This window comes from Paracoccus sp. NFXS7, assembly GCF_040148865.1.
Lineage (GTDB): Bacteria > Pseudomonadota > Alphaproteobacteria > Rhodobacterales > Rhodobacteraceae > Paracoccus > Paracoccus marcusii.
On the sequence record NZ_JAKEKV010000008.1, the window covers coordinates 1 to 112,623 of the forward strand.

Annotated in this window: 103 protein-coding genes and 3 pseudogenes (1 of these 106 only partly in view); 46 read left to right on the forward strand and 60 right to left on the reverse strand. The window is 68.6% G+C overall.

The genetic code is table 11. The annotated features are described in order from the left end of the window. The 7 genes and pseudogenes from LZ686_RS13545 to LZ686_RS13575 all read left to right on the forward strand — a co-directional run. Positions 1–104, forward strand: a pseudogene (locus tag LZ686_RS13545) (IS5/IS1182 family transposase); the annotation flags it as partial. 29 nt (positions 105–133) lie between these two features. After that, positions 134–352 (forward strand): annotated as a pseudogene (locus LZ686_RS13550) (ABC transporter permease); the annotation flags it as partial. Then, positions 349–1,113 (forward strand): ABC transporter ATP-binding protein, encoded by a 765-nt coding sequence (locus tag LZ686_RS13555; RefSeq protein WP_349548134.1) that lies wholly within the window; start codon positions 349–351, stop codon positions 1,111–1,113. The pseudogene LZ686_RS13550 and the gene LZ686_RS13555, both read left to right, overlap by 4 nt. 4 nt (positions 1,114–1,117) lie before the next feature. After that, positions 1,118–2,341 (forward strand): MlaD family protein, encoded by a 1,224-nt coding sequence (locus LZ686_RS13560; protein WP_349548135.1) that lies wholly within the window; start codon positions 1,118–1,120, stop codon positions 2,339–2,341. Between the two features lie 8 nt (positions 2,342–2,349). Then, complete coding sequence (locus LZ686_RS13565) at positions 2,350–2,973, forward strand: ABC-type transport auxiliary lipoprotein family protein (RefSeq protein WP_349548136.1); 624 nt, start codon at positions 2,350–2,352, stop codon at positions 2,971–2,973. A 46-nt stretch (positions 2,974–3,019) separates the two neighbouring features. After that, a complete protein-coding gene (locus LZ686_RS13570) occupies positions 3,020–3,784 on the forward strand; it encodes an SDR family NAD(P)-dependent oxidoreductase (protein ID WP_349548137.1) in 765 nt (254 codons plus the stop codon). A 133-nt stretch (positions 3,785–3,917) separates the two neighbouring features. Then, positions 3,918–5,734, forward strand: a pseudogene (locus LZ686_RS13575) (heavy metal translocating P-type ATPase). A 248-nt stretch (positions 5,735–5,982) separates the two neighbouring features. Here LZ686_RS13575 and LZ686_RS13580 read toward each other — a convergent pair. Together LZ686_RS13580 and LZ686_RS13585 are read right to left on the reverse strand one after the other, a co-directional pair. Next, a complete protein-coding gene (locus LZ686_RS13580) occupies positions 5,983–7,182 on the reverse strand; it encodes a helix-turn-helix domain-containing protein (RefSeq protein ID WP_349548138.1) in 1,200 nt (399 codons plus the stop codon). A gap of 30 nt (positions 7,183–7,212) precedes the next feature. Then, positions 7,213–7,572 (reverse strand): Lrp/AsnC family transcriptional regulator, encoded by a 360-nt coding sequence (locus LZ686_RS13585; protein ID WP_349548139.1) that lies wholly within the window; start codon positions 7,570–7,572, stop codon positions 7,213–7,215. Between the two features lie 186 nt (positions 7,573–7,758). On the opposite strand from LZ686_RS13585, the gene LZ686_RS13590 reads away from it, so the two are divergent. Beyond that, complete coding sequence (locus tag LZ686_RS13590) at positions 7,759–8,337, forward strand: LysE family translocator (protein ID WP_349548140.1); 579 nt, start codon at positions 7,759–7,761, stop codon at positions 8,335–8,337. Between the two features lie 47 nt (positions 8,338–8,384). Here the strand turns inward: LZ686_RS13590 and LZ686_RS13595 are convergent, their stop codons facing one another. Beyond that, a complete protein-coding gene (locus LZ686_RS13595; RefSeq protein WP_045999808.1) occupies positions 8,385–9,164 on the reverse strand; it encodes a DUF4394 domain-containing protein in 780 nt (259 codons plus the stop codon). A gap of 202 nt (positions 9,165–9,366) precedes the next feature. Between LZ686_RS13595 and LZ686_RS13600 the strand changes: the two genes are divergently transcribed. From LZ686_RS13600 to LZ686_RS13620, 5 genes are all read left to right on the forward strand, one after another. After that, positions 9,367–9,930, forward strand: coding sequence for a sigma-70 family RNA polymerase sigma factor (locus tag LZ686_RS13600; protein WP_045983424.1), 564 nt, complete (start codon positions 9,367–9,369; stop codon positions 9,928–9,930). Beyond that, positions 9,927–10,664, forward strand: coding sequence for an anti-sigma factor (locus LZ686_RS13605; RefSeq protein ID WP_045999809.1), 738 nt, complete (start codon positions 9,927–9,929; stop codon positions 10,662–10,664). The genes LZ686_RS13600 and LZ686_RS13605 overlap by 4 nt, the downstream gene beginning before the upstream one ends. A 64-nt stretch (positions 10,665–10,728) precedes the next feature. Further along, positions 10,729–12,168, forward strand: coding sequence for a dihydrolipoyl dehydrogenase (locus LZ686_RS13610; RefSeq protein WP_349548141.1), 1,440 nt, complete (start codon positions 10,729–10,731; stop codon positions 12,166–12,168). Positions 12,169–12,177: 9 nt separating this feature from the next. Beyond that, a complete protein-coding gene (locus LZ686_RS13615; RefSeq protein WP_349548142.1) occupies positions 12,178–12,951 on the forward strand; it encodes a hypothetical protein in 774 nt (257 codons plus the stop codon). 52 nt (positions 12,952–13,003) lie between these two features. Continuing rightward, positions 13,004–13,996 (forward strand): aldose epimerase family protein, encoded by a 993-nt coding sequence (locus tag LZ686_RS13620; RefSeq protein WP_349548143.1) that lies wholly within the window; start codon positions 13,004–13,006, stop codon positions 13,994–13,996. Here the strand turns inward: LZ686_RS13620 and LZ686_RS13625 are convergent. The 5 genes from LZ686_RS13625 to LZ686_RS13645 are packed head-to-tail and all read right to left on the reverse strand — an operon-like array spanning position 13,993 to position 20,094. After that, positions 13,993–16,188: a glycoside hydrolase family 2 protein gene (locus LZ686_RS13625; protein WP_349548144.1), complete on the reverse strand. Its 2,196-nt coding sequence runs from the start codon at positions 16,186–16,188 to the stop codon at positions 13,993–13,995. The genes LZ686_RS13620 and LZ686_RS13625 overlap by 4 nt on opposite strands. Before the next feature lie 2 nt (positions 16,189–16,190). Beyond that, complete coding sequence (dgoD, locus tag LZ686_RS13630; RefSeq protein WP_349548145.1) at positions 16,191–17,339, reverse strand: galactonate dehydratase; 1,149 nt, start codon at positions 17,337–17,339, stop codon at positions 16,191–16,193. 1 nt (position 17,340) lies between these two features. Next, positions 17,341–18,243, reverse strand: coding sequence for a Gfo/Idh/MocA family protein (locus tag LZ686_RS13635; RefSeq protein WP_349548146.1), 903 nt, complete (start codon positions 18,241–18,243; stop codon positions 17,341–17,343). After that, positions 18,240–19,295, reverse strand: a complete 1,056-nt coding sequence (locus LZ686_RS13640; RefSeq protein ID WP_127899471.1) for an ABC transporter ATP-binding protein — start codon at positions 19,293–19,295, stop codon at positions 18,240–18,242. Before LZ686_RS13640 ends, LZ686_RS13635 begins: the two co-directional genes overlap by 4 nt. A 7-nt stretch (positions 19,296–19,302) precedes the next feature. Further along, a complete protein-coding gene (locus tag LZ686_RS13645; RefSeq protein WP_127899557.1) occupies positions 19,303–20,094 on the reverse strand; it encodes an IclR family transcriptional regulator in 792 nt (263 codons plus the stop codon). Positions 20,095–20,199: 105 nt separating this feature from the next. Here LZ686_RS13645 and LZ686_RS13650 point away from each other — a divergent pair, with 105 nt between their 5' ends. Genes LZ686_RS13650 through LZ686_RS13680 form a run of 7 tightly spaced genes read left to right on the forward strand, consistent with a single transcriptional unit; the run spans position 20,200 to position 27,615 of the window. After that, entirely contained in the window at positions 20,200–21,435 is a 1,236-nt protein-coding gene (locus tag LZ686_RS13650; RefSeq protein WP_349548147.1) for an ABC transporter substrate-binding protein, read from the forward strand. A 60-nt stretch (positions 21,436–21,495) separates the two neighbouring features. Continuing rightward, a complete protein-coding gene (locus tag LZ686_RS13655; RefSeq protein WP_349548148.1) occupies positions 21,496–22,401 on the forward strand; it encodes a carbohydrate ABC transporter permease in 906 nt (301 codons plus the stop codon). Positions 22,402–22,404: 3 nt separating this feature from the next. After that, positions 22,405–23,250, forward strand: a complete 846-nt coding sequence (locus tag LZ686_RS13660) for a carbohydrate ABC transporter permease (RefSeq protein WP_127899469.1) — start codon at positions 22,405–22,407, stop codon at positions 23,248–23,250. Then, positions 23,247–25,289, forward strand: a complete 2,043-nt coding sequence (locus LZ686_RS13665) for an alpha-galactosidase (RefSeq protein ID WP_349548149.1) — start codon at positions 23,247–23,249, stop codon at positions 25,287–25,289. Before LZ686_RS13660 ends, LZ686_RS13665 begins: the two co-directional genes overlap by 4 nt. Next, complete coding sequence (locus LZ686_RS13670) at positions 25,286–26,167, forward strand: 2-dehydro-3-deoxygalactonokinase (RefSeq protein ID WP_349548150.1); 882 nt, start codon at positions 25,286–25,288, stop codon at positions 26,165–26,167. Before LZ686_RS13665 ends, LZ686_RS13670 begins: the two co-directional genes overlap by 4 nt. Positions 26,168–26,170: 3 nt before the next feature. Then, positions 26,171–26,773, forward strand: a complete 603-nt coding sequence (locus LZ686_RS13675) for a 2-dehydro-3-deoxy-6-phosphogalactonate aldolase (protein ID WP_349548151.1) — start codon at positions 26,171–26,173, stop codon at positions 26,771–26,773. Further along, positions 26,770–27,615 (forward strand): SMP-30/gluconolactonase/LRE family protein, encoded by an 846-nt coding sequence (locus LZ686_RS13680; protein ID WP_349548152.1) that lies wholly within the window; start codon positions 26,770–26,772, stop codon positions 27,613–27,615. Before LZ686_RS13675 ends, LZ686_RS13680 begins: the two co-directional genes overlap by 4 nt. Here LZ686_RS13680 and LZ686_RS13685 read toward each other — a convergent pair. Beyond that, positions 27,612–28,703, reverse strand: coding sequence for an FAD-binding oxidoreductase (locus LZ686_RS13685; protein WP_045999823.1), 1,092 nt, complete (start codon positions 28,701–28,703; stop codon positions 27,612–27,614). The genes LZ686_RS13680 and LZ686_RS13685 overlap by 4 nt on opposite strands. Next, positions 28,704–29,942 carry an aromatic ring-hydroxylating oxygenase subunit alpha gene (locus LZ686_RS13690; RefSeq protein ID WP_349548153.1) on the reverse strand — a complete coding sequence of 413 codons (1,239 nt, stop codon included), beginning with the start codon at positions 29,940–29,942 and terminating at the stop codon, positions 28,704–28,706. A 324-nt stretch (positions 29,943–30,266) separates the two neighbouring features. Between LZ686_RS13690 and LZ686_RS13695 the strand changes: the two genes are divergently transcribed. Continuing rightward, a complete protein-coding gene (locus tag LZ686_RS13695; RefSeq protein WP_349548154.1) occupies positions 30,267–32,411 on the forward strand; it encodes a malate synthase G in 2,145 nt (714 codons plus the stop codon). Positions 32,412–32,484: 73 nt separating this feature from the next. Continuing rightward, complete coding sequence (locus LZ686_RS13700; RefSeq protein WP_349548155.1) at positions 32,485–33,660, forward strand: nucleotide sugar dehydrogenase; 1,176 nt, start codon at positions 32,485–32,487, stop codon at positions 33,658–33,660. Here LZ686_RS13700 and LZ686_RS13705 read toward each other — a convergent pair whose 3' ends face one another. The 3 genes from LZ686_RS13705 to LZ686_RS13715 form a co-directional block, all read right to left on the reverse strand. Next, a complete protein-coding gene (locus LZ686_RS13705) occupies positions 33,661–34,272 on the reverse strand; it encodes a hypothetical protein (RefSeq protein ID WP_045999827.1) in 612 nt (203 codons plus the stop codon). Positions 34,273–34,337: 65 nt separating this feature from the next. Continuing rightward, positions 34,338–35,042: an anti-sigma factor family protein gene (locus tag LZ686_RS13710; protein WP_349548156.1), complete on the reverse strand. Its 705-nt coding sequence runs from the start codon at positions 35,040–35,042 to the stop codon at positions 34,338–34,340. 24 nt (positions 35,043–35,066) lie between these two features. Continuing rightward, positions 35,067–35,582 (reverse strand): sigma-70 family RNA polymerase sigma factor, encoded by a 516-nt coding sequence (locus tag LZ686_RS13715; protein WP_208863817.1) that lies wholly within the window; start codon positions 35,580–35,582, stop codon positions 35,067–35,069. A gap of 162 nt (positions 35,583–35,744) precedes the next feature. Here LZ686_RS13715 and LZ686_RS13720 point away from each other — a divergent pair, with 162 nt between their 5' ends. The 4 genes from LZ686_RS13720 (at position 35,745) to LZ686_RS13735 (ending at position 39,047) form a co-directional block, all read left to right on the forward strand. Then, positions 35,745–37,013 (forward strand): S8 family serine peptidase, encoded by a 1,269-nt coding sequence (locus tag LZ686_RS13720; protein ID WP_295170661.1) that lies wholly within the window; start codon positions 35,745–35,747, stop codon positions 37,011–37,013. A gap of 70 nt (positions 37,014–37,083) precedes the next feature. Continuing rightward, the gene (locus LZ686_RS13725; RefSeq protein WP_349548157.1) at positions 37,084–37,479 is read left to right on the forward strand and encodes a hypothetical protein; all 396 of its coding nucleotides are present in this window, start codon (positions 37,084–37,086) and stop codon (positions 37,477–37,479) included. Positions 37,480–37,551: 72 nt separating this feature from the next. Continuing rightward, positions 37,552–38,727 (forward strand): PqqD family protein, encoded by a 1,176-nt coding sequence (locus tag LZ686_RS13730; RefSeq protein WP_349548158.1) that lies wholly within the window; start codon positions 37,552–37,554, stop codon positions 38,725–38,727. 56 nt (positions 38,728–38,783) lie between these two features. Next, positions 38,784–39,047, forward strand: coding sequence for a hypothetical protein (locus tag LZ686_RS13735; RefSeq protein ID WP_045999830.1), 264 nt, complete (start codon positions 38,784–38,786; stop codon positions 39,045–39,047). Here LZ686_RS13735 and LZ686_RS13740 read toward each other — a convergent pair. The 13 genes from LZ686_RS13740 to glpD all read right to left on the reverse strand — a co-directional run bounded on the left by LZ686_RS13740 (position 39,044) and on the right by glpD (position 52,916). Further along, complete coding sequence (locus tag LZ686_RS13740) at positions 39,044–40,399, reverse strand: ABC1 kinase family protein (RefSeq protein ID WP_349548159.1); 1,356 nt, start codon at positions 40,397–40,399, stop codon at positions 39,044–39,046. The genes LZ686_RS13735 and LZ686_RS13740 overlap by 4 nt on opposite strands. After that, on the reverse strand, positions 40,396–41,328 hold the full coding sequence (locus LZ686_RS13745; RefSeq protein ID WP_349548160.1) for an NAD(P)/FAD-dependent oxidoreductase: 933 nt from the start codon (positions 41,326–41,328) through the stop codon (positions 40,396–40,398). The genes LZ686_RS13740 and LZ686_RS13745 overlap by 4 nt, the downstream gene beginning before the upstream one ends. Before the next feature lie 79 nt (positions 41,329–41,407). Further along, a complete protein-coding gene (locus LZ686_RS13750) occupies positions 41,408–42,292 on the reverse strand; it encodes a LysR family transcriptional regulator (RefSeq protein WP_045983699.1) in 885 nt (294 codons plus the stop codon). Positions 42,293–42,410: 118 nt separating this feature from the next. After that, complete coding sequence (locus LZ686_RS13755) at positions 42,411–42,665, reverse strand: hypothetical protein (protein ID WP_045983698.1); 255 nt, start codon at positions 42,663–42,665, stop codon at positions 42,411–42,413. 174 nt (positions 42,666–42,839) lie between these two features. Next, a complete protein-coding gene (locus LZ686_RS13760) occupies positions 42,840–43,787 on the reverse strand; it encodes a nucleoside hydrolase (protein WP_349548161.1) in 948 nt (315 codons plus the stop codon). Positions 43,788–43,848: 61 nt separating this feature from the next. Continuing rightward, positions 43,849–45,327, reverse strand: coding sequence for a glycerol kinase GlpK (gene glpK, locus LZ686_RS13765; RefSeq protein ID WP_349548162.1), 1,479 nt, complete (start codon positions 45,325–45,327; stop codon positions 43,849–43,851). Between the two features lie 68 nt (positions 45,328–45,395). Next, positions 45,396–47,099, reverse strand: coding sequence for an ABC transporter substrate-binding protein (locus tag LZ686_RS13770; protein WP_349548163.1), 1,704 nt, complete (start codon positions 47,097–47,099; stop codon positions 45,396–45,398). Between the two features lie 79 nt (positions 47,100–47,178). Then, positions 47,179–47,451 (reverse strand): DUF2160 domain-containing protein, encoded by a 273-nt coding sequence (locus LZ686_RS13775; RefSeq protein WP_045983694.1) that lies wholly within the window; start codon positions 47,449–47,451, stop codon positions 47,179–47,181. 12 nt (positions 47,452–47,463) lie between these two features. Beyond that, complete coding sequence (locus tag LZ686_RS13780) at positions 47,464–48,273, reverse strand: carbohydrate ABC transporter permease (RefSeq protein WP_045983693.1); 810 nt, start codon at positions 48,271–48,273, stop codon at positions 47,464–47,466. 4 nt (positions 48,274–48,277) lie between these two features. Next, positions 48,278–49,144, reverse strand: coding sequence for a carbohydrate ABC transporter permease (locus LZ686_RS13785; protein WP_045983692.1), 867 nt, complete (start codon positions 49,142–49,144; stop codon positions 48,278–48,280). 9 nt (positions 49,145–49,153) lie between these two features. Then, positions 49,154–50,224 (reverse strand): ABC transporter ATP-binding protein, encoded by a 1,071-nt coding sequence (locus tag LZ686_RS13790; protein WP_349548164.1) that lies wholly within the window; start codon positions 50,222–50,224, stop codon positions 49,154–49,156. A gap of 9 nt (positions 50,225–50,233) precedes the next feature. Continuing rightward, a complete protein-coding gene (locus tag LZ686_RS13795) occupies positions 50,234–51,295 on the reverse strand; it encodes an ABC transporter ATP-binding protein (protein WP_349548165.1) in 1,062 nt (353 codons plus the stop codon). Positions 51,296–51,326: 31 nt separating this feature from the next. Further along, complete coding sequence (glpD, locus tag LZ686_RS13800) at positions 51,327–52,916, reverse strand: glycerol-3-phosphate dehydrogenase (RefSeq protein WP_349548166.1); 1,590 nt, start codon at positions 52,914–52,916, stop codon at positions 51,327–51,329. A gap of 280 nt (positions 52,917–53,196) precedes the next feature. On the opposite strand from glpD, the gene LZ686_RS13805 reads away from it, so the two are divergent. Next, positions 53,197–53,955 carry a DeoR/GlpR family DNA-binding transcription regulator gene (locus LZ686_RS13805; RefSeq protein ID WP_045983688.1) on the forward strand — a complete coding sequence of 253 codons (759 nt, stop codon included), beginning with the start codon at positions 53,197–53,199 and terminating at the stop codon, positions 53,953–53,955. Between the two features lie 7 nt (positions 53,956–53,962). On the opposite strand, the gene LZ686_RS13810 is transcribed toward LZ686_RS13805, so the two are convergent. The 4 genes from LZ686_RS13810 to LZ686_RS13825 form a co-directional block, all read right to left on the reverse strand. Next, complete coding sequence (locus LZ686_RS13810; protein WP_349548167.1) at positions 53,963–54,994, reverse strand: nucleotidyltransferase family protein; 1,032 nt, start codon at positions 54,992–54,994, stop codon at positions 53,963–53,965. 48 nt (positions 54,995–55,042) lie between these two features. Further along, complete coding sequence (locus LZ686_RS13815) at positions 55,043–56,065, reverse strand: Hint domain-containing protein (RefSeq protein ID WP_349548168.1); 1,023 nt, start codon at positions 56,063–56,065, stop codon at positions 55,043–55,045. Positions 56,066–56,179: 114 nt separating this feature from the next. Then, positions 56,180–56,500, reverse strand: coding sequence for a hypothetical protein (locus LZ686_RS13820; protein WP_349548169.1), 321 nt, complete (start codon positions 56,498–56,500; stop codon positions 56,180–56,182). Beyond that, complete coding sequence (locus LZ686_RS13825; RefSeq protein ID WP_349548170.1) at positions 56,497–57,054, reverse strand: sigma-70 family RNA polymerase sigma factor; 558 nt, start codon at positions 57,052–57,054, stop codon at positions 56,497–56,499. The genes LZ686_RS13820 and LZ686_RS13825 overlap by 4 nt, the downstream gene beginning before the upstream one ends. A 108-nt stretch (positions 57,055–57,162) precedes the next feature. Here LZ686_RS13825 and LZ686_RS13830 point away from each other — a divergent pair, with 108 nt between their 5' ends. Next, positions 57,163–57,369: a hypothetical protein gene (locus LZ686_RS13830; RefSeq protein ID WP_127899444.1), complete on the forward strand. Its 207-nt coding sequence runs from the start codon at positions 57,163–57,165 to the stop codon at positions 57,367–57,369. A 91-nt stretch (positions 57,370–57,460) separates the two neighbouring features. Here LZ686_RS13830 and LZ686_RS13835 read toward each other — a convergent pair whose 3' ends face one another. The 11 genes from LZ686_RS13835 to LZ686_RS13885 form a co-directional block, all read right to left on the reverse strand. Continuing rightward, the gene (locus LZ686_RS13835) at positions 57,461–57,703 is read right to left on the reverse strand and encodes a DUF2934 domain-containing protein (protein WP_045983704.1); all 243 of its coding nucleotides are present in this window, start codon (positions 57,701–57,703) and stop codon (positions 57,461–57,463) included. A 39-nt stretch (positions 57,704–57,742) separates the two neighbouring features. Continuing rightward, a complete protein-coding gene (glgX, locus tag LZ686_RS13840) occupies positions 57,743–59,785 on the reverse strand; it encodes a glycogen debranching protein GlgX (RefSeq protein ID WP_349548171.1) in 2,043 nt (680 codons plus the stop codon). After that, positions 59,778–60,935: a sugar phosphate nucleotidyltransferase gene (locus LZ686_RS13845; protein ID WP_349548172.1), complete on the reverse strand. Its 1,158-nt coding sequence runs from the start codon at positions 60,933–60,935 to the stop codon at positions 59,778–59,780. The genes glgX and LZ686_RS13845 overlap by 8 nt, the downstream gene beginning before the upstream one ends. A 137-nt stretch (positions 60,936–61,072) precedes the next feature. Further along, positions 61,073–63,316 (reverse strand): malto-oligosyltrehalose synthase, encoded by a 2,244-nt coding sequence (gene treY, locus LZ686_RS13850; protein WP_349548173.1) that lies wholly within the window; start codon positions 63,314–63,316, stop codon positions 61,073–61,075. Further along, positions 63,313–64,995 carry a malto-oligosyltrehalose trehalohydrolase gene (gene treZ, locus LZ686_RS13855; protein WP_349548174.1) on the reverse strand — a complete coding sequence of 561 codons (1,683 nt, stop codon included), beginning with the start codon at positions 64,993–64,995 and terminating at the stop codon, positions 63,313–63,315. The genes treY and treZ overlap by 4 nt, the downstream gene beginning before the upstream one ends. Positions 64,996–65,079: 84 nt before the next feature. Next, positions 65,080–65,304, reverse strand: coding sequence for a hypothetical protein (locus LZ686_RS13860; RefSeq protein WP_045983681.1), 225 nt, complete (start codon positions 65,302–65,304; stop codon positions 65,080–65,082). 76 nt (positions 65,305–65,380) lie between these two features. After that, complete coding sequence (locus LZ686_RS13865; protein WP_349548175.1) at positions 65,381–67,132, reverse strand: acetyl/propionyl/methylcrotonyl-CoA carboxylase subunit alpha; 1,752 nt, start codon at positions 67,130–67,132, stop codon at positions 65,381–65,383. Further along, entirely contained in the window at positions 67,122–68,675 is a 1,554-nt protein-coding gene (locus LZ686_RS13870; protein ID WP_349548176.1) for a 5-oxoprolinase subunit B/C family protein, read from the reverse strand. Before LZ686_RS13870 ends, LZ686_RS13865 begins: the two co-directional genes overlap by 11 nt. Continuing rightward, positions 68,672–69,442 carry a putative hydro-lyase gene (locus LZ686_RS13875; protein ID WP_349548177.1) on the reverse strand — a complete coding sequence of 257 codons (771 nt, stop codon included), beginning with the start codon at positions 69,440–69,442 and terminating at the stop codon, positions 68,672–68,674. The genes LZ686_RS13870 and LZ686_RS13875 overlap by 4 nt, the downstream gene beginning before the upstream one ends. Next, on the reverse strand, positions 69,439–70,206 hold the full coding sequence (locus LZ686_RS13880; RefSeq protein WP_349548178.1) for a LamB/YcsF family protein: 768 nt from the start codon (positions 70,204–70,206) through the stop codon (positions 69,439–69,441). The genes LZ686_RS13875 and LZ686_RS13880 overlap by 4 nt, the downstream gene beginning before the upstream one ends. A 9-nt stretch (positions 70,207–70,215) precedes the next feature. Next, on the reverse strand, positions 70,216–71,442 hold the full coding sequence (locus LZ686_RS13885) for an NRAMP family divalent metal transporter (RefSeq protein ID WP_045983001.1): 1,227 nt from the start codon (positions 71,440–71,442) through the stop codon (positions 70,216–70,218). Positions 71,443–71,647: 205 nt separating this feature from the next. Between LZ686_RS13885 and LZ686_RS13890 the strand changes: the two genes are divergently transcribed. Further along, the gene (locus LZ686_RS13890; protein WP_349548179.1) at positions 71,648–72,346 is read left to right on the forward strand and encodes a GntR family transcriptional regulator; all 699 of its coding nucleotides are present in this window, start codon (positions 71,648–71,650) and stop codon (positions 72,344–72,346) included. Between the two features lie 12 nt (positions 72,347–72,358). Here LZ686_RS13890 and madM read toward each other — a convergent pair whose 3' ends face one another. The 4 genes from madM to LZ686_RS13910 all read right to left on the reverse strand — a co-directional run bounded on the left by madM (position 72,359) and on the right by LZ686_RS13910 (position 76,427). Next, entirely contained in the window at positions 72,359–73,123 is a 765-nt protein-coding gene (madM, locus tag LZ686_RS13895) for a malonate transporter subunit MadM (RefSeq protein ID WP_045999851.1), read from the reverse strand. A 4-nt stretch (positions 73,124–73,127) separates the two neighbouring features. Continuing rightward, positions 73,128–73,520, reverse strand: a complete 393-nt coding sequence (gene madL / locus LZ686_RS13900; RefSeq protein WP_349548180.1) for a malonate transporter subunit MadL — start codon at positions 73,518–73,520, stop codon at positions 73,128–73,130. A gap of 70 nt (positions 73,521–73,590) precedes the next feature. After that, on the reverse strand, positions 73,591–75,105 hold the full coding sequence (locus LZ686_RS13905) for a malonate--CoA ligase (RefSeq protein ID WP_349548181.1): 1,515 nt from the start codon (positions 75,103–75,105) through the stop codon (positions 73,591–73,593). A gap of 23 nt (positions 75,106–75,128) precedes the next feature. Continuing rightward, positions 75,129–76,427, reverse strand: a complete 1,299-nt coding sequence (locus tag LZ686_RS13910) for a malonyl-CoA decarboxylase domain-containing protein (protein WP_349548182.1) — start codon at positions 76,425–76,427, stop codon at positions 75,129–75,131. 114 nt (positions 76,428–76,541) lie between these two features. Between LZ686_RS13910 and LZ686_RS13915 the strand changes: the two genes are divergently transcribed. Then, positions 76,542–77,219, forward strand: a complete 678-nt coding sequence (locus LZ686_RS13915) for a GntR family transcriptional regulator (protein ID WP_045999854.1) — start codon at positions 76,542–76,544, stop codon at positions 77,217–77,219. Here LZ686_RS13915 and LZ686_RS13920 read toward each other — a convergent pair. The 3 genes from LZ686_RS13920 to LZ686_RS13930 form a co-directional block, all read right to left on the reverse strand. Continuing rightward, positions 77,192–78,124, reverse strand: coding sequence for a DMT family transporter (locus tag LZ686_RS13920; protein ID WP_045999855.1), 933 nt, complete (start codon positions 78,122–78,124; stop codon positions 77,192–77,194). The genes LZ686_RS13915 and LZ686_RS13920 overlap by 28 nt on opposite strands. 189 nt (positions 78,125–78,313) lie before the next feature. Further along, on the reverse strand, positions 78,314–79,417 hold the full coding sequence (locus LZ686_RS13925) for a ParB/RepB/Spo0J family partition protein (RefSeq protein ID WP_252928817.1): 1,104 nt from the start codon (positions 79,415–79,417) through the stop codon (positions 78,314–78,316). Then, on the reverse strand, positions 79,414–80,718 hold the full coding sequence (locus LZ686_RS13930) for an AAA family ATPase (protein ID WP_045982993.1): 1,305 nt from the start codon (positions 80,716–80,718) through the stop codon (positions 79,414–79,416). The genes LZ686_RS13925 and LZ686_RS13930 overlap by 4 nt, the downstream gene beginning before the upstream one ends. A gap of 450 nt (positions 80,719–81,168) precedes the next feature. Between LZ686_RS13930 and LZ686_RS13935 the strand changes: the two genes are divergently transcribed. The 7 genes from LZ686_RS13935 to phoB all read left to right on the forward strand — a co-directional run bounded on the left by LZ686_RS13935 (position 81,169) and on the right by phoB (position 87,874). Then, entirely contained in the window at positions 81,169–81,855 is a 687-nt protein-coding gene (locus tag LZ686_RS13935) for a DnaA N-terminal domain-containing protein (protein WP_349548250.1), read from the forward strand. A gap of 111 nt (positions 81,856–81,966) precedes the next feature. After that, the gene (locus LZ686_RS13940; RefSeq protein ID WP_127899551.1) at positions 81,967–82,992 is read left to right on the forward strand and encodes a substrate-binding domain-containing protein; all 1,026 of its coding nucleotides are present in this window, start codon (positions 81,967–81,969) and stop codon (positions 82,990–82,992) included. A 101-nt stretch (positions 82,993–83,093) separates the two neighbouring features. Further along, positions 83,094–84,299: a phosphate ABC transporter permease subunit PstC gene (gene pstC / locus LZ686_RS13945; protein WP_349548183.1), complete on the forward strand. Its 1,206-nt coding sequence runs from the start codon at positions 83,094–83,096 to the stop codon at positions 84,297–84,299. Beyond that, positions 84,296–85,633, forward strand: a complete 1,338-nt coding sequence (gene pstA, locus LZ686_RS13950) for a phosphate ABC transporter permease PstA (protein ID WP_045982989.1) — start codon at positions 84,296–84,298, stop codon at positions 85,631–85,633. The genes pstC and pstA overlap by 4 nt, the downstream gene beginning before the upstream one ends. 21 nt (positions 85,634–85,654) lie before the next feature. Next, the gene (gene pstB / locus LZ686_RS13955) at positions 85,655–86,452 is read left to right on the forward strand and encodes a phosphate ABC transporter ATP-binding protein PstB (protein ID WP_045982988.1); all 798 of its coding nucleotides are present in this window, start codon (positions 85,655–85,657) and stop codon (positions 86,450–86,452) included. A gap of 15 nt (positions 86,453–86,467) precedes the next feature. Next, a complete protein-coding gene (gene phoU, locus LZ686_RS13960; protein ID WP_045982987.1) occupies positions 86,468–87,181 on the forward strand; it encodes a phosphate signaling complex protein PhoU in 714 nt (237 codons plus the stop codon). A 3-nt stretch (positions 87,182–87,184) separates the two neighbouring features. Beyond that, positions 87,185–87,874 (forward strand): phosphate regulon transcriptional regulator PhoB, encoded by a 690-nt coding sequence (gene phoB / locus LZ686_RS13965; protein ID WP_045982986.1) that lies wholly within the window; start codon positions 87,185–87,187, stop codon positions 87,872–87,874. Positions 87,875–87,883: 9 nt separating this feature from the next. Here phoB and LZ686_RS13970 read toward each other — a convergent pair whose 3' ends face one another. The 5 genes from LZ686_RS13970 to LZ686_RS13990 are packed head-to-tail and all read right to left on the reverse strand — an operon-like array spanning position 87,884 to position 95,288. Further along, positions 87,884–89,584 carry an ABC transporter ATP-binding protein gene (locus LZ686_RS13970; RefSeq protein ID WP_045982985.1) on the reverse strand — a complete coding sequence of 567 codons (1,701 nt, stop codon included), beginning with the start codon at positions 89,582–89,584 and terminating at the stop codon, positions 87,884–87,886. An 8-nt stretch (positions 89,585–89,592) separates the two neighbouring features. Next, a complete protein-coding gene (locus LZ686_RS13975) occupies positions 89,593–90,360 on the reverse strand; it encodes an ABC transporter ATP-binding protein (protein WP_349548184.1) in 768 nt (255 codons plus the stop codon). Further along, the gene (fhuB, locus tag LZ686_RS13980; protein WP_502922013.1) at positions 90,357–92,312 is read right to left on the reverse strand and encodes a Fe(3+)-hydroxamate ABC transporter permease FhuB; all 1,956 of its coding nucleotides are present in this window, start codon (positions 92,310–92,312) and stop codon (positions 90,357–90,359) included. Before fhuB ends, LZ686_RS13975 begins: the two co-directional genes overlap by 4 nt. Before the next feature lie 4 nt (positions 92,313–92,316). After that, complete coding sequence (locus LZ686_RS13985; protein WP_349548185.1) at positions 92,317–93,204, reverse strand: ABC transporter substrate-binding protein; 888 nt, start codon at positions 93,202–93,204, stop codon at positions 92,317–92,319. Then, on the reverse strand, positions 93,198–95,288 hold the full coding sequence (locus LZ686_RS13990; RefSeq protein WP_349548186.1) for a TonB-dependent siderophore receptor: 2,091 nt from the start codon (positions 95,286–95,288) through the stop codon (positions 93,198–93,200). Before LZ686_RS13990 ends, LZ686_RS13985 begins: the two co-directional genes overlap by 7 nt. Positions 95,289–95,412: 124 nt before the next feature. Here LZ686_RS13990 and LZ686_RS13995 point away from each other — a divergent pair, with 124 nt between their 5' ends. The 6 genes from LZ686_RS13995 to LZ686_RS14020 all read left to right on the forward strand — a co-directional run bounded on the left by LZ686_RS13995 (position 95,413) and on the right by LZ686_RS14020 (position 101,487). Continuing rightward, positions 95,413–96,396: a siderophore-interacting protein gene (locus LZ686_RS13995; RefSeq protein ID WP_349548187.1), complete on the forward strand. Its 984-nt coding sequence runs from the start codon at positions 95,413–95,415 to the stop codon at positions 96,394–96,396. A 198-nt stretch (positions 96,397–96,594) separates the two neighbouring features. Next, positions 96,595–97,656, forward strand: a complete 1,062-nt coding sequence (locus LZ686_RS14000; RefSeq protein ID WP_349548188.1) for a sulfate/molybdate ABC transporter ATP-binding protein — start codon at positions 96,595–96,597, stop codon at positions 97,654–97,656. Further along, positions 97,656–98,648, forward strand: a complete 993-nt coding sequence (locus LZ686_RS14005) for a sulfate ABC transporter substrate-binding protein (RefSeq protein WP_349548189.1) — start codon at positions 97,656–97,658, stop codon at positions 98,646–98,648. The genes LZ686_RS14000 and LZ686_RS14005 overlap by 1 nt, the downstream gene beginning before the upstream one ends. After that, entirely contained in the window at positions 98,645–99,493 is an 849-nt protein-coding gene (gene cysT / locus LZ686_RS14010; RefSeq protein WP_045983241.1) for a sulfate ABC transporter permease subunit CysT, read from the forward strand. Before LZ686_RS14005 ends, cysT begins: the two co-directional genes overlap by 4 nt. Then, the gene (cysW, locus tag LZ686_RS14015; RefSeq protein ID WP_045983240.1) at positions 99,490–100,296 is read left to right on the forward strand and encodes a sulfate ABC transporter permease subunit CysW; all 807 of its coding nucleotides are present in this window, start codon (positions 99,490–99,492) and stop codon (positions 100,294–100,296) included. Before cysT ends, cysW begins: the two co-directional genes overlap by 4 nt. Before the next feature lie 66 nt (positions 100,297–100,362). Then, positions 100,363–101,487 (forward strand): zinc-binding dehydrogenase, encoded by a 1,125-nt coding sequence (locus LZ686_RS14020; protein ID WP_349548190.1) that lies wholly within the window; start codon positions 100,363–100,365, stop codon positions 101,485–101,487. On the opposite strand, the gene LZ686_RS14025 is transcribed toward LZ686_RS14020, so the two are convergent. From LZ686_RS14025 to coxB, 3 genes are read right to left on the reverse strand one after another with little or no spacing between them, the layout of a single operon-like run. Continuing rightward, positions 101,484–101,792, reverse strand: coding sequence for a hypothetical protein (locus tag LZ686_RS14025; protein ID WP_045999728.1), 309 nt, complete (start codon positions 101,790–101,792; stop codon positions 101,484–101,486). The genes LZ686_RS14020 and LZ686_RS14025 overlap by 4 nt on opposite strands. Then, a complete protein-coding gene (locus LZ686_RS14030) occupies positions 101,789–104,302 on the reverse strand; it encodes a cytochrome c oxidase subunit I (RefSeq protein WP_502922015.1) in 2,514 nt (837 codons plus the stop codon). The genes LZ686_RS14025 and LZ686_RS14030 overlap by 4 nt, the downstream gene beginning before the upstream one ends. A 47-nt stretch (positions 104,303–104,349) precedes the next feature. Continuing rightward, positions 104,350–105,012 (reverse strand): cytochrome c oxidase subunit II, encoded by a 663-nt coding sequence (coxB, locus tag LZ686_RS14035; RefSeq protein ID WP_349548192.1) that lies wholly within the window; start codon positions 105,010–105,012, stop codon positions 104,350–104,352. A gap of 45 nt (positions 105,013–105,057) precedes the next feature. Here coxB and LZ686_RS14040 point away from each other — a divergent pair, with 45 nt between their 5' ends. After that, on the forward strand, positions 105,058–105,582 hold the full coding sequence (locus tag LZ686_RS14040; protein WP_045983237.1) for a DUF2231 domain-containing protein: 525 nt from the start codon (positions 105,058–105,060) through the stop codon (positions 105,580–105,582). 8 nt (positions 105,583–105,590) lie between these two features. Here the strand turns inward: LZ686_RS14040 and LZ686_RS14045 are convergent, their stop codons facing one another. Both LZ686_RS14045 and LZ686_RS14050 read right to left on the reverse strand, forming a co-directional pair. Then, positions 105,591–106,103 (reverse strand): CopD family protein, encoded by a 513-nt coding sequence (locus tag LZ686_RS14045; RefSeq protein ID WP_349548193.1) that lies wholly within the window; start codon positions 106,101–106,103, stop codon positions 105,591–105,593. Then, positions 106,100–106,828 (reverse strand): cytochrome c oxidase assembly protein, encoded by a 729-nt coding sequence (locus LZ686_RS14050; protein WP_349548194.1) that lies wholly within the window; start codon positions 106,826–106,828, stop codon positions 106,100–106,102. The genes LZ686_RS14045 and LZ686_RS14050 overlap by 4 nt, the downstream gene beginning before the upstream one ends. Before the next feature lie 121 nt (positions 106,829–106,949). Between LZ686_RS14050 and LZ686_RS14055 the strand changes: the two genes are divergently transcribed. Further along, a complete protein-coding gene (locus LZ686_RS14055) occupies positions 106,950–108,341 on the forward strand; it encodes a ferredoxin reductase family protein (RefSeq protein ID WP_349548195.1) in 1,392 nt (463 codons plus the stop codon). 87 nt (positions 108,342–108,428) lie between these two features. Here the strand turns inward: LZ686_RS14055 and LZ686_RS14060 are convergent, their stop codons facing one another. Then, positions 108,429–109,718, reverse strand: a complete 1,290-nt coding sequence (locus LZ686_RS14060; protein WP_349548252.1) for a PQQ-dependent sugar dehydrogenase — start codon at positions 109,716–109,718, stop codon at positions 108,429–108,431. A gap of 89 nt (positions 109,719–109,807) precedes the next feature. Then, positions 109,808–111,622 carry a methyl-accepting chemotaxis protein gene (locus LZ686_RS14065; protein ID WP_349548196.1) on the reverse strand — a complete coding sequence of 605 codons (1,815 nt, stop codon included), beginning with the start codon at positions 111,620–111,622 and terminating at the stop codon, positions 109,808–109,810. 132 nt (positions 111,623–111,754) lie between these two features. On the opposite strand from LZ686_RS14065, the gene LZ686_RS14070 reads away from it, so the two are divergent. Continuing rightward, positions 111,755–112,623, forward strand: partial view of an acetamidase/formamidase family protein gene (locus LZ686_RS14070; RefSeq protein ID WP_349548197.1) — the 5' portion only. 91 nt of this gene lie beyond the right edge of the window; the window shows 869 of its 960 coding nt (coding positions 1–869); the start codon lies at positions 111,755–111,757; its stop codon lies off the right edge, out of view.

Here is a 112,623-nt window from a genome sequence, read left to right on the forward strand (position 1 = left end):
GACGCCTGAAGGACTGGCGACGGGTCGCTACACGCTACGACCGATGCCCGAAGGTATTCCTATCCGCCGTCGCCCTCGCAGCAACCGTCATGTTCTGGCTATGAAACGAGAACGAGTCCTGACCCTAGCCCGGCTGGCCGATATCAGCGTGACCCATGTCGTCGCCGGGCTGACCAAGGCGCCGGTCTTTGCCCTGATCATCGGCGTGATCGGCTGTCACGCGGGGATGCAGGTCGGCAAGGACGCGGAATCCCTGGGGCGCATGACCTCGTCCGCGGTGGTCAGCGCGATCTTTGCGGTCATCATCGCGGATGCGGCGTTCTCGATTTTCTTTGCGCGGGTGGGGCTGTGAACGAGGCCGTTGTCCAGGTGCGGGGCCTGCGCACGCAATTCGGCAGCCACGTCGTCCATGACGGCCTGGACCTAGACCTAAACCGGGGAGAGATCCTGGGCGTGGTCGGCGGGTCGGGCACGGGAAAATCCGTCCTGCTGCGGGCCATCGTGGGGCTGGACGCGGTCCGGGCCGGGACCATCGACGTGCTGGGCAACCGCATCGGCACGCTGTCCGGCCCCGACCGGCGCGCGTTGGAACAGCGGTGGGGCGTCATGTTCCAGGACGGCGCGCTGTTTTCGTCCCTGACCGTGCGCGAGAATGTTGAGGTTCCGCTGCGCGCCGTTCCCGGCCTGACCAACGCGCAGTGCCGCGGCCTGGCCGAACTGAAGATCGGCATGGCGGGCCTGCCGTGGAAGGCCAATGACGACATGCCCGCCGATCTGTCGGGCGGCATGCGCAAGCGCGCCGGACTAGCCCGCGCCCTGGCCCTGGACCCCGAGATCCTGTTTCTGGACGAACCCACCGCCGGGCTGGACCCGATCGGGGCGTCCGCCTTTGACCGGCTGATCGTCACGCTGCGTGACGCGCTGAACCTGTCGGTGTTTCTGGTCACCCATGATCTGGACACGCTGCATGCCTGCTGCGACCGGGTCGCGGTTCTGGCCGAACGCCGCGTGCTGACCACCGGCACGATGGCCCAGATGCTGGATGTCGATGACCCCTGGGTCCACGAATATTTCCACGGACCGCGTGCGCGCGCCGTCACCGGCAAGGATTAGGCGCATGGAAACCAAGGCCAATTACGCGCTGATCGGCGCCTTCACCATCGCGGGATTCCTGGGGATCCTGGGGTTCGTGCTGTGGTTCGCGCAGCTGCAGCTGGACCGGCAGTTCGCCTATTACGACGTCTATTTCCCCGAGGTGTCGGGCCTTGGCCCCGCATCCGAGGTCCGCTTTGCCGGCCTGCCGGTCGGGCGGGTCGTGGACATGCGGCTGGCGCCGGGGAACCCCCTGCCGGTGCGCGTCCGCATCGAGGTGATCCTGGACACCCCGATCCGCAGCGACAGCCTGGCCGCGCTGGAGGTGCAGGGCGTCACCGGCGTGGCGCTGGTCGCGGTCACGGCCGGGTCGGCCCGCGCGCCGCTGCTGCGCGTCGCGGACACGTCCGAGGTGCCGGTCATCGCCTCCAGCCGGTCGGCCCTGCAGACGCTGACGGACGAAGGGCCGCAGATCATCGCCCGCCTCAGCCTGGTGGCCGAACAGCTGACCCAGATCCTGGGGCCGCAGAACCAGGGGCGGGTGGCCGCGATCCTGGACAATGTCGAACGCTCCAGTGGCAATCTGGATCACGCGCTGGAGGATGTGGCGGCGGCGACCGATGCGATCGCGGTCGCGGCGACGGGCATCGCGGCGTTCGGGGACCAGATGGACGGCTTGGGCGGCAGCGCGGCGATCACGCTGGACCGCTTTGCCGGCGCCGCCGTCCAGGCGCAAGCGACGCTGGACCGGGTGGACGGCTATGTCCAGGGCGATCTGGCCACGCTGACGCAGGAGTTGCAGCGCGGCGCGGCGGGCCTGGGCGATCTGGCCGATCGGGGGCGGTCCAGCCTGGACCGGCTGGACACGGCGCTGGCCGCCGGGACCGGCGCATTCGACACCGCTCAACGCGTGATGGGCGACCTGACGCCCGTCGCCGCCGACCTGCGCACCACACTGGGCGCGGTCACCACCGCCATGACCGGCCTGCCGGAGGACCTGCCCCGCATCGGCGCCAGCCTGCGCGCGGCATCCGACAACGCGGCGGCGGCATTCGCATCGCTGCGGGGCGTGCTGGACGGGGCGCGCGGACCGGTTCAGTCCTTTGCGGGCGACACGTTGCCCCAGATCACCCGCCTGTCGCAGGACATGCGCACGCTGGTCCAGAACATGGATCAGCTTGTCTCGACCCTGCGGCGCAACCCGGCGCAGCTGCTGTCCGGCCCCCGCACCCCCGAATTCCGCAGATGAGGTTCCCCATGCGCCTGCCGACCGCCCTTTTGATCGCCGCCACGGCCACCCTGCCCGGCTGCGGCGCGCTGTCCGCGCTGCAGGGCGAACCAGAGCGCGACCTGTTCGAGCTGCGCGCCCCGGCAGCGCCGTCCTGCCCGCGGTCCCGCATTGGCGAATTGGTGATCGAACCGCCCAAGGCGCGCGGGACGCTGGACAGCAACCGCATCATGATCCGCCCTTCGGCCCTGCAGACGCAGTACCTGCCGGATGCCGAATGGGGGGACACGGTGCCCGCCATGCTGCAACGCCTGCTGGTCGAAAGCCTGAGCGCGACCGGCAGCTTTGATCAGGTCGGTCGCGCGCCCCTGGGCCTGTCGGGCGACGTCGCGATGATCAGCGAGATCCAGGATTTCAACGTCGACCTGTCCGCTGACGGCACGCTGATCCGCCTTGGAGTCGGGGCGCAGCTGGTCGATGAGATGGAGGCGAAGGTCATCGCTCGTGGCCGCTTTGCGGCGACCGTGCCAGCCGCCGGCACCCGCACCGCGGACCTGATCCCGGCCTTTGACGCCGCCACGCGTCATCTGATCGGCCAGATGACCGCATGGACGCTGGACGCTGCTGGTGTGGATCCCGGCGCATGCCGCTAGGCGCCATACCGACACCTACCCCACATCCTGCAACAGGAGATGCGACATGACCGATGTTCGGTTCGATTTCACGGGAAAGACTGCGCTTGTCACGGGTGCCGGGTCCGGCATCGGTCGCGCCATCGCGCAGGAGCTGGGCGCATCGGGCGCATGCGTCGTCGTCAGCGACCTTGACGACGACGCATGCCGGACGGTCGTCGACACGATCACCACCGCAGGCGGGACGGCATGGCCCTGCGCCTCCGATGTCGCCGACGAGGACGCGATGAAAGCGCTGGTCGATTTTGCCCGGACCCGCGGCGGCGGCCTGCACATGGCAGTCAACAATGCCGGCATCGGTGGCCCGGACCTGCCCACGGGCGCATATCCGTTGGACGCCTGGCGGCGGGTGATCGACGTCAACCTGAACGGCGTCTTTCATGGGATGCGCTGGCAGATCCCGGCGATGCTGCAGACCGGGGGCGGGTCGATCGTGAACATGTCTTCGATCCTGGGAGCGGTCGGGTTCGCGCATGCGGCCCCCTATGTCGCAGCCAAGCACGCATTGCTGGGCCTGACCCGGACTGCGGCGATCGAATATGCCGCGCAGGGCGTGCGGGTCAACGCGGTGGGCCCCGCATTCATCGACACGCAGCTGCTGACGGCGAACCTGACCCCCGACGTGCTGGCCGCGCTGGCGGCTCGGCACCCCATCGGCCGCATCGGCACCCCCGAAGAGGTGTCTGCGCTGGTCTGTTTCCTCCTGTCGCGCCGGGCGTCCTTCATCACCGGCAGCTATCATCTGGTCGATGGCGGCTATACCGCCGTCTGACCTGGTCCATCCGTGCGCATCATGGCCCTGTCTCGGGCCATCCGGGCATTCCCGGTCACACATGGGATGCCAGTCTCAGTCCAGCATGAAAGGTGCCGTCATGTCATGTGATCCCTGCAGGCGACCCGCCCGGATGCTGATCATGGTCCGGGATCGACTGAAGACCGCCCTGCTGGCCATTGCCGCGCTTGGCTTGACGGTCGGCCTGGCCCTGTGGGCGGCGGGGCGGTCCGATCTGGCGACGCTGGCCTGGTCGGCGGGCGTCATCCCCGTGCTGGCAGACCTTGTCGTCGAAATCATCCGCAGCCTTGCGCAAAAAGAGGTCGGCCTTGATATCGTCGCGGCGCTGTCGATGTCGGCGGCGCTGGTCTTTGGCGAAACGCTGGCGGCAGCAGTGGTCGCGCTGATGTATTCGGGCGGGACGTTTCTGGAAAGCTTTGCCCAGGGCCGCGCCCAACACGAAATGTCGGCGCTGCTGTCGCGCGTGGCCCGCACCGCCACACTGTACCGCAACAGCCGGTTGACCCAAGTGCCGCTGGACGACATCGCCCCGGGCGACCTGCTGCTGATCAAGCAGGGCGAGGTCGCGCCCGTGGACGGCACCCTGGCATCAGGCAATGCCATGCTGGACCAGTCCGCGTTGACGGGTGAATCCCTGCCCGTCCGCCTGTCTCAGGGTGCCGATGTCATGAGCGGCGCGACCAACGCGGGCGAGGCGTTCGATCTGCGTGCGACCCGCCGCGCGGCCGACAGCACCTATGCCGGGATCGTGCGGCTGGTTCGCGCGGCGCAGAATTCGCACGCGCCGATGGCGCGGCTGGCGGACCGGTATTCCCTGTTGTTTCTGGGGGTGACGGTCGCTTTGGCGACGGCCGCGTGGTGGTTCACCGGCGATCCGATCCGCGCGGTGGCCGTCCTGGTCGTCGCCACCCCCTGCCCGCTGATCCTGGCGGTGCCGGTGGCGCTGGTGGCGGGGTTGTCACGCGCGGCGCGCTTTGGCGTGCTGATCAAGGGCGCGAAACCGCTGGAGGCGATGGCCCGCATCAGGACGCTGATCGTGGACAAGACCGGCACCCTGACCGATGGGCGGCCCAGGATCGTTGCGGTCCATGCGACGGGCGAGATGCCCGAGGACCGGGTCCTTTATTTCGCGGCCGCGCTGGATCAGTTGTCCCAGCATCCGGTTGCCCAGGCCGTGGTGGCCGCCGCCCGTGCCAGGGGGCCACGCTGCCCGTCCCGACCGACGTGGTCGAAACCCCGGGCGAGGGCGTGACCGGCACCGTTGATGGCCGCGCCGTGGTAGTCGGCGGCACGGGCTTCGTGGCCGCGCGGTCGGGATCTGCGGCTTGGGACATGGCGGCGCAGGAACCCGGCGCGGTGCTGGTCATGTCCGACAGCCTGCGGGCGGGCATCGGCGACCTGCTAGCGGGCCTGCGCGAACAGGGCATCGCACGCATCGTGCTGGCCACGGGGGACCGGCACGCTGTGGCGATGGCCGTCAGCCGCGGCCTGTCGCTGGACGAGGTCCATGCCGATCTGACGCCCGATCAGAAGGTGCTGCTGGTGCTGTCTGAACGCTTGAACGGGCCGGTGATGATGGTGGGCGACGGCGTGAATGACGCGCCCGCGCTGGCGGCCGCCGATGTCGGCGTGGCGATGGGCGCGCGCGGCGCCGCCGCCAGCGCCGAGGCGGCGGATGTCGTCCTGCTGGTCGACCATCTGGACCGGCTGCTGCCGGGCCTTGTGGTGGCACGCGGCGCGCGCCGCATCGCGCTGGAAAGCGTCGTGGCCGGGATCGGCCTGTCGGTCATGGGCATGATCGCGGCGGCGCTTGGATATCTGACCCCCGTGCAAGGCGCGCTGCTACAGGAGGCAATCGATATGGCCGTCATTCTGAACGCGCTGCGGGCGCTGACGCTTAATGCCGGAAACTTCGCCGGAGCGAACTAGGGTCGTCGAGGACTGAATAACCCGATGTCTTGTGGGCACTTTCATTGCTCGGTGTTTGATTCCGCGGTTTGATGGCGCGATCCTTATCCTAGCAATTGAAGAATACCCTATGAGACGAGCTCGTCACTGAAGCGCGACGGCCACGCATGCTGAGACAGAGGTACTATGTGCCCAGATGGTTTCGAGAAAGAAAAGTGCTGGCCTAACCCCAACTTTACCTAACACCTAGGCGCTTCGGTCCCAACTGCTCACTCATCTTTCCGCTCCCGACCCCCCGCCCGACGCACGACATCATTGACCCCCGACATCGCGGCATCGAGATCCGCCATGATCCGGTCCAGTTGGCCCTCGTCGCGCCCTCCCTTCATTCGTTCCAACGCACCGATTGACGTCAAGCGTTCGCTCGACCTTTCGCTGCCGGCGAAAATACCGCGACGAACCGCCCCTACCCCTCCCGCATGGCCCATCGGTGCGGCCAGGGACGGCAGCGCCCAGATCCGCGAGATGCTGCGGGCGGTGAGATTGCTGAGGCAGCCGGCATCGACGAGTTCGCCGATCAGCGACAGGGCGGTCCGGCGTGTCACGCCCAGATGATCCATGACCATCGCCGAGCTGATCACCGGCTGCGTCTTCAGATGGGCGATCAGGTCGGAAAGGCGCGACCGCCCGTGTGCAGACGACGTCATGGCCGTGAGACGCGCCAGCTCATGGCGCAGGGTCCCCAGATGACCGAGATCATGAGAAAGGCTCCGCGTGGCGGCCTCCAGAAACGTGGCCAACCCGGTCATCGGCGACCAGACCCGGAAGCCGGTGCGGGTCAGCGACACGGATGGCGGCACGATCCACCCGGCAACTGCCGGCATCATCAGGCCCCCTGCCCTCTCGTCCAGCTCATCGCGACCGACCCTTCGATCAGGAGACAGTCCTTGCACGTGCCGTGCGGCACCCTCCACGGCCATGAAGATCAGCCGCTCGGCCACCGGGCTGCTCCGCCGGGAGCGGAAGGCATAGCTGGCCGCCGCGCGCCATCCCGCCAGGATCGGAACGTGTGACCAGGTGCGACCAGCCTCCACGACCAGGGGCAGCTCCGCATCCTCGAGGCGATCGCCCTCGTCGCGTGTCTGACCGATGGGCGTGGCGGCCGCTTCGATCCGGCGCAGTGCCGCGATCGGCGCGCTGAATGGATCCCCAGTTCGCCGGATGACGGTCAGGACCTTCAGACCCATCTCGACCGCCCGGGCATCCTCTTCCATCGCGGTGCCGCTGGTCAGACGTAGTACCATCCCCTGCGTGGAGATGCGCTCACCTTCAAGGCCGACCGAGGCGGCAGCCTCCAGAAGGCTTGTCTCCATCCGCCACAGTGCAGCCAGGGCGGGGTCAGCCAAGAGAATGCCCTCCACCCTCGCAGCCTGGGTCTCGGCACTCAAAAGCAGCGATCCGACATCCATCTGATAAACCAGAGTAATGCAATGACTGCCTTACGCCCGGTCGTCCTTTGACGTGCCGACGATGACATGGGTGACGATCGTGGTCAGGTCAGGAAAGCCGCCCAGCACCACGTGGTGGAACTGCTTGTAGCTGGCAAGATCGCGGCATTCGACGCGCAGCAGATATTCGACCGTGCCGGTGATGTTGTGGCATTCGACGACCTGCGGCGCGGCGGCACAGCGCGCCTCGAACGCCTGTTGGACCCGCGCGGTATGCCGTCCCAGACCCACCAGCACGAAGGCCGCGAAACCGACCTGTCGCGCGGCATCGCCCAGCACGGCGCGATAGCCGGCGATGATGCCCTGCCGCTCCATCGCCTCGACCCGCCGCTGGCAGGTAGAGGCGGACATCCCGACCCGTTCGGCCAGGGCCTGATGGTGATCCGGCCATCCTTTCGCAGGATGCGCAGGATCTTGTCGTCAGTTGCGTCCATGATGGGCCTTTCCTGCAAAAATGCCGTCATCATCGCGCGGATTGCGGACATCCACCAGCGCCCGCGTGCCAGGATGGGACGAACGCAGGACAGGAGGCGGCGAATGGATGCGCTGATCGGGTTGATGGGGTTTGCGGCGGTCACGACGATCACGCCGGGACCGAACAATGCGATGCTGATGGCGTCGGGGGCGACGGTGGGCCTGCGCGGCAGCTGGCGGCACATGGCCGGGATCATGCTGGGCTTTGCTGCGATGGTGCTGGTCCTGGGCGCCGGGCTGGCCCCCGCAGTGCAGGCCCATTCCGGCCTGCAGCGCGTGATGCAGGCCGCGGGGCTGGCCTATGCCCTGTGGCTGGCGTGGAAGATCGCACAGGCCCGCCCGTCGCAGGCCAAGGCCGCCGGACGCCCCGTTGGGCTATGGCAGGCGGCGGCGTTCCAATGGGTGAACCCCAAGGCTTGGGCGATGGTGCTGGCCGCGCTGGCGACCTATGGCGCGGCGCTTGGCGGTCCGCTGCCGGTCGCGCTGGCGTTCGCGGCCGTGGGGCTGCCCTGTCATCTGCTGTGGGTCGTGGCGGGCGCGCGGATCGCACGGATGATCGACGCGCCGGACCGGCTGCGCCTGTTCAACATGGCGATGGCGGGAATCATGGTCCTGTCGATGCTGCCGGTGCTGATCGCCTAGCCGCGGACAGGGGATGCGCCGGGCCGAAAGGGCCCGGCGCGGGGTCGTCACATCGCGGGCAGGACCGCCAGGTCGCGGATCTGGCCATCGGCCGCGATCTCTCCGGCCGCGGTGGCCGCGCCGGTTTCCAGGTCGACGGAATGGATGGTGTTGTTCGTCACCAGCCACGCCATGTTGGCGCCTTCGGCATCGGTCTGGACGTCGAACGCCATCATCTCGCCCGGGTTCTCGAGGTTCAGCATGCCGATGGTGGCCAGCGTGCCGTCATTCGGGGCGGTCTGCTGCAGCAATGCGCCCAAGCCCGAATCGATGTTGTACATCGCGGTCGCCTCGGGGGTGCCATAGCTGTTGATATAGGCCGCAGCGGCGATCATCGGGCTGGCCTCGGAATTCTCGTCTTCGGCCACCCAGTTCAGGCTGCCGTCGACGGTGACCTCTCCGGTGTCCACGTTCACGCGGTGGTTCGTGGTGCCGGTCATGAAGCGCAGGCGGTCGGCCATCGGGTTGAAGTCGACGATCACGGGCATGTCGCCCACCTCAAGCGGCGTGTCCATGGTGGACAGGTCGGTGGCGGCGCCGGTCGCCGTGTCGATGGTGACGATGCGCATGTCATCCGTCACGCCGACCAGCGTGTTGTTCGACGGGCGCAGGTCGATGCCCAGCAGGCGGTCCACGCCCTCGACATCCATGGTGCCGGTGACTTCCAGCGTCTCGGTGTCGAACATGACCAGGGTGCGGTCGTCGGTCAGGCCGACGCCGGTCGCGGCAGCCGCCGCCGAAATGGACAGCGCAAGAGCAGAGGTCGAGAATGCAGCAATGCGAAACATGGGGATGTTCCTTTCGGTTCAGCTTCTGTCACAGGCGGCGGTCTTCGCCGTCCTTGACCCGATGACGCGGCATCCGCGAAACCGGATGCAAAAATAATTCGACCCCCCGCAAATTCGGCGGGCGCACCGAAAGTGACCGCGCGCGCGGTTGCAACCGCCCCCCCGATCGCGGCAGGATGGCCGTGCGACAAGGGGAGGTTTCGTGACCGACGACACAAGACAGCGCAGCCGCCAGCTTGACCGGGCCCTGACCGCCTGTGCCGAAGGCCGCCCCGAGGGCATCGACGCGATCCTGGACATCGAGGGGTCGCAGCTGCTGGGCGTCGCGCGCCGCATCCTGATCCGCCATGACCTGGCCGAGGAGGCGTTGCAGGACGCGATGGTGCTGATCTGGCGCAAGGCCGCCCAGCAGCGCCAGGGAGAGGGCACGGCCCGCGGCTGGATCTATGCGGTGCTGCGCAACCGCTGCCTGACGATCCTGCGCGACGGCAAGCGCCTGTCCAGCCTGTCCCCGGACGAGCTGACGCGCATGCAGGACGCCCGCCAGGACCTGTGCCACGACGACGACTGGAAGCTGTTGGCCGGAAAGGGGCGGCTTGGCGAATGCCTGGACGCGCTGGACGATCCGGCGCGGCGCGCGATCCTGCTTGCGCATGTCGCGGGTTACAGCCACGGAGAGATCTCTGCCCGCCAGGGGGTTCCGCTTGGCACCGCGAAATCGTGGATCCGGCGGGGCCTGGCCTCGCTGCGGGAGTGTTTGTCATGAGTTCAGTGTTCCAGGATGACGTGATCGCCTTTGCCGACGACTATGTCATGGGGCTGATGTCGCCGACCGAGGCCGAGCTGTTCGAGGCGCTGATCGCCGCCGACCCGGCCCTGGCCGCCCATGTCGCCCGTCTGCGCGAACAGTTGCTGCCGCTGGACCTGTCGGCCGAGGCGCTGGCCCTGCCGCCGGGTTTCGCCGCGCGGCTGCAGGACATCATCGCACGCACGCCGCAGGACGCCGCGCCGACCACGCCCCTGTCCGCGGATCCGACCGTGGCCCCGGTCGCGGCCAACCTGCCCCGCGCGCCGATGCGCTGGCTGGCGGGGCTGGCCGCCTCGCTGGTGCTGGGGTTGGTCCTTGGGTTCGGCGGCGCGATGCAGCGTCCCGCGCCCGCGCCGCAGGTGGTGGCCGTGCTGCTGGACGATCAGGGCCAGCCCCGCGCCATCATCGAGGATTACGGCGACGACACGGCCCAGATCCGCTTCGTCTCCGATGTCGACGTGCCGCAGGGCTTCTCGATCCAGGCCTGGACCCTGCCCTCGCGGGAGATGGGGCCGCAATCCCTGGGCGTGCTGGACGGGCCGCGCGCGACCACGCTGGCGGGTCCGGACCTGCCCGTCCCCGCCGACGCCCAGCTTTACGAGATCACGCTGGAGCCAGAGGGCGGATCGCCCACCGGGCGCCCGACGGGGCCGATCATCGCCAAGGGCCTGGCCGCTGCGCAGAACATCTGACGCGGGCAAGGGAACGCGCGGGCGTCTGGTCGGTTGAGGGGGACAGCAACCCCTCAAGGTGTCCATGTCCCCCACAACCGACCGCCGCGACCCGGCCGAAACCGACCTGACCTGCGACGTGGCCGTGATCGGCGCGGGCACCGCGGGCATCGCCGCCGAACGCGCCGCGCGCAAGGCAGGGGCCCGGACCCTGCTGATCGACCCCGAGTTTCGCGGAACGCTGTGCGCCAATACCGGCTGCATGCCGTCCAAGCTGTTGATCGCGGCATCCCATGCGGCCCACGCGGCGCGGCGCGCGCCCGTCTTCGGCGTTCATCCGGGTGACCCGGTGATCGACGGACCGGCGGTCATGGCCCGCGTGCGCGCGGAACGCGACCGGTTCGTCGACTTCACCCGTGAAACCTTTGACGACCTGCCCGAAGGCACCGCCGTGCGCGCCCGCGCCCGGTTCGTCGGGCCAAGCGAATTGATGCTGGACGACGGCCGCCGCGTGCAGGCCCGCGCCGTGGTGATCGCCACCGGGTCGCAGGCCCAGATCCCCGAACCCTTCCGCGATCTCGGCCCCCGCATCCTGACGAACGAGACAATCTTTGAGCTGCCCGACCTTCCCGACAGCCTGGCGGTGATCGGCGGCGGGCCAATCGGCCTGGAACTGGCGCAGGCGATGGGTCGCCTCGGCGTGCCGGTCACTTTGTTCGACCAGGGCACCCGTCTTGGCAAGGCCCGCTGCGACGTGGTCCATGACGCGCTGCAGGACGCCATTGCGCGCGACGTGACCCTGTGCCTGGGGGTGGAGACGACAGCCTCGGCCGTTGACGGCGGGATCAAGCTATCTTGGACGGGCGACGCGGCGGGGGATCAGGTGTTCAGCCACGTGCTGGTCGCCGTCGGCCGTCCGCCCAACCTGAAGGGGCTGGACCTGGATGCATCGGGGCTGGTGCTGGACGATCACGGAACCCCGGTCTTCGACCGCACCACGATGCAATGCGGAGATGCGCCCGTCTTCATGGCGGGCGACGCAAATGCCGATGTGCCCCTGCTGCACGAAGCATCGACCGAGGGTGCCATCGCCGGAACCAATGCCGCGACCTATCCGAAGGTCACCCCGGGAGAGCGCAGCCCGGCATTCGCGCTGACCTTCACCGACCCGCCGTTGGCCTCGGTCGGGACCGGGCCGGGCGACGGGGTCATCAGCGGTCGCAGCGACTATTCCGACCAGGGCCGTGCCCGGACCGAGGCGCGTGCCGAAGGTGCCGTGACCCTTTATGCCGATGCCCAGGGGCGGCTCAGCGGCGCAGATTTGTGCTGTCCGGGCGGCGATCATCTGGCGCATCTTCTGGCATGGTCGGTTCAGTCGGGCGCCACGGCCACGGGGTTGCTGACCATGCCCTTCTATCATCCCACGCTGGAGGAGGGGCTGAAGGCCGCCCTGCGCCAGATCTGCGGAAAGACGCGCCAGGCGGAACCCGCCGGGCGCGACTTCGGCACACCCCCCGGCGCATAGGATGCAGTCATGACGGAATCGATCCACGATCTGGGACAAGGCTTCTGGTCGATCCGGGGCGACCTGCGCATCGGCGGCGTCCTGAACGTCGGAACGCAGGCGTCGCTGGTCCGGCTTGGGACAGGCCGCTTCGTGATGCTGGACAGCTATCCCCTGTCGGGCGCGATCCGCGATACGGTCATGGACCTGACCGATGGCGGCCGCGCGGTTCAGGCGGTTCTGAACCTGCATCCGTTCCACACCCTGCATTGCGCCGCCACCGCCCGCGATTTTCCCGACGCGGCGCTGTTCGGGTCTCACCGCCACCGCCTGCGCCACCCGGACCTGAACTGGCGTCCCGAACCCGTCGAATCGCCCGAGGTTCAGGACATGTTCGCGGATGACCTGACGTTCTCGCTTCCCCGCGGGATCGACTATGTCAGCCGGAACGAACGCGTCCATGCCGGATCGTTGCTGGCCTGGCACCCGGCCAGTCGAACGCTGCATGTCGATGACACGATCAACCTGATGCCGGTCCCGCGCCTGCTGCGCGGCGTCTTCCCCAATCCGCGCGTGTTCCTGCACCCGACCCTGCCGCAGGCGCTGCTGCCGCAAGCCGGGGCGGTTCGCGACTTTCGCGACTGGCTACAGGGGCTGGCGGGGCTGACGCGCGATCTGCGCTGGCTGTGCGCGGCCCATTCGGGCCTGCGCGAATTCGAACCCGGCCAGTTCAAGGGCGAACTGCTGGCCGCCTTCCGCCGGGTCGAGGACAAGCTGGCAAAGGCCGAGGCGCGTCGCGGGTGATCTTGCCTTCCCCGGCGGGGCGCGGTCTGATCGCGCCCAAAGGGGGGATGCGATGATCGACATGGGACAACTGCCCGACGGGCGCAGGGTGCAGGCCGTGGACCTGCAGGCGGGACGGCTGCGCGCGCGCGTGCTGACGCTTGGCGGCATCGTCCAGGACCTGCGCCTGGACGGGATCGACCATCCGCTGGTTCTGGGACATCCCGACCCCGCGACCTATCTGACGGACCCGTTCCGCCATGTGGGCGCGCTGGTCGGGCGTTATGCCAACCGCATCGCGGGTGCGCGCATCCGCCTGTCGGGCCGGGTTCAGGATCTTGACGCGAACGAAGGGCCGAACTGCCTGCATGGCGGCACCGAGGGGGCATCGGTCCGCCTGTGGCGCATCACGCGCGCCGCGCCCGATGCCGTGACCCTTGCCCTCGATTTCGCCGACGGAGAGATGGGCTTTCCCGGCGCGATGCAGGCACTGGCAACCCTGTCGCTTGGCGATCACGACGGCACGGCGTCACTCAGCGTCGTGCTGCAGGCGACGGCCACGCGTCCGACGCCCTGTAACCTGACGCATCACGGCTATTGGACGCTGTCGCCCGATGGGGCCGCGGACCAGATGCTGCAGATCGAGGCCGACCGCTATCTGCCTGTGGACGATGCGCTGATCCCCCTGCCCGATGCCCCGGCCCCGGTGGCGGACACGCGGTTCGATTTCCGCACGGCCCGGCCGCTTGGAGATGCGGGGCCGGACCATTGCTGGTGCCTGGCCGACGGGCATGGCCCCTTGCGGCAGGTGGCCAGCCTGACGGCGCCAGACTTGCGGCTGCGGGTACTGACGACGGCGCCCGGGCTGCAGGTCTATGACGGTGGCCATTTCTCGCAGACGGGCCTTGCCGGCCACCCCGGCCAGATCGCCCGCCCCCAATCCGCCGTCGCGTTCGAGGCGCAGGAATGGCCCGACGCCCCGAACCGCCCCGACTTTCCGCCCACGATCCTGCGTCCCGGCACCGTCTGGCGGACCGAGACGCGCTATCTGCTGGACCGCCCCTAGCCGACCGTGACGGTGGCCACGGCCTCCGCAAACTGCGGATGGCGGGCGGTGATGCGGATCGTCCCCGCCTCGCCCGTCAGGCGCAGCAGCATGCCCGTGGTTCCCCCCTGCAGCATCCGCAGGTCAGGCCCGATCAGGCGCGCGGGGCCGTCCACCGTCACCGCGATCGCCGCATCCAGGAAGGGCAGCCGGTTGCCCGCCTGGTCCAGCGCGCGCAGCATCACCCGCAGGTCGATATCCGCATCCGCAGGCAGCGTGTCGCGGTCGGGCGCGATCTGCAACGTGGTGGGCAGCGGATCGGCCACATAGTCGCGCAGCGCGACCTGTTCGCCGTTTAGCCAGCCGGTGATGCGGCCCGGATGCCAGCTCATGCCCCACTGGCCCAGCTCCTCGGCGCTGATATGGCGGTGGTCGATGATGACCGGCGGATGCGGCAGATGGGGGAACCGCTCTCGGTCGGGGCCGACGCGGCGGGTGACGCCTGCGCATTCGAACTCGACCTCGTCGCAGTTGGTCAGCACGATCAGCGGCAGGACGCCGCCGATGTTGCGTTCGCCCCGTGCCCAGAAGGTGACCGGCTCCATTACGATGCCTTCTGACGGTGGCTTCTGGCTGGCATAGGCATGGGCGGCGAATTTCGGTTCGCGCCAGATGTCCATGACGCCGTGATGGCAGATGCGGTCGCCCGCGCCGAAATCCTTGTGCGTGTTGTAATCGAACATGCACCATCCGATCGACCCCGCGATGCCCGCATCGCCATGGGCGGCGTTCAGCACCTCTAGGTGACGGATCACGTGCTCCATCTGGCGCAGTTCGGGGTCCTGGGCCTTGGTCGGGAACATGTGGCCGTTATATTCGGTGACCAGATAGGGCACCGGCTTCTTGATCCCGGTGACCTCGGCCACGGACCGCAGCGCCTTGCGCGGGCGGTTGATCAGCGGCAGCTCGGATTCGTCCAGGATGAAGTCGTTCATCGTATAAACGTCCTCCAGCATCTCGCTGTCGGTGATGCAGCGCACACCCCCGGTCGCGCGCGTCGGGTCCAGCTCGCGCGCCAGCGCGTTGGTGCGCAGATAGAAATCGTGGTTGTCCGGGCTTTCGTTGATGCGCACACCCCAGATGACGATGCTGGGGTGGTTCCAGTCGCGGGTGATCATCGCGCGGACATTCTCCACGCTGCGATCCTGCCACGCCTGATCGCCGATATGCTGCCAGCCCGGGATTTCCTCGAAGACCAGCAGCCCGATCTCGTCGCAGCGGTCCAGGAACCATGGGCTCTGCGGGTAATGCGAGGTACGCACCATGTTGCAGCCCAGATCGAACCGCATGATCTCGGCGTCGCGTTCCTGCGCATGACGGCCCGCGGCATAGCCCTGATGGGCCCAGCTTTGATGCCGGTTCAACCCGCGGAGCTTCATCGGCTGGCCGTTCAGCAGGAACCCCTGCGGCTTCCACTCCGCTGTGCGGAAGCCGAAGCGATGCGTGGTCACGTCGCCGCTGTCGGGAAGGCTCAATTCCACCGTGTAAAGCTTCGGGTCGTCCGTGGACCACAGCGACAGGCCGGTCAGGCCCGACAGGGTCAGATCCCCCTCGCCCTCCACGACGGCAATCTCACGGTCGCCGTCCAGCAGGCGGGCGCGGACCGGGCCGGGGGCGGTGACCTCGGGGCGGATCACGATAGTCTTGGCGTCCGACAGCGCATCGGGCGTCAGGATGCGCGCATTGGTCAGGTGCCGTTCGGGCAGCACCATCAGCCAGACATCGCGATAGATCCCCGCATAGGTCAGATAGTCGATCTGCGCGCCGAAGGGCGGGATGGCGGGGTTCTCCGACCCGTCGATGCGCACCGTGACCCGGTTGTCGCCGGGGCGCAGATGGTCGGTCAGGTCGGCCACAAAGGGGGTATAGCCGTCGGGATGGGCCACGACCTGCACGCCGTTCACCCAGACCACATTGTCGGCCATGGCCCCGTCAAAGCGCAGCTGCACCCGGCGGCCCGCCCATGCGTCATCCCATGCGATCACGCGCTGATAGGTGAAGGCGCGCTGATAGCAGGTCTCGTCGAAATAGCTCAGCGGCAGGTCGACTGCGTTATGCGGCAGCGTGACCGACGCGCCCGACAGCGGCGCGGCAGGATCGGCCGCGCCTTCGGCAAAGATCCAGCCGTGGTTCAGTTTCTGGACGGTCCGCATGATCACCACTCCGCAAAGCTGCCGTCGGCATGGCGCCAGACGGGGTTGCGCCAGCGGTGCCCTTCGGCGGCCATCTGGCGGACCTTGTCCTCGTTCACCTCGATGCCCAGACCCGGCCCCTGCGGGATCGCGACGAAGCCGTCGTCATAGGCAAAGACCGATGGGTCGGTCAGATAGTCCAGCAGGTCGCTGCCCTGGTTGTAATGGATGCCAAGCGACTGTTCCTGGATGAAGGCGTTGTAGCAGACCGCATCCAGCTGCAGGTTCGCGGCCAGCGCGATGGGGCCGAGCGGACAGTGCAGCGCCAAGGCCACGTCATGCGCCTCGGCCATGGCGGCGATGCGATAGGTCTCGGTGATGCCGCCCGCATGGCTGGGATCGGGCTGGATGATGTCGACGAAACCGCCCTGCAGGATCGCCTTGAAGTCCCACCGGGTATACAGGCGTTCACCCAAGGCGATGGGGGTCGAGCAATGGTTTGCGATCTCGCGCAGCGCCTCGGCATGTTCCGACAGGACCGGTTCCTCGATGAACATCAGGCGGAAGGGCTCCAGCTCCTTGGCCAGCACCTTGGCCATCGGGCGGTGGACGCGGCCGTGGAAGTCGATGCCGATGCCGAAATCGGGGCCCATCTCCTCGCGGATGGCCTGGACGCGCTCCAGGACCTGATCGACCTTGGCGTGGCTGTCGACGAACTGCATCTCCTCGGTGCCGTTCATCTTGACGGCGGTGAAGCCCCGGTCGCCGCAATCGCGCGCCATCCGCGCCGTGTCGCCCGGACGGTCGCCGCCGATCCAGGAATAGACGCGGATCCGGTCGCGCTGCTGGCCGCCCAGCAGGGCATGGACCGGCACGCCCAGATCCTTGCCCTTGATGTCCCACAGCGCCTGGTCGATGCCGGCGATGGCCGACATGTGGATGCCGCCGCCGCGATAGAAGCCCGCGCGATACATCACCGTCCAGTGGTCCTGGATCAGGCGCGGGTCGCGGCCGATCAGGTAATCCGACAACTCCTCGACGCAGGCGGCGACCGAGGCGGCGCGGCCTTCTAGGACGGGTTCGCCCCAACCGCTGATGCCCTCATCCGTGCTGATCTTGACGAAGCACCAGCGGGGCGGAACGATGAAGGTCTCGATGGCGGTGATTTTCATATCAGTCCTCGAAAGCGGGGGCCGCGTGCTGGCGGCCCGTCAGGAAGGCATCGGCAACCAGGCGCAGCGGCGCCAGGTCCAGGTCGCTGCCGCCCGCCGCGACCAGATCGCGGAACCGGGCGTAAAGGCGGGCATATTCGCGGTTCTCACCGGCGGTCTCCAGGCCCGGCGCGGTGAAGCGCGCGCCGCCTTCGGACAGGGTCGCGGGGCCGACATCGGTGTCGAAGGCGATCTGCCAGGTCTCATCCCCCGTCACGCGCCAGTCGAAATGCGCGGCGATGGGATGGCCCGCCTCCAGGCTCAGATCGGCGGCGATGGGGGTCTGGCGGTTCGCGGGGACGTGCAGGTCAGCGCCGACCAGCCGCACGCCGGGGATCAGCGCGGTCAGGATCGACAGCGCGTTGATGCCGGGGTCGAAGACGCCCAGGCCACCGGGCTGCCAGATCCACTCCTGGCCCGGATGCCATTTGCGCACATCCTCGCACCAGTCGATGCGGACGGCGCGGATTCGGGTCGTGGCCAGCCAGTCGCGGGCCGCGTCCACCGCCGCGGCCTCACGCGAGTGCCAGGTGGCGTGGATGGTCACGCCCTGGCGCGCGGCCTCGGCCTCAAGGACGGCCATCTCGGATAGGGTCGCGCCAGGGGGTTTCTCCAGCATCAGGTGGCGGCCCGCGCGCAGCACCGCCATGGCCTGATCGAACCGGGCCTGCGGCGGGGTGCACAGCGACACCGCGTCCACATCGCCCAGCATCTGCGTCACGTCGCGGTGGTTGGCGACGCCTTCCAGCGTGGCGTTGCGGCTGGCGATGGCGGTCAGCGTCAGGCCGTCCGTCGCGGCAATGGCGGGCAGGTGCTGCGCACGCGCGATGGTGCCCAAGCCCACGAGTCCAATGCGCAGGCTCATCTCAGCCGCTGCCCGCTATCCGCGTCGAAGAAGAACGCATCCGCCGCGTCGAAGCTCAGGCCCACGCTGCCGCCGCCGGCCGGGTCCAGCCGCTGCGTCGTCTGCACGATCAGCTTTTCTCCGGTCGGGGCGCGCAGATGGGCATAGGTCGTCCCGCCCAGGTTCTCGGCCAGGTCGATGCGGAAGGGGCCGTGCGGCGTCAGCGTCAGCGCGTCGGGACGCAGCCCGATCTCGACCGCGCGCCCCTCGGTCAGGGTGGGACCGTGGCGGTCCAGCGGCGCGTCAAAGGCCGGGGTGACGACCTGGCCACCCTGCACGCGCCCCGCCACGAAGTTCATCGCCGGGCTGCCGATGAAGCCTGCGACAAAGCGGTTGTCGGGATCGTCGTACAGCTCCATCGGGCTGCCGACCTGCTCGATGCGGCCCGACCGCAGCACGACGATTTTGTCGGCCATGGTCATCGCCTCGACTTGGTCATGGGTGACATAGATCATCGTCGCGCCCAGCTCGCGGTGCAGGCGCGCGATCTCGGCCCGCATCTCGACGCGCAGTTCAGCGTCAAGGTTCGACAGCGGCTCGTCGAACAGGAACACCTTGGGGCCGCGCACGATGGCGCGGCCGATGGCCACGCGCTGACGCTGGCCGCCCGACAGGTTGGCGGGCTTGCGGTCCAGCAGCGGGTCCAGCTTGAGGATGCGGGCCGCCTCGGCCACCTTGGTGGCGATCTGGGCCTTGGGATGGCCGTTCATCTTCAGCCCGAAGCCCATGTTCTGCGCGACCGTCATGTGCGGGTACAGCGCATAGGTCTGGAACACCATCGCCACGCCCCGGTCAGCCGGGTCGGCATCGGTGACGTCCTGGTTCTCGATCATGATCTGGCCGGCGCTGGTCTCCTCCAGCCCCGCGATCATGCGCAGCAGGGTCGATTTCCCGCAGCCCGAGGGGCCGACGAAAACGCAGAACTCTCCCTGCCTGACTTGCAGGTCGACGCCGTGGATGACCCGCACGGGGCCGAAATCCTTGGTGACGCGGCTTAGCTGGACGCCGGACATGGCAACCTCATGCTTGCTTGTGTTCGGGGAACCGCCAGGTGTCGGCGGTCGCGGCGATCTGCGCCGCAGCCTGGGTCACGGGGCCTGCCAGCGACAGAAGCTGGTCGCGGCTGGTCGTGGCCGTCGTGGTCGTCACCGAGATCGCGCCCAGGATGCGCCCGGTCCCCGACAGGATGGGGGCGGCAAGGCAGGCGATGCCGGTCTCGTGTTCCTCGTCGTCCAGCGCATAGCCGCGCTGGCGGATGCGGACCAGCTCGTCGCGCAAGGCGTCTGGCGTGGTCAGCGTGTTGGGCGTGTGCGCGTGGAAGGACTGCCGCGACAGGGCCGCGGCCAGCTTGTCCTCGGGCAGATGGGCCAGCATCGCCTTGCCCACGCCCGTGCAATAGGCCGGGCCCACCTTGCCGGACTGGGCGAACATCTCGACCGGAAGCTTGGCGTTGCGCTTGTCCACATAGAGGACGGCGCCGTTGTCCAGCTGCGCCAGGTGGATGGTCTGGCCCAGATCGACCGCCAGGCGGTCCAGGACCTGCTGCGCCAAGGGCGCCAGGCTGGACTGCGCCCAGGCCGAATGGGCCAGCCGCACCAGCCGCATGCCGGGCGCATAGGTCTGGCGGTCCTCGTCATAGGCCAGCATGTCCTGATGGGTCAGCGCCTGCAGGAACCGGTACAGCGTCGCCTTGGGAAGGCCCGCGACGGGCAGGATCTCGGCAAAGCGGACGGGGCGGCCGAAGGCGGCGACCAGGTCCAGCACGGCCAGCGTGCGGCCCACCGTGCCATCCGTCGTTTCGCGTCCCTGCACCGTCACATCACCCTCCCCCGTTGTTGACAGGCTATGCGATTCGCAGCATAGTTTCAATATTCAAAACTAAGTTTCAATATATGGAACCAAAATGGGAGGGAGACCATGGTCCATCTGAGAAAAGGGCTGGTGCTGGCGATGCTGCTTGCCACCACCGCCCCCGCCTTCGCGCAAAGCCGGGTGCTGGTGTTCAATACCGATGCGTCCGATCCCGCGCCCAAGGCGGCGTTCGACCAGCTGATCGCGGATTTCGAGGCCGAGTACCCGGAGATCGACGTGCAGGTGAACACGTTCGACCACGAAGGCTATAAGACCGCGATCCGGAACTTCATGACCGCCGACGCGCCGGACCTGGCGAACTGGTACGCGGGCAACCGGATGGGCCCCTTCGTCGAGGCGGGCCAGTTCATGGACGTGTCCGACATCTGGGCCGAGAACAACCTGACCGAGAGCCTGGGATCCGCGCTGTCGTCGATGACCATCGACGGCAAGCAGTGGGGCATCCCCTACACCTATTACCAATGGGGCATCTACACCAACAAGGACGTCTATGCGCAGGTCGGCGTCGAGCCCGCCGCGACCTGGGATGAGTTCATCGCCAATTGCGAGAAGTTCAAGGCCGCGGGCATCGACTGCCTGACCACCGGATCCAAGGCGCTGTGGCCGGTCGCGGGGCTGTTCGACTATCTGTCGCTGCGCACCAACGGCTATGACTGGCACATGCAGCTGACCAACGGGGAAATCCCCTGGACGGATGACAGCGTGCGCGCGGTCTTTGCCGAATTCGCCAAGGTGCTGCCCTATGTCTCGGCCAACCACGCCGCGATCGACTGGCAGGACGCCGTGTCGAACCTGGTCCAGGGCAAGGCCGCGAACTATGTCATGGGCAACTTTGCCGTGGCGGCCTTCAAGGACGGCGGCATGACGGACGAGACCCTGGGCTTCATGCCCTTCCCGACCATCAACCCCGACATCCCGCGCGCCGAGGAGGCGCCGACCGACACGGTCCACATCCCCGCCGCGGCCAAGAACCCCGAGGATGCCAAGCTGTTCCTGGCCTTCATGGCGCGCCCCGACGTGCAGACCAAGATGAACGCCACGCTTGGCCAGCTGCCGATCAACGCCGAAAGCAACGTGGGCGACGACCCGTTCCTGCAGGCGGGCTTCGAGCTGCTGTCCACCGCCGAGGGCGGCATCGCGCAGTTCTTTGACCGCGACGCGCCGCCGGAGATGGCCAAGGCCGGGATGGAGGGGTTCCAGGAATTCATGGTCCGCCCCGAACGCCTGGACGCCATCCTCGAACGGCTGGAGCGTCAGCGCCAGCGCGTCTACGCCCAGTGATCCCGTCGCGGGCGGGGACCTCCCCGCCCGCGCGTTTCCCCGCAAGATGAAGGTGGCACCATGACCGCCCTGCCCGACACCCCCCCGCCGCGCCGCCGGTCCCGGCGTCAGCTGACGCCCTGGCTGTTCCTGGCGCCGGGCCTGCTGATGTTTTCGGTCTACGTGATCATCCCGATCTTCCAGTCGGTCTGGGTCAGCTTCCACGATTGGGACGGGCTGGGCCCGATGACCTGGGTCGGCCTGGCCAATTACGACGAGCTTTGGTGGGACGAGGCCTTCTACACCAGCCTGAAGAACAACGTGATCTGGCTGGCGCTGTATCTGCTGGCGGTGCCCCTGGGGCTGATGATCGCGCTGTTCCTGAACCAGACGATCCGCGGCATCCGCGTCTACAAGTCGCTGTTCTTCTTTCCCTTCGTCATCAGCCAGGTGGTCGTGGGGCTGATCTTTTCGTGGTTCTATGCGCCTGGCTTCGGGCTGCTCTATGCGCTGATCGAATGGGCCACGGGCACGGGCGTCGCGATCCTGGCCGACGAACGCTTCGTCACCTATGGCATCATCGCGGCGGGCCTGTGGCCGCAGATCGCCTATTGCATGATCCTGTACCTGACCGGCCTGAACGCCGTCGCCCCCGACCAGATCGAGGCCGCGCGCCTGGACGGCGCCAAGGGCTGGCGAATGCTGTGGCATGTCGTGCTGCCGCAACTGCGCCCGGCGACCTTCATCGCCGCGGTCGTGACCGTCATCGGTGCGCTGCGCAGCTTCGATCTGGTCAGCATCATGACCTCGGGCGGACCCTTCGGGTCGTCGCGCGTGCTGTCCTATTACATGTACGAACAGGCGCTGTCGGAATACGGCTATCGCATGGGCTACGGCGCGGCCATCGCGGTCGTCCTGTTCGCGATCATGATGATCTTCATCTCGGGCTTCATCTGGAAGATGTGGCGCGACGAGAAAGGGGTCTGACCCATGTTTCCCCGTCCCATCCAGTCGATGTCCCCCGCGGCACAGCGCACCTATAAGATCGTGCTGCCGATCATGCTGGTCCTGTGGCTGCTGCCCCTCTTGGGGGTCGCGATGACCTCGGTCCGCCCGTCGGGCGACCTGGCCGCGGGCAACTACTTCGGCATCCCGTCCCGCTTCGCGTGGGAGAACTATGCCGACGTGTTCCGCAACTCGCCCCTGGCGCAGTACCTGTGGAACAGCTTCCGCATCACCATTCCGGTGATGATCGGCGCGGTAGGGCTGTCCTGCCTGACCGGATTCGCGCTGGCGGTCTACAAGTTCCGCCTGTCGCTGGTGGTGTTCTTCATGTTCGTCGCTGGCAATTTCGTGCCGTTCCAGATCCTGATGGTGCCGGTGCGCGACCTGACGGTGGACATGGGACTGTACAACACCATCACCGGCCTGGCGCTGTTCCACATCGCCTTCCAGACCGGGTTCTGCACGCTGTTCATGCGCAACTTCATCAAGGCGCTGCCACGCGAACTGATCGAGGCCGCCCGTGTCGAAGGCGTCACCGAATGGCAGATCTTCTGGCATATCGTGCTGCCGCTGGTGCGGCCCGCCATCGCGGCGCTGTCGGTCCTGGTCTTCACCTTCATCTGGAACGACTATTTCTGGGCGATGGTGCTGACCACGGGTGCGGACACGCAGCCGGTGACGGCGGGGCTTAACAGCCTGAACGGCCAGTGGATCGCCGCATGGCACCTGGTCAGCGCAGGCTCGATCCTGGCCGCCCTGCCGCCCGTGCTGATGTTCTTCCTGATGCAGCGGCATTTCATTGCCGGACTGACCCTGGGCGCGGTGAAATGAGGCTCTGGCGCATCGACACGACCGCCCAGACCATGGTCCTGGGCAGCGACGGCGGCATAGCCTGCTGCCACTACTGGGGCGCGCCCCTGCCCGGCGACACCGACCTGGACGCGCTGGTCGCGGCGGCGGCGGGCGGCATCACCGGCGGCATGCTGGACGCCCTGCCGCCCCTGTCGCTGGTCCCCGAGGCGCGGCGCAGCTTTCCGGGCCAGCCGGGGCTGGTCGCGTTCCAGAACGGCCTGCCGCTGGAGCCGGACTGGCGCCTCGACAGCGCGGATCAGGGCGACGCGCTGACCCTGCGCCATGTCGCGCCCGGCCTGCGGCTGGACATCACCATCCGTGCGATGGATCACGGGCTGATCGGCCTGCGCGCGCGGCTGTCGTCCGACGCCGCGGTGACGCTGCACCATCTGGCGCTGGCCCTGCCGGTCCCCGCCCATCTGTCCGACCTGACCGAACTGGCGGGGCGCTGGACGCGGGAGTTCCAGCCGGTGACGACCGCGCTGGACCACGGCGCGCGCCTGCGCGACGCGCGAACCGGCCGGTCTGGGCACGAACATCCGCCGCATCTGTGGCTGACCGCCCCCGGCACCACCAACACCGGCGGAGAGGTAGTGGCCCTGCATTACGGCTGGTCCGGCGGCCACCGGATGCTGGTCGAGGCCCTGCCCGACGGCCGCCGCCAGATCCAGCTGGGCCATTGCTCGGGGTCGGAACGCGCACCCGGCATGGTCTTCGAGACGGCCGAGATCTGGCTGGCGCGCGGCGATCGGGGCCTGAACAGCGTGGCGGTCCCCTTTCAGCGCACCATCCGCGATGCCCTGCCCCCCGCGCGCCGGCCCCGCCCCGTGCATTACAACGGGTGGGAGGCGATCTATTTCCGCCACGACGCCACCGAACTGGCCCAGATCGCCGAACGCGCCGCGGCCCTTGGCGCGGAACGGTTCGTGCTGGACGACGGCTGGTTCGGGCGGCGCGACGACGACAGCTCGTCCCTGGGCGACTGGACCATCGACCCGCGCAAGCATCCCCAGGGGTTCAAGCCGCTGATCGACAAGCTCCGTGCGCTGAAGATGTGCTTTGGCCTGTGGTTCGAGCCCGAGATGATCAACGAGGACAGCGACCTCTATCGCGCCCATCCGGACTGGGTGCTGGGCCCCGCGGACCAGATCCGCGGGCGCAGCCAGCTGCACCTGGACATGGCCCGCGACGACGTGCGCGACCATCTGTTCGACCGCATCGGCGGCATCCTGGGCGCTTGGGACATCGACTATGTCAAATGGGATCACAATCGGCTGACGCCCTTTCCCGATGCCGCGCAGACGCGCGGCGTCTATGCGCTGTTCGACCGGCTGCGCGCGGCCCATCCCCAGGTGGAATTCGAAAGCTGCGCGTCGGGCGGGGGCCGCATCGACGCGGGCATCCTGACCCGCTGCGGTCGGGTCTGGCTGTCCGACAGCAACGACGCGATCGAACGCCTGCGCATCCAGCATCACGCGGCGATGCTGCTGCCCGCCTGCGTCACGGGCAGCCATGTCGGCCCGCGCGAGTGCCACACCTCGGGGCGCGTCCTGCCCATGGCCCTGCGCGCCTGGACCGCGGCACAGCGGCACATGGGGTTCGAGATGGACCCGCGTGAACTGACCACCGCCGAGGCCAGGACGCTGACCTGCGTCACCACCTGGTGGAAGGCCAACCGCGACTGGATGATGGCAGGCGACATCTGGCGGCTGGACCGCCCTGCGGGCAGCCTGGCCGAGATGCAGCTGGCCGCCGACGGCAGCCGCATGGTGGTCTTTGCCGCACAGATCGACGCCCCCGTCGCGTTGCAGCCGCCGCTGCTGCGTCTGACCGGGTTGGACCCGCAGGCGCGCTATCGTCTGACGATGCTGGAACATCCCGTGGGTCACCACAGTTCCTCTGTTGCGCTGTCGCGGGGTGCGGTGACCCTGAACGGTGCGGCGCTGATGGCGCAGGGCGTGGCCCTGCCCCCCGCCTTTCCGCAAACCATCGCCGTGATCGAAGGGACGCGCCTGTGACGATAGACTGGATTGCCGCCGATTGGGGCACCACCAACCTGCGGCTGTGGGCCATGTCCGGCCGCACCGTGGTCGAGGCCCGCGACAGCGATCAGGGCATGGGCGGCTTGACCCCTGACCGCTTTGCGGGCGTGCTGGCGCAGGCGACCCAAGGGTGGCCCGCCGTGCCGGTCATCGCCTGCGGCATGGTCGGATCGCGCCAGGGCTGGGTCGAGGCGCCCTATGCGCCCGTCCCCTGCCCCGCCACCCCGCGCATGGTCGCGGTGCCCGGCGATCCGGGCGGCCGGCCCGTGCGGGTCATCTGCGGTGTCCGTCAGGACGACCCTGCAGATGTCATGCGCGGAGAGGAGACCCAGATCGCGGGCCTTCTGGCGCTGGACCCGGACTTTGACGGGATCGCCTGCCTGCCGGGCACGCATACGAAATGGGTCCGCATCTCGGCCGGTGAGATCTGCAACTTCAAAAGCTTCATGACCGGTGAACTGTTCGGCCTGATCGCCAACCAGTCGGTCCTGCGCCATTCGGTGGGCGAGGGCGACTGCGATCCCGCACTGTTCCGCAACGCGGTGTCGGATGCGATGAGCCGCCCAGAGCGCGGCTATGCGGGCTTGTTCCAGCTGCGCGCGGAATCGCTTCTGTCCGGGCTGGACCCGGCCGCGGCACGCGCACGCCTGTCGGGTACGCTGATCGGGTGGGAGATGGCCGCGGCCCGGCCCTGGTGGCTGGGATCGCAGGTCACCATCATCGGCGCCCCCGCCCTGTCGGCGCTTTACGCCGATGCGCTGGCCGCGCAGGGCGTCCCCGCCGCGCGCATGTCGGTCCAGGACGCCACACTGGCTGGCCTGTCCGCGGCCCATCGTCAATTTCTGCAAGGATAATCCATGTCCCGTCCCCTGATCGCCATCCTTCGCGGCCTGACGCCGCAGGACGCCCGCGCCGTCGGCCATGCCCTGATCCAGGCCGGCATCACCCGGCTGGAGGTGCCGCTGAACTCTCCGGACCCGCTGGACAGCATCCGCATCCTGTCGCGCGAATTCGGTGATGCCGCACAGATCGGCGCGGGCACCGTGCTGACGCCCGACCAGGTGCAGGCGGTCCGCGATGCGGGCGGGCGGATGGTCCTGTCGCCCAATTGCGACACGGGCGTGATCCGCGCCACCGTGGAGGCGGGCATGGCCAGCTATCCCGGTGTCATGACCCCGACCGAGGCCTTTGCCGCGCTGGCGGCGGGCGCCACCGGCCTGAAGCTGTTTCCCGGAGAGCTGATCGGTCCCACGGGCCTGCGTGCCATGCGCGCGGTCCTGCCCGCGGGAACCGACTGCTGGGCCGTGGGCGGCGTGTCGGTGGACAACATGGCCGAATGGCGCCGTGCCGGGGCCGCGGGCTTCGGGATCGGATCCAGCCTGTACAAGCCCGGCGACAGTGCCGACACCGTGGCCGCCAAGGCCGCTGCCATCGTCGCCGCATGGGAGGCCAGCGCATGATCTTTGACGACACCCCCTGCACCCTGGGCGAAGGCGCCCTGTGGCATCCCGACCGCCAATCGCTGATCTGGTTCGACATCATCGGTCGCCGCATGTTCGAAAAGCCGATGGACGGCGCGCGGCGTTACTGGGACTTTGCCGATCCCGTCTCGGCCGCGGGGATCGTCGATGCAGACCGGATCATCGTGGCGTCCAGCCGGGCGCTGTCGCTGGTGGATCTGCGCGACGGTGCGGCACAGGTCCTGGTGCCGCTGGAGGCCGACAACGCCGTGACGCGCAGCAACGATGGCCGTGCCGACCCGCAGGGCGGGTTCTGGATCGGGACGATGGGGCTGAACGCGGAACCCGATGCCGGGTCGATCTGGCGGTTCCACCGCGGAGAGCTGCGCCGCCTGTTCCCCGACATCACCATCACCAACGCGATCTGCTTTTCGCCCGAAGGCGATCTGGCGCATTTCGCCGATACCGACCGCTCGACCATCTGGCAGGTTCGGCTGGACCGCGACGGCTGGCCCGCGGGCGATCCGCAGGTGTTCATCGACCTGAACGCCGAAGGGCTGAACCCCGACGGCGCGGTCATCGACGCCCAAGGCGGGCTGTGGTCGGCGCAATGGGGCGCGGGGCGTGTCGCGCGCTATGACCGGCAGGGCCGCTTTGACCGGGCGATCGATCTGCCCGCGCCGCACGTCTCCTGCCCGGCCTTCGGCGGCGCGGACATGACGACGCTGTTCGCGACGACCGCACGGCAGGGGCTGGACGATCCGCGCGACGCGGACGGCTGCACCTATGCGGTTCCCGCAGGCGTCACGGGCCAGCAGGAGCATCGGGTCATCCTGGGCTAGACCTCGACGGTGATCCGCCCCATCGGGTTCGAACAGCAGGCCAGGATCCAGCCCTCGGCGATGTCCTCATCGCTGATGCCGCCGTTATGGACCATGTGGACCTCTCCGGCGGTCTTGCGGATCTTGCAGGTGCCGCACAGGCCGAAGGTGCAGCCGGACGGAATGTTCAGCCCCGCCCGCTTGGCCACCGCCAGAACCGTGTCGGTTTCCGCGCAGGATGCCGTCACGCCGCTGGAGGCGAAGGTCACCTGGGCGCTGGCATCGTCGGCCGGGGTGACATCCTCAATGACCGGGGCCTCGGCCTCGGTGGCGACGGGGGCGCCGAAGCTTTCCTGGTGATAGCGCTCCATGTCGTAACCAAGCGAGATCAGCATCTCGCGAACGGCCTGCATGAACGGCTCGGGGCCGCAGCAGAACACTTCGCGGTCCAGATAGTCGGGGGCCATCAGGCCCAGCATCAGGCTGTTCAACCGCCCCTGATAGCCGTGCCAGACGCGGAACGGTTCGGGCTGTTCGACGGTCAGGCGCAGCTGCAGGCCGGGCACGCGGGCGACGTAATGTTCCAGCTGGTCGCGGAAGATGATGTCGGACGGACGCTGCGCGGCATGGACGAAGACGATGTCGGTGTCCTGCGCCCGGTCCCAGGCCCAGGTGGTCATGGACATCATCGGCGTGATCCCCGACCCGGCCGAGATGAACAGGTATTTCGCCGCCGGATGGCGGTGAAAGCTGAAGATGCCGTTCGGGCCGAAGGCGCGGATCCGCATGCCGGGCTTGAGGTGGTCCAGCATCCAGCGCGTGCCGATCGAGGTCGACTGCGCCTTGACCGTGACCGAGATCGACAGCGGCCGCGACGGCGACGAGCTGATCGTGTAGGTCCGCTGGACGTTGCCGGCCGCCCCCTTGGCGGGATCGACGGGCAGGTCCAACGTCACGAACTGGCCGGGCTGATAGTCGAACCATGCGCCAGACGGCGCCCGGAAGATAAAGGTCGAGGTGTCGCGCGTCTCGGGCACGACCATGACGCATTCCAGCGGCTCGTCATCGGACCACGGCTCGGCGGCCCAGTTCACGCGGGGCTTGGCCATCTATTCGGCCGCCTGCCGCATCCCGAGGCGTGATGCCATCAACCCGCAATACCAGTCGATCAGGTGGATCACACCAGCCTCCTGCGTGGGGGAATAGGGGCCGGGCTCGTAGGCGGGGGACAGGATGCCGGCCTGGTTTTCCTCGACCACCTGGCGGTCCTCGTCATTGGTGTTCAGCCAGACGCGGGTCAGGGTCTCGAGGTCGTAATCGACGCCTTCGACCGCGTCCTTGTGGACCAGCCAATTGGTCGTGACCTCGGTCTCGGTCGGGCTGATCGGCAGGATGCGGAAGACGATGGCGTGATCGGGCAGGAAGTGGTTCCAGGACGAGGGGAAGTGATAGAACATCAGGCTGCCCGCGTCATTCCAGGGCATCGTGCCCATGCGCCGCGCCACCGCGGCCTTGCCGGACATGGTGAAGCTTTCCTGATGGTCCATCAGTGGCACCCGCGCCATGCGCCACTGCATGTCGGGCGCGTTGACGAAGCGGGCGGGCAGACCGGCGGCGTCGCAGCGGTCCCAATGGGCCAGGATCTCGGGCGAGGCCGCGTTCGGCCCTTCCATCACCGTCATCAGCGGATCGTCGGAATAGGTCCGGCACAGCGACGGATGGCTGCCGCTGCAGTGATAGCATTCCCGGTTGTTCTCCATCACCAGCTTCCAGTTGCCCTTCTCGACGATGGTCGAGCTGAAGGCGATCTTGGCATCGGCCAGCCCCGAGGGCGCGGCATAGCGGGTCAGGTTGGCGGCCAGTTCGTTGATGGCGGGGGGCACCTGGGCCAGGCAGATGAAGATCATGCCGTTCAGGTCCACGCAATGAACCGGCTTGAGGCTGTATTTCGAGGGGTCGAACTCGGGGCCCATGTCGCGCGCGAACAGCAGCTTGCCGTTCAGGTCGTAGGTCCACTGGTGATACGGACAGACCAGCTTGGGATTGGTCCCGTTCGATTTGGCGCACAGACGCTGGCCGCGGTGGCGGCAGACGTTGTGGAAGGCACGGATGCGGCCGTCTGCGCCGCGGGTGACGATGACCGGATACTGGCCGACCTGCATGGTGATGTAGCTGCCGGTCTTGGGCAGCTCGCAACTGGGACCGGCGAACAGCCATTCCCGGTACCAGATCTGCTCCAGGTCGTCTTGGAAGGCCTGTTCGCCGCAATACAGGTCGCGGGGAAGCGCGTGGCCGGGAAGACGGGCGGCGATCAGCTGGGCTGTGGTCAAGTCGGAGGTCTGGGTCATGGCGCTGCTCGGGGGTCCGGGGTGGCTTTCGCCCCAAACTAGTCGCAGGCAAACGACGGCGCGGCAGAATTGCGACATTCTGCCAGCGGAAACGGACATCGTGATCATGTGCGCGCCTATGAAGGAAGGAAGCCTCGCCACCCCCCATCGAGGGGGGCGGCAAGGCTGCGGGGCCCCCGGACCCCCGCGACACCAGGCCGCGACACCCTGTTTGCGGACACAATGGAAAATCGTTCCAAAACCCTTGGCAAACTTGCTGGGGTGACGTATCCCACCCTTGGGGTATGGCCCGATGCCGAATCCCCGCCATCCGAGGAGAGCCCCATGACCCGTTCCGCCACCCCCCGCCACGGCCTTGAGGTCGATACCGACTTTGCGAAGTTCATCGAGGCGCAGGTGCTGCCGGGAACCGGCGTGACGGCGGATGCCTTCTGGCAGGGCTACGCCGGGCTGCTGGACGGATTCGCGGCCGAGAACGTCGCCCTGCTGGAACGCCGCACCGAGCTGCAGCGCCAGATCGACGCGTGGCACAAGGCTTGCGGAAACCAGCCCTGGGACGCCGCCGCCTATCGCGCCTTCCTGACCGAGATCGGCTATCTGGTCGCCGAACCAGCCCCGTTTGCCGTCGAGAACGGCGACATTGACCCCGAGATCGCCACCCTGGCCGGGCCGCAGCTGGTCGTGCCGGTCAGCAATGCCCGCTTTGCCCTGAACGCGGCGAACGCGCGGTGGGGCTCGCTCTATGACGCGATGTACGGGTCGGACGTGATGGGTCCGGTGCCGTCGGGCGGGTTCGATCCGGCGCGCCGTGACGCAGTCGTGGCCAAGGCGGCCGCGTTCCTGGATCAGGCGCTGCCGCTGGCCCAGGGCAGCCATGCCGACGTCACCGCCTATGACGCCGACGCGCAGGGGCTGGTTGCGACCGTTGGGGGCCAGGCCGCGCGGCTGGCCGATCCGGCAGCCTTTGTCGGCACCCACCGCGACCGCGCCGACACCGGATACGTCCTGCGCCACAACGGGCTGCATGTCGAGCTGGTGATCAACCGCGACCACCCGATCGGGGCGGCATCCGCCAGCGGGCTGCGCGACGTCGTGCTGGAGGCCGCGCTGTCGGCCATTCAGGATTGCGAGGACAGCGTCGCCGCCGTCGATGCCGAGGACAAGATCGGCGTCTATGGCAACTGGCTGGGCCTGATGAAGGGCGATCTGGCCGAGACCTTCGAGAAGGGCGGCACGTCGATGACCCGCCGCCTGGAGGGCGACCGGACCGTGACGCGGCCCGACGGGAGCACCGTGACGCTGCAGGGCCGCGCCCTGCTGCTGGTGCGCAACGTGGGCCATCTGATGACCACCGACGTGATCCGCAAGGACGGCCAGTCCACGCCCGAGGGGCTGATGGATGCGATGGTCACCGTCGCCTGCGCCATCCATGACCTGAAGAAGACCGAAGGCCCCCGCAACAGTCGTGCCGGCGCCATCTATGTCGTCAAGCCCAAGATGCATGGCCCCGAAGAGGCGGCATTCGCGGACCGCGTCTTTGCTCATGTCGAGACCGCCCTGGGACTGGCCCCCAACACCGTCAAGCTGGGGCTGATGGACGAGGAGCGCCGCACCAGCGCCAACCTGGCCGCCTGCATCCACGCGATCCGCAACCGGATCTTCTTCATCAACACCGGCTTCCTGGATCGCACCGGCGACGAGATCCACACCTCGATGCAGGCGGGTGCCTTCGTGGGTCGCGACGGGATGAAAACCGCCACCTGGCTGAAGGCCTATGAGGATCGCAACGTGCTGATCGGCCTGGCGTCGGGCATGCGGGGCCGCGCGCAGATCGGCAAGGGCATGTGGGCCAAGCCCGACGCCCTGGCCGAGATGCTGGAGGTCAAGGTCGGCCACCCGAAATCGGGCGCCAGCACGGCCTGGGTTCCCTCGCCCACCGCGGCGACGCTGCACGCGCTGCACTATCACCAGATCGACGTGGCCGCCCGCCAGGACGAGCTGCAGGGTCAGCCGATCCCCGACCTGGACCTGCTGCTGACCCCGGCTTTGGCCGACGGCCCGATCCCGCAGGATCAGGTCCTGCGCGAGCTAGACAACAGCGCGCAGGGCATCCTGGGCTATGTCGTGCGGTGGGTCGATCAGGGCATCGGCTGTTCCAAGGTGCCCGACATCGATGACGTGCAGCTGATGGAAGACCGCGCCACCTGCCGCATCAGCGCGCAGTACCTGGCCAACTGGCTGGAGCACGGGCTGATCACCGAAGCCCAGGTCGAGGACGCGCTGCGCCGTATGGCCGCCAAGGTCGACGGCCAGAACGCGGGCGATCCCGCCTATCGCCCGATGGCACCCGATTTTGACGGGCCGGCCTTCCTGGCCGCCCGTGACCTGGTGCTGACCGGAACGCAGCAGCCGTCCGGCTATACCGAACCGGCGCTGCATGCGCGCCGGGCCGAAGCCAAGGCGATCTAGCACTCCACGCGGCGGCGGTTGCAACGCCGCCGCCGCACGCTATTGTGCCGGCCACATCATCAAGGGGCCAACCATGTCCGGGAAAACAATCGCCGTCGCGGGCATTGGCTATGTCGGCCTGTCCAATGCCGTCCTGCTGGCCGCGCGCAACACCGTTCGCGCGCTGGACGTGGACGCGGGGCGCGTGGCCATGCTGAACGACCGGCGCTGTCCGATCATCGACGAGGACATCGCCCATCACCTGGCCACCCAGAACCTGGACCTGACCGCGACGACCGACCCGGCGGCGGCCTATGCGGGGGCCGACTTCGTGATCGTGGCGACGCCCACCGATTATGATCCGGTCACCAACTACTTCAACACCTCCAGCGTCGAGGACGTGATCCGGGATGTCACGCGGCTGGCGCCGCAGGCGGTGATCGTGGTCAAGTCGACGGTCCCGGTGGGCTTTACCCGCGACGTTCGCGCCCGGCTTGGCACGGAGCAGGTGATCTTCAGCCCCGAATTCCTGCGCGAAGGGCGCGCGTTGCACGACAACCTGCACCCCTCGCGCATCGTGGTGGGCGAGGACAGCGCCCGCGGCCGGACCTTTGCCGACCTGCTGGTCGAGGCGGCGCTGGAGGACGACGTGCCGGTCCTGCTGACCGGCTCGACCGAAGCAGAGGCGATCAAGCTGTTCGCGAACACCTATCTTGCCCTGCGCGTGGCCTATTTCAACGAGTTGGACAGCTATGCCCTGTCGCTTGGCCTGGACAGCCGCCAGATCATCCAGGGTGTCGGGCTGGATCCGCGCATCGGCGCCCATTACAACAACCCGTCCTTCGGCTATGGCGGCTACTGCCTGCCCAAGGACAGCAAGCAGCTGCTGGCGAACTACAACGACGTGCCCCAGAACCTGATCGCCGCGGTGGTCGAGGCGAACCGGACCCGCAAGGACGTGATCGCCGACGCCATCCTGGCGCGCAGGCCGCAGGTGGTGGGCATCCATCGCCTGGTGATGAAGGCCGGGTCCGACAATTTCCGCCAATCCGCCGTCCAAGGCATCATGAAGCGATTGAAGGCAAAGGGGCTTGAGGTCGTTGTGTTCGAACCCGCCCTTCCCGACGCGCGGTTCTTCGGGTCAGAGGTGATCCGCGACCTAGCCGCGTTCAAGGCGCGTGCCGACCTGATCGTGGCGAACCGCCTGACCCCGGACCTGCAGGATGTGGCCGACCGCGTGTTCACCCGCGATCTGTTCGGCGGGGACTGATCACAGACGCTCGCGCAGCTTGGCCTCGATCTGGCGGCGGCGCCAGCGCGACCGGATCTGGCGTGCATAGAGGTTCTGCGGACACAGCGACATGTCGTCGCCCTCTCCCTTCATCGCGAAACGGCGGGCGGCGGCGGCGATGCGGCTGTCGGCGGCGGTGATGGCTGCCACCGTCACCTCGACCTCGCGGATGTCGCCGGGCTCGAGCGCGTCGAAGCTGCGGTGGCGGGCGCGGTCCAGCAGGTCCAGCACGCTGCCGATATCGACGTGATCGCCGCTTTTCAGCGGTCCCTGCAGCGTCGCCTCGCGCGGGGTTGCGTGCTGGCCCTGCGCGATCTCGGTTCGGTCGGCGACCGAGGACATGCGCTCTCCGCTGGCGGTCCAGACGGTCAGCATGATCTCCAGCACATAGATCGGCTCGAACCCAAGGTTGCTGACCAGGATGCGTGCGGACAGGTTCCGCGCGCCGCCCAGCTGGATCAGGATCTCGGTCCGGCGCTGGCGGCGCAGGCCCGACACGATGATGTGCAGATACACCATCCAGACCAGCGCCGTGACCGCCGCCATTCCGGCCTGAACCAGCCCGCTGTTCTCAGATATCCAGTCCCACATGCCCCACCCGGCCTTTCCTCAAGGCCCCCCAACACGACCCGCGGGCCGGATGTTCCATGGCGGGATCAGTCAGACAGGGCGGCAGCCTCGGCCGCGGGGTCCAGCGCAGGCCCCGCCCCCAGATCGTCCAGCGCGGTGTCGATCAGGCCGGTTCCCAGGTCCGACGCGGGCAGATAGGCGTCCTGCCCCGCGCCCGGGACCGCCAGCGCCACCGACCAGCCGCCCTGGTCGCGGCACATCAGCGCGCGTTCCGCGCCCGCCTCGATCAGACGGCACAGACCCAGGTCGGTGTCATAGCTGGCCAGCGCCCGCGCCACCGCCCCGCCCGGCAGGGCAGCCTCACCCCCCGTCGGCACCTGGGCCAAGGCGGCCGCCGCCTGCTGCAGGGTGGCGCCCGCAGGGGGCGTCGCCCGGCCGGCCAGGAACCCGCCCAGGCCCACTGCCAGGACCAGCGACGCGGCCATTGCCCAGGCCGCCATCGGCCGCGCAGACACCCTGCGCCTGAATGGCACGACGACCGGATCGGAAGCAGGCGTGCCCGCCATGACGGTCGCGATCAGCCGGTCGGGCACGGGTTCCGGAGGATAGGCCGCCTGCAGGCCATGACGGGTATCGGCGAACAGCGCGAAGCGGTCAGCCAAGGCGGGGTCGGTCTCGATCCGCCGCCACAGGCGTTCGGCGGTGGCCTCGTCCAGTTCGCCATCCGCCAGGGCCATCAGCATCTCGTCGCTCTCGTCGTTGGGATCAATCGGGGGGTCGATACGGGTCATCGGATCATGCCTTTGCGGATTGCTTCAGCCCAGCCTGGCCGACAGCAGGGCGGGATCGTCCTGCAGCGCCTGCGCCAGGGCCGCGCGGGCGCGGCCGAGGCGGCTCATTACCGTGCCCAACGGCACGTCCAGCGCCAGCGCGGCCTCGCGATAGCGCATGCCCTCGACGCAGACCAGCATCAGCACGACGCGCTGATCCTCGGGCAGGCGGCTCATGGCGCGACGCACATCGGCCAGATGCAGGCGGGTCTCGGTCACCTCGCGGCCGTCCTGGCCCACAAGAGGCATGGCGTCGTCATCGTCCAGGCTGTCGGTGTCCCGCCGGGCGCGTACATGGTCGATGAAGCTGTTGCGCAGGATGCGGAACAGCCAGCTGTCCATCCGCGTCCCCGGCACGAAGGCGTCCAGGTTTCGCAGCGCCTTCTCGACGGTGATCTGCACCAGGTCGTCGGCCAGCGCGTGCTGGCCCGACAGGCCGCGGGCAAAGGACCGCAGGCGGGGCAGCAGCGCGATCATCTGGGCGCGCAGGTCATCGGTCACGGACAGGGTCCCCCCTTGCGATCTTGGTTGACCTTGAAACGTGGCCCCTTCGCTTTTATTCCATCGCACGCGAAAGAAAAGTGCGCGCAGCGGACCGATGGGAATAGACTGGCCCCGCCGACCGTTTCCATGACCCGACCCGATCGCATCAAGGACCCGCCGATGACCCAGGACGCCCCGACCACTCGCCGCGCGCTGCTGACCCGGATGGGACTGGCGGCCGGGCTGGCCTATGCGACACCGACGCTGATCGGGACCGGCACGGCCCGCGCGTCCGATGCCAGCGCGCCGTCGGGGCGGGCATCGGTGTCGCGCCCGGTGCGCCAGCGACGGCGCCGCGCGCCTGCCCGTCCCGAGATGGTCGTGATCCTGGCGCCGGGACAAAGCCTGCAGCCGCTGCAGGCGGCAGGCTATGACGTGCTGTCGCAGCGCGACAACGCGACGTTGGCGCGCCGCGCCGCCCGGCTGCGCCTGCCGCCGGGCCGCAACGCTGCCCAGGCCCGGGCAGAGATCGCCCGCCTGCTGCCCGGATCGACGGCGGCGCTGAATTCCCTTTATCGCCCCGACGACCTGACCTGCGACGGCGCGGACTGCGCGGCCCAGCAGATGATCGGCTGGCGCCCTGCCGATCTGCAGGCCCGGCCGCGGATCGGCATGATCGACACGGGTGTCAATCCCGACCATCCCGCGTTGCGCGGTCAGTCGCTGCGCGTGAACCAGGTCGACCTGGACGGGCGGAACGCGGCGGGGCGCCGGCATGGCACCGCCGTCGCTGCCCTTCTGATCGGCAACGCGCAGGGTCGCGCCCCCGGCCTGCTGCCGCGTGCCGACCTGATCGCGGTCGAGGCGTTCCACAGCCGCGCCGATGGGGCGGCGGCGGATGCGTTCTCGTTGCTGAACGCGCTGGACGTGCTGATCCAGGCGCGGGTGCAGGTCATCAACATGTCCTTTTCCGGCCCTGCGAACCCCGTGCTGCGCCAGGTCGTCGTCGAGGCGCGCGATGCGGGCATCGGCCTTGTCGCGGCCGCGGGGAATGGCGGGCCGGGCGCCGCCCCCGCCTTTCCCGCCGCCTGGCCCGAGGTGATCGCTGTCACCGCCGTCGATGCCGACCGTGCCCCCTATCGCCAGGCGGCGCGGGGTCCGCATGTCGCGCTGGCCGCGCCGGGGGTGAACCTGTGGACCGCCGCCTCAATCGAGGGGGGGCGGCTGCGGTCGGGGACATCGTATGCCGCGCCCTTCGTGTCGGCGGCGCTGGCGCTTGGCATGGCGCGCGACGGGCTGAGCGCGACGGATGCGCGCGACCGGTTGTTCCGCTGCGCCGCCGATCTGGGGGCACCGGGCCGCGACCCGGTGTTCGGCCACGGCATGGTCGCGTCGCCGTCGGCCTGCCCCGAGGCAGAATCGCAGATACTTTCCGTCAGCGGGGAATAAGCCGCCCCGCCGGCCCGTTGCATCCATGAACCGGACAGGACCGGTTCCGGCAACACAAAGGAAGAAGCCCATGTCCGATACGTCCGATATCCGCCTCTCGCGTCGCGGCCTTCTGGCCAAGCTGGGCCTGGCCGCAGGGGCCGCCGGCGCGATCTATGCCGCCCCCACCCTAGTCGGGTTCGGGGCGGCCCATGCCAGCGGCGCCAGCGGTCGCGGCGGCGGCAGCGGCAGTGGCGGCCGTTCCGGCAGCGGCCGGGGTGGCAGCGGTCGCGGCAACAGCGGCCGGGGTGGCAGTGGTCGGGGCGGCAGCGGTCGCGGGGGAAGCGGGCGGGGCAATGGCGGCCGCGGTCGCGCCAGCCGGGCCAGCCGCGCGTCGCGTCCCGACAACCGTGGCGTTCGCGGCCAGCGCGGCAGCCGTCCCTCGCGGCCGGGCACGCGCCGCGACTGGTCCAAGCCGTCGCGCTGATCCACAATGGCGCCCCCGTCCCGAACCCGCCCCGTCCGCGCCGCGCGCCAGTCGCCCGGCGCGGACTGCCATATGCATTTTCCCGGCACTGGCCTGTCACTGCGATTGCAGGGTGCGGGGCCGGTCCGCAGGGCGCTGATGGGCGCGATCCGCGGATGGCAGCCGCAGACCTTGTCCGCGCCACGACCGGGCCACCGCCAGACGCTGGTGACGCAAGGGCCGGGCGGGTTCGTGGCGCGTTCCCCGTTCTTTCAGGGCGATCTTGGGGGGCTGGATGCGGCCAGCGCCGCCTGCGCCCTGATCGCCGATCTGTCCGAGGGGTTTCTAGCAAACCGTCCGGGCTGCATGGCGCTGCATTGCGGGGCGTTCCGTTTCGCGGGCGATCTGATCCTGCTGACGGGTCCGACGCGGGCCGGAAAAAGCACGCTGATCGGGCGGCTGACGGCGGAACCGGACGTCACGGTGTTCTGCGACGACGTGCTGCCGCTGACCGCCGACCTGAAGGCCGTAGCCTTGGGCATCGCGCCCCGCCTGCGGCTGCCCCTGCCAAAGGGGACGACCGCCGCCTTCCGCCGGCATGTCGCCATGACGCCGGGGCCGCGCGACAGGCGCTATGCCTATCTGGCGGCGCCCAACGTCGCCCCACACGGCACCCAGGCCCGGCCCGGCACGCTGATCGTGCTGGACCGGCGCCAGATCGGCCCCGCCACGCTGCACCGCATGGATCGCGATCAGGCGATGCACCACCTGCTGGCGCAGAACATGGGCGATCTGGGCAGCGCCGACCAGGCCTTTGCCAAGACCCGCGACATGGCCGCCGCGATGACCTGCCTGAGACTGGTCTATGCCGATCTGGAGGACGCGGTCGCCCTGCTGCGCCGGGCCTTCGCCCCCGACGCGCCATTCCAGACCAACGTGCCGCTGGCCGGTCCGCTGCCCGATCCGCTGCATGCGCCGGAAAGGCGGTCCGTTCCGGTGCATCCCGACCGGGTACTGCGGCAGGCTCCGGGGATCGTGCTGCGGCGCATGGGGTCGGGGGCATTCCTGTGGACGCCCGCCGACCCTGTTGTCTGGCACCTGAACCCGGTCGGCCACGCGGTCTGGGCGCTGCTGGAGATCCCCGGCAGCGCCGCCGATCTGGCCGACACCCTGGCCGAGGTCTTTGCCGACGTTCCCCGCGACCGCCTGACCCGCGACATCGCGGCCCTGATGGGCGACCTGCTAGAGGAGGGGTTCGTCACCGGATGAACCCCGCGCCCCGCACCGGCGTTGCCCCTGCTGCATGTCCGCCCCGGGAGGCCTTGATGACCGACACCGCCCTTGCCACGCTGGAAGCCCGTCTTGTCGCGCAACGCCGCCTGCTGGCGCGGCTGGTCGCGGCGCTGGAACCGCAGGCCCGACAACCCGTCCTGGACTGGCTGGACCAGCGCGAAACGCTGCGCGACGGGCAGGAGGATCCCGGTGCCGTCCCGGCCGAGGGCGTGGGCCAGGCCCTGACCGTCACGGACGAATTCCGCATGATCCTGCGCCTGGCCCAGGACCGCCTGCACGAGATGGACCAGCCCTAGCGCCGCGCCTGCAGCATCTGCGCCAGATCATCGGGCCGGATCAGCGCATCCAGGTCGACCCGCGCGCGCAGCCGCGACAGCAGCAGGTACAGCCCGCCGATCTTGCGGTGCAGGAACAGGATCTCGGGCGGGGGCATCTCGGCCCGGGTGCGGGTGCGGGCCACCTGCATCGCCAGATCGGCGACCTGGCGGGGAATGTCGCTGTGCGTCAGGTCCATGATGCCGCCCGCACGCAGCGGATCGAACGCCAGGTCCATGATCTGCAGCAGCACGTCCTGATGCGCGGCATCGGTCTGGTCGCGGAAATAGCCGATGTCGATGGCGGCGCGGCGCACCCCCTCGCGGTCATCGGCCAGCGCGGCACGCAGCAGCGCCAGATAGCGCGGAGCCACCGGCGCCGAAAAGCCGCGCGTCGCCCCGAAATCCAGCAGCACGATGCGCCCGCCATCCGGATGCGTCTCGTCAGGCTGCCAGCGATAGTTGGCAAAGTTCGGGTCGGTCTGCATCAGGTCGAACCGGAACAGCTCCTCGATGACCAGGCGGGCCAGGTGATGGGCGGCACGGTCGCGGGTGGCCTGGGGGGCGTCGGACAGCGCCTCGATCGGGCGGCTGTCGATGAAATCCATCGCCAGAACGTCGGCCGTGCTGAACTGATCGTCGGGCACCGGCAGGCGGAATTCGTCGCGCCCCGCCAGATTGGCGGCATAGAGGCGCATCTGTGCGGCCTCGCGCAGATAATCGGCCTCGGCATGCAGCTGGCTGCGCGCCTCGTCCATCAGGGCAGGCAGGTCGACCCCCTGCGGCATCAGGCCGGGGATGCGCAGCAGAAGGCCCATATTGTCGATGTCGCTGTCGATGCTGTCGCGCACACCGGGATACTGGACCTTGATCGCCAGGTCGCGCCCGTCGCGGGTCTGCGCGCGGTGCACCTGCCCGATCGATGCCGCCGCGATCGGCCTGACCTGAAAGCGGGCGAAATGGCGCAACCAACCCGGCCCCCAGGCCCGGTCCAGCACCGCCTGCAGCTGCTTGGGCGGCATCGGATCGGCGTCGGCGCGCAGCCGCGCCATGATCTGCGTCAGTTCGGGGGGCAGAAAGTCACCGGCCTCCATCGACACCAACTGGCCCATCTTCATCGCGGCGCCGCGCATCTGGGCCAGCTGCCCGGCCAAGCGGGCAGCATTCGCAGGGGTCAGGAACAGGTCCTGGGCGGAAGGCCGCTGCCCCGTCGCCAGTTGGCGTGCGCCCTGCGCCAGGGCGCGGCCGCCCATCCCGCCCGCCAGCCCCCCAAGGCGCAGCATCCGCGTCAGGCGGCCCTGCGGCACGGGGCGGGGGGTGCGGTCTTCCGTCATGATCGGGCCAGCAGATGCACAGCCATCGCGCGGCCGCTGGCCCAGCCATGTTCCGCATGGGGTCCCAACGCCCAATCCCCGCCGACGATCAGCCCCGCCGCGTCATCCGCCAGAAACGGTCGGCCAAGCACCGCATCGGTCTGCGCGTACAGCCAGCGATGCGCGACAGCGTGGCGCAGGTGATCCGGCTTGGCCCCCAACAGGTCCAGCAGCTGTGGTGCGATCAGATCCGCCAGTTCGGCAAAGGGCAGGTCGATATGGGCCATGCTGAAGTCCGGGTCGGCCTGAACGACCCAGGTGGTTAGCGGCTGTCCCTGCCGACCGGGCTTTGCGCCGTCCTGCGCGACCCAAGCCAACGGTCCGGTGCCGCGATGCGTGACGAAGGGGCGCGGAGCGGCGGGGTCCAGCCCCGCCATGACCGTGACGCTGGCCTGATAGCGGACCTGCGCCAGCGGCGTGGCAAAGGCGTGGGCCACGCCCAGCAGATCACGCGCCTGCGGGGCGGGAATGGCCAGAACGACGATGTCGGCGCGGTGGTCGATCCCCTCTCCGCGCAGGTGCCAGCCGTCGGGGTCCCGGTCCAGCGCGGTGACCATCAGGCCGGACCGGACGTCCAGTCCCTGCGCCAGCGAGCGGGGGATCTGGGCCATGCCGGGCGTGCCGATGATGCCGCCGTCCCACGGCGCGGCGTGGCCGTCGCGGACCATCGCCTGCAGCAGCGCGGCGAAATCGGGATCGATGGCTGGCAGCACCTGCGCACCGTGGTCGAACCGCAACCCGTCGTCGGTGCAGCGCGTGGCCAGCCTGCCGCCGATGCCGCGACCCTTGTCAAACACCGTGACGGCATGCCCCGCATCCGCCAGCGCCCGCGCGCAGGTCAGCCCGGTGATGCCCCCTCCCATGACCGCCACCCTGACCTGTCCGCCCATGCCGCCCGCCTTTCCTGTCGCGCTCAGCAGGACAGAGTGCGGCGACAGGCGCAAGGCGGCATTCTGTCCGCCCGCAAGATCAGGCCAGATCCAGCCGCCCGACAAAGTCCAGGAATGCCGCAAGGGCCGCCGTCACCAGCTTGCGGCTGGAATAGACGACATGGATCGGCACCCCCGGCAACGCATGATCGGCCAGGACCGGCACCAGCAGGCCGCGCGCCAGATCATCGGCCACCTGGAATTCGGGCGCCAGCGCGATGCCCTTGCCGCCCACCGCCAGCGCACGCAGCAATTCGCCGTTGTTGCTGGAGAAGGCGGGTGTGATCTTCTGATAGACGACCTCGGTACCGCTGCGCAGCGGCCAGGTGCCCGGCCCCTTGAGGTTGGTGTAATGCAGGCACTGGTGGTCGCGCAGGTCGGCCGGGCGCTGCGGGCTGCCGTGACGGGCGACGTAATCGGGCGATGCGACCAGCATGATGTTGGCGTCGTGCAGGCGGCGGGCGTGCAGGCTGCTGTCCTCCAGCGTGCCGATGCGGATGACCGCGTCGAAACCGTCACGGGTCATGTCCGACCGGCTGTCGTCCAGCACCACGTCCAGCTGGATGTCGGGATGTTCGTCCATGAAGCGCATCAGATGCGGCTGAAAGACCTTCAGCGTGTATTGCACCGGCACGCCCAGCTTCAGCGGGCCCGAGGGGCGGCTGGAGGCGGCGCGGACGTCCTCGAACGCGGCGTCCAGGCGGGACAGGATGTCGGCCACCTGCGCGTGAAAGCCCAGGCCCGCCGCCGTGGGCGTGACGGCGCGCGTCGTGCGGGTCAGCAGGCGCGTACCCAGATCGGCCTCCAGGTCGGCGATCATCTTGCTGCACATGCTTTTGGAGATGCCCATCCGCCGTGCGGCGGCGGCAAAGCTGCCCTCGTCGATGATGGCCACGAAACTGCGCAATGCCTTGAGGTCCGTCATATGTCCCGATCCGCCCGATGGTCCCGCATCAGGATGGGCATACGGCACAAATGACAAGACCGCCACGCATCTGCGTGACGGCCCGTCATCAGTCGTCATCGTCCGGGAACGACGCGGCTCAGCGATCGCTGTTCATTTCGGCGATCTGGCTGTCGCCCGAGATCTTGGTCACGGTCAGCATCTCGTCGCCCGACAGGTTGGCGCGTGCCAGCTCGGTCGAGGTCATCACGGTGCGAGCCGGAACCTGAACGGTCTCGGCGACCTTTTCGACCGACGAGCTGGAATAGGGACGCTCGTTGGTGCCGTTGACGGCAGCCATTGCGCCACCAGCGGTCAGGGACAGGGCGGCCAGGGCGTACACAAAATTTTTCATGATCGTTTTCCTTGTTCTTGCAACATCTTGGAAGCGGTGGCGCGCCGGATGCGCGTCTGGTCCGTTCCGATGACTGTCAGATAAGGGGGGCACAAACGAAAGATTAGGCGCAAAATCGCGCGCTCTGTGTTCGATGGGACGGGACAATCGTGCGGGATCGTCCCGTCCGGTCGGTCAGGCGGTGCAGACCTGGGCGATGCGGGCCAGAATCGCGTCGGGCTGACCGTCCAGCGTGGCCGATTGCCGCGGGCGGCCCTCCCACGCGCCCAGGGGGCCCTGGCGGTCGGCGGGGTTCATCAGCGTCAGGCCCAGGGCGATGCCCTCGGACAGGACGCGGACCTCGCCCTGGGTCAGGGTGAACAGGTCCGGATCGGTCAGATAGACGGCGGCGGTGCAGTCATGGACCAGCATCCCGTCATAGCCCGCTGCCTGATAGAAGCCGACATAGCCCTGCGACAGATCGGCCACCAGCTGCATCCCCGCGCCGCCCCGCGCGCCCAGATCGGCCAGCGTGGCGCTGTCCATGAAGGTGCGCGTGGTCAGGTCCAGCGGCACCGCGATGACCGGCCAGTCGGCGCCAAAGACGACGTCGGCGGCCAGCGGGTCGCCCCAGATGTTCGCCTCGGCCGCGGGGGTGATGTTGCCGGGCACGCGGAAGGCGCCGCCCATGATCACCACGTCACGCACCAGCCCGGCGATGTCGGGCGCCATCTGCACCGCCCGCGCCAGGTTCGTCATGCGCCCCACGGCCAGTACCCGCACCTCGCCCGGATGTGCGCGGATCGTGTCGATCAGGAACTGCGCGGCGGTCTCGGGGCCCTCCACCGGGGCATCGGGGGTCGGGTGGTTGCCCAGCCCGTTGTCGCCATGGATATGGGTCGGCCAGAATTCGGGCGGCATGTCGGGGGTCATCGGCCCCTCGGCCCCGCGATGGACCGGGGCATCATGCCCCCAGGCCTGCAGCAGAAAGCGCGCATTGCGGGTGGTCATCGCCACCGGCGCGTTGCCGAAGACGGTGGTCACGCCCAGCAGGTCGATCTGCGGGTGGCGCACCAGATAATAGAGGGCCAGCGCGTCGTCCACGCCGGGGTCGGTGTCAAAGATCACCTTGTGCTGGGTCATCGTCCTGTCCTGTCTGTGATCGGCCCGATGTAACGTCCCACCGGGCCGCGTCAACAGCCGGTCACAGCGACATGGTGGCCTTGACCGCCCGGCGCCAGGCGTCATAGCGCGCGGCGCGGTCCTCATCTTCCATCGAGGGGGCAAAGCTGCGGTCCAGCGCCCAGTCCTTGGCGAAGCCGGCCATGTCGGGATAGATCCCCGGCCCCTGCCCCGCCAGCCAGGCGGCACCCAGGGCCGTGGTCTCCAGCACCTTGGGCCGGTCGACGGGGGCGCCCAGGATGTCGGACAGGAACTGCATCGCGTAATCGGAGGCGCTCATGCCGCCATCGACGCGCAGCGCGGTCTCGCCCTTCGGCTCCCAATCGGCCTTCATCGCCTCCAGGAGGTCGCGGGTCTGGAAACCCACGGATTCCAGCGCGGCCCGGGCCAGTTCGGCGGGACCGGAATTGCGCGTCAGGCCATAGATCGCGCCGCGGCTGTCGGGCGACCAATAGGGCGCGCCCAGACCGGTGAAGGCCGGAACCAGGATCACCTGCTGGCCGGGATCGGCGCGTTCGGCCAAAGGCTGGGTCTCCTTCGCGTCGCGGATGATCTTCAGCCCGTCGCGCAGCCATTGCACCACCGCGCCCGCGATAAAGATCGAGCCTTCCAGCGCATAGGTCGGCTTGCCGTCCAGCTGATAGGCGATGGTGGTCAGCAGCCGCTGCGTCGATGCCACCGGCTTGTCCCCGGTGTTCAACAGCGCAAAGCAGCCGGTGCCATAGGTCGATTTCATCATGCCGGGCTCGAAACAGGCCTGGCCCACCGTGGCCGCCTGCTGATCGCCCGCGACGCCGGTGATGGGGATGGGGCGGCCGAACAGGTCGGGGCGCGTGGTGCCGAAATCGGCGGCACAGTCCTTGACCTCGGGCAGCATCGCCATGGGGATGTCGAACAGGCCGCAGATGGTCTGCGACCAGCGGCCCTTGTGGATGTCATAGAGCATCGTGCGCGCGGCATTGGTCGCGTCGGTCGCATGGACCGCGCCGCCGGTCAGGTTCCAGATCAGCCAGCTGTCCACCGTGCCGAAGGCCAGATCGCCCGCCTGCGCGCGGTCGCGGGCGCCGTCCACATGGTCCAGAATCCATTTCAGTTTCGTCGCCGAGAAGTAGGGATCGACCAGCAGCCCGGTGCGGGCGGTGATCATGTCGGCATGGCCCGCGGCCTCCAACTCGCGGCAGAAATCGGCGGTGCGGCGGTCCTGCCAGACGATGGCGTTGTGGACGGGCTTGCCCGTTTTGCGGTCCCAGACCACGACGGTCTCGCGCTGGTTGGTGATGCCGATGGCCTCGATGCGGGGGTTGCCGCATTTCTCGATCGCGGCGCGGCAGGTGGCCGCCGTGCTGGCCCAGAGATCCGCGGGATCATGCTCGACCCAGCCCGATTGCGGGAAATGCTGGGGAAACTCCTCCTGCGCGCTGCCGCAGGGCTTCATGGCGCCGTCAAAGACGATGGCGCGGGACGAGGTCGTGCCCTGGTCGATGGCAAGGATATGGGTCATGGGCGGTCCTTTCGTCACGAACGGGGGGCGCGGATCGACCGCGCCCCCCTCAGGTTATCGGGCAGGCATCACTCCTGCCAGCGCTTGATCAGCTCCTCATAGGCGATGGTGACCGGCGCGGGCTTCTCGTTCTCCAGCTTGGCGACGGGGGCGCCGGGCTGGTCGATCCAGTACTGGGGGTCCTGCTCCTCGTTCAGGACCGGGCCCAGATCACCCTGCACGCCCGACCGCTCCAGGCGCGACAGCACGTCCTCCTGCTGCTCGCAGAGCGCGTCCAGCGCCTCCTGCGCGGTCTTGGCGCCCGAGGAGGCATCGCCGATGTTCTGCCACCACAGCTGCGCCAGGCGCGGATAGTCGGGGATGTTCGCCCCGGTATCCGACCAGCGCACCCGGTCGGGCGAGCGATAGAACTCGACCAGGCCGCCCAAGCGCGGCGCGCGCTCGGTGAAGCTTTCATGCCGGATCGAGCTGTCGCGCACGAAGGTCAGGCCGACATGGCTCTTCTTGGTGTCGACGGTCTTGGACACGATGAACTGCGCATAGAGCCACGCCGCCTGCGCGCGGTCCACCGGGGTCGATTTCATCAGCGTGGCCGAACCCACATCCTGATAGCCGACCTTCATGCCCTCCTCCCAATAGGCGCCATAGGGCGAGGGGGCCATGCGCCATTTCGGCGTGCCGTCCTCGTTCATGACGGGCAGGCCCTCCTTGACCATGTCGGCGGTGAAGGCGGTGTACCAGAACATCTGCTGGGCGATGTTGCCCTGCGCGGGGACGGGTCCCGCCTCGCTGAAGGTCATGCCGGCCGCGGCCGGGGGCGTGTAGTTCTGCAGCCAGTCGATGTATTTCTCGATCGCATAGACGGCGGCCGGGCTGTTCGTCGCCCCGCCCCGCGCCATGCACGACCCCACCGGCTGGAAGTTGTCGTTCACGCGGATGCCCCATTCGTCGACCGGGAAGCCGTTGGGCTCGCCCTTGTCGCTGGCCCCCGCCATCGACAGCCACGCATCGGTGAAGCGCCAGCCGAGCGACGGGTCCTTCTTGCCATAGTCCATGTTGCCATAGACCTGCTGGCCGTCGATCTCGCGTCCGGTGAAGAACTTGGCGATGTCCTCATAGGCCGACCAGTTCACCGGCACGCCCAGGTCGTATCCGTATTCGGCGCGGAACTCGGCCATGATCTCGGGGTCAGTGAACCAGTCGTGGCGGAACCAGTAGAGGTTCGCGAACTGCTGGACGGGCAGCTGGTACAGCTTGTCGTCGGGCGCGGTCGCCTGCGCCAGGCCGATGAAATCGTCCAGGTCCAGGCCGGGGTTCGTGAAATCGGCACCCTCGCCGGCCATCCAGTCGGTGATGTTGCGGACCTGCTGATAGCGCCAGTGGGTGCCGTCCAGGTCGGCGTCGTTGATGTAGAGGTCGTACACGTTCTCGCCGGTCTGCATCTGCGTCTGCAGCTTCTCGACGACGTCACCCTCGCCGATCAGGTCATGGGTGACCTGGATGCCGGTAATGGCGGTGAAGGCCGGCGCCAGGACGCGGCTTTCGTATTCGTGGGTGGTGATCGTTTCCGACACCACGTTGATCGACATGCCGGACAGGGGCTGGGCGGCGTCGATGAACCACTGCATCTCGGCCTCCTGCTCCTCGCGGGTCAGGACGGACTGGTCGCCGATCTCGGCATCAAGGAACGCGCGCGCGGCCTCGATGTCGGCGAAGGCGGGGCCGGACAATGCCAGCATCACCGCGGTTGTGGACAGCAATCTCAGGCTCATTGGTCTTTCCCTCCCTGGGATTTTCGAGGTTGGCAGACGGCCGGCGGGACCCTCATCCCCCACAGGCCAATGCGCTGTGTCAGACCCACCGAAAGACGGCGGCGGCCCAGACCAGGCAAACCAGCATCGCCCAGGGCAGTGCCGCCGTCGTCAGACCCAGCCAAGCCAGGGTGATGAAGGCAGAGCCCAGAAGCGTGATGAACAGGCGGTCGCCCCGCGTCGTCTCGATCCCCAGGACGCCGCGGCGCGGCGTTTCGGGAAACCGGACCGCCAGCACCGTGAAGGTGACCAGCAGCAACGCGATGGTGACGAAGAAGATCGCGGTCGGCAGCGTCCAGGCCATCCATGACATGGCGTATCCCCCTTACACGCGGCCCAGGGCAAAGCCCTTGGCGATATAGTTGCGGACGAACCAGATGACCAAGGCACCCGGCACGATGGTCAGCACCCCGGCCGCGGCCAGCACGCCCCAATCGACGCCCGATGCCCCTTGCGTCCGGGTCATGGTCGCCGCGATCGGCTTGGCCGCGACCGAGGTCAGCGTCCGCGACAAGAGCAGTTCGACCCAAGAGAACATGAAGCAGAAGAACGCCGCGACCCCGATTCCCGACGAGATCAGCGGCATGAAGATCCGGGTGAAGAACCGCCCGAAGCTGTAGCCGTCGATATAGGCGGTCTCGTCGATCTCCTTCGGCACGCCGCGCATGAAGCCCTCCAGGATCCACACGGCCAGCGGCACGTTGAACAGGCAATGCGCCAAGGCCACCGCGATATGCGTGTCGAAGAGGCCCACCGACGAATAGAGCTGGAAGAACGGCAGCGCGAAGACGGCGGGCGGCGCCATGCGGTTGGTCAGCAGCCAGAAGAACAGGTGCTTGTCGCCCATGAAGTGATAGCGGCTGAACGCATAGGCCGCCGGCAGCGCCACGGCCACGGAGATCACCGTGTTCATCACCACATAGATCAGGCTGTTCACGTAGCCCATGTACCAGGCCGGATCGGTCAGGATGGTCGCGTAATTGGCAAAGGTCAGGTTCCGGGGCCACAGGCCGAAGGTGCCGGTTATCTCGGCATTGGTCTTCAGGCTCATGTTGATCAGCCAGTAGATCGGCAGCATCAGGAACAGAAGATACAGGATCATGACGACGGCGCTGCCGTTGATGCGCTTGCCCATGCTCTCAGCCCCTTTTGTCCAGATTGGTCATGACCGTGTAGAAGACCCAGGAGATCAGCAGGATCACCAGGAAGTACATCAGCGAGAAGGCCGCCGCCGGACCCAGGTCGAACTGCCCGAGCGCCATCTTGACCAGGTCGATCGACAGGAAGGTCGTCGCGTTGCCCGGCCCGCCCCCGGTGACCACGAAGGGCTCGGTATAGATCATGAAGCTGTCCATGAAGCGCAGCAGGATGGCGATCATCAGGACGCCCGCCATCTTGGGCAGCTCGATATAGCGGAAGACCTTCCAGCGGCTGGCCTGGTCGATCCGCGCCGCCTGGTAATAGGCATCGGGGATCGACTGCAGCCCGGCATAGGCCAGAAGCGCCACCAGCGAGGTCCAGTGCCAGACATCCATCACGATGACCGTGGCCCAGGCATGGATCGGGTTCTGGGTATAGTTGTAGTTGATCCCCAGGGCGTCAAGCGTATAGCCCAGCAGGCCGATGTCGACGCGCCCGAAGATCTGCCAGATTGTGCCGACCACGTTCCACGGGATCAACAGCGGCAGCGACATCAGCACCAGCACGACGCTGGCCCAGACCCCGCGTTTCGGCATGTTCAGCGCGACGAAGATGCCAAGCGGGATCTCGATCGCGATGATGATGGCCGAGAAGATCAGCTGGCGGCCAAGCGCGTTCCACATGCGTTCGGACGACAGCAGGTCCTGGAACCAGCCGGTGCCGTTCCAGAAGAAGACGTTGTTCCCGAACGTGTCCTGGAACGCATAGTTGACCACGGTCATCAGCGGGATCACCGCCGAGAACGCGACCAGCACCAGCACCGGCAGAACCAGGAACCAGGCCTTGTGATTAACGGTCTTTTCCATGGTCCCCCCTTATGCCGCAGCCACGCGCCAGTCGTCGGCATAGATGTTCACGCGGCCCGGATCGAAGACCGCGCGGGTCATGTCCGCGGTGATGGCCTGATCCTCGGGCGCGATGATGTTCAGGTCGTGCCCCATCAGGTCGGCGCGGATGATGCGGTGGCGGCCCACATCCTCGATCCGGCGGATGGTGACGGGCAGGCCCTGATCGGCGGACAGGCGTACATGCTCGGGGCGGATGCCCAGCTGCACCTTGCCCGACAGCGCGCCATAGGACCCGGCCAGCGCGGTCGTGCCGCCCGGAACCTGCGCCTGCGATCCCGCCACGGTGGCGGGCAGCAGGTTCATGCCGGGCGATCCGATGAAATAGCCCACGAAGGTATGTTCCGGCCGGTCGAACAGTTCCTCCGGCGTGCCGATCTGGACCACGCGGCCGTCATACATGACGACAACCTTGTCGGCGAAGGTCAGCGCCTCGGTCTGGTCATGGGTCACATAGATCATCGTGTGGCCGAAATCGTGATGCAGCTTCTTCAGCTGGGTGCGCAGTTCCCATTTCATGTGGGGGTCGATCACGGTCAGCGGCTCGTCGAACAACAGGGCGTTCACGTCCTTCCGGACCATGCCGCGGCCCAGGCTGATCTTCTGTTTCGCATCCGCCGTCAGGCCGCGGGCCTTGCGGTCCAGCATGTGCTCCATCCCGATCATCGCGGCGATCTGGGCCACGCGCTCGGCCACATAGGTCTCGGGGCGGCCGCGGTTCCTCAGGGGAAAGGCCAGGTTGTCGCGCACGGTCATGGTGTCGTAGACGACCGGGAACTGGAACACCTGCGCGATGTTGCGTTCGGCGGTGGGCGCGCGGGTCACGTCCACCCCGTCGAACAGGATGCGTCCCTGCGACGGGATCAGCAGCCCCGAGATGATGTTCAGCAGCGTCGATTTCCCGCAGCCGCTGGACCCCAGCAGCGCATAGGCCGCCCCGTCCTGCCAGTCGTGGTTCAGCTCCTTGAGCGCGTAATCCTCCGGGCCCTTGGGATGGGCCGAATAGGAATGGGCGAGGTTCTCCAGCGTGATCTTGGCCATAACCCCTCCTCAGGCGGCGCTTGCATAGGCGGCGGGGGTGACCATGCGGCCATCCTCGGCAAAGACATAGACGTGGCGCGGGTCCAGCCAGACCGGCAGCACCTGCCCCAAAGGCAGTTCGTGGACACCGTGGATCAGCCCGACCCACCGTTGTCCGTGATGGTCCAGATGGACGAAGGTCTCGGACCCGGTCAGTTCGGTCACGACCAGCTGCGCGTCGAACTGCACCGCGTCGGGGGCATGCCGGGACAGGTGCAGGTGGTTGGGCCGGAACCCCGCCAGATAACGCCCGTCGGGCAGCGCGGGCATGCCCGCGACCGACGCCCGCCCGCCCGCCACCTGGAAGGGCAGGAAATTCATCGGCGGATCGCTGAACACCCGCGCGGTGGTCGCATCCACCGGCTGGCGATAGACCTGCGGCGTGGGCCCGAACTGCGTCACGCGGCCCTCCCACAGGGTCGCGGTGTTGCCACCCAGCAGCAGCGCCTCCTCGGGTTCGGTGGTGGCATAGACGAAGATCGCGCCCGATTCCGCGAAGATGCGCGGGATTTCCACGCGCAGCTCCTCGCGCAGCTTGTAGTCCAGGTTCGCCAGCGGCTCGTCCAACAGCACCAGACCGGCGTTCTTGACCAGCGCGCGCGCCAGCGCGCAGCGCTGTTGCTGGCCGCCCGACAGGTCAAGCGGCTTGCGGTCCAGCATGGGGGTCAGGCGCATCATCGCGGCGGTCTCGCGCACGCGGCGGTCGATCTCGGCGCGGTCGACGCCCATCAGTCGCAGAGGGGATGCGATGTTCTCAAAGACGGTCATCGCCGGATAGTTGACGAACTGCTGATAGACCATCGCGACCTTGCGGTCCTGCACCCGCATGCCGGTGACGTCGTGGCCCTCCCACAGGATGCGCCCCCTGGTCGGACGGTCCAGCCCCGCCATCAGCCGCATCAGCGATGTCTTGCCCGACAGCGTCGGCCCCAACAGCACGTTCATCGTGCCGCGTTCCAGCACCAGATCGGTGGGATGGACATGCACCTGCCCCTCGACCACCTTCGTCACGCCCTGCAATTCTAACGTCATGTCCCCTCCCAAGGCCCTCCTGACGGCGCGTCTATTCCGCGGCCGCCCCCTGCGCCCATCGGGCCTGTATCCACTGGTCCAGGACCTGCACCTGATCGGCGTCCAGGCGCAGCCCCAGCTTGGTCCGCCGCCAGACCACGTCGGTCGCGCGGCGGGCATATTCGTGATCCATCAGCCACACGACCTCCGCCTCGGTCAGGGTGGCGCCGAAGTCGACGCCCAGGTCGGCGGCCTGCTGCGCGCCCGCAAGGATCGTCGCGGCCTCGGTCCCGTAGGCGCGCACAAGGCGGCGGGCCCAACCTTCGGTCAGGAACGGATGATCCGTTCGCAGCCGTGCGACCAGCGCCGGCACCCCGTCGACAGGGAAATCCCCGCCGGGCAGCGCCACGCCCCGCGTCCAGTCGCCGGGCAGGTTCGGAAAGAACGGCGCGATCTTGGCCAACGCCGATTCCGCCAGCCGGCGATAGGTGGTGATCTTGCCGCCGAAGACGTTCAGCACCGGCGCGCCGCCGGTCTGGTCGACCTTCAGCGTATAGTCGCGTGTCGCCGCCGTGGCGCTTTGCGCGCCGTCGTCATACAGCGGCCGCACCCCGGAATAGGACCAGACCACGTCATCCGCAGTCAGCTGGCGGCGGAAATACTGGTTCGCAAAGCCCAGCAGGTAATCGCGCTCCTGCGGCGTGCATTCCGGCTTGACCGACGGGTCCTGGTGGTCGGCATCGGTCGTGCCGATCAGGGTGAAGTCGGTCTCGTAGGGGATCGCAAAGATGATCCGCCCGTCGGTGCCCTGAAAGAAATAGCATTTGCCGTGATCATAAAGGCGCCGCGTCACGATATGGCTGCCCCGCACCAGGCGCACACCCTCGGTCGAATTCAGGCGGATCGTGCCCTGGATCAGGTCGCCGACCCAGGGTCCGCCGGCATTGACCAGCATCCGTGCGAGGTGCTTGGTCGTCCGGCCCGTCGCCATGTCCTGAGTGGTCACGATCCAGTGGTTGGGATGGCGATCGGCGGACAGCACCTTGGTGCCGGTCATCACCGTGGCGCCGCGCGCCTCGGCGTCGCGTGCGTTCAGGACCACCAAGCGCGAATCCTCGACCCAGCAGTCGGAATATTCATAGGCGTGATGAAAGCGTTCCTGCAGCGGCGCGCCTTCGGGGGTGCCGTCCAGCGACAGCGTGCGCGTACCGGGCAGGATCTTGCGGCCGCCAAGCGTGTCATACATGAACAGCCCCAAGCGGATCAGCCAGGCGGGCCGACGGCCCTTCATCCAAGGCATGACCATGCCCAGCAGCTTGGAGGTCGGCGTGTCCGATTCGAACCGCATGTCCGGGTGATAGGGCAGCACGAACCGCATCGGCCAGCTGATATGCGGCATCGCGCGCAGCAGCACCTCGCGTTCGATCAGCGCCTCGCGGACCAGCCGGAACTCGAAATACTCCAGATAGCGCAGGCCACCGTGAAACAGCTTGGTCGAGGCGCTGGACGTCGCTTGCGCCAGGTCGCCCATCTCGGCCAGGGTGACGGACAGGCCGCGCCCGGCCGCATCGCGGGCGATCCCGCAACCATTGATGCCGCCCCCGATCACGAACAGATCGACCGTCTTGCCTGTACCCGTCACGCGCCGCCATCCTTTCATGGACCCTGCCTATGTGTGCCGTCGTTCGCACCAAAAAGAAAGGATTTTATTTTCGTTTCGGTTCATTTGTATTTTTTATATGTTTATTAAGATCTTACAGAGAACACGTCACGGATTATGCCCTGAATTGGCACGGAAATGGCGTGTCTGATGCCGATTCATCGCGCCATTCCTTGCACGATCTGCACAAACCGCAACAAAGCGAACATCTTGCCTGTTCGGCAGGGTCGTGCAAGATCGACGAAACCGCAAGGGGTGCCCCATGTCGCAAAGCTTCCGCCAGCCCGAGATCCTGGAGATCGCCCGCCGCGACGGCAAGGTCACGGTCGAGGGGTTGGCCGGGCATTTCGGCGTCACGCTGCAAACGATCCGACGCGACCTGACCGACCTCGCCGAGGCCGGCCGGCTGGAGCGTGTTCACGGCGGCGCGATCCTGCCCTCGGGCGTGGCCAATATCGGCTATGAGGAACGCCGCGCCCTGCACCACGACGCCAAGACCGCCATCGCCCGCGCCTGCGCCGCCGAAGTGCCCGAAAAGATTAGCCTGTTCCTGAACATCGGCACCAGCACCGAGGCCGTGGCCCGCGAGCTGCTGGGCCATCGCGACCTGCTGGTGGTGACGAACAACATGAACGTGGCGAACATCCTGGCGGCCAACACTGATTGCGACGTGATCGTCACCGGGGGCAGCCTGCGCCGCGCGGACGGGGGCCTGGTCGGCACGCTGGCGGCCGAGACCATCCGCCAGTTCAAGTTCGACCTGGCCGTGATCGGCTGCTCCGCGCTGGACCGCGACGGCGACCTTCTTGATTTCGACATCCAGGAGGTCGGCGTCAGCCAGACCATCCTGCGCCAGTCGCGCCGCACCTTCCTGGTGGCGGACCATTCCAAGCTGTCGCGCAGCGCGCCCGCGCGCATCGGATCGCTGTCGCAGCTGGACGCGATCTTCACCGACCGCCCCTTGCCCGGCGATCTGGCCCGCGCCTGCGAAGGGTGGCAGACCCGCGTGATGCTGCCCTGATCGCCGGCTACAGCGCCGCCAGCAGGGCGGCGGTCTGGGGCATGCGCGACAGGCTGGCCGCGATGCGGTCGCGCCACCGCGCGCCGCGCGACAGGGCGTCCTCATGCGCCTCGGCCAGATCGTCGGGGCGGTCGCGGGCCAGCGCGTCGATCAGGAACGCGGCCTGCGCCCGGTCCTTGGCGGATTTCAGCCGATCCTCGGCGCGACGGCGGTCTGCCACGATCAGCTTGTGGATGGCGAACCGTTCCGGGCGCGGCACCTGGACCAGCACGCCGCTGCGATAGGGGATGGCCGCGGGGATCGGATCCGCGATCAGATAGTTCAGATGGTGCAGCGCCTGCGCCTGCACCCCAAGCGCGGGCAGGTCGCGCAGCCCCTCCTCGCCAAAGGCCGGGGTCAGGAATTCGACCAGCGCATTGCCCTGCGTCTGCCGCCAGCGCCAGGCGCGGCCCGGCTGCAGGCTTGGCGCCGGGGCAAAGTCGAAATCGGCCAGGACCTGCGTGACCGGGGGCGCCGCCGCATCCTCCAGCGCCAGGGACAGGCGCTCAAAGCTGGCGATGTCCAGATCGTCGGTCTGCGCGGTCTGTTCCAGCGACAGGGCCAAGTTCAGTTCCCCCTCGTACAGGCGAAAGGCATGGGTGCCGACGACCGTGCCGCCAAGGCGGAACACCCCCGCCCCCGACAGCGCCGCCATCAGGCTTCCGCTGGTCGGGTCCAGGCCCAGAAACCCCTCGGCCCGCAGCAGGCGCACCAGCCGGGCGCGATCGCGACGGCGCTGTTCGGCGGGCACCCGATCGTCGCGCAGCGCCTGCATGCGGGCGGCCATGTCTGGGCCATCCTCTCCCAGATAGCGCTTGCGGACCTGGGTGCCGACGCGAAAGCTGTCGTACCAGTAGCCCCGCCCGTTGCGTTCGACCAGGGTAGGCGCGCCACGCAGATCACGCAGCCCCTCGTCGCGCAAGGCGCGCAGCAGGTCGTGATAGGCGGCATGGGCCAAGGCGGAATGGGATCGGGGCATCATGTACAACAGTTGTGACATCTGTTGAATACAATCATGTTCAACAGTCGGCAAGACCGTTGAACATGATCAGCCCTGGGTCATGACCCGGTTGACCGCATGGCGGCGGGCCAGCTGGCGCCCCTCGGCCCCGTTCAGCATCCGACGCGCCGCCGGGCGGGTCGGACCGTCGGCGGCACCCGTCATCAGCCCCAGATCGGGGAACAGGGCCAGCACCTCGCGCCGGGCGGTCTCGGACAGGGTCTTAAGCGCGTCGGGACTGGTGTGCAGCGTCTCTGCGCAGGCGCCTTCGGCCAGGACAAGCTGGTGCTCCTCGCAGACGAAATGCAGATAGGTCACGCCCCCCTGCCACGGCGCCGGACCCACCCCGGGGATAGAGGTCAGGTGCTGTGCCGCAACCAGCACCTCGGGTTCGTCGAACATCCGCCGGGCGATGCGCGACCCGACCAGAAGGCGGTGCTGCGGAGACACGACCAGGTCGCGGGCCGGGATGCCGGGGCCAAGCGCATCGCGCCGGATCAGGATCGGACGCCGTTCGGGTTCCGCGTGCAGCCGGGCGGGGCCAAGGGTACGGGTGCCAATCCATGCGATCCGCTGCCGGCCCGCATCGCGGGTCTGGACCGCCATGCCGGGGCGCAGCATCTGGACCGGCATGTCGCCCCCGGCGGTGCGGATCATCGTGTCGCGGGCAAAGCACATCACCCCCGCGGCAAAGGCGTGGGGCAGGCGCCGCACCTCTGCGATCAGCCGCGTGGCACCCGGCAGGTCCGGCGCACCGTCGGGATAGAGGAACACCAGGCCCCCGCCCCCGTCCTGCAACAGGACCACCGTGCGCGGGCTGCCCAACGGGACCACGGCGGTTCCGGCCGCGAAGGCCGGCGTGACCGTGCCCGACCCCAGAACCACGGCCGGACGGTCAGGTTCGGGATGCGCGATCCGCCCGATGTCCAGCGGCCGCCCGTCGTCCAGCGCCGCCCCGGACCGCCGCGGGCCGAACGCGTCCAGCCGCAGGACCTGTCGCCCGTCCAACAGCTGTCCCGCCAGGACCGGCCCGGCATAGTCGTGCAAGCAGACGTCCTGGGCGTGCGACATGACAAGGCTCCGGCGCATGGGTCGTACATCCGGAAGATACGCACTCACAGTACCGTTTGTTTCACCTTGGATGGGAATATTTGCGCGTTATGCACATGGCCGTGCGATGGCCTGTCATCCCAGCAGCATCCACAGCACCAGCGCCTTGGCGGCCAGCACCACACCGACGATCACAGGGACCGGCACGCCGGACAGGGGCGACCGGCGGACCGGCGGTCCGAACAGCCGCCGCTGGATCAGGGGCAGCACGTCGGGCGCCGGCACCGATCCGAACTGCCCGTTCATTGGCGACAGGCGCATCTGCCAGGCGGCGACCAGTCCCGCCCAGACCGGGTCGCGGGCCAGACGCCGATCCGCCAAAGCCCGCTGTTCCGGGTCCAGCAGGCCGATGGCGTATTCCGCAGCCATGATGTCGTCGGTCGAGGGGTCGGTCATTCGGGGTCCGTAAATTGATCCATGCAGGCGCGCAGACGCTGCAGCGACCGCCGCAGCCAGGTCTTCATCGTGTTCAGGGGAACGTCCGCATCGCGGGCCAGCTCCTCATAGCTCCAGCCGTCAAGATAGGCCCGGCGCACGGCCTGCGCCTTGTCTGCGTCCAGTTCATCCAGGCAACCGTCCAGCCGCGTCCGCTGATCGGCGGCGATCGCCTGCGCCTCGGGGCCCGGGCCGGGACCGGGCAGGCCCGGATCGACGGGCTGGGTGACCGGGCACACCTGCCGCGAGCGCAGCCGGTCGATGGCCGCGTTGCGGGTGATCGCCACAAGCCAGGTCCGCGGATTCGACAGCCGCGGGTCATAGCGGCCGGCCCGCGTCCAGACCCGCACGAACACCTCCTGCAGCAGATCCTCGGCATCGGTGCGGTCGCGCAGCATCCGCAGCAGAATTGCGAACACCATGTCGCAATTCGTGCGATAGAAGTCGGCGAAGTCCGCCCGCGATCCGGCCGCGATGGCCACAAGCATCCGAACGTTGTCGTCGTGATCCGTCATGAACCGTACAGTCTTGATTTCTCATGGTCGTGCTGCATAGTTCCAGACTGGACCACAATTTCAAGTTGTCGATCATTTGATTCAAAACAGCCGGAGGGTATTGCCAAGATGAGCATCAGGACCAAGATCATGCTGATCGTCTTTGCCGGAATCCATATCCCCCTGATCGCGGCGGTGGCGGCGGTATCATTGCTGCACGTCACGGCGGTGCAGGCGCTGCTGATGATCCTTCTGCTGTCCACGCTGGCCGGCGCGGTGACGTCGATGCTGGCCGTCGCCCGCGTCATGCGTCCCCGATCCGCCATCGCGGCCTGACCCGAACCGTCCGGGCCCTGCAGAAAGATACGGGCCGCGGCGCCGAAGGTTTCAGCGCCGCGGCCCTATTTTCACGTCATGCCTGCGGCGGTCAGCGGGCCGCGCGACGACGCGCCGCGGGTCCGGCGACGGCCGAGGGGACGTTGCCCTCCTCCTCGGCGCGCTCACCGGCATCGGCTGCGGATTGCGCGGCGTCAGGCTGTCCTGCACCGGCCTCGATCTCGGCGGTGGCGCGGGCCCAGTGGTCGGCCTCCTGGCCCTCGGGGCAGCCCTCGTTTTCCCAGATCTGATGGGCGCGGGCGCGGATCAGGTCGTCTTTGTCCAGATCGGTCATCATGTCCTCCATTGATGAGACTTCGGGTCGCGGCGGCCCTCACGCACGGGTCAGGGCCACCACGCTTTGCCATCCCAAGGGCAGAACCCCCGAAACGGTATCCATGCAGGCGATGTCGTCGCGCGCCGTATCGATGCGCAGCGTCCAGTCGCCTTCGGGCAGGGCGAATTCGCCGTCGTCGCCCGCATTCACGATGATCAGGATCTCGGGCGCGTCAGTGGGCTGCAGCATCAGGCCCAGGATCCGCAACTCTCCATCCGACCAGTCCGCGTCGGTCATCGCATCGCCGCGCGGGTGGAACCAGCGGGCGACGGGCTGACCTTCGGGTCCGCTGAAATGCGTCTGTGCCAGACCGCTGTCCTTGCGGAACGCGGTCAGCGCCGCCACGGCGTCGCGGATGTCGGCGCGCGCGCCGTCCCAATCCAGCCAACTGATCTCGTTGTCCTGGCAATAGGCATTGTTGTTGCCGTCCTGGGAATTGCCCATCTCGTCCCCGGCCAGGATCATCGGCACGCCCTGCGACAGGAAGATGGTGGCCAGCATGCCGCGCACACGGCGAACGCGGGCGGTGTCGATGCCCGCATCGTCCGTCGGCCCCTCGGCGCCCAGGTTGTCGGACAGGTTGTGGTCGTGCCCGTCGCGCCCGTCCTCGCCATTGGCGTCATTGTGCTTGTCGGAATAGCTGACCGTGTCCCACAGGGTGAACCCGTCATGCGCCGCGACGAAGTTCACCGAACTGGTGGCCGGACGATGGCTGTGGTTGAACTGCACCGGCGATCCGACCAGACGCTCGGCGATGACGCCCAGCTGGCCGGAATCGCGGCGCCAGAAGGCGCGGGTGTCGTCACGGAACTTGTCGTTCCATTCGCGGAACGGCCAGCGGTATCCGCCGACCTGATAGCCGCCCTCGCCGATGTCCCAGGGTTCGGCGATCAGCTTGATGCCGGACAGGACCGGGTCCTGGCGGATGGCATTGAAGAACGACCCGTCACGCTCGAACCCTTCGGATTCGCGGCCCAGGGTCGATGCCAGGTCGAACCGGAACCCGTCAACATGCATCACCTGCACCCAGTAGCGCAGCGAATCCATCACCATGCGCAGCACCATCGGATGCGCGACGTTCAGCGTGTTGCCCGTGCCCGTGGTGTCGAAGCTGTGGCGCTTGTCCTCGGACAGCAGATAGTAGCTGGCATTGTCGATGCCGCGGAAGGACAGCGTCTGGCCCAGCTCGGACCCTTCGCAGGTGTGGTTGAAGACCACGTCCAGGATGACCTCTATCCCGGCCTTGTGGAACTTGCGGATCGCCTCCTTGACCTCGCGGATCTGGCCCGTCTTCAGATAAGGCGTATGAGGCGCGAAGAATGACAGGGTCGAATAGCCCCAGTAGTTCGACAGGTCCTTCTCGACCAGATAGCGGTCGTTGGCGAACGCATGAATCGGCAGCAGCTCGATCGCAGTGACGCCGATCTTCTGCAGGTGGCTGATCACCGGCTCGGTCGCCAGGCCGCGGAACGTGCCCTGCAGGTCCTCGGGGACGTCGGGATGGCGCTTGGTCACGCCCTTGACATGGGCCTCGTAGATGACCGTGTCCGCCCAAGGCGTGCGCAGCGCGCGTTCGGTGTCCCAGTCAAACCGGCTGTCCACGACCACGCCCTTGGGCATGAAGGGCGCGCTGTCGCGTTCGTCAAAGGACAGGTCGTCCTCGCCGATCGTATAGCCATGCAGCGCATCGTCCCAGATGATCTCACCCCGCAACTCGCGGGCATAGGGGTCCAAGAGCAGCTTGTTGGGGTTGAAGCGGTGGCCGTTCTCGGGCTCGTAGGGGCCGTGCACGCGATAGCCATAGACCTGGCCCGGCATGATGTCGGGCAGGTATCCGAACCAGATGCCCCCCTCCATGTCCGGCAAGGGCAGGCGGTACAGTTCCTCCTGGCCCTCGTCGTCGAACAGGCACAGCTCGACCTTGGTCGCGTGGTCGGAATACAGCGCGAAATTCGTCCCCTCGCCCATGAATTCGGCGCCCAGGATGTCGGAACGGGCCTGGGTGGCATCAAAGATAGGAGGGGTGGTCAGATCACGCATGAAGTCCTCGGCGGTTGGAAGGGGGTGGGGTGACGGAACGACGGATATGCGCGTGCGCGGCACGGCGGTCCAGCATCGTTTGCGTGATCAGGACGGTTCCCGCAGGGGTGCGAGTGAACCAGCGGGCGTCCTCGGTCGCGTTCTCTCCGGTGACCAGTCCCGGGGGGACCTGCGTTCCGGGGGCGACCAGCGTGCAGGTCAGGCGGGCGCTTTCGGGCACGACGGCGCCTGGCATGGCGATGCTGCCGCGTCCCAGGTACCAGTCGGATGCCGGGCTGGCAAAAGGCAGGCGCGCGGGCTCGGCCGACACGAAATCCAGCTGCGCGCGGCGCAGCGCGTCCAGCGTGCCCACGTCGCGCCAATAGCCGCGGCCCGACGGCCCGGCGGGCATCCGCCACACGCCGGCCACGCCCTGCGCCACCGCATCGGGGATCACGTCATGGCCGAAATCCATCGCCTCGACCGGACGGTCGAACAGCGCCTCCTGCAGCCAGCGGCGGTCGAAGACATAGATGCCCATCGACACCATCGCCCGATCGGGCTGATCGATCATGCCGGGGGGGTCGGCGGGCTTTTCCAGGAATGACAGGATGCGACCCTGCGCGTCGGCCTGCATGACGCCAAAGCCGCGCGCCTCGGCCCGGGGTACCGTGTCGACGGCCACGGTCACCGCCGCCCCCGACACGCGATGCGCCGCCAGCAGATCGGCATAGTTCATGTCATAGACATGGTCGGCCGCCAGGATCAGGACCTGATCGCCGCCCATCGCCTCCAGCGCATCCCAGGTCTGGCGCGCGGCGTCGGCGGTGCCCATGAACCGGTCCTGACCATCGCGCAGGGCCAAGCCGGCCTGGGGGAAACGGTGGCCCCACCGTGTCGGCAGGTGGTGATGCAGGCTGTGCGGCGCGTATTGCGTGGCGACCAGCATCCGCGGCAGGCCGGACCGCACGGCATTCGCCATCGCAAAGTCGATGATGCGGTTCGCGCCCGCAAAGGGCACGGCGGGCTTGCTGTCGCGGGCGGTCAGTTCATGCAGGCGCGTGCCCTTTCCCCCCGCCAGCAGAAGGGTCGCGACCCCGGTGACGGGGACGGGCGCAGGACGGGTGATGGGGGTGGCCAGGCGCGGCACGGCGGGCATGTATTCTGACATGGCGACATCTCTTGCAGGCTAGGGTTTCATCCCGCCATGCTGCCCAATGGAGAAGGGCTTGTGGCGCGTCACCTGTCGAACCGCCATGCCCTCCGGTTGTTCCCACGCGCGTCAAATATCAATCGGGCGAAAGGGGATCATGCCTCTCTCAGATGCACCCGGCAGCCGTCGGGCCCATGCCAGTCCAGAATTGCGGCACCGGCGTCGGCCGCTGCCGCCCCGCCGGGCAGATCCAGGCGGGCGATCAGCTGACGCTTGCCCGCGCGGCGGGTCAGGCCGATGCCCGCATCGTCGATCTGGACCCGCGTATCGGCATCATGCAGCAGATCGGCCATCTGCGCCCGCAACGCCAGCAGGCGATGGGTCCAGCGGGCCTTGACCGCGCCGATGTCGTCTCCCTGATCGCCTGCGGCCAGTGCATCCCACGGCACGGGGCGGCGGTTGTCCGGGTCGGTCAGTGCCAGGAACAGGCCCTGCGTGCCCTGATAGACGTCGGGAAAGCCCGGCATGACCATCTTGAACATCAGCTGCGCCAAGATCAGCGCCTGTCCCCGTTCCAGCAGCCGCGTCAGGGCAGCGGGGGCATCGCGGTCCCACTCCTCCAGCAGGGCGCGGCCCAGATCGGCGATGCGCCCCTCGACCGCCTCGTCGGGGTTGGTCCAATAGCTTTCCTGCTTGGCCTCGCGCAGGGCCTTCTCGACATGGGTGTTGACGCGTTCGCCCGCATCCTCGGCCCCGTGCAGGGCCAGGGCGGTCTGCACCATGTACCACCGCCAGCGCGGGTCCACGCCCTTCGCCTGCGGCATCCGGGCCGCGGCCTCATCCAGCGCCGTCAGATCCTCCGGCAGGTGGCTTGCGGCGACCAGGCGCGCACGGGCATCCTCGGACCGTTTGCTGTCATGGGACGAGGTCAGCACCATGTCGCCCACGCGGCGGCGGGCCATGGCCTCGGTCGCCTCGGGCCCGGTGATGGTCGCCTCGTCGGGTTCGGCGCCGACCTCGTTCGCAGGCAGATAGCGGGTCCAGCGAAAGCCGGCCGTGTCCTCCTGCGCCTTGGCCAGCAGCGCGCCCGAAACCTGCTGCAGCCGCGTGACGAAAGCCTGCTGCGCGGGCGTGGACGGCTCGGCCCAGACCTCGGCCAGCTGTCGCACCACAAGATCACTGCGCAACCCCTTTGCGGCCTCTTCGGCCACCTGCTCGATCAGCACGCGATCATCGGCGTCTGCGCCGCGTGCGGTGACATAGGTGCGATAGCGCGGCGTGGCGATCAGCAGCGCGGTCACCGCCTCGCGCAGGGCCTCGGGGCCGGGTTCGACCTCCGAGACCGGCGCCAGCGCATGGGCCGCCATGCGCGACAGCTGCATCCGCTCGGCGGCCAGCTCGTTGTCCAGGATCTCGTGCTTGGCCTGCGTCAGAGTGTCGGCAAAGGACGGCGTCGGGCCGATGGCGTCATGCCAGGCATCATCCAGACGCTCCAGCCCCGCGGCGGGGGTCAGCATGCGGGTGATCAGGCGCCCGGCTTCATAGCCGGTCGTGCCCTCGGTCGCCCAGGCATCAGGCAGCGGTTCGTCGCCCGTCAGGATCTTCTCGATCCAGATCGGCGTGTCGGGCAACGCCGCCGCCAGCCTGTCCAGATAGTCCGCAGGATCGGCCAGCCCGTCGACATGGTCCACCCGCAGTCCCTGAACCTGACCGCTGCGCACCAGCTCCAGGATCAGCGCGTGGGTGTCCTCGAACACCGACGGGTCCTCGACCCGCATGCCGATCAGGTCGGTGACGTTGAAGAACCGCCGATGCGTGATGCCGTCCCGCTCCAGCACGTGATGGACCAGCCGCCAGTGCTGCGCCTCGTGCAGGGCCCGCAGATCGTCGGTGGCATTCGTGCCGGGCGCCAGCGGCAGTGCCAAATCGCCGAACATCCACTGGCCATCGCGGACGCGGAACGCGCCCTCGGTCAGCATCTGCTCGAACGGGGCGGGCAGCCAAGGCAGGACCAGCGGCCCTGCCTGCCAGTCGATGTCGAAATGCCGGGCGCGCGGGCTGGACCGGCCATGGGTCAGCACGTCGGCCAGCCACGGGTTCTGCACGGAAAACGCGGTGTGGTTCGGCACGATGTCCAGGATGATCCCCAGGTCGCGCGCCTTGGCCTGTTCGGCCAGCGCGGCAAATCCCTCTGCCCCGCCCAGGCTGTCCTCGATCCGGGTCGGATCGGTGATGTCATAGCCGTGGGTCGACCCCTCGGTCGCGGCGAAGATCGGCGACAGGTACAGGTGGGACACGCCCAGACCGGCGATCTGGTCCAGGCGTGCGGTCAGGGCCGCGAAATCCACCCCCTCGCGCAGCTGGATGCGGCAGGTGGCAGTCGGAATACGCGGAATCATGACAAGGCTTTCACGGTGAGGGAAAAGAGATCGCCGGGCTGTCCCACGGACAGGTCGGCATCGGGCAACGGTGTCGGGTCAGGCTGGCCCAGGGCCAGCGACAGCGCAAGGCCGCCGCCGGGGAACTGCCACAGGGCGCGGATCAGGCCCGGCCCCTCGCGGGTGACGCTGGCTTCGGGCTTGCCGCTGTTCAGCAGCGGCACGACATGGGCCGCGCGGAACGCCAGCGCCCGGCGGGTCAGGTCCATCCAGTCGCGGGCGTCGGCATCGTCGCGCCAGCCAAGGCGCGACCGCTCCATCGTCGCGGGGTCGATCGGGTCCGGCACGCCGTCGCCCAGGCTGGCGATGCCCGGAAACTCGGATGCGCGGCCCTTGCGGACGGCCTCTCCCAGATCGCCCGAATAATCGGCAAAGAACTGAAACGGCGCGGTCTCTCCGCGCTCCTCTCCCATGAAGACCATCGGCATATAGGGCGCGACCAGCAGCAGCGCATAGGCGACGCGGACGGCCTCGGGCTTGGCCAGGGTCAGCAGGCGCTCTCCCAGGGCGCGGTTGCCGATCTGGTCATGCGTCTGGATCGCGTTCACGAAGGCCGTCGGCGGCAGGTGACCGCAGGGCGCGCCGCGCGGATGGTCCAGGCCTTCCCGCGGCTGGCCCTCCTCGATATGGCCGCGCGACAGGGCCAGCGTCAGGTCGGCGATCGGGTCGACCGCAAAGCTGGCGTAATAGCTGTCCGATTCCCCAGTCAGCGCGACATGGACCGCGTGATGGAAATCGTCGTTCCAACTGGCGTCATAGCCCACCTCGCGCAGGTCGGGGATGTTGCGCTCGTCCTCGGTGATCAGGTGGCGGCGGGGGGTCAGGGTGGCGATCTCGGCGGCCAGGTCCTTCATGAACTGGGCCGAACCCGGCCCGGTGATCTGGTGCACCGCGTCCAGCCGGAACCCGTCGAAGCCATAATCCCGCAGCCAGTGCATCGCGCAACCGATCCAGAAATCGCAGACCTGCGGACGCGAGAAATCGATCGCCGCGCCCCAGGGCGTGTGCCTGTCTGGGTCGAAGAAGTCCGGCGCCGCGTGGTGGATCCACGCACCGTCCGGGCCGAAATGGTTCATCACCAAGTCCAGGATCACCATCATCCCGCAAGCATGCGCGGCCCGGATCAGCCGGCGCAGATCGCCCGGACTGCCATAGGCCGGATGCGGGGCATAGGGCAGCACGCCGTCATAGCCCCAGCCCCGGTTGCCGGGAAACTGGCCCACGGGCAGCAGCTGGATCGCGGTGAAGCCAAGCGCCGCCAGCCCCGGCAGCCGGTCGACGGCGGCAGAGAACGTGCCCTCGGGGGTGAAGCAGCCGACATGCAGCTGATAGATGACCGCCTCGGACCAGGGGCGTCCTGCCCATTCCTGCGGCATCGGCGGGTCGGTCACCACGGATGCGTCGTTCACACCCCCCGCCTGCAAGCGGCTGGCGGGGTCGGGCATGTCGGTGCCGTCCACGCGGAACAGATAGCGGGCGCCGGGGGTGGCATGGCTGCGGGCCTGCCAGATGTCCAGATCGCCCTTGTGCATGGGCTGCGCCTGCCCGTCGACCAGCAGGTCGACCTGTTGCGCCCGCGGCGCCCACAGGCGGAAGGTCAGGCCGTCGTCATCCCGCACCGGTCCCCAAAGGTGTCGCATCGTCCCGGTCCCTCCGACAGTGGCTGCGGGGGTCAATGACCGGGATGCAAAGGCGTTCCCGCATTCTGACAAAAAGCAATCGGATCAGGCATCCAGCGGCGGTGGCGCGGCCGTCTGACCAATGAACAGGCGGTGCCCGTCATGGGTGACGGCCCAGACCCCGCGGTCTCCCATCTCGACCAGCACGCTGCGGTCCTCGGCGGCGGCCTCGAAGACCACGACAAGGTTGCGCAGCATGTCCAACGTGAATTCGGCCCGTGCCTGGACGGCCAAGGGGCCCGGCCGGGCATGGGCGGTCGGCTCTTTCATCGGGACCTCGGACAAGGGTGACATTCACAACGTGCAGAATATCACAGATACCCACCCCGGGAATAGCCCTATGGGGTCATCCCTCGCCGGGGTCGATCCGGGCCAGCGGCGCCCCATGCGCCAGGGTCGCGCCCTCTGCCGCAAGGCGGGTCAGGCGACCGGCATGCGGGGCCTCGATGCTGGTCTCCATCTTCATGGCCTCGATCACCGCGATCACCTCTCCGGCCTGGACATGCGCCCCGTCGGCCGCCTGCCACAAGGACAGCGTGCCCGCAACCGGCGCGCCGATGCAGCCGGGATCGGCCACGGCCTCCTGCGGCGCCGCAGGGGCGGCTGCGGCCAGCACCCCCTGGGGCAGCGCCAGGTCATGACGCCTGCCGTCGATCTCGATCGACAGGCGCAGCATGGGCTGGTCCGGGACGGGGGTCACACGGTCGGCGGGCTGGACCGCGGCGGCCAGGCGGTCGGCGAAATCCGTCTCGATCCAGCGCGTGTGGACCGCGAAATCATCCGTGAACTCCGGCGCCTCCAGCACAGCGCAGTGGAAGGGCAGGACGGACGCCACGCCCTCGATGCGGAACTCGCGCAGCGCGCGGCGGGCGCGGGCGATGGCGGTCGCGCGGTCGGGGCCGGTGACGATCAGCTTGGCCATCATCGAATCGAACTGGCCCGCGACCTGGCCGCCCTGTTCGACGCCGCTGTCCAGCCGGATGCCGATGCCGCCGGGCGCGGACCACAGCGTGATCGGGCCGGGCGTGGGCAGAAAGCCCCGGCCCGGGTCCTCGGCATTGATGCGGAACTCGATCGCGTGGCCGATGGGCTCGGGCACGCCGTCGTCGGTCAGGCGCGCGCCTTGCGCCACGCGGATCATCGCGCGGACGATGTCGATGCCGGTCGTCTCCTCGGTCACCGGATGTTCGACCTGCAGGCGAGTGTTCACCTCCAGGAAGCTGATCGTGCCATTGGCCGACAGCAGGAACTCGACCGTGCCCGCGCCGCTATAGCCCGCATGGGCGCAGATCGCGCGGGCGCTGTCATGGATGCGGGCGCGCTGGTCGTCGGTCAGGAAAGGGGCGGGCGCCTCCTCGACCAGCTTCTGGTTGCGGCGTTGCAGCGAACAGTCGCGGGTCCCCAGCACCTTGACCGTGCCGTGCCGGTCGGCCAGCACCTGCGCCTCGATATGGCGGGGGCGGTCCAGGAACTGTTCGACATAGCATTCGCCGCGGCCGAATGCCGTGACCGCCTCGCGCGTGGCGGCGTCGAACAGCTCCTCGACCTCGTCCAGATCGCGGGCCACGCGCATGCCGCGCCCGCCGCCGCCGAAGGCCGCCTTGATCGCCAGGGGCAGCCCGTGTTCGCGGGCAAAGGCCAGCGCCTCGGCGCCGCTGGCGATGGGGCCGGGGCTGCCCGCGACCAGGGGCGCGCCCACGGCCTGGGCGATCTCTCGCGCGCGGATCTTGTCGCCAAGCGCGTCGATCACGTCCGGGTCGGGCCCGATCCACAGGATGCCCGCATCCTGCACCGCCCGGGCGAAATCGGCGTTCTCCGACAGGAAGCCATAGCCGGGATGGATCGCGTCGACCTTGGCGCGGGCGGCGATGGCCAGCACCTTGGCCGCGTCCAGATAGGTGTCGGCGGGGCGGTGCCCCTCCAGCGCCCAGGCCTGATCGGCCGCCCGCACGAAGGGCGCGTCGCGGTCCGGATCGGCATAGATCGCCACCGATTCGATGCCCTCGTCGGCGCAGGCGCGGATGACGCGCAGGGCGATCTCTCCGCGGTTCGCGATCAGGATGCGGCGGATCGGGGTCAGGGGGGTGTCACGAAACATCGGAGGCCTCCGGGTCGATATCGGCAAAAGGGGCGTCGGCGGCAAAGCGGATGCGCGTGCCGGGCGGCAGCTGTCCCGCCAGATCCAGCGCCGAGGGGTGCAGCGTCGCGATGACCGGATAGCCGCCGGTCAGGGGGTGGTCGGCCAGAAACAGCACGGGCTGGCCGGAATGGGGCACCTGGATCGCGCCGGTCGCGGTGCCCTCGCTTGGCAATTCGCAGGCGTCCTCGCGGGTCAGCGCCTCGCCCGACAGACGGATGCCCACGCGCGAGGATTGCGGCGTGACCGTCCACTCCTGCGCCAGGAACCGCTGGACGGTCGCGTCATCGAACCAGTCGGTGCGCGGGCCCAACGTCACGGGCAGGGCGACGACCGCCCCCGCCTGCGGCAGGTCCGGACCGGGGCCGGGATCGGTCACCGCCCCCGCCGCGCGGCGCGCCGGGGCCAGCGCATCGCCGGCCATCAGCGGCGCGGGGCCGATCTGCGCCAGCGTATCCGTGGCACAGGAGCCCAGCACCGGGGCCACGTCGAACCCGCCCCGGATCGCCAGATAGCTGCGCATGCCGCGGGCGGGCGGGTCGATGGTGACCTCGTCCCCCGCATCCAGCGCGAAGGCCACGGGCTGCGCCCGCCCACCCACACGGGCCGTCGCGGCACCCGTCAGGGCCAGGGTCATCGCCACCTCCGCCCGCAGGCGGACGGGGCCAAGCGTGATCTCCAGCGCGGCCTCCCCCGCGGGATTGCCCACCGCGCGGTTCGCGCGGCGCAGCGCGCCGAGGTCCAGCGCGCCGGAGGCACTGACCCCCTGCCCCGCCTGCCCCATGCGCCCGGCATCCTGCACCAGGATCGGGAACGCGGTCTGGACCACGCGCAGTCCGGTCACAGGCGCGGGCTCCGGGACCGCGACCGCATGCACCCGCGCGGACCCGGTCACGAAGCGCGCCCTGACGCCCGGGCGCAGCAGCGCGGGCACGTCGCGGGTCAGGTCGAACATCGGCACCTCGGTCCGGCCGATCAGCTGCCAGCCGCCGGGGCTGGCCTGCGGATAGATGCCGCAGAACCGGCCCGCCAGCGCGACCGACCCCGCCGGGATCCTGGTGCGCGGCGCGGGGCGGCGCGGCAGGTCAAAGCGCGCATCGGCGCAGGTCATGTAGGCGAAGCCGGGCGCAAAACCGCAGAAGGCCACCTGCCAGGTCGCGGCCTGATGGGCGGCGATGACTTCGTCCGTGGTCAGGCCCATCAGGGTCGCGACCTCTGCCAGGTCCTCGCCGTCATAGGTCACGGGGATCTCGACCGTCTCGGTCGCACGGGGCGCGGGCGCGGTGCCCGGCGCGGGCTGGCGGACCAGCACGGCGCGGGCCAGCGCGGCATCGGCCGGGACGCCGGGATCGGTGGTCACCATCAGCGTGCGGGCGGCGGGCACGATCTCGGAGACACCGGCGACGGGATCGGCCGCCAGCGCGTCGAACAGCGCCAGCGTCGCGTCCAGATCGGCCAGCTCGACCAGGAAGGCGCGCGGCCCGATGGGCAGGATGCGGGTCATGCCTGCCACCGCGTTTCGGGCACGTCGGTGACGAACATGTGCCCGGGCGCATGAGTGATGGCAAAGGGCGGACGCGAGGCCATGACCGCCGCCTGCGGCGTCACCCCGCAGGCCCAGAAGACCGGCACCTGGCCCGGACCGACCGGCACCGGATCGCCGAAATCGGGCCGCTGCAGGTCCGCGATGCCCAGGGCCTCGGGCGCGCCCACATGCACCGGCGCGCCATGGACGGCGGGGGTGCGGCCAGAGATCATCGCGGCCTCGGCCACGCGGTCGGCGGGGATGGGGCGCATCGACACGACCAGCCGCCCCGACATCCGCCCCGCCGGGCGGCAGTCGCGGTCGGTCAGGAACATCGGCACATTGCAGCCCCGCTCGACATGGGCGACCGGGATGCCCGCCGCCATCAGCGCCCCTTCGAAGGTGAAGGAACAGCCGATCAGGAAGGTCACCAGATCGGGATGCTCGGCCCAATGGGCGGTGGCGTCGGTGACCTCCTCGGTCAGCACGCCGTCGCGCCAGATGCGATAAAGGGGGATGTCGGTGCGCAGGTCGGCGTCAGGCGCCATGACCGTGCGATGGCTGCCCGGATCGGTCACGTCCAGCACCGGGCAGGGTTTCGGGTTCCGCTGCGCGAAGAGCAGGAAATCCCAGGCCCAATCGCGGGGCAGCGAAATCATGTTGCACTGGGTAAAGCCCGGCGCCTGACCCGAGGTCGGGCGCGCAGGTCCCTGCCGCGCGGCCAGCCGCGCCTGATGCGGGGTCATGCCCCACCCCCGGCGAAGGGCGCAATGCTGACCCCGCCCGCGACCAGCGCGTCGCGGACCCGGGCCGCGATGGCCACCGCGCCGGGGCTGTCGCCATGCACGCAGATGCTGTCGGCCTCAAGGCGCAGGATGCTGCCATCCTCGGCCTCCAGCACGCCCTCCGTCGCCAAGCGCAGCATGCGCGCGGCGATCAGGTCGGGGTCGTGCAGGACCGCGCCCGGCTGTTTGCGCGAGACCAGCGCGCCCGTGGCGGTATAGGCGCGGTCGGCGAAGGCCTCGGCCACGACCGGCAGACCCGCGGCGCGCGCACGCTTCAGCACGGGCGCGCCGGCCAGACCCATCAGCACCAGCGACGGGTCCACGGCCATCACCCCCGCGATGACCGCATCGGCCTGGCGCGCATCCTCCGCGATGGTGTTGTACAGCGCGCCATGCGGCTTCACATAGCTGACCCGCGCGCCCGCCGCCTGCGCCAGCCCCTGCAACGCGCCGATCTGATAGATCACGTCGGCGGTCAGGTCGTCGGGCGCCACATCCATGGTGCGCCGCCCGAAGCCCACGCGGTCGGGATAGCTGACATGGGCCCCCACCGCGACGCCCCGCGCCGCCGCCTGACGCAGCACCGCCAGCAGGCCCGCCGGATCGCCCGCGTGAAAGCCGCAGGCGATGTTGGCGGAACTGACGATGTCCAGCATCGCGGCGTCGTCCCCCATGGTCCAGGGGCCATAGCCCTCGCCCAGGTCGCTGTTCAGGTCGATTGGCATGGATCCTCCTTACACGCCCAGGAAGGCAAAGATGGTGGTGACCGACCGCGCGCCCATGTACCAGGTCAGCGCGCAAACGATGGCCCCAAGTGCCAGCAGCACCCGGTTGTAGCGATGCCCACCCATCAGGTCGGACCGCGCATAGCCGATATAGGTGAAGATCGTCAGGCCGATGGGCAGGATCAACCCGTTGAAGCCGCCCACGAAGACCAGGATCGCCGCCGGCGCCGTACCAAGCGCCAGATACACCGCCAGCGAGAAGGCGATGAACCCCACCGTCGCCTTGGACCGCGCCGCATCGCTGCGCACGCCCACCACGTCCAGGAAGCTGACCGAGGTGTAGGCCGCCCCGATGACCGAGGTCAGCGCCGCCGCCCACAGGACCACGCCGAACACGCGCATCCCCCAATCGCCCGCTGCCGCCTGGAAGGCCTGCGCTGCGGGGTTCGCTGCCTGCGACGACAGGTCCAGCGTCACGCCCGACGCGACGACGCCCAGGATCGCCAGGAACAGAACGAAACGCATGACGCCCGTGACCGCGATCCCGGTCAGCGCCGCGCGGGTGACGGCGGTCAGATTGTGCGGGCCGGTCAGGCCCTTGTCCAGCAGGCGGTGCGCGCCGGAATAGGTGATGTATCCGCCGACCGTGCCGCCGACGATCGTGGTGATGGTGGCGAAATCAATGCTGTCGGGCCAGATCGTCTGGCGCAGCGCCTCGCCCACGGGCGGGTTCGACTGCACGGCCACGAACAGGACCAGCAGGATCATGACGATGCCCAGCCCGATGATCGCCCGGTCCAGCAGGATCCCCGCCTGCCGCGACAGGAAGATCGCGATGGCCAGCACCGCGGTGATCGCGCCGCCGATCTTGGGGTCCAGGCCCAGCATGGCGTTCAGGCCCAGCCCACCGCCCGCGATGTTGCCCACGTTGAAGGCCAGCCCGCCGATGACGACCAGCGCCGTCAGCAGATAGCCCGCGCCGGGAATGGCCGCGTTCGCGGTCTCTGACGCGCGCTTGCCGGTCAGGGCGGTGATGCGCCAGATGTTCAGCTGGACCACGAAATCGATCAGGATCGAGGCCAGGATCGCGAAGGCGAAGGCCGATCCCATCCGGGCGGTGAAGGTCGCGGTCTGGGTGATGAAGCCCGGGCCGATGGCCGATGTCGCCATCAGGAAGATCGCCGCCAGAAGGCCTCCGCGAAGGCTGGCGGCCGCAACGCTGCGGTCGGTGGTCATGGATGTTTCCCCGTGTCGGACTGTTGTTGATTGCCTCCAGCCTGCCACGATTCCGTGATCCGTCAACGATTATCTGACAGTCGTGTGTCTTTTGTTGAACAATCCCGGATGACCTGCGCGGCAATCTGCCCGAAATCAGGGCAACCGCCCGCTTGCCCTGTCCTTGCCGCCCCGCCATGATCGACCCGACATCACAGGACGACCCATGACCGACACGAATCCTGCAGACCCCATCGCGACCGGACAGGGCCCGGCGGGCCTGGCCGAAGACACCGCGGCCCGGTTGCGCGCACAGGTGATCGCGGGGCACCTGCGCCCCGGACAACGGCTGTCGGAGACGCGGCTGGCCGGCGATCTGTCCGTGTCGCGCAACACGCTGCGCGAGGTGTTCCGCCTGCTGACGCGAGAGGGCCTGCTGACCCATGCGCCCAATCGCGGCGTCTCGGTCGCGGTGCCGACGATGGCGGGGGTGCTGGACATCTATCGCGTCCGCCGCCTGATCGAGGTGCCGGCCCTGGCCCAGGCCTGGCCCCGCCACGCGGCGGTGCTGCGCATGGCCGAATGCGTGGCCCAGGCCCGCATCGCGCGCGAGGCCGGCGACTGGCGCGGGGTGGGCAGCGCGAACATGGCATTTCACGCGGCCATCGTGGCGCTGACCGACAGCCCGCGGCTGACGGCCTTCTTCGCGCAGGCGATGGCGGAGCTGCGGCTGGCCTTCGGGCTGCTGGACAGTCCCGAACAGCTGCACGCGCCGTTCCTGCAGGAGAACGGCGCGATCCTGGAGCTGGTCCAGCAGGGCGACATGGAGGCCGCCGCCACCCGGCTGGCCGATTATCTGGACCGGTCGGAACGCGTCGTGATGACGGCCTTTGCCCGGTTGGAGAACGGCGTCACCCGCGGGTGACGCCGCGCCGCCTCAGCCGCCGGTGACGGCCAACAGCATCAGATAGATGACCGACGGCCCCATCAGGCAGCCCAGCCCCGTATAGAACGTGGCCGTCATCGCGCCGTAAGGCACCAGGCGCTTGTCGGTGGCGGCGAGGCCGCCCGCGACGCCGCTGGTCGTGCCCATCAGCCCGCCATAGGCCATCGCCGATTTCGGGTTGTTCAGCCCGATCAGCGGCGCGACGAAGGGCGTGCCGATCATCACCAGGACCGCCTTCAGCAGACCCGCGGCGACGGACAGGGCGATGACCTCGGAACTGGCGCCCAGGGCGGTGCCGGTCACCGGACCCACGATATAGGTCGCCGCCCCGCCGCCGATCGTGGCCATGCTGACCGCATCGGTATAGCCGAAGGCCGCCGCGACCAGCGCCCCTACCGCAAAGGACACGAATATTCCCAGGGCCAGCGACACGACGCCCGCGGCCCCGGCCTTGCGGATCTCGCGGATGTCGACGCCATAGGCGGTCGATACGATGGCCAGGTCGCGCAGCATGGCCCCGCCCATCAGCCCGATGCCCGCGAACAGCGGCACGTCGGCCAGGCCCTTGGACCCGCCGGTGGCAAGCCCGCCCAGCCAGGCCAGCACCAGGCCGATGATGATGGCCACGGCCGAACCGTGCAGCCGTCCCGCCGACAGCCGGTCGGACAGCTGATAGGACACCCACATCACGACGCCCACGACGACGAAGGCAAAGACCAGCCCGTTCTTGGACAGGATTTCAGTGATCATCTCCATGGTCTCACGCCTCCTGCGCCATCAGGGGCGGCAGCGGCGCATCCTGCCCGCCGATCCGCGCCACCACGGGCACCAGCGACACGCAGGCGATCGTCGCGCCGACGCCCGCGATGATCGCGATGGGACCGCCCGCCAGGGCCGCCACGACGTTCTGCTGGGCGGCCATCGCCACGACGATGGGGATGTACATGGCGGACCAGAACAGGATGCCCTGTTCGGACAGCTGCGGCAGGCGCCCGGTGCGGCGCATCCAGTCGGTCGACAGGATCAGCAGCAGCATGGCAAAGCCCACGCCGCCCACATTGGACTGGACGCCCAGGATGACGCCCAGCAGATCGCCCAGGATGACGCCCGCCAGATGGCAGGCGGCCAGGGCCGCGACTCCATAGATTATCATGATTTCCTCCCGTTGAAGGGCCGTTGCCCCGGGCCGCGTCCTCCTCGACGCGGGCCCGGGCGGCCGGATGTCAGGCCATGGCCTGCGAATACAGTCCCGCATGGGCCTTGCGCAGTTCGGCCTTCTGCACCTTGCCCATGACGTTGCGCGGCAGGGCATCGACGACGATCACCTGCCGGGGTTGCTTGAAGCGCGCCAGATCCGACAGCGCGGCGCGGATTTCATCCGCGTCCAGCGTCCCCGATCTCGGCACGACGATGGCGGTCACCGCCTCGCCCAGGTCGGGATGGGGCAGGCCGATCACGGCGCTTTCCAGAACCCCCGGCAGCGCGTCGATGGCCTCCTCGACCTCCTTGGGATAGACGTTGTAGCCGCCCGAGATCACCAGGTCCTTGTCGCGGCCGACGATGCGCAGGTATCCGTCCTCCTGGATCGTGCCCAGATCCCCGGTGATGAAGAACCCGTCGGGGCGGAACTCGGCTGCGGTCTTTTCGGGCATGTTCCAGTAGCCCTCGAAGACGTTCGGTCCCTTGACCTCGATCAGGCCGATCTCTCCGGGCGCGACGGGCGCGCCGGTCTCGCGCTCGGTGATGCGCACGGTGATGCCGGGCAGCGCCATGCCCACCGCCCCCGCGATGCGATCGCCATCATAGGGGTTCGAGGTGATCATGCAGGTCTCGGTCATGCCGTACCGCTCCAGAATGCGGTGCCCGGTCCGTTCGGTGAAGGCACGGTGATCCTCGGCCAGAAGCGGCGCGGACCCGGACACGAACAGCCGCATGTTCGCGGTCGTCTCGCGGTCCAGGCGCGGCGATTTCAGCAGGCGGGTGTAGAAGGTCGGCACACCCATCAGCACGGTGGCGCGGTCCATCAGGTCGATCGCCTGTTCGGCGTCGAACTTGGTCAGGAAGATCATCGTGGCGCCGGCGACCAGCGCCATGTTGGCGGCCACGAACAGGCCGTGCGTGTGAAAGATCGGCAGCGCGTGGATCAGCCGGTCATTCGCGTCGAACCGCCAATGCTCCAGCAGCGCCTCGGTGTTGGACGCCAGGTTCCCGTGCGTCAGCACCGCCCCCTTGGACCGCCCCGTCGTCCCCGAGGTGTAGAGGATCGCGGCCCGGTCGTCCGGCCCGCAGGGATGCGCGTCCTCGCGAGGGGTGGCCGCATTGGCACGCTCGGCCAGTGTCCCCTGCCCGTCCGCGCCAAGCGTCAGCACCGTCAGCGCGTCCCCGGCCCGATGCGCGTGCGACGCCTGCTGCGCGGGGTCGCAGACGAACAGCCGCGGTGCCGCGTCGCCGATGAAATAGTCGATCTCGGCCCCGGTATAGGCGGTGTTCAGCGGCAGGAAGATCCCGCCCACCTGCAGCGTCGCCAGATACAGCGCGATGGCCTCGGGCGACTTCTCGACCTGGACGGCCACGCGGTCGCCGGGCGCCACGCCCGCCGCGGTCAGCGCGCCCGCCAGCGCCTCGACTATGCCGCGCATCCGGGCAAAGCTGATGTCGGGCTGGCCGGGGCGTTCGAACAGGGTCTTGCCCTGCATCACCTCGGCGGTCTGGATGAAATGGTCGTGGATGGTCTGCATGCTCGTCTCCTCCCTCAATGTCGTCACGCCTTCAGCGCCTCGGCGATCTGGGCGCCAAGCGCCACCTCGCCGTCGCGCACGAAGGCCTCGTGCCGGTCCTCGATCCGGTCCAGTTCGTACAGATAGTTGATCATCAGCCCATGCGCCGATTTCAGCGCCGAAGGTGCCAGGTCGGCGGGCCAGTTCAGCCGATGCGCGCAGGCCCCGTTGCCCAGGTGGAACCGCGCCACCGGATCGGCGGGCAGCCCGCCCCGCGCCTTGGCCTGGGCGATATAGCGCGCGCCCCACGCCAGGACCTGCGGGCGCAGCGCGTCCACCGCGTCATCGTCCCAGCCCCCGGCCAGCGCGCCGCGCAATTCGGCCGCGTCGTCCTGCGTGGCCAGCCACGCGGCAAAGCCCGGCACCGGCGACAGCGTCACATAGCAGCGCAACTCGGGCAGGTCCGCCGACAGCTGCGCCACCACCTGCTTGATCAAGAAGTTACCGAAGCTGACACCCTTCAATCCGGGCAGGCTGTTGTTGATCGAATAGAAGACGGCCGTGTCCGCCGCCGCCGGTTCGCGCGCATCCGGCGCGGTCAGGATCGGGCCGATCGCGTCGGGCATGCCCTGAGTCAACGCGACCTCGACGAAGATCAGCGGCTCGTCCCCGGTGGCGGGATGGAAGAACGCATACAGACGGCGGTCATTGTCGGCCAGCCTGCGCTTCAGGTCCGGCCAGCCCTGCATCTGGTGGACGCTTTCGTATTCCATCAGCTTTTCCAGGATCGCGGCAGGCGCGTTCCAGTCGATCCGCCGCATGGTCAGGAAACCGCGGTTGAACCAGCTGGCCAGCAGATGCGCGAAATCCTGGTCGATCGGCGCAAGGTCCGGGTCGGCGCGCATCGCGGCCAGCAGGTCCTGGCGCATCCGCACCAGCCGCAGCGTGGCCCCCGGCGCCATGTTTAACCGGCGCAGCAGGGTCTGACGGGCAGGCTCGACCACTTCGAACAGGCGCGCCACGCCTGCCGCATCGGGCTGCAGGTCCCACGCGGCATAGGCCGTCCGGATCGCCTCCGCATCCACCCCGTGATCGTCGCGCAGGCTGCGAAAGAACGCCAGCCGCTCCTCGGCGTCCAGCTCGGCATAGGCCGACAGCGCCTGCTCGGCCACCGCGACCCGCGCCGCATCCCCGATCCGCCCCATCAGCACCGCACAGGCCACCCGCGCGCGTTCGGATGCGGGGCGCGCCAGCGCCTTCAGCGTCTCGGCCTCGCCGCCGCGCTTGCGCCGCGTGATCGCCTCGACGAAGTCCGACAGGAATCCCAGTCTCTGCTTGCCCATGATGATCCTCCCCCGCAGTGATATACACTAATTCACTTCTGTTGTATACAACAACGGCGATGATGGACTTTTTGCAACCGCTGCGGTGAAATGCAGGACAGAACAGGTGCCGACATGACCCTTCCCACCGCACAGCGCATCCGCCTTGCCCTGGAAAACGCCATTGTGGACGGCCGCCTGACCCCCGGCCAGCAGATCGACCCCGACCAGGTCGCGCGCGACTATGGCTGCTCGCGCACCCCCGTGCGCGAGGCGCTGCAGGCGCTAGAGGCGTCGGGCCTGCTGATCGTGCAGCCCAAACGCGGGACCTTCGTGGCCAAGCTGGGCGTGCCCGAGCTGATGGACCGGTTCGAGCTGATGGCCGAGCTGGAATCCTTCTGCGCGCGGCTGGCCTGCAGGCGCGCCGATGCGCAGGACCTGGCCCGCATCGACACCGCCCTGACCGCCTGCGAAGGCGCGCGCCACGACCCCGACCGGTACTATGCCGAAAACACCGCCTTCCATCAGGCGATCTATCGCGCCGCCCACAACGCCTTTCTGGAAACCGAGACCCTGCGCCTGCAGGCGGTGCTGCAACCCTATCGCCGCCGGCAGCTGCAATCGCCGGGGCGCGTCGCCAATTCGCTGGCCGAACACCGCCAGATCGCCGCGGCCATCGCGGCGGGCGACGCCTGCGGCGCGGCACAGGCGATGACCGATCACGTGCTGGTCCAGGGCGAACGCTTCCGCGACCTGGTCGCCGTGGTGGGCAGCCTGTCGGCGCCTCAGGCCGGGGGCGTGGCCTTGCGCTGACGGCGGCGTTCCAGCCCCAGGCTGTGTTCGCGCCAGATGATCAGGATGCCCGCCAGGATCACCAGGCCGGACCCGCCGATCACCACCGCGCTTGGCACCTCGCCGAACACGTACCAGCCCAGGGCCACCGCCCAGATCATCGCGACATAGTCGAACGGCGCCACCACCGACGCATCGGCATGACGATAGGCCGAGGTCAGCAGGATCTGCCCCAGCCCGCCCAGCAGTCCCGTGGTGACCAGCTGCGCCAGCACCCAGGCCCCCGGCATCACCCACCCGAAGGGCAGCGTCAGCAGCGACAGCCCCGTCGAGGTGACCGAAAACCAGAAGACGATCGCCGATGTCCGCTCCACCTGGACCAGCTGGCGGACAAAGATCTGCGCCAGTGCCGCGGCCCCTGCCCCGCCAAGCGCCACGACCGCGCCCAGCATCCGCAAGGGGTCGCCCGCCGTCCCCGCCTGCAGCTGCGGCGACAGCACGATCAGCACCCCGGCCAGCCCCAGCCCGACCATGCCAAGCCGAAAGGCCCGGACGTTCTCTCCCAGAAACATTCCGGCCAGCACCACGACCAGCAGGGGCGCGGCAAAGCCGATGGCCGTCACCTCGGGCAAAGGCAGCAGGCCAAGCGCCCAGAAGTTCAGCGCCATCGCCGTCGTCCCGACCAGCCCGCGATACAGGTGCCCCATCGGGTTCGCGGTCAGCAGGCCGACCCGCAGTTCCGACCGCAGCACCAGCCAGCCCAGGATGACCGGCAGGGCGAAGAACGACCGAAAGAACACCTGCTGCCCCGGCGGGATCTGGGCGCTGTCGGCGGTCGCCTTGATCAGCGCGGCCATCAGGGTGAACACGGTCACGCTGATGCATTTCAACGCGATGCCGCGCATCGGGGAATCACTGGGGGGCATGCCGGGCGCCTTGGTACCGTTGGGGGTCGGCCTTGGTGCTACGACGGGATTGCACGATCTGCAACAGACATCGACACAGGGTCAGGTAGATGTGCTATAGGTATATATATCAATGGTTTGTGTCGCACCTTCCCCGCGGGGAAGGTGCTGGCCGCGGGAAAGGGCCCCCGCCCTTCCCCGCGGGGAAGGTCACTCGATCTGGTCCAGCATGGCGGCCACGGCCGCCTCCAGCTTGCGCCGGTCGATGGTCGAGAAGTCCCGCGGCAGGCGGATCTCAAGGCGACCATTGGCGGCGGTGCATTTCGCGCTGCCCTGCGGGCGCGCAAGCTGGAAGGTCGTCTTGGCTTTGGCGGTCGACGGCGGTGCGGGTGGGGCGGTCCGCGGTGCGGGTCCCTCGGGCAGCGCCTCACCCCCCTGCCCCGCATAGCGGCGCAGCACGGCCAGCTCGTCGGTGATCGACCGCGTGTCCCAGTCCTTCAGCTCGGTCCGGATGGCCGTGACCAGGCCCGGCACCTCCTCCAACCGCTGCGACAGCGACAGGCCCAGGGCGCGCGGGATCTCCTGCGGATACATCAGCACCTCGCCCAAGCGCTCGACCAGCGGGATGAAGTTCCGGATATAGCTGCGCTTCTGATAGCCCGCCGACCGGAACAGGATCGCCACGGCCTTTTCCGCATCGTTCTCCGCGGTCAGCGGGTCCATCGCGTAATGCACCGCCAGCTGCGCCATCTCGGCAAAAGAGATGTCCTTGCGTACAAGGTTCTCGTCCACCATGCGGCGGTACAGCGCCTCCAGCTGGTCCCCGCGCGCGGCGATGCCCGCGGGGATCCGGCCCCAGGCCTCGGCATCGCCCGTCTCCTCCAGCAGCTGGCGATAGGCCGACAGCCGCCGCCACCCCTGGATCAGCTCGTAACGCCCACCCTCGGACGGCTCCAGCCGGATCGGGTTCGACAGGCCGATGTCGCGGATCGAGGCGACCAGCTCCGCCATGTCGAAATCGGCGACCGGCTTGCGGTCGCGGATCAGCTTGGTCGTGTCGATCATGTCCAGCGGGATCAGGTCGGTGATCAGCCCTGCCCGCTTCAGCCGCACATGCTCCTGCGCCAGGGCATCGTTCTCGGCGCGGATCTGCGCCTCGATGACCGCGCGGTCGCGGGTCGATTCCGCGGTCTCGCTGATGGCGGCAGCCATGGGGCCGCGACGGCCGTCGGGCTGGACCTTCCCCGCGGGGAAGCCGGTTTCGGCGTCGTCCTCGGGAATGTCGATGTCGAACATCCGGCGCTTGCGGCTCATTGCGCGTCCTCCAGCTCGGTCCAGGCGGTCAGCACGTGGCCGCGGAATTCCTCATAGGCCTGATCGAAGGTCGCCCGTGCCCGGCGCCACGTCCCCCGCGTCATCTCTCGGTAATCGATCTCATAGATCGACGACAGGAACCGGCCCGACTGCTCGACCGCGCGGGTCAGTTCGATCGGGTTCTGCGCCAGCCGATCCCCGAAGACCTGCCGAAAGGCCGCGAACATCGCCTGGTGCAGCTCGTTCGACGGCTCGTATCGCGTCATCAGGAACCGGATGTCGGCGAATGCCTTGGGCAACCTGATCTTCCCCGTGGGGAAGTTCTCGAACCCGTGGGACAGATCCTCCAGCGCCTCGGCCAACTGACCGATGAAGCTGGTCGTGCTGTCATACTCCCAATAGCCGGGGCCGGACGGGATATACAGCATGTCTGCGGCAAAGACCGCGTTCATCGACTGGTACCCGATGGCCGGAGGACAGTCGAAGAGGATCAGGTCATAGGCATCGTCCGCCAGGCTGTCCAGGAAACGCGATACGGCCCCGAAGAAGGTCCATTCCGGGTTCAGGTGCCGGTACTGGGCGCTGGCGAACTCGACAAAGGCCGCGTTCGCGCAGCTGGGGACGATGTCGATCGTGGGCCAGGCGGTCGGCTTGATGAAGTCCGCGGGCCGCAGCGTGCCCAGACCCATGTCGCGGATCGACGCGGGCAGCTTGCGATGGGGCAGGGCGGTCCCTGTCTCGGCCCCGGCGCTGGCGGTGTTCATGCGGTCTGTCTCGCGCTCAAGGTCGCGCGCCATGATGCCCCAGACCGTGTGATCCTCGCCCACGTCGTTCAGGCCCATCGAATGAGACAGGGTCGCCTGCGGGTCGAAGTCGACGACCAGGACCCGGTACCCGTCCAGCGCCGCCGCATGGGCAAAGTGCAGCGCCACGGTCGACTTGCCCGCACCGCCCTTGAAGTTGGCGATGGCCGCGCGGAAGGCGCGCTTGCCGGCGGGGCGGGGCGGCATCAGGGACTTCTTGCCCACGCGGATGCGGCGACGCAGCTCGTTCACCTCCTCCAGGCTGAACCAGCGCTGGCGCCCGTCCTCCTCGACTTCCCCGAGGGGAAGGTTCGGGTCCGCCGCCAGCTTGCCGCGGAAGGTCGACTGGTTGATGCGGAAGATCAGCTCGGCCACCTCCCAAGAGGAGAAGCGGCGCAGCGTCTTCTCGTTGGCGGGGCTGAAGGTCTGGCGGCGAATCCAGCCCTGCATCTTGAGGGACTGGGCCTGCAGACGGGCAAGGTCGTCGTGCGTATACATGTTGTGTCGGTTTCCAAGGACGCTGATTGCTTCTGTTCCTGCTTTTACGCCGGATTTGCGCTTTTGGCAAAAGCCTTGTTCACTGATAGCACGAAATGCGGAAATCCAGCCCCTGCTGGCGAATCGCCGCGCGCCAAGGTGGCACGGAGGCCACGACCTGGCGGGGCAGGGGGCGGATATTGGGGGACATGATCCGTCGAACCCCCGCCAATTGGGGGACACGGGCGCCTGAATAGGGGACGCATAGGATGTCCCGATATACCATTGATACCCTGATTCAAGATTGCCTTTGGATCCTTCCGCCCGAGGGCGGGCGATCTGCTTGACAGAATCGTATTTCAGGACGCTAATGCCTGCAGAGTGGCGAAAGGCGTTTGGGACGGCACAAGATCTCGGCGCGGCCGGGGCAGGGTGCCGGGCGACCGGCGGGCAGGAACGATGATACAGGTGATGCGACCCGTCGGCAGGCAAGCCGCGGCACGGAAATACGACCTGCTGTCCGCGATGATGGCGCATGCGCTGGCGGGCGATCCGCAGCGCCAGCGCCTGGTGCTGCGCCTGATGGCGCTGATCACCACCCGCTACAACTGGCAGCGCGACGAGCTGACCATGGGTCAGCGCGAGATCGCGCGGCTGTGGTGCGTGGACGAACGCACCGTCAAGCGCGACATGGCGCGGCTGCGGGAAGCGGGCTGGATCGTGGTCAAGCGCCAGGGCGCGCGGGGCCGCGTGTCCGTGCTGGGCCTGGGCCTGGAACGCATCATGCTAGACACGCGAGCGGACTGGTCCAACATCGGCGAGGATTTCACCGCCCGCATGGGAGAGGAGGCGCAGGAGGCGGGCGACCCGCCGAACGTCGTGCCGTTCCCCCGCCCCGACGGCACATCCGCGGAGGAGGGCGGTCAGGACGGGGCCTGGCCGCTGATCCGCGCGCGGCTGCGCGACGAGGACCCGGCGCTATTCGACGCCTGGTTCGCGCCGCTGTCATCAGCGGAAGGGCAGGGGGGCGTCCTGCATCTGGTCGCGCCGTCGCGGTTCCACGCCACCTATGTGCGCACGCATCTGCTGGCCCGCTTGCAGATGGCCGCGCGGCGCAGCGACCCGACCCTGGGAGAGGTGCGCGTCACCCCGGGATGATCGGTCCGCCCGCCGGGGCGCTGTCGCAGAACTGTCACACGGATTGCGTATGACCGTCACAAAACTGCTGTAGGCACACCGGGCAACGATCACCTCCTGAGGAGAAGACGCATGAAGACCTTTGGCCTAACCGCTTCGGCCCTGTCCGTCCTGGCCTTGACCGCCACCGCAGCCGCCGCGCGCGAACAGGTGCAGGTCGCGGGTTCGTCGACCGTGCTGCCCTACGCCACGATCGTCGCCGAGCTCTTCGGTGAGAATTTCGATTTCGGAAGCCCGGTCATCGAATCGGGCGGATCCTCCACCGGTCTGCGCCGCTTCTGCGAGGGCGTGGGCGAGAACACCATCGACATCGCCAATTCCAGCCGCGAGATCCGCGACAGCGAGGTCGAGGAATGTGCCGCCAACGGCGTGACCGACATCATGGAGGTGCGCATCGGCTATGACGGGATCGTCTTCGCCAGCGCGCAGTCGGGCAACAGTTTTGCCTTCACCCCCGCCGACTGGTTCAATGCGCTGTCGGCCAAGGTCGTGCGCGACGGTGCGATCGTCGACAACACCGCCGCCAACTGGAACGAGGTGAACCCCGAGTTGCCCGACCAGGAGATCCTGGCCTTCGTACCGGGCACCCGTCACGGGACGCGCGAAGTCTTCGACGAGAAGGTGATCGCGCAGGGCTGCGAGGACAGCGGCGCGCTGGAGGTGTTCACCGCCGAGCTGGGCGAGGAGGAGGCCGAGGCCGCCTGCATGACGCTGCGCACCGACGGCCGGTCGGTCGACATCGACGGCGACTATACCGAGACGCTGGCCCGCATCGGGTCGTCGCCGAACGGCATCGGCGTCTTCGGCCTGTCCTTCTACGAGAACAACACGGACACGCTGCAGGTCGCGACCATGTCCGGCGTCACCCCCTCAACCGAGACGATCGCCTCGGGCGAGTACCCGGTGTCGCGGCCGCTGTTCATCTATGTGAAGAAGGCGCATATCGGCGTCATCCCGGGCGTCAAGGAATTCGCCGAATTCTTCGTCTCGGACGCGATCGCGGGACCGGACGGGCCGCTGGCCGCCTATGGCCTGGTCTCGGACCCCGAGCTGGCATCGGTCCAGCAGGCCGTGGCCGACGAGACCACCATGCAGTGATCGCCACGTGCACCGGCGCATGGAAATGCGCCGGTGCAACCTTGGGCTTCGCTTTCCAAGACATCTGTCATTTTTTCCGTCGCCATTCCTGAGGTTTCCCGATGCCTATGTCCTGGGCTCTAGTGGCCGCAATCCTGCTGGCGACGGCCGGATTTTATATCGGACGCAGTCGCGCCCTGTCGGCCAGTGGCAGCGATGTCCGAACCCTCCACAGCCGCCCGACATATCATGGCTACAACGTGGCACTTTCCGTGATGCTTCCCACGTTGGTCGTTATGGTTCTGGCGTCCGGACTACGCATGTCCGGGGTAATCCCTGCAGGATCCAACGCTGTCGCCGGTCTGCTTGCGCTTGGCGCATCCGTTGCGGGCCTGGGCTGGGGCATGACGCGGATTGATAGCGGGTTTCGCGCGCGCAATTCGGTCGAGCGGATGGTGCTGGGCCTGATGATCTTCTGTTCGATGATCGCCATCGCCACCACCGCCGGCATCGTCCTGTCGCTGATCTTCGAGACGATCAGCTTCTTCCGCCAGTACAGTGTAACGGAGTTCTTCTTCGGCACGACATGGTCGCCGCGCTTCGAGGGCAATTCGCGCCTCGGCATGCTGCCGCTGCTGTGGGGGACGCTGTACATCAGCTTCATCGCGCTGCTGGTGGCGGTGCCCATCGGCCTGTTGGCGGCGATCTACCTGTCGGAATATGCCAGCCCCCGCCTGCGCAGCATCGCCAAGCCCGCGGTCGAGGTGCTGGCCGGCATCCCGACCATCGTCTATGGCCTGTTCGCGCTGGTGACGGTCGGGCCGATGCTGCGCGACTGGATCGCGCAGCCCCTGGGCCTGGGCAATTCCGGGTCGTCGGTGATGACCGCGGGGCTGGTCATGGGGATCATGCTGATCCCCTTCGTCAGCTCGCTCTCCGACGACATCATCAACGCTGTGCCCCAGAGCCTGCGTGACGGCGCCCTGGGCCTGGGCTCGACCCCGTCCGAGACCGTGCGCAGCGTCGTGCTGCCCGCCGCCCTGCCGGGCATCGTGGGCGCCATCCTGCTGGCCGCCAGCCGCGCCATCGGAGAGACGATGATCGTGGTCCTGGGCGCCGGCGCCGCCGCCACGATCAGCGCCAACCCGTTCGAGGCGATGACCACCATCACGGTCAAGATCGTCAGCCAGCTGACGGGCGACAACGACTTCTCCTCGCCCGAGACGCTGGTGGCCTTTGCCCTGGGGCTGACGCTGTTCGTCATCACCCTAGGCCTGAACGTCATCGCGCTTATCATCGTGCGCAAGTATCGCGAGCAGTACGAATGACCGATCATCCCCGCGCCACCGGCGCCAAGTCGCTCTATGTCCAGGACGCGCGCACCCGCCGCCGCAACGCCGCCGAGAAACGGTTCCGCGCCTACGGGCTGACGGCCATCGTCATCGCCTGCACGATGCTGGCAGTGCTGGTCTTCACGATTGTGCGCAATGGCACAGGAGCCTTTTATCAGACCTATCTATCTCTCCCCGTGGCGCTGGATGCGCAGGTGCTGGACCCCAAGGGCAACCGCGACCCGGCCGAGATGGCGGGCGTGCTGACCCTGTCCTATGGCCAGGTGCTGGACCGCGCGCTGGATACCGAGATCGAAACGCTCGGATTGGAGATCGAGGGTTTGGGCTCCGGAGATGCAAATCAGCTGATCTCGCGCGATGCCTCGGCGCAGCTGCGCAATCGGGTGCTGGCCGATCCCGAGTTGGTCGGGCAGACGGTGGACGTGAACGTCCTGGTGAACGGCCGCATCGACGGCTATTTCAAGGGCCGCGTCACTGCCGAGACGGCAGAACGGGATTCCAATGTCTCCCCCCAGCAATTGTTGCTGGCCCAAGCCTTGGCCGACAACGGCACCTTGGTCACGCGGTTCAACTGGGCCTTCATGACCCTGCCCGACGCCTCCGATCAGCGTCCGGAATCGGCCGGCGTGGGCGTGGCGATCCTGGGCTCGCTCTACATGATGCTGGTGGTGCTGGTGCTGGCGGTGCCCATCGGGGTCGCGGCCTCGATCTATCTGGAGGAGTTCGCGCCCAGGAACCGCTGGACCGACCTGATCGAGGTTAACATCGCCAATCTGGCCGCGGTACCGTCGATCGTGTTCGGAATCCTGGGCCTGGCCGTCTTCATCAACTTTGCGGGGCTGCCCGCATCGGCACCCATCGTGGGCGGGCTGGTGCTGACGCTGATGACCCTGCCCACCATCATCATCGCCACCCGCGCGGCGTTGAAGGCGGTGCCGCCCTCGATCCGCGACGCGGCCCTGGGCGTCGGCGCCAGCCGCATGCAGACGGTGTTCCACCACGTCCTGCCGCTGGCCGCGCCCGGAATCCTGACCGGTACGATCATCGGCCTGGCCCAGGCCCTGGGAGAGACCGCGCCGCTGCTGCTGATCGGCATGGTGGCCTTCGTGCGCGAGTTTCCCGCCGCCCCGCCCGAGGGTCTGTTCGATCCCGCATCCGCCCTGCCGGTCCAGGTCTACAACTGGACGCAGCGCAGCGATCCGGCCTTTGTCGAGCGCGCCTCGGGCGCCATCATCGTCCTGCTGATCTTCCTTCTGTGCATGAACCTGCTGGCGATCTTTCTGCGCCGCAAGTTCGAGCGCCGCTGGTGATCGGCCCACAGGAGAGCCACCATGTATGACACCATCCGATCGGAGAGCGCCGTGAGCCAGCAGGACATCAAGATTTCCGCACGCGACGTGCAGGTCTTCTATGGCGAGAAGCAGGCGATCAAAGACCTGAACGTCGAGATCCTGGACAAGACCGTCACCGCCTTCATCGGCCCGTCGGGCTGCGGCAAGTCCACCTTCCTGCGCTGCATCAACCGCATGAACGACACGATCGACAGTGCCCGGATCGCGGGCCGGATCACCATCGACGGCGAGGACATCTATGACCGCAGGATCGACCCGGTGCAGCTGCGCGCCAAGGTCGGCATGGTCTTCCAGAAGCCGAACCCGTTCCCCAAGTCGATCTATGACAACGTGGCATACGGCCCGCGCATCCATGGCCTGGCCCGCGGCAAGGCCGAGCTGGACGAGATCGTCGAACGCTCGCTGCGCGGCGCGGCCCTGTGGAACGAGGTCAAGGACCGCCTGTCCGAGCCAGGCACGGGCCTGTCGGGCGGCCAGCAGCAGCGCCTGTGCATCGCGCGCGCGGTGGCCACGTCCCCCGAGGTGCTGCTGATGGACGAGCCCTGCAGCGCGCTGGACCCCATCGCCACCAGCCAGGTCGAGGAGCTGATCGAGCAGCTGCGCACGCAGTTTTCCGTGGTCATCGTGACCCATTCGATGCAGCAGGCTGCCCGCGTCAGCCAGAAGACTGCCTTCTTCCATCTGGGCAACCTGGTCGAATACGGTGATACCGACGACATCTTCACGAAGCCCCGGGACAGCCGGACCGAGGCCTATATCTCGGGCCGGATCGGCTGATCGAAAGGACCTGACATGAACCGCGACAAGCATATCTCCTCGGTCTTCGACCGCGACCTGGAGACGATCCAGGCGATGGTCGTCAAGATGGGCGGCATGGTCGAGGCCGCGATCACCGACGCCTCGACCGCGCTGGACACGCGCGACCAGGAGCTGGCCGACCAGGTCCGCCGCCGCGACAAGGCCATCGACGCGATGGAGATCCAGATCAACGAGGACGCCGCCCGCCTGATCGCGCTGCGCGCGCCCACCGCAACCGACCTGCGGATGGTGCTGGCGGTGATGAAGATCTCGGCCTCGCTGGAACGGGTGGGCGATTACGCCAAGAACATGGCCAAGCGCACCGAGGTGCTGTCCCAGATGCCCGCCATCGCCGGATCGGGCATGGCGCTGCGCCGGATGAGCCAGGCGGTGAACCGGATGCTGCAGGACGCGCTGGACAGCTATATCCGCCGCGACGCCGACCTGGCCCATGACGTGCGTCAGCGCGACCTGGAGGTGGACCAGATGTACAACGCGCTGTTCCGCGAGTTCCTGACCCACATGATGGAGGACCCGCGCAACATCACCCCCTGCATGCACCTGCACTTCATCGCCAAGAACGTCGAGCGGATGGGCGACCATGCGACGTCCATCGCCGAGCAGGTGGTCTATCTGGTCACGGGCGACCTGCCCGACGAGGCGCGCCCGAAAAGCAGCAGCGTCGTGGCCCCCGCGGCGGAGGTCTGAGGGATGGCGCGCCAGGCCCCCTGCGTGTTGGTCGTCGAGGACGAGGGCGCACAGCGCGAAGTCCTGCATTACAACCTCGAGGCCGAGGGTTTCGACGTGGTCATGGCCGACAACGGCGAGGACGCGCTGCTGCTGGTGGCAGAGGAGCAGCCGGACCTGATCGTGCTGGACTGGATGCTGCCGCGCGTGTCGGGCATCGAGGTCTGCCGCCAGGTCAAGGCCGATCCCGCGACCCGCAACATCCCGATCATCATGCTGTCCGCGCGCAGCGAGGAGGTCGACCGCGTCCGCGGCCTGGAGACAGGGGCCGACGATTACGTGGTCAAACCCTATTCCGTCGTCGAGCTGCTGGCCCGCCTGCGCACCCAGCTGCGCCGCACCCGCCCCGCCACGATGGGCGAGCGGCTGACCTTTGCGGACATCATCCTGGACGCCGCCGAACACCGGGTGTTCCGCGCCGGCCAGACGCTGCATCTGGGCCCGACGGAGTTCCGGCTGCTGTCCACGATGATGGAGAAGCCGGGCCGCGTCTGGACGCGCGAACAGCTGCTGGACCGGGTCTGGGGGCGCGACATCTATGTCGACACGCGCACCATTGACGTGCATGTGGGCCGCCTGCGCAAGGCGCTGATGAAGAACGGCGGCGACGACCCGCTGCGCACCGTGCGCGGCGTGGGCTATGCCCTGGGCTAAGGCCCGGACCTAGGCCGCCAGCCCCGCATAGATGCCGCCCTGCGACAGCAGGTCGGCATGGCTGCCCATCTCGACCACGCGGCCCCGGTCCATGACCACGATGCGGTCGGCGTTCCGGATCGTGCCCAGCCTGTGGGCGATCACCAGCGTCGTGCGCCCGACCGACAGGGCGTCCAGCGCCGACTGGATCTCGCGTTCGGTCTGGCTGTCCAGGGCGCTGGTCGCCTCGTCCAGGATCAGGATCGGCGGGTTCTTCAGGAAGGCCCGCGCGATGGCCACGCGCTGCTTCTGCCCGCCCGACAGCATCACCCCGCGTTCGCCCACGACCGTGTCCAGGCCCTGCGGCAGGCCTTCGATCATCTGCGCCAGCTGCGCCTTGGCGGCGGCCTGCGCGATCTCCATGTCCGAGGCGTCCAGGCGGCCATAGGCGATGTTCTCGCGCAGCGTGCCGCCGAACAGGAACACGTCCTGGCTGACCAGGCCGATCTGGCGGCGCAGGCTGTGCAGGCGCATCGCGGGCAGGTCCATCCCGTCGACGACGATGCGCCCCTGGCTGGGTTCGTAGAACCGCGGCAGCAGCGCCAGCAGCGTGGTCTTGCCCGCGCCCGAGGGGCCGACGAAGGCCACCGTCTCTCCGGCGCGGATGTCCAGGTCGATCCCCGACAGGATCGGGCGGTCGGGGTCATAGGCAAAGCCCACCCCCTCGAACCGGATGTCGCCGCGCAGGGCGGGGGCGTCGATCGCGTCGGGTGCGTCGGCGATCTCGGGGTCGGTGGCCAGCAGCTCCTGATAGCGGCGGAATCCGGCGATGCCGCGGGGATAGGTCTCGATCACCGCGGCGATCTTCTCCAGCGGGCGATAGAAGACGCCCACCAGCAACAGAAAGCCCACGAAGCCGCCGGTGGTCAGTTCGCCCGACAGCACGAAGCCCGCGCCCATGACCATGACGATGACCTGCACAAGCCGCAGGCCCATGTACTGCAGCGCGCTGGACGCCGCCATCACGCGGTACGCGTCCAGCTTGGCCTGGCGATAGCGAGCGTTGTCGGCGGCGAAGAGATGGCTCTCATGCGCCTCGTTGCCGAAGGCCTGCACTACGCGGACGCCGCCCAGGGTCTCCTCCAGGCGCACGTTGAAATCGCCGACGCGGGAATAGATCGCGCGCCAGGTCGCCGTCATCCGCCCGCCATAGACGATCACCAGGGCCAGCATGGCCGGCACGATCAGCGCCACGATGACCGCCAGCTGCGGGTTGATCCAGAACATCAGCAGGAACGCGCCGACGAAGGTCATCAGCGCGATGAAGGCGTCCTCGGGGCCGTGATGGGCGACCTCTCCGATCTCCTCCAGGTCACGGGTGACGCGGGCGACCAGCTTGCCGGTGCGCGCACGGTCGTACCAGCGCCAGGACAGCCGCGTCAGATGGTCGAAGGCGCGGGCCCGCATCGCGGTCTCGATGTTGATGCCCAGCTTGTGCCCCCAGTAGATCACCACCGTCAGCAGCCCGGCATTGACCGCATAAAGCGCCAGCAGCCCCCCCGCCGCGGCCAGGGTCAGCGTCCAGTCGCCCTGCGGCAGCAGGTGGTCGATGAAGGCGGTGACGGCCAGCGGAAAGGCCAGCTCCAGCAGACCCGAGACGACCGCGCAGCCGAAATCCAGCCAGAACAGGCCCAGATGCGGACGATAGTAGGAAAAGAACTGTTTCAGCATGCGGCCTCTCAGGCGGGGATGGCGACGGGGCGTCCGTCGGGGCGGGTCAGGACCTGCATCGGCAGGCCATAGATGTCGTGCAGCGTGTCGGGGCGCATCAGGGCGTCCGGGCCGCCCTGCCAGACCAGCCGCCCGGCCTTCAGCGCCACGACATGGTCGCAGAACCGCGCGGCCATGTTGACGTCGTGCAGCACGATGACGGCACTGCGCCCCTGGTCGTGGCACATCGCGGCGACCAGGGCCAGCACCTCGACCTGGTGGGCGATGTCCAGCGCGCTGATCGGTTCGTCCAGCAGCAGCGTGCCCGCCTGCTGCGCGACCATCATGGCCAGCCAGACGCGCTGGCGTTCGCCGCCCGACAGGGTGTCGACCAGCCGATCGGCAAAGCCCGCAACCCCGCATTCGTCCAGAGCGCGGGCGACGGCGGCATGATCGGCGGGGCCGAAGCGGCCCAGGGCGCCGTGCCAGGGATAGCGGCCAAGGGCCACCAGTTCGCGCACCAGCATGCCATCGGCCGGGGGCGTGGTCTGGGGCAGGAAGGCCATGCGGCGGGCCAGGTCGCGGGCGGGCCAGTCGGCCAGGGCGCGCCCCTCGAACCGGGCGGTGCCGCCTGCCGGGACCTGTCGGGCCAGCGCGCGCAGCAGCGTGGATTTGCCCGACCCGTTATGGCCGATCAGCGCGGTCGCCCGGCCCGCGGGCAGGTCCAGCGTGATGTCGTCCAGCAGCCGGCGACTTGGGACGTCGACCGACAGGCCGGACAGGTGAAAGAGCGTCATCGATGCCTCGTCATCAGCCAGATCAGCCAGGGCGCCCCGATCAGCGAGGCGAACAGCCCAAGCGGCAGTTCATAGGGAAAGCCCGCCATGCGCGCGCCGAAATCGGCGGCCAGCATCAGCCCCGCCCCGATCAGCGCCGATCCCGTCAGGTGGTCGGCCGGGCGGGCCAGGCCGATGCGGCGGGCCAGATGCGGGGCCATCAGCCCGACGAAGGACAAAGGTCCCGTGACCATCGTCGCGGCCCCCGTGGCCAGCCCCGCCAGCACGATCAGCGCCAGCCGCGCGGGCGGCAGGCCCAGCCCCAGGCCGCGCGCGACCCCCGCCCCAAGCGGCAGCAGCGCCAGCCAGCGGCGCAGGGCCAGCGTGGCCAGCCAGACGGCCACGGCCAGGGCCGCCAGCGCGACGGCCCCCGCCATCGGCACGGCGGCCGCAGACCCCGACAGCCAGGACAGGATCGCCCAGGCCCGCGCATCGCCCACGGCCATCATCGCCGACAGCACGGCCGAGGCCAGGGCCGACACCGCGATGCCCGCCAGCAGCACGCGTTCCGCCGGCATGTCGCGGCGCGCGGTGAAGGCCACCAGCACCGCCAGCGCCAGCGCACCCCCCGCCATCGTCCCAAGCGCCAGCGCCAGCGCGCTAGGGGCGGCCAGGCCAAAGACCACCGCCGCATAGCCAAGCGAGGCGCCGCCCGACACGCCCAGCACCTCGGGCGAGGCCAGGGGGTTCGCGGTCAGCCGCTGCAGGATCGCCCCGGCCAGTGCCAGCGCCGCCCCCGACGCCGCCGCCGCCAGCAGGCGGGGCAGGCGCATGGGCACAAACGCCGCCAGGTTCGCGCGGTCCAGTACCGCCCAGCCACCCGGCACCCGCCCGATCCACAACAGGACCAGCCCCGCCAGGACCAGGGCCGCCGCCATCGCCGCCAGCAGCGGCCCCGGACGGGCCAGCCGCGGGGCAGGGCGGTCGCCCGATTCCGCGCCGGGCGGGGATGTGCCCCGCAGTCGCGGCAGCAGCCAGATCAGCAGCGGCCCGCCGACCAGCCCGGTCAGCGCGCCGGTGGGAAACATCTCGGCCCCCAGGCCCGCCAGGGCCAGCACCAGCCCGTCGCAGATCGACAGGATCAGTGCGCCCAGGACCGGCGACCAGGCCAGCAGGCCGGGGATGGTCCGCACCCCCAGGCTGCGCGCCATGGCAGGCGCCGCCAGCCCGACAAAGCCGATCAGCCCCAGTTCCGCCGACACGGCCGCGGCCAGCACGACCGCGACGGCCACCGCCGCCAGCCGCATCGCGGCGACGTTCAGGCCGAGGCCCTGCGCGCCCTCGGCGCCCAGGGACAGCAGGCGCAGCGGACGGGCCAGCACTGCTGCGGCCAGGCCACCCAGGGCCAGCACCCCGGCCAGCGCGGCGACCCCCGACCAGTCCTGCTGGACCAGCGAGCCGCCGTTCCAGATGACCAGCGACAGCAGGTACTGTCCCTGCGCCAGCGTGACCGCCCCCGCAACCGCACTGGCGGTCAGCCCGACCAGCATGCCCGCGATGACCATCGTCACCGGCTGAAAGCCGCGCCGCGCGCCGATGGCCAGCACCAGCGCCGCCGCGGCACCCGCGCCCGTCATGGCGACGGGCCAGCGCCCGCCCTCTAGCAAGGTCGGGGACAGGATCGTGGCCAGGACCAGTGCCAGCTGCGCGCCCGCGCTGATGCCAAGCGTCGTGGGATCGGCCACCGGGTTGCGCAGCACCACCTGCAGGATCGCGCCCGACAGGCCCAGCATCGCCCCCGCCAGCAGCGCGATGACCCCGCGCGGCATCAGGCCATAGGCCATGCGGATCTGATCCAGGCTCATCGCCTGCGGATCCCAGGGCAGGGCGGGCAGGGGCAGCGTGCGCGCGGCCATCAGCCACAGCGCAAGGGCGATTAGCGCCGCGCAGGGCGCAAGGGTCCGGGTCGTCATCGCCTCAGGCCTCCAGCGCGCGGGCCAGCAGGTCGCCAAAGCGCAGCGCGGCGGGCACCCCGCCAAAGGCGTTCATCCGCGGCAGGTGATGCACGCGGCCCTGCGCCACCTGCGGCAGGGCCTGCCACAGCCGGCTGCGGGACAGCGCGCCCTGCGCCTGCGGCGGGATGGGGCCGGCGATGACCAGCCGCGCGTCGGGCATGTCGGCCAGGCGTTCAAGGGGAACCGGGGCCAGGAAGCTGAAGGCCGTCGCCTCGGACCAGGCGTTGCGCAGGCCGATGCGGGTCAGGGTGCTGCCGAAGAGGCTGTCAAAGCCGAAGGCGCGCAGGTGGCGCGCATCGCCGATATCGACCAGCGCCAGCGGCCGGTCGGCATGGTGCGCGACCCGCGCGGCCAGCCGGTCCAGATGCGCGTCGGCCCGTGCCCGCGCCCGACCGCCCGCGGCAGGATCGCCGATCTGCCGCGCAAGCGCGTCCAGCGCGTCCATCGCCTTGGGCAGCGGCGCCGCGCCCGGCTGATAGAAGGGCAGGGACAGGACCGGGGCGATCGCCTCCATCCGCGCCTGATAGCGGGTGTAATAGGGAGAGCTGAGGATCAGCGTGGGGCGGACCAGCTGAAGCAGTTCAAAGTTCGGCGCGCCGCGCAGGCCAAGGTCGGTGACCGTGTCGGGGATGGCGGGGACGCCCACATCGGCGCGAAAGCGGATCAGCTCGGCCGCGGCGACCGGCATGTGGCCCAGGGCGGTCGCGGTCTCCAGCATCGCCCAGTCAATCGCAGCCAGGCGCGGGCCCGCCCCTGCGCGCAAAGGCAGGCCCGCCGCCAGCAGGATGCCGGCGGCGGTCAGAAAGGCGCGGCGGTCGGGCCGGGGCGATATGGCCCCGCGCCCTACCACGTGTAGGCGACCTTGGCGGCGACGCTGCGCCCTTCGCCGTAGTAGCAGCCGAAGGAGCCGCAATTGGCGAGATAGACCTCGTCGGTGACGTTGTTCAGGGTCACGCTGGCCTCGATGTTGCCGCGGGTATAGGTCGCGGCCACATCGACCAGGGTGACGCTGTCCAGGTCGAACGTGTTCCCGAAATCGCCCTTGCGTTCGCCGATATGGCGGATGCCGCCCCCGGCGCGCAGCCCGTTCCCGAAATCGCGGTCCAGCCACAGGCTGGCCAGATGGCGCGGCGCGTTGGGCATTTCCAGCCCGTCCTCTGGGCCGCCCTTCTGTTCGGTCTCGTTGAAGGCATAGCTGGCGCGCAGGTCCCATGCGGCGCTCAGCGCGGCGGTGGCCTCTAGCTCCAACCCCTTGGAGCGAACCTCGCCCACCTGGCGGCGGCGCCCCTGGCCCAGGTTGCGCACCAGGTTCTGTTGGGTCAGGTCATAGACGGCGGCGCTGAACAGCCCGTCAAAGCCCGCGGGCTGATACTTGACCCCAACTTCCCACTGCTTGCCCTCGGTCGGGTCCAGCGTCTCTCCGGTGGTGTCGTCGATGCCAATGGTCGGGTCGAACGAGGTCGAATAACTGGCATAGGGCATCACGCCGTTCGCCAGGACATAGCCCAGGCCAACCCGGCCCGTGGTCGCGCTGTCGGACTGGTCGATGGGGGTGTCGCCGTCAAAGTTTGTGAACTTCGTCCCCGTCTGTTCGGTCCAATCCTGACGGATGGCCAGGCTGCCGCGCCAGTTGCCGACGGTGATCTCGTCCTGGGCATAGAGGCCGACCTGCTTTTGGCTGATGTCGGAGATGCTGGTGTACCAGGCCGACGTCGCAGGCAGCCCGCCATAGACCGGGTCGGAAGCGTCGATGGGCTGGCCGAAGAAGAACTGCGTTGTCGTGTCGGCATCGTACTGCCGGATGTCCAACCCCAAGAGCAGGTCATGGGTCACGCTGCCGGTGGTGATGCTGTTCGACAGGCGGGTGTCCAGGTTCAGGCCTGTCGTGGATTCGTCCTGAAAGTTCGCGCCCCGCGTGACCGACAGGCCGTCGTCGGTCAGGCCGCTGACATAATGTCCGGTATAGGTCCAGTCGAACCGTTCGGCCCGGAAGCCCTGCGACAGGGTCCAGCCGTTGTCCATCTGGTGACTGATCTCGATGCCCAGGTTCGCCATATCGCGGTCGCTGTCGTCGAAGCCCGGTTCTCCGAAATAGGTGTCGCGCAGGGCCTTGCCGTCGCCGGTCTGCGTCAGCGCAAAGGGTACGCCGGGGGGCGAGATGGGCGCGTCCTTGGTATAGGACGCGATCACGTCCACGGTCGTCGCGTCGTCGGGCGCATAACGCAGCGCCGCGCCCAGATAGCCGCGTTCGTTGGTCAGTTCGCGGATCTGCGTCTTGCTGTCGCGCAGGATGCCGGTCAGGCGCCAGGACAGGGTCGGGCTTGCCACGCGGTTCAGGTCGAAGAAGGTCTGCGCGCTGTCATTGCTGTCATATCCCAGACCCGCTTCCGAAAAATCGAAATCCTGTGCGCGCTTCTGAACCTGGTTGATGATCCCGGCGGGCGACCCGGCCCCGTAAAGGGACGAATTCGGGCCCTTAAGAACCTCGACCTGCTGCAGGCCATAGACCTCGAAGGCAGGCGATCCGAAATCGCGCAACTGGCGCAGGCCGTTGACGTATTGCGAACCGCGCGCTTCGAAGCCGCGCACGGTGGGGCTGTCGAAACGGGGGTCCGCGCCGAAGGGCTGGCCCACGACGCCCGCGGTGTAGTTCAGCGCCTGGCCCAAGGTCTGCGCGCCCTGATCCTCGATCTGCTGGCTGGTCACGACCGAGATCGACTGCTGCGTCTCGGCCACGGGGGTGTTCGATTTCGTGGCGACCTGCGCCTGTCCGCCGACATAGCCGTCCGCCTGGACGGACGCGTCCGAGGACGCTGTCAGCACGATCTCGTCTAGCAGGATCGGCTCCGCGGCCTGCTGGGACCAGGCCACGCCGGACGACAGGGCAAGAAGGCTGGCACCGGCCAGAAGGAAGATACGGGGCTCTACGGACATGATGGCCTGCTGGATTGACACGTTTGGGCGTATCTGATCTTTTCTGTCAGATTCGTCAATCTGCCAATCCGGCTGTCGAATTCATATTTCCGACTTTTTGACTTTCCAGCCACGGACCCTGCCCATGTCGCATCTGCGTAGTCATCACGGAACAGGCCTGATCCCCCGTGCCAGCGGGGCCGCGGTCGCGGCGCTGAAGGCGCGGGCCGCGATGTGGGAGGCCCCGCTGGTCGAGGACGAGGCGGGTCTCAGCCTGCTGATCTGGGGGTCCGAGCTGCGCCTGACGCGCCAGGCCGACGCGTTGCGCATCGACCTTCTGGCGCCCGAGGACCGGCTGGTCGGCATCCTGCGCGACAGCGCGACCGAGATCCTGGCCGAGGCGGGGGTCGAGGTCGCGTGGGACGATGTTGATGCGGGCGCGCTGGCACCGGGGCTTGCGCTGCTGCGGGTGGCGGGGGTGTCGCGCCCCGTGCCGGGGTTCCTGCGCGTGCGGCTGGCGGGACCGCAGGCCGGGCAGTTCGCGCAGGGCGGTTATCACTTTCGCCTGCTGCTGCCGCCGGCGGGGCGGGCGGCCATCTGGCCGCGCGTGGCCGCCAGCGGACGCACCGTCTGGCCCGACGGGGCGGACGCGCTGCACCGGCCGGTCTATACCGTGGTGGATCACGGGGCGGGCTGGCTGGATTTCGACATCTTTTGTCATCCGGGCAGCCCGACCCGTGACTGGGCGCAGGGCGCGCCCCTGGGCCAGCAGGTCGGTGCCATCGGCCCCGGCGGCGGCAGCTGTCCCGACACCGATCGGCTGTGGCTGTTCGGCGACCAGACCGCGATGCCCGCCATCACCCGCATGCTGGCCGAGACGCGCGGCACGGCCAGCGCCGTCCTGTGCTGTGACGCGGCCGACCTGGGCGCGCTGGCGGATGATCCGCGGGTCACGCGCTGCGACGACCTGATGGCCGCGCTTGTGGCGATGCCGGACCCCGTGGGCGGGCATGTCTGGTTCGCGGCCGACGCGGCGCGCACCCGTGCCGCGCGCAGCCACCTGCTGGCCCGCGGCCTGACCAAGACCCAGTTCACCGCCGCCGCCTATTGGTCGCGCGCAGAGGCTTGAAAAAGAACGCAGGTCTGCCCGGACGGGCGCGGTGCGGAACGCTGTCGCGTCGTCCGGCGCGACCCGCGACCGGGCGTTTCGCAGGTGGCGCACCGGGCGGAACGGCGGCCCGCATCGGTGCCCCGCGGGCGGGGCCGCGGCCCCTTGCCCGGTGCCCCGCCGCGGCCTAGCTGGCAGGGACAGCCAGGGGGTGCGCCGATGTCGATCGAGATTGCAGGACTGACCAAGCGGTTCGACCGGACCGATGTCCTGCGCGGCATCGATCTGTCGGTCGAACCCGGAGAGCTTCTGGCCCTGCTGGGCCCGTCCGGGTCGGGCAAGACCACGCTTCTGAAGATCATCGCCGGGCTGGAATGGCCCGATGCCGGGCAGCTGCGGGTCGAGGGGCAGGATTGGCTGGCGCTGGCCGCCCGCGACAGACGCATCGGCTTCGTCTTTCAGCATTACGCCCTGTTCCCCCACATGACGGTGCGCGACAATATCGGCTTTGGCCTGTCCGTCCTGCCGCGCGGTCAGCGCCCGACCCGCGCCCAGAACGCCGCCCGCGCGGACGAGCTGATGGCGTTTCTGCAGATCGACCACCTGGCCGACCGCTTTCCGGGGCAGCTGTCGGGCGGTCAGCGTCAGCGGGTGGCGCTTGGCCGCGCGCTGGCGATCAAGCCGCGGGTGCTGCTTCTGGACGAGCCCTTCGGCGCGCTGGACGCCGCGATCCGTCGCGACCTGCGCCGCTGGCTGCGCGGCGTGCACGAGGCGACCGGATCGACGACCATCTTCGTGACCCACGACCAGGAGGAGGCCTTCGAGCTGGCCGACCGCGTGGTGGTCATGGGCGAGGGCCGGATCGAGCAGATCGGCCATGCCGACGCCATCCACGACGCCCCGGCCACCCCCTTCGTTGCGCGCTTCATGGGGGCCACGGTCCAGCTGCCTGTCACCGTCACGGCGGGCCGCGCGAAGGGGCCGGGGCTGGATCTGTCCGCGCTGCCGCTGGTCGCGTTGCGCGACGGCGCGGCGCAGCTGTTCGCGCGCCCGGCCGATCTGCGCGTCGCGCCGGACGGGGACGGGCGGTGGCGCGTCCAGACCCTGGCCAGCACCGGTGCCGAGCTGCGCCTGACCGTCGCCCATGCGGACGGGACCGAGGCCGAAATCCAGATGCCCCGCCGCGGCGCCCCGACGCTGAGCCGCGGCGCCGCCGTCACTCTGGCCGTCCACGCCGCCACGATCTTTGCCGATGCCCCGATGCAGAAGGAAACCGCCTGATGAGACTGCCCCTGATCGCCACCGCCCTGGCCCTGACCCTGTCCGGCCCCGCCCTTGCGCAGGACAAGCTGCTGAACGTCAGCTATGACATCGCGCGCGAGCTGTTCGAGGCGCTGAACCCTGTCTTTGCCAAGAAGTGGCAGGCCGATACCGGGCGCAGCCTGACCATCGACATGTCGCATGGCGGATCGTCGCGCCAGGCCCGCGCCATCCTGGAGGGGCTGCCGGCCGATGTCGTGACCTTCAACCAAGAGACCGACGTGGACGTGCTGGCCGAGGGCGGCCTGCTGTCCGAGGACTGGCGCGACGCGCTGCCGAACGGGGCGTCGCCCTATTACTCGCTGCCCGCCTTCCTGGTGCGCGAGGGCAACCCCAAGGGGATCGAGGATTGGGACGACCTGGCCCGCGACGACGTGGCGCCCGTCTTCCCCAACCCCAAGACCAGCGGCAATGCGCGCTATACCTATCTGGCGGCCTATGCCTATGCGCTGGCGCAGAACGGCGGCGACCAGGCGGCGGCGCAGGAATTCGTGCGCGCCGTCTTTGACAACGTGCCGGTCTTTGACACGGGCGGGCGCGCGGCCACCCAGACCTTCGCCGAACGCGGCATCGGCGACGTGCTGGTGACCTTCGAAGCCGAGACCGGCCAGATCGCCAAGCAGTACGAGGCGCAGGGATTCGAACGCGTGACGCCATCGATCAGCCTGTTCGCGGCCTTCCCGGTGGCCGTGGTGGCCGAGAATGCCGAGGACAACGGCACGACCGATCTGGCCACCGCCTATCTGGACTGGCTGTACACCCCCGAGGCACAGCGCATCCTGGCCGACAACTACTACCGCGTCACCGACGAGACGGTCGCCGCGGAATTCGCCGACGCCCAGGCCCCGGTCGAGCTGGTCACCGTGGACGACGTCTTTGGCGGATGGGACCGCGTGCGCGAGGAGCATCTGGCCGACGGCGCGATCCTGGACCAGGTCTTCGTGAACCGATGACCACTGCCACGGCCCCGATCCGCGCCAAGCGCGTCCTGCCCGGCTTCACGCTCAGCTTGGGCACGACGCTGCTGTATCTGGTGCTGATCGTCCTGATCCCCATCGCGGCGCTGATCCTGAAGGGCGCGCAAATCGGGCCCGCGGGTTTCTGGGCCATCGTCAGCAGCGACCGGGCGCTGGCCGCGTTCCGCGTCACGCTGACGGCGGCGGCCATCGCCACGGCCTTCAACGCGGTCTATGGCCTGCTGATGGCCTGGGTGCTGGTGCGCCACGACTTTCCGGGCAAGCGCATCCTGGACGCGCTGATGGATGTGCCCTTCGCGCTGCCCACCGCGGTGGCGGGGCTGTCGCTGACGGCGCTGTTTTCTGCCAACGGCTGGTTCGGGCAGGTGCTGCACCCCCTGGGCGTGCCGGTGGTCTATACGGTGCTGGGCATCGCGCTGGCGATGGCCTTCACCTCGATCCCCTTCGTGGTGCGCACGGTCCAGCCGGTGCTGGAGGATCTGGACCCCGCGCTGGAACAGGCGGCCGAGACCCTGGGCGCCACGCCCTGGCAATCCTTCGCCCGCGTGGTGTTTCCGGCGATCTTGCCCGCCTGGCTGGCCGGCTGCACGACGGCCTTCGCGCGGTCCCTGGGCGAGTTCGGCGCGATCGTCTTCATCGCCGGCAACCTGCCCGGAGAGACGGAGATCGCGGCGCTCTTGGCCTTCATCCGGCTGGAGGAGTTCGACTATAACGGCGCGGCGGCCATCGCGCTGGTCCTGCTGGGCTTTGCGCTGGTGCTGCTGGTCGTGTCGAACATCCTGCAATCCTGGGCCGCCCGCCACCGCGAGGCCACCCGATGACGCCGCGTCGTCCCGCCCGATCGGGCCGCCTGCTGGTCGCGCTGGCCGTGGTGCTGACGCTGCTGATCGTGGTGGCGCCGCTGGTCTTCATCTTCGCCCGCGCCTTTTCCGAAGGCTGGCGGGTCTATGCCGACACCATCCTGCATCCCGATACGCTGCACGCCATCTGGCTGACCAGCCTGGTCGCGCTGATCGTGGTGCCGATCAACATCGCCTTCGGCATCGCCGCCGCATGGGCGGTGGCCAAGCACCGCTTCTGGGGGCGCGGCATCCTGGTCACCATGATCGAGATCCCGTTCTCAATCTCTCCGATCATCGCGGGGATCTGCTATCTGCTGCTCTATGGCCGCCAGGGGCTGCTGGGGCCGTGGCTGCGCGAGGTCGACCTGCAGGTCATGTTCGCGCTGCCGGGCATCGTGCTGGTGACGCTGTTCGTGACCGCACCCTTTGTCGCGCGCGAGGTGCTGCCCCTGATGCAGGCGCAGGGAACCGATCAGGAACAGGCCGCGGTGACGCTTGGCGCGTCGGGCTGGCAGGTGTTCCGCCGCGTGACCCTGCCCAACATCAAGTGGGCGCTGCTGTACGGTGCGGTCCTGTGCACGGCGCGCGCGGTCGGCGAATTCGGGGGCGTGTCCGTGGTGTCTGGCAACATCCGCGGCCAGACCAACACGCTGCCCCTGCATATCGAGCTGCTGTTCAACGACCTGAACGCGGTGGGCGCCTTTGCGGCGGCCTCGACCCTGACCCTGCTGGCGCTGGTCGCGCTGGTCCTCAAGGCGGTCCTGGAGGGGCGGCGCGGCTGAGGGCCCCGCTTGCCCCCGCGGGGCGCCGGGCATAGCGTGGGGTCCAACGCATCAGCCGAGGACATCATGACCCATCACGGCCAGGAACTGAGATCGACGATCACGCCGGACGGAACGCTGCGGGTGCATCTGGAGCCCGTCACCCATCCCGACCCCGGTCCCGGCCAGCTGCTGGTGCGGATCGAGGCGGCGCCGATCAACCCGTCGGACCTGGGGCTGCTGTTTGGGCCCGCCGACATGGACAGCCTGACCGCAGAGGGCACCCCCGACGCCCCGGTCCTGACCGCCACGGTTCCCCCCGCCGCGATGCCCGCGATGAAGGCCCGCATCGGCCAGTCGCTGCCCGTGGGCAACGAAGGCGCGGGCACCGTCATCGCCGCCGGCCCCGACCTGTCCCATCTGGTGGGCAAGCGCGTGGCGATGATCGGGGGGGCGATGTATGCGGACCTGCGCCTGATCGGGCTGGAGGCCTGCATCGTGCTGCCCGACGGCGCGACCGCGGAACAGGGCGCGTCGCTGTTCGTGAACCCGCTGACCGCGCTCGGCTTTGTCGAGACGATGCGAGCCGAGGGGCACAGCGCCATCGTCCATGCGCCTGCCGCGTCGAACCTGGGCCAGATGCTGGTGCGCATCTGCAAGGATGACGGGATCGGCCTGGTCAACATCGTGCGCAGCCAGGACCAGGTCCGGCTGCTGCGCGATCTGGGCGCGGTCCATGTCGTCGACAGCAGCAGCGACAGCTTTCGCGCCGATCTGGAACAGGCGATCGAGGCCACCGGCGCGACGCTGGCCTTCGACGCCATCGGCGGCGGAGAGATGACCAGCATCATCCTGAACGCGATGGAGGCTGTGGCCGCGCGCAAGATGGACAGCTATGACCGGTACGGGTCGGACGTGATGAAGCAGGTCTATGTCTATGGCGCGCTGGACACGGGGCCGACGGTGCTGCGCCGCGGATTCGGGTTCAGCTGGCGCATCGGCGGCTGGCTGCTGTTCCACATGCTGCGCCGCACCGACAAGGCGATCACCCAGAGGATGCGCGAGCGAGTCGCGGCGGAAATGACCACGACCTTTGCCAGCCATTATTCCGAACGCCTGACCCTGCGTGAGGCACTGTCGCCGGATGCGGCCCGTGCCTATGTCCGCAAGGCCACGGGGGCCAAGTACCTGATCACCGGCCCGCGCCCCTAGGCGCAGGTCGAGGTCGCGATCACCGGGAACAGCGTCACCAGGGTCGAGACGAACCCGATCCAGGCCCCCATGGTGATCAGCTGTCGCGGGCGTCCCCGGCCCGCGGGCATGACCCGGATCAGCACCAGGTGCAGGATCAACCCCGCCCCCCATGCCAGCCACATCGCCATGTGGTGCCAGTCGGCGATGGGGGCGGGGCGGTCGGTCCAGCCCAGGTTGCAGCCCGCGCCGTGCAGCGCATAGACCAGCAGGAACATCGCCGCCCACAGGATCGGCCCGGCCAGGGCGCGCCACAGCCAGCTCATGACAGCACCTCCTGCGCGGCGACCAGGGTCAGCGACACGGCCGAGGTGCCCAGCCAGAAGGACTGGAACAGCTGCCAGATCGGGGCGGCGCCTCGGCGCGCCCAGCTGGTGCGGCCACCGCGGGCATCGGCCAGGCTGCGCAGGGCCAGCATCGCCGTGACGACGCCGTGGAACACCGCAAAGCCCAGGATCACCGCACGCAACGCGTCGCGCGCGTGACGGCGCGGGTCATCCAGCCCCAGGGCCAGCCCCGCCAATGCCACCAGCGCGACCAGGCAGGCGGCCAGTCCGATCCCGGACCATGTGGTGCCCGCCGCCCGGTCGCGCAGCGCCTCGGCCCGGTGGGCGGCGACCAGGCCGACCGCCATCGCCGCCAGGGCCAGCGCCGCCGTGACCGCCATCGGCAGGGTCGACAGGCCACTGGCCGGGGCCGGCCATGCGGGGGCCACGACCGACAGGAAGCCCACCCCGAACAGCAGCGATGCGTACAGCGTCCCGTCCGCCAGAAGCAGCGCCACCGTCCCCGTTCGGGCCAGCGTGTTGCGGGTCTGCCAATGCAGCGGCAGGGTCAGGCCCGGTGCCACCCGAACGTCGGGATGATCGGTCGTCGATCCCATGATGTCGCCCCATTTCCATCCCGCGATCAGGGTCAGCACGATGCCCACGGGCGCCAGCCAGTAGAGCCCGGCCAGCACCGCCCCGAAGAAGCTGCCGATGGCGGCAGAGGTGAACAGCGGCAGCATGGTGCTTTTGGCCAGGACGGCGACGTGGTCGGGCCGACCGCTGCCCGCGTCCAGGGCCAGTGTCTCTCGCAGGTCGCGCGGCGCGCCGGGCAGCAACCCCTCGCCCCGCGCCAGGGGCAGCAGGGCCGAGGAATCGGGCTGGCGCGGGCCGGGCAGCGAGGCGAAGTTGTAGGACGGGGCGGGCACGGGCATCGCCCAGTCCAGCGTGGGCGCGCCCCAGGGGTTGCGCCAGCTGCGCCGCCCGAACAGCCACTGCATCACCACGTCGAAGGCGAACAGCGCAAAGCCCGCCGACATGATCATGCCGAAGATCGAAGAGATCAGGTTCAGCCATTCCCATTCCGGGTTGTTGGGATAGACCGCGACGCGGCGCGGCATGCCCAGAAGGCCTGTCAGGTGCATCAGGAAGAAGGTGCCGTGAAATCCGATGAGGATCAGCCAGAACGCTGATTCCCCCAGGCCCCGCACCCGCCAGCGCCCGCAGATCAGCGGCATCCAGTAGCTGACCGCGGCCAGCATCGGAAAGACGAAGCCGCCGACCAGCACGTAATGAAGGTGCGCGGTAACGAAGGCGGTGTCATGCGCCTGCCAGTTGAACGGCACCATGGCCAGCATCACGCCGGTCAGCCCGCCCAAGACGAAGGTCAAGAAGAACCCCATGACGTACAGCATGGGCAGGCGGAAGCTGACCTTGCCGTCCCACAGCGTGCCGATCCAGGCAAAGACCTGGATCGCCGTGGGGACCGCCACCAGCGCCGATGCCGCGCTGAAGAAGGCCAGCGCCATGTGCGGGATGCCCACCGTGAACATGTGGTGGACCCACAGGCCGAAGGACAGGAACACCAGCCCCGCGATGGCCGCGACGATCGCGCCGTATCCCAGGATCGTGGTGCGCGACATGATCGGGATGATCGTGGACAGCGCGCCCGCGGCGGGCAGGAAGATGATATAGACCTCGGGGTGGCCGAACAGCCAGAACAGGTGCTGCCACAGCAGAGGGTCGCCGCCCCGCGCGATGTCGAAGAACGGCCAGTCGAAGGCGCGCTGCACCTCCAGCAGGATCGATCCCAGGATCAGCGGCGGAAAGCCCACCAGCATCATCACAGCCGTGCCCAGCAGGTACCAGCCCATCAGCGGCATCCGGGTCAGCGGCATATGCGCCGCGCGGCAGCGCAGGATGGTCACGGTGATCTCCACCGCGGCGGCCATGGCGCTGATCTCGACGAAGGTTACGCCCAACAGCCAGACATCGGCGTTGATGCCCGGGGTGTGGGTGCTGTCGGCCAGCGGCACGTACATGAACCACCCGCCATCGGGGGCCACGCCCGCCACCAGCGACAGCACGATCACCGTCCCCCCGAACAGATAGCACCAGTAGCCCAGGGCCGACAGGCGCGGGAACGCCATGTCCCGCGCGCCCAGGATCTTGGGCAGCAGCCACAGGGCCAGCCCCTCCAGCATGGGGATGGCGAACAGGAACATCATAATGCTGCCGTGCATCGTGAAGATCTGGTTGTACAGCTCGACATCCAGGAAGGCGCCGTCGCGGGTCGCCAGCTGCGCGCGGATCAGCATCGCCAGCACGCCGCCGATGGCGAAGAACACGAAGGACGTCGCCATGAAGCGCAGGCCGATCGTGCCGTGGTTGACCGAGGTGAAGAACCCCCGCCATCCTGGCTCGTCCGACCAGGTGCGGTCCAGCTGGCGGTGCAGGGCCAGCGCGCGCTGTGGCGCGTTGGGGGCCACGTCGCTGGCGGGGTCGAACATCGGGTCCATCGGGGCGATGGTCCGGCCGCCCTGCGGCTGCGGATCGGTCATGGGCGGGTCTCCGGGATCAGGGCGCCCGACATGTCGGGCATCGGGCCGTTCGGGTCATAGGCCACGACGGTGAAACGCATGAAGCTGTGCCCGGTGCCGCAGAATTCGGCGCACAGGCCCTCGTAGGTGCCGGGCTGATCGGCGCGCAGGCGGTGGATGTTCTGGTGGCCCGGGATGGCGTCCATCTTGCCGCCCAGTTGCGGCACCCAGAAGCTGTGGATGACGTCCTGGGCGGTGATGACCACGTCGAAATCCTGTCCCGCCGGCACATAGAGCGTATCCCGGGTCTGCACGATGGCGCCGTCGGGGCCGGGCTGGTCGAACCGCCATTCCCATTGCGCGGCATGGGCTTGGACGCGGGGGACGTTGTCGGCGCGCGCCAGCATCCCCTCTCCCAGCCACAGCGAAAACCCCAGGAGGACGACCAGCACCGACATCGAGAACCCGAGGCCCCAGCCCCAGATCCACGTCCGTTCCGACCGCCGCGCGCCATTGTTGCGCACCGCCAGGACCAGCAGCCCGAAGACCAGGACGCAGATCAGCGCCGAACCCGCCAGCATGATCCACCACAACAGCGCGATGTCGCGCGCCGCGGGGCCCGCGGGGCTCAGCGTGCTGTGCCCGCCGCCACATGCGGCCAGCAGCGGAACCACGGCCACCGCCAATGCCTTGTGCCAGAAGCCCCTGACCCAACGAGAGTGCCCATGCGCCAGAGACGCACCTGGAAACAGCGACGCCGCCTTGCCGACCCGATCGAGGAACATGTCGCCTTCAACGACACCGAGACCAAGATCGCCCTGTCCGGCCATCCGCTGCACGCGATGATGGTGGCCTTTCCCATCGCACTGGCCTTCTCCACCTTCGGGGCCGACGCGATGTACTGGCTGACCGCCGACGAATTCTGGCCGCGGGTCGCGCTGTGGGCGACCGGCGCGGCCTTTGGCCTGGGGGTCCTGGCCGGGATCACCGGCACGATCGAGTTGCTGATGGTGCCCGGCATCCGCATCCGGGCGGCAAGCTGGACGCATTTCATCCTCGCGGTGATGCTGTTGTCCCTGCTGGGACTGAACTGGGGGTTCCGCCTGCCCGATCCGCAGGACGTGGTGCTGCCCTGGGGCATCCTGCTGTCGGCGCTGACGGCGGCCATGACCGGGATCACCGGCTGGCATGGGGGCAAGCTGGTCTTCGACTATCAGATTGGCACGAAAAGCGACGGGGCGGGCGGCTAGGCGGGCCGTCATGGCTGGTTCACCGACTGACCGCGGGGGGCCAGCATGAAATCGGGCATCCAGTCCGCGACCCAGGCCAGGTCCGGCTTGGCCAGCACCAGCCACAGCACGCCCATCATCAAGGGCAGCCCCAACACCAGCGCCCACAGGGCCGACGGCATGCTCTGCAGCCCGCGATGTTCCCCCGATGTCAGGATCAGGTGACCGATCCACGCATGGACCAGCGCCATGCCCGCCACCAGCGTCAGCTTGGCCACGAACCACAGGTCAAACACCTGATCGGCAAAGATCAGGCCGGTCCCGGCCGCGATGGCGATGACAGCCGCCGGCGTCGCAAACCCGACATAGCCGAAATGCGTGATCAGCCGGAATTCGGCATAGCGGGCCTGGGTCTGGCTGCTGTCGGCCTTGCCGCGCCAGATCTGGCCATAGAAATGCAGAAGCAGCGGCAGCGCCACCAGCGATGCGCACCAGCACAGCATGGCCGCCAGATGCAGGTACTTCAGCCCCGCGACCATCATGCGGCGAACCCCCGCCGCCAGGCATGCCAGACCATGCGACCCGCGATGGCCGCCACGGGGACAAAGCCCGGCACCCACATGATCAGGCCTGCCAACTGCTGGTCTGCCAGGGGCGACATGCCCCAGGCCATCGCGCCGCCCACATGCGGGAAATACAGGATGTCGGGGGCAAAGGTCAGGATCGCGCCCAGAAAGCCCATGATGCCGGCCAGCCCGCCGATCAGCACGGCGCGGCGCATCGCCTCCTCGGCTCCGAAACCGGGGGCCAGGACCGCCGACCAGAATGCCCAGGCCGGAAGCAGCATTGCCGCCTGCATCACCCAATACAGCGTGTCCGACGCCCAGATGGCGTCATAGACCCCGGGCAGGTGCCACGCGATCATCGCCGCGCTGACCACGGCCAGCGACAGCCCGGCCGGCAGTCGCGGCAGCAGCGGCAGTGCCACGGCCAGCGCCGGCGCGGCCAGCGTGATCAGCACCAGGTGATGCGCCGCCCGCGCCGAGAACAGCGCCACCGTCAGCGCACACAGGGGCGACACGAAGGCCACGACCAGCGCCCCCACCGCCAGGGCCGCGGGGCCGCGACGGTCAGGCACCGCCTTGCGCGCCAGGACCAGCGCCAGTGCCGCGATGCCGATGAGCACCCAAGGGTCGAGGTTCCAGCTGGACCACAACTGGTCCGGCGCCGGTGCCGGGCCGCAATAGGGCATCAGCGCCTGTGTCATCGTCTCTCCTTGGTTGCGGATCGCGGGCGGGCGCGCGCAATGTCGTTCCCCAACAATGGCCTGCGCCCCGGGTTCCATGCAAGCATTCGGAACTGCGTGCAAGCGGTCGCGTTGGCCCCCCATGACCATCGCCCCAAGCCAGAATCCCGACGCCCATATCCGCCCGGGCGACCGCACATGGGCCGTGCGGTTGCAGGCCGCGGGCTGGGTCCTCTTGGCGTTGGCGGCCCTGATCCTGCCCTTTGCGGTGATCCTGGCCGGCGATCCGCCGCGGAATGCGGCCTTCACGCAGACGATGGCCTTTGGGCTTGGCTTCGGGGCGCTGGCGCTGGTCGGACTGCAATTCGCGTTGACTGGACGGCTGAAGCCGCTGCTGCGTCCGTTCGGTGCCGACATCATCCCGGTCTTTCACCGGTTCCTCAGCTGGGGGGCGGTGGCGCTGATGCTGGGGCATTTCGCGATGATGTACATCTGGCACAAGGACGACATGGGCGTCCTGAATCCGCTGAAGGCCGATCCCTACATGACGGCGGGTCGGGTTGCGCTGGTGTGCTTCGGGGCGATGGTGATCACGTCGGAATTCCGCAAGTGGCTGCGGCTGGACTATCTGTGGTGGCGGTACCTGCATGTCGGTCTGGCGCTGACCGGCTTTGCGGCGGCGATCTGGCATGTGCTGGGGGCGGGGCATTTCACCGGGGCCGACGGGACGCGGGGGCTGTGGCTGGCGATCACGCTGGCTTGGGTCGGGCTGATCGCCTACACCCGCCTGCTGCGCCCCTGGCGACAGTCGCGCAACCCGTGGCGCGTGATCGAGAACCGCGACGAGGGCGACGGCATACGCACCCTGATCCTGCGCCCCGAGGGGCGTGCGCTGCGCAACTGGCGGCCGGGACAGTTCGCATGGCTGGCCGTCGGCGGCACGCCCTATTCGCTGCGCGAACATCCGTTCTCGATCTCGACAGCGCCGGACAAGGGGCCGGACATCAGCTTTTCCATCAAGCCCCTGGGGGACGACAGCCGTCGCCTGTCGCAGACGCAGGTGGGCAGCGTGGCTTGGATCGACGGGCCCTATGGCGTCTTCACCATCGACCGCGAGGCCCATGCCCAAGGGTTCGTGATGATCGCGGGCGGCGTGGGCATCACGCCCATCCTGGCCAACCTTCACGCGCTGCAAGCCCGCCGCGATCCGCGCACCATCCATCTGCTTTATGCGAACAAGGACTGGGACGACGTGCCGTTCCGCGATCAGCTTTCCCGCATCGCCCGGGACATCGACCTGCGCGTGACCCATGTGATCGAGGAGCCGCCTGAACCCTGGGACACGGGCGGCCACGTGGCGGTCAAGGGGCGGATCGACGCCGCGATGCTGGACCAGGTTCTGCCCGACCGGACGCGTCACTGGCCGCACATGATGTGCGGGCCTGCGCCGATGCTTGCGGCAATTCGTGCGGGGCTGGCGGGCAGAGGCACGCCCCTGTCCGCGATCCACGCCGAAATCTTCGAGATGGTGTGACCGATGCGCCCGCGTCTTGCCTTGGCCTTGGCCATCCTGCTGATCGCCGTGACGGTGGCTTGCGCCATCGTCATGGCCAGCTTGACGTCAGGCGGCGGTGACGCGCCAGATGATGTCGCCCACGTCGTCGGCCACCAGAAGCGACTTTCCGTCGGCGCCGATGGCGACGCCCACGGGACGGCCAAAGGCGGTCTTTTCGTCATCCGACAGGAAGCCTGACAGGATGTCGCGCGGCGGGCCCGACGGCTTGCCTCCTGCGAACGGCATGAAGATCACCCGGTACCCGCTGAGGGTCGAGCGGTTCCACGACCCGTGCTGGCCGATGACCATTCCGTCGGGAAAGCCGGGCAGGGTGCCTGCGGGCATCCAGCACAGACCCAGGGAGGCGGTATGCCCGCCCAGGGCATAGTCCGGCGTGATGGCGCGGGCGACCAGCGCCGGATCCTGCGGCACGCGGTCGTCGACGGTCTGGCCCCAATAGCAGTAGGGCCAGCCATAGAACCCGCCCTCGCGCACGGATGTCAGGTAATCGGGCGGCGTCTCGTCGCCCAGGCCGTCGCGTTCGTTGACCACCGTCCACAGGGTGCCTGTCGACGGCTCCCACGCCATGCCGACCGCGTTTCGCAGCCCCGAGGCGAAGATGCCGGCCTGTTCGGTCTCCAGGTCCAGACGCCAGATGGCGGCGCGGCCCTTCTCGGCTTCCATGCCCTGATCGCCGATGTTGCTCAGCGATCCGACGCCGGCATAGAGGCTGGTACCGTCAGGCGACACGATCAGGCTGCGCGTCCAGTGGCCGTTCGGCTTGAACGTGACCAGCCTGCGTCCCGCCGCGGTGATCGTCGTCTGGCCCTCCTGATAGGGGAAGGCCACGATTCCGTCCGTGTTGCCGACATAGAAGGTGTCACCCACCAGTGCCATGCCGAAGGGCTGGTTCTGCCGCTCCAGGAACACTTCGCGTGTCTCGGCCACGCCGTCGCCGTCGGTGTCGCGCCACAGGGTGATGCGGTTCGCGCTGGTGCCGATGGCGCGGGCGCGGCGCATGGTGGCCTGGGCCGCGTGGTCCATCAGCGTCTTGGGCGGATTGGGCTGCTCCTTGGATTCGGCCACCAGCACGTCGCCGTTCGGCAGCACCTCGATCCAGCGGGGATGCTCCAGCCCCGAGGCGAAGGCGTTGACCGCCAGACCCGGTGCCGTGTCGGGGACATGGCCCGGCGCCCAGCCCTTGGCGGTCGGCATCTTCAGCGTCATGATACCCTGGCGCTTGGCGTCGGGAATGGTCGGTGCAGTTCCGACCGCCTGAACCTTTGGCGCGCCGAACCGCCTGATTGCCACCATCGTGCCGCCCACGACCGCCGTCGCCCGTGCCAGAAAATCCATCATCCGCCCCCTTGCTGTCGAAGCCGCACCTTAGCGACCCCTGCCGGGGCGTCAAACGCTGATGGTGTCGCAACCCCGGCGGCGATGCCCTACCAGCCCGCGGCGCGCCGGGGTTCGACGGCTGCGGGACGCAGGGCCTGCTGAGGCGTGGTGCGGAACTGGCGCGCCTTGCTTGCCAGCTGATCGGTCTGTTCCTCCAGCGCGCGGGCGGCGGCGGTCGTCTCCTCGACCATGGCGGCGTTCTGCTGGGTGACCTTGTCCATCTGGTCGGCCCCTGCCGACAGCGCGCGCAGGCTTTGCGACTGTTCGCGCGCGCTGGAGGCGATCATGGTGATGATCGTGCGCACCGCCGACACCTCCTCGACGATCGTGACCAGCGATGCGCCCGAACTGCGCACCAGGCCCGCCCCCTCGCGGACATGGACGGTCGAGGCGCCGATCAGGTCCTTGATCTGATGCGCGGCCTCGGCGGTCTTGTGGGCCAGGGCGCGGACCTCGTGGGCGACGACCGCAAAACCGCGCCCGGCCTCTCCGGCGCGGGCGGCCTCGATGCCCGCGTTCAACGCCAGCAGGTTGGTCTGGAACGCGATCTCGTCGATGACGGTGATGATGGTGCCGATCTGGCGGGTCGATTCTTCGATCTCGCCCACGGCACCCACGGCCTTCTGGACGATCTCTCCGCCGCCTTGCGCGTTGCGCTGCGCGGTCTCGGCGCTGGTCTGGGCGGTGGACACGCCCTCGGCCGCCTGATCGACGCCGCGCGACACCTCGTTCAGGGCGGCCACGGTCTCCTCAAGGTTGGCGGCCTGCTGTTCGGTGCGGTGCGCCAGGTCGTGGGCGGCGGCGCTGATCTCGGCCAGGCCGCCGCGGATGACGGCCACACCGTCGACCACCAGCCCCAGGGCCTCGTCCAGCTGACCGAGTGAGGTGTTGAACTGATCCTTGACTGCATCGAACTCGGGCGCGACCGGGTCGGTGATGCGCACCGTCAGATCGCCTCGGCTGAGCCGGTCGAAGCCGGTGCTGATCGCCCCCACGAAATGCTGCAGCTGGGCGGCGCGCAGGTTGGTCTGTTCGACCATTTCGGCCTGCCGCGCGTTCACGGCATCGGCGTCGCGCGCCAGGCGGTCGCGGTCGATGGTGGCGGCGCGGAACGTCTCGACCGCGCGGGCCATGGCGCCGATCTCGTCCCTGCGGGCGGCGCCGGGGACGGTGTCGTCGGTCTGGCCCTGGGCCAGGCGCCCCATCATCGCGGTCAGCGCCTTGATGGGCTTGCTGATGCTGCGCGACAGCGGGATGGCGCAGGCGATCAGCGCCAGAAGCAGCAGCCCCGACCACAGCCCGCTGCGCCGCATCTCGGCCATGAAGTCGGCAGTGATGTCGTCCACGTAAAGACCCGCGCCGACCGTCCAGCCCCAAGGCGCGAACAGCGCGGAATAGGACAGCTTGGGCAGCGGATCGCCCCCCGACAGGCGCGCGACGAAATACTCGGTAAAGCCGCCCCCCTCGCGCGCGGTCACGATCATCTCGCGGATGTGCAGCTTGCCGTTGGCATCGGTGGCCTCCCACGCATTCGTGCCCTCGCGTTCGGTATCGGGGTGCATGACCCGCAGACCCTGTGGGTCGTAGATGAAGACATAGTCGTCGTCGCCATAGCGGATGGCGCGGGCGGCCTCCTTGGCGCGGTGCTGGGCCTCGTCCAGGGTCATCGCGCCGGACTGGGCCTGGGCTGCGAAATGGGTCAGTATGCTGACCGTGCTTTCGACCTGGGTCGCGATCAGCTCCTTGCGGTCCTTCCACAGAAGGTGATGCAGCGAGGACAGCTGCAGCGACATCGCAAGGATGCTGAGCGCGACGGCAACCCCGGTCAGCAGGGTCAGTTTACGTGAGATTCCAAAGGTCATGCAGCGGCCTTCCCGGTATGATCCGACAAGACATAGCGGCGACACATGAACGGATCGTTGACGCCGGCAGGGAATTGCACGTCGTGCGAATTACGCCGACAGTGGCGGTAGACCGACACGGGGGACCAGACGATGTGCAGACAGTGCAACTATACCATCCATGCGGCGCAGCATCACCTGGGCTGGGACAACGCGATCGCCCCGGTCCAGACCGTGGCGCCGGGATCGACGATCCGCTTTGCCTGCATGGAGGCGTCGGGCGGGCAGCTGAACCTGTCCAGCACCGCGGACGACATCGCCACGCTGGATTTCGGGCGCATCAACCCGGTCAACGGGCCGATCCATGTCGACGGGGCCGAACCCGGCGACGCGCTGAAGATCACGCTGGTCGATTTCGCCCCGCAGGCGCAGGACGGGCAGGGTTGGGGCTGGACCGCGAACATTCCGGGGTTCGGTCTGCTGGCGGACCAGTTCCCCGACCCCGCCCTGACGCTGTGGCGCTATGATGCGACGACGCTGGCGCCGGCGCTGTGGGGCAGTCACGGCCGGGTCGGGCTGAAGCCTTTTGCCGGCACCATCGGCGTGGCCCTGGCAGAGCCGGGTACCCATTCCATCGTCCCGCCGCGGCGCACAGGCGGCAATCTGGACATCCGCGACCTGTCGCGCGGGGCCGAGCTGTATCTGCCGGTCGAGGTGGCGGGCGCGCTGTTCTCGGTGGGCGACACCCATGCCGCGCAGGGCGACGGAGAGGTCTGCGGCACCGCCATCGAGAGCCCGATGGACGTCACGCTGACGCTCGACTTGGTCAAGGACGCGAACCTGGCGATGCCGCGGTTCACCACGCCAGGACCGGTGACGCCGCACCTGGACGCCAAGGGGTACGAGGTCACGACCGGCATCGGCCCCGACCTGATGACCGGCGCGCGGCAGGCGGTCGAACAGATGGTCGATCTGCTGTGCGCGCGCCACGGCATGCCCGCGGTCGAGGCCTACATGCTGGT

Coding starts and splice junctions, on each gene's coding strand:
- LZ686_RS13560 (WP_349548135.1), top strand. CDS start 1,118: ATGGAAACCAAGGCCAATTACGCGCTGATCGGCGCCTTCACCATCGCG.
- LZ686_RS13565 (WP_349548136.1), top strand. CDS start 2,350: ATGCGCCTGCCGACCGCCCTTTTGATCGCCGCCACGGCCACCCTGCCC.
- LZ686_RS13570 (WP_349548137.1), top strand. CDS start 3,020: ATGACCGATGTTCGGTTCGATTTCACGGGAAAGACTGCGCTTGTCACG.
- LZ686_RS13580 (WP_349548138.1), bottom strand. CDS start 7,182: ATGGATGTCGGATCGCTGCTTTTGAGTGCCGAGACCCAGGCTGCGAGG.
- LZ686_RS13585 (WP_349548139.1), bottom strand. CDS start 7,572: ATGTCCGCCTCTACCTGCCAGCGGCGGGTCGAGGCGATGGAGCGGCAG.
- LZ686_RS13590 (WP_349548140.1), top strand. CDS start 7,759: ATGGATGCGCTGATCGGGTTGATGGGGTTTGCGGCGGTCACGACGATC.
- LZ686_RS13595 (WP_045999808.1), bottom strand. CDS start 9,164: ATGTTTCGCATTGCTGCATTCTCGACCTCTGCTCTTGCGCTGTCCATT.
- LZ686_RS13605 (WP_045999809.1), top strand. CDS start 9,927: ATGAGTTCAGTGTTCCAGGATGACGTGATCGCCTTTGCCGACGACTAT.
- LZ686_RS13610 (WP_349548141.1), top strand. CDS start 10,729: ATGTCCCCCACAACCGACCGCCGCGACCCGGCCGAAACCGACCTGACC.
- LZ686_RS13615 (WP_349548142.1), top strand. CDS start 12,178: ATGACGGAATCGATCCACGATCTGGGACAAGGCTTCTGGTCGATCCGG.
- LZ686_RS13620 (WP_349548143.1), top strand. CDS start 13,004: ATGATCGACATGGGACAACTGCCCGACGGGCGCAGGGTGCAGGCCGTG.
- LZ686_RS13625 (WP_349548144.1), bottom strand. CDS start 16,188: ATGCGGACCGTCCAGAAACTGAACCACGGCTGGATCTTTGCCGAAGGC.
- dgoD (WP_349548145.1), bottom strand. CDS start 17,339: ATGAAAATCACCGCCATCGAGACCTTCATCGTTCCGCCCCGCTGGTGC.
- LZ686_RS13635 (WP_349548146.1), bottom strand. CDS start 18,243: ATGAGCCTGCGCATTGGACTCGTGGGCTTGGGCACCATCGCGCGTGCG.
- LZ686_RS13640 (WP_127899471.1), bottom strand. CDS start 19,295: ATGTCCGGCGTCCAGCTAAGCCGCGTCACCAAGGATTTCGGCCCCGTG.
- LZ686_RS13650 (WP_349548147.1), top strand. CDS start 20,200: ATGGTCCATCTGAGAAAAGGGCTGGTGCTGGCGATGCTGCTTGCCACC.
- LZ686_RS13655 (WP_349548148.1), top strand. CDS start 21,496: ATGACCGCCCTGCCCGACACCCCCCCGCCGCGCCGCCGGTCCCGGCGT.
- LZ686_RS13660 (WP_127899469.1), top strand. CDS start 22,405: ATGTTTCCCCGTCCCATCCAGTCGATGTCCCCCGCGGCACAGCGCACC.
- LZ686_RS13665 (WP_349548149.1), top strand. CDS start 23,247: ATGAGGCTCTGGCGCATCGACACGACCGCCCAGACCATGGTCCTGGGC.
- LZ686_RS13675 (WP_349548151.1), top strand. CDS start 26,171: ATGTCCCGTCCCCTGATCGCCATCCTTCGCGGCCTGACGCCGCAGGAC.
- LZ686_RS13680 (WP_349548152.1), top strand. CDS start 26,770: ATGATCTTTGACGACACCCCCTGCACCCTGGGCGAAGGCGCCCTGTGG.
- LZ686_RS13685 (WP_045999823.1), bottom strand. CDS start 28,703: ATGGCCAAGCCCCGCGTGAACTGGGCCGCCGAGCCGTGGTCCGATGAC.
- LZ686_RS13690 (WP_349548153.1), bottom strand. CDS start 29,942: ATGACCCAGACCTCCGACTTGACCACAGCCCAGCTGATCGCCGCCCGT.
- LZ686_RS13695 (WP_349548154.1), top strand. CDS start 30,267: ATGACCCGTTCCGCCACCCCCCGCCACGGCCTTGAGGTCGATACCGAC.
- LZ686_RS13700 (WP_349548155.1), top strand. CDS start 32,485: ATGTCCGGGAAAACAATCGCCGTCGCGGGCATTGGCTATGTCGGCCTG.
- LZ686_RS13705 (WP_045999827.1), bottom strand. CDS start 34,272: ATGTGGGACTGGATATCTGAGAACAGCGGGCTGGTTCAGGCCGGAATG.
- LZ686_RS13710 (WP_349548156.1), bottom strand. CDS start 35,042: ATGACCCGTATCGACCCCCCGATTGATCCCAACGACGAGAGCGACGAG.
- LZ686_RS13720 (WP_295170661.1), top strand. CDS start 35,745: ATGACCCAGGACGCCCCGACCACTCGCCGCGCGCTGCTGACCCGGATG.
- LZ686_RS13725 (WP_349548157.1), top strand. CDS start 37,084: ATGTCCGATACGTCCGATATCCGCCTCTCGCGTCGCGGCCTTCTGGCC.
- LZ686_RS13730 (WP_349548158.1), top strand. CDS start 37,552: ATGCATTTTCCCGGCACTGGCCTGTCACTGCGATTGCAGGGTGCGGGG.
- LZ686_RS13735 (WP_045999830.1), top strand. CDS start 38,784: ATGACCGACACCGCCCTTGCCACGCTGGAAGCCCGTCTTGTCGCGCAA.
- LZ686_RS13740 (WP_349548159.1), bottom strand. CDS start 40,399: ATGACGGAAGACCGCACCCCCCGCCCCGTGCCGCAGGGCCGCCTGACG.
- LZ686_RS13745 (WP_349548160.1), bottom strand. CDS start 41,328: ATGGGCGGACAGGTCAGGGTGGCGGTCATGGGAGGGGGCATCACCGGG.
- LZ686_RS13750 (WP_045983699.1), bottom strand. CDS start 42,292: ATGACGGACCTCAAGGCATTGCGCAGTTTCGTGGCCATCATCGACGAG.
- LZ686_RS13755 (WP_045983698.1), bottom strand. CDS start 42,665: ATGAAAAATTTTGTGTACGCCCTGGCCGCCCTGTCCCTGACCGCTGGT.
- LZ686_RS13760 (WP_349548161.1), bottom strand. CDS start 43,787: ATGACCCAGCACAAGGTGATCTTTGACACCGACCCCGGCGTGGACGAC.
- glpK (WP_349548162.1), bottom strand. CDS start 45,327: ATGACCCATATCCTTGCCATCGACCAGGGCACGACCTCGTCCCGCGCC.
- LZ686_RS13770 (WP_349548163.1), bottom strand. CDS start 47,099: ATGAGCCTGAGATTGCTGTCCACAACCGCGGTGATGCTGGCATTGTCC.
- LZ686_RS13775 (WP_045983694.1), bottom strand. CDS start 47,451: ATGTCATGGATGGCCTGGACGCTGCCGACCGCGATCTTCTTCGTCACC.
- LZ686_RS13780 (WP_045983693.1), bottom strand. CDS start 48,273: ATGGGCAAGCGCATCAACGGCAGCGCCGTCGTCATGATCCTGTATCTT.
- LZ686_RS13785 (WP_045983692.1), bottom strand. CDS start 49,144: ATGGAAAAGACCGTTAATCACAAGGCCTGGTTCCTGGTTCTGCCGGTG.
- LZ686_RS13790 (WP_349548164.1), bottom strand. CDS start 50,224: ATGGCCAAGATCACGCTGGAGAACCTCGCCCATTCCTATTCGGCCCAT.
- LZ686_RS13795 (WP_349548165.1), bottom strand. CDS start 51,295: ATGACGTTAGAATTGCAGGGCGTGACGAAGGTGGTCGAGGGGCAGGTG.
- LZ686_RS13805 (WP_045983688.1), top strand. CDS start 53,197: ATGTCGCAAAGCTTCCGCCAGCCCGAGATCCTGGAGATCGCCCGCCGC.
- LZ686_RS13810 (WP_349548167.1), bottom strand. CDS start 54,994: ATGTCACAACTGTTGTACATGATGCCCCGATCCCATTCCGCCTTGGCC.
- LZ686_RS13815 (WP_349548168.1), bottom strand. CDS start 56,065: ATGTCGCACGCCCAGGACGTCTGCTTGCACGACTATGCCGGGCCGGTC.
- LZ686_RS13820 (WP_349548169.1), bottom strand. CDS start 56,500: ATGACCGACCCCTCGACCGACGACATCATGGCTGCGGAATACGCCATC.
- LZ686_RS13825 (WP_349548170.1), bottom strand. CDS start 57,054: ATGACGGATCACGACGACAACGTTCGGATGCTTGTGGCCATCGCGGCC.
- LZ686_RS13830 (WP_127899444.1), top strand. CDS start 57,163: ATGAGCATCAGGACCAAGATCATGCTGATCGTCTTTGCCGGAATCCAT.
- LZ686_RS13835 (WP_045983704.1), bottom strand. CDS start 57,703: ATGACCGATCTGGACAAAGACGACCTGATCCGCGCCCGCGCCCATCAG.
- glgX (WP_349548171.1), bottom strand. CDS start 59,785: ATGCGTGATCTGACCACCCCTCCTATCTTTGATGCCACCCAGGCCCGT.
- LZ686_RS13845 (WP_349548172.1), bottom strand. CDS start 60,935: ATGTCAGAATACATGCCCGCCGTGCCGCGCCTGGCCACCCCCATCACC.
- treY (WP_349548173.1), bottom strand. CDS start 63,316: ATGATTCCGCGTATTCCGACTGCCACCTGCCGCATCCAGCTGCGCGAG.
- treZ (WP_349548174.1), bottom strand. CDS start 64,995: ATGCGACACCTTTGGGGACCGGTGCGGGATGACGACGGCCTGACCTTC.
- LZ686_RS13860 (WP_045983681.1), bottom strand. CDS start 65,304: ATGAAAGAGCCGACCGCCCATGCCCGGCCGGGCCCCTTGGCCGTCCAG.
- LZ686_RS13865 (WP_349548175.1), bottom strand. CDS start 67,132: ATGTTTCGTGACACCCCCCTGACCCCGATCCGCCGCATCCTGATCGCG.
- LZ686_RS13870 (WP_349548176.1), bottom strand. CDS start 68,675: ATGACCCGCATCCTGCCCATCGGGCCGCGCGCCTTCCTGGTCGAGCTG.
- LZ686_RS13875 (WP_349548177.1), bottom strand. CDS start 69,442: ATGACCCCGCATCAGGCGCGGCTGGCCGCGCGGCAGGGACCTGCGCGC.
- LZ686_RS13880 (WP_349548178.1), bottom strand. CDS start 70,206: ATGCCAATCGACCTGAACAGCGACCTGGGCGAGGGCTATGGCCCCTGG.
- LZ686_RS13885 (WP_045983001.1), bottom strand. CDS start 71,442: ATGACCACCGACCGCAGCGTTGCGGCCGCCAGCCTTCGCGGAGGCCTT.
- LZ686_RS13890 (WP_349548179.1), top strand. CDS start 71,648: ATGACCGACACGAATCCTGCAGACCCCATCGCGACCGGACAGGGCCCG.
- madM (WP_045999851.1), bottom strand. CDS start 73,123: ATGGAGATGATCACTGAAATCCTGTCCAAGAACGGGCTGGTCTTTGCC.
- madL (WP_349548180.1), bottom strand. CDS start 73,520: ATGATAATCTATGGAGTCGCGGCCCTGGCCGCCTGCCATCTGGCGGGC.
- LZ686_RS13905 (WP_349548181.1), bottom strand. CDS start 75,105: ATGCAGACCATCCACGACCATTTCATCCAGACCGCCGAGGTGATGCAG.
- LZ686_RS13910 (WP_349548182.1), bottom strand. CDS start 76,427: ATGGGCAAGCAGAGACTGGGATTCCTGTCGGACTTCGTCGAGGCGATC.
- LZ686_RS13915 (WP_045999854.1), top strand. CDS start 76,542: ATGACCCTTCCCACCGCACAGCGCATCCGCCTTGCCCTGGAAAACGCC.
- LZ686_RS13920 (WP_045999855.1), bottom strand. CDS start 78,124: ATGCCCCCCAGTGATTCCCCGATGCGCGGCATCGCGTTGAAATGCATC.
- LZ686_RS13925 (WP_252928817.1), bottom strand. CDS start 79,417: ATGAGCCGCAAGCGCCGGATGTTCGACATCGACATTCCCGAGGACGAC.
- LZ686_RS13930 (WP_045982993.1), bottom strand. CDS start 80,718: ATGTATACGCACGACGACCTTGCCCGTCTGCAGGCCCAGTCCCTCAAG.
- LZ686_RS13935 (WP_349548250.1), top strand. CDS start 81,169: ATGCGACCCGTCGGCAGGCAAGCCGCGGCACGGAAATACGACCTGCTG.
- LZ686_RS13940 (WP_127899551.1), top strand. CDS start 81,967: ATGAAGACCTTTGGCCTAACCGCTTCGGCCCTGTCCGTCCTGGCCTTG.
- pstC (WP_349548183.1), top strand. CDS start 83,094: ATGCCTATGTCCTGGGCTCTAGTGGCCGCAATCCTGCTGGCGACGGCC.
- pstA (WP_045982989.1), top strand. CDS start 84,296: ATGACCGATCATCCCCGCGCCACCGGCGCCAAGTCGCTCTATGTCCAG.
- pstB (WP_045982988.1), top strand. CDS start 85,655: ATGTATGACACCATCCGATCGGAGAGCGCCGTGAGCCAGCAGGACATC.
- phoU (WP_045982987.1), top strand. CDS start 86,468: ATGAACCGCGACAAGCATATCTCCTCGGTCTTCGACCGCGACCTGGAG.
- phoB (WP_045982986.1), top strand. CDS start 87,185: ATGGCGCGCCAGGCCCCCTGCGTGTTGGTCGTCGAGGACGAGGGCGCA.
- LZ686_RS13970 (WP_045982985.1), bottom strand. CDS start 89,584: ATGCTGAAACAGTTCTTTTCCTACTATCGTCCGCATCTGGGCCTGTTC.
- LZ686_RS13975 (WP_349548184.1), bottom strand. CDS start 90,360: ATGACGCTCTTTCACCTGTCCGGCCTGTCGGTCGACGTCCCAAGTCGC.
- fhuB (WP_502922013.1), bottom strand. CDS start 92,312: ATGACGACCCGGACCCTTGCGCCCTGCGCGGCGCTAATCGCCCTTGCG.
- LZ686_RS13990 (WP_349548186.1), bottom strand. CDS start 95,288: ATGTCCGTAGAGCCCCGTATCTTCCTTCTGGCCGGTGCCAGCCTTCTT.
- LZ686_RS13995 (WP_349548187.1), top strand. CDS start 95,413: ATGTCGCATCTGCGTAGTCATCACGGAACAGGCCTGATCCCCCGTGCC.
- LZ686_RS14000 (WP_349548188.1), top strand. CDS start 96,595: ATGTCGATCGAGATTGCAGGACTGACCAAGCGGTTCGACCGGACCGAT.
- LZ686_RS14005 (WP_349548189.1), top strand. CDS start 97,656: ATGAGACTGCCCCTGATCGCCACCGCCCTGGCCCTGACCCTGTCCGGC.
- cysT (WP_045983241.1), top strand. CDS start 98,645: ATGACCACTGCCACGGCCCCGATCCGCGCCAAGCGCGTCCTGCCCGGC.
- cysW (WP_045983240.1), top strand. CDS start 99,490: ATGACGCCGCGTCGTCCCGCCCGATCGGGCCGCCTGCTGGTCGCGCTG.
- LZ686_RS14020 (WP_349548190.1), top strand. CDS start 100,363: ATGACCCATCACGGCCAGGAACTGAGATCGACGATCACGCCGGACGGA.
- LZ686_RS14025 (WP_045999728.1), bottom strand. CDS start 101,792: ATGAGCTGGCTGTGGCGCGCCCTGGCCGGGCCGATCCTGTGGGCGGCG.
- LZ686_RS14030 (WP_502922015.1), bottom strand. CDS start 104,302: ATGTTCGACCCCGCCAGCGACGTGGCCCCCAACGCGCCACAGCGCGCG.
- LZ686_RS14040 (WP_045983237.1), top strand. CDS start 105,058: ATGCGCCAGAGACGCACCTGGAAACAGCGACGCCGCCTTGCCGACCCG.
- LZ686_RS14045 (WP_349548193.1), bottom strand. CDS start 106,103: ATGATGGTCGCGGGGCTGAAGTACCTGCATCTGGCGGCCATGCTGTGC.
- LZ686_RS14050 (WP_349548194.1), bottom strand. CDS start 106,828: ATGACACAGGCGCTGATGCCCTATTGCGGCCCGGCACCGGCGCCGGAC.
- LZ686_RS14055 (WP_349548195.1), top strand. CDS start 106,950: ATGACCATCGCCCCAAGCCAGAATCCCGACGCCCATATCCGCCCGGGC.
- LZ686_RS14060 (WP_349548252.1), bottom strand. CDS start 109,718: ATGGATTTTCTGGCACGGGCGACGGCGGTCGTGGGCGGCACGATGGTG.
- LZ686_RS14065 (WP_349548196.1), bottom strand. CDS start 111,622: ATGACCTTTGGAATCTCACGTAAACTGACCCTGCTGACCGGGGTTGCC.